The organism is Actinoallomurus vinaceus, assembly GCF_039542055.1.
Taxonomy (GTDB): domain Bacteria; phylum Actinomycetota; class Actinomycetes; order Streptosporangiales; family Streptosporangiaceae; genus Actinoallomurus; species Actinoallomurus vinaceus.
Window position 1 is genome coordinate 56,813 of sequence record NZ_BAABHK010000021.1, and the last position, 111,572, is coordinate 168,384.

Sequence of the window (111,572 nt, forward strand, 5' to 3'; positions counted from 1 at the left end):
GGCGAACGCCCGGTCGGTGGCCGAGTGGGCGCTGAGCGCCGCGCTGGACCTGTCCCGGCAGCTGTCGTGGGCGGACCGGCGCATGCGCGAAGGCGGCTGGCCGCAGCTGGAGGCCGCCGCGCGCGGCTCGGACGAGCTGGCGAACCGGCGGGTCGGCGTGCTCGGCATGGGCGCGATCGGCACGGAGGCGGCGCGGCTGTTCGAGGCGCTCGGCTGCCAGGTCGCGTACTGGTCGCGGCGGCGCCGGGACACCGGCGTCTACAAGGAGATCGACGACCTGCTGGCCGGCTCCGACATCGCCGTCGTCTGCCTGCCGCGCACTCGGGAGACCGTCGGCCTGCTCGACTCCCGGCGGCTCGCGCTGCTGCCGGCGGGCGCCTTCCTGGTCAACGTGGCGCGGGGCGGCGTCGCGCCGGACGCCGACGTGCTCGCCGCGCTGGAGAGCGGCCGGCTGGCCGGAGCGGCGCTCGACGTCTTCGAGGACGAGCCCCTGCCCGCCGATCACCCGTTCCGGCGGCATGAGAACGTCCTGCTGTCCCCGCACGCGGCGGGCTCGACCCGGCAGTCGCAGCTGAACATCATCACGGCCGTGATCGACAACATCCGGGCGGCGGTCGATGGCCGCCCGGTGGCGAACGTCGTCAACGGCCTCGACCCGCTGATCCGCCGCCGTTAGGACACGCGTCCCGGGCCCCTGAGGCCCTGACCGTGGGCCGACGGCCGACACGCGAACACCTATCCCCGTGGTCGCGCGGATTCCGCGCGACCGCGTTTCCGGGAACGGCGCCCGGTCTCCGCACCGGGAGAGGCCGCACCCACCACTCGTGACCGGTTGTGAGAAAGTCCTGATCAAGGGGGTGTCGGTGAAACTCGACCTGTGGCTGCTGCTCGGCTCGGTCGTGGTCATCGCGGCGATCGTGGCGGTGCGCGTGGCGCACCGGAGTGGGCTGCCGAGCCTGCTCCTGTACCTCGCGCTCGGCCTGCTGCTCGGCGAGGCGGGGTTCGGCATCCGTTTCGACGACATGGCGGTCGCCGAGACCCTGGGCCTGGCGGCGCTGGTCCTCATCCTGGCCGAAGGCGGGCTCACCACCCGCTGGTCGGCCGTACGGCCGGGCGTGCCGGCCGCGCTCTCGCTGTCGATCGTGGGCACGGCGGTCAGCATCGTGGTGGTCGCGGCGGCGGCGCACTGGCTCGTGGGCATCGAGTGGCGCCTGGCGTTTCTGCTGGGGGCCGTGCTCGCCCCGACCGACGCGGCCGCGGTCTTCTCCGTGCTGCGGCGGCTGCCGCTGCCCGAACGCCTGACCGGGGTGCTCGAGGCCGAGTCGGGCCTCAACGACGCGCCGGTCGTCATCCTCGTCCTCGCCCTGAGCGCCCACCACGCGCCGACGCCGCTGCTCATGGCGGTCGAGCTGGTCTACGAGCTGGCCGTCGGCGCGGTGATCGGCCTGGTGATCGGCCGGGTCGGCGCGTACGCCCTGCGCCGGGCGGCGCTGCCCGCGTCGGGCCTGTACCCGATCGCGGTGCTGTCGCTGACCGTCGGCGCGTACGGCGCGGCGTCGATGGCGCACGCCAGCGGGTTCCTCGCGACGTACCTGTCGGCCCTGGTACTCGGCAACAGCCCGCTGCCGCACCGCCCGGCCACCCGGGGGTTCGCCGAGGGGCTCGCGTGGCTGGCCCAGATCGGGCTGTTCATCATGCTCGGCCTGCTCGACTCGCCGCGGGAGCTGCCCGCGCAGATCGGGGCGGCCTTGATCTGCGGCTTCGTGCTGGTGCTGGTGGCCCGGCCGCTTTCGGTGCTGGTCTCCACGCCGTTCTTCGGAATCGACTGGCGCGAGAAGGCGTTCCTGTCGTGGGCGGGGCTGCGCGGCGCGGTGCCGATCGTGCTGGCCACCATCCCGGCGTCGGCCGGGGTGCCCGGGGCGCGGGCGCTGTTCGCGCAGGTGTTCATCGTCGTGGTGGTCTTCACCCTGCTGCAGGGGCCGACGCTGGCGTCGTTCGCCCGGCTGCTGAAGGTGACCATCCCCGACCGCGCCCGGGAGATCGACATCGAGGCGGCCCCCTTGGAGGAGCTGCACGCCGACCTGCTGGAGATCCGGATCCCGCCGGACTCCCACCTCAACGGCGTGGAGATCTTCGAGCTGCGCCTACCCGAGGGAGCGGTGATCACCCTCGTCGTACGGGAGGGCAGCAGCTTCGTGCCGGGCCCCGACACGGCCCTGCAGGCGGGCGACGAGCTGTTGGTCGTGGCCACGAGCGCCGCCCGCCCCGCGGCCGAACGCCGACTGCGCGCCGTCAGCCGGCGTGGGAAGCTGGCCGGCTGGTACGGCGAGCGGGGCGAACAGTGAGCGTGGGCGGCGGGAATGTTCGGGCGCCCGGTAGCATTAGCAGTCATTGAGTGAGAGTGCCAGTCCCGAGGGCTGTGTACAGCTAGGAGGAACTCGTGCCGACGTATCAGTACGCGTGCACCGAATGCGGTGAGCCTCTGGAGGTCGTGCAGAAGTTCAGCGACGACGCGCTGACCGAGTGCCCCGCGTGCGGCGGGCGTCTGCGCAAGGTGTTCTCCGCTGCCGCGATCGTGTTCAAGGGCTCGGGCTTCTACCGCACGGACAGCCGCAGCGGTGCGACCACCTCGTCCAGCGGTTCGGCGAAGAAGAGCGAGCCCGCCAAGACCGAGGCGAAGAAGGAGTCGGCGTCTTCCTCCGAGTCTTCCGGCTCTTCTAGCTCCTCGAGTTCTTCGAGTTCGTCCGGTTCCTCGGGCTCATCGTCCGGCGAGAAGGTCGCCTGACCTGGCACCGGCAGGTGCCCTCAAGTGTGAAGGACATGCGCAACGGGCCCCGCGGGTCGTGCTACTCAGTGACTTCGATCACGGCAGCCACCGGGGGCCCGTTGCGACCTGATCAGCGAACGGTCTGCGGCAGCGGCCGTTCACCCGATTCGAGCGGCCGGTCCCCCGCCGCGTAGCCCGGCCACCAGATCCGCCGGCCGACGTCGTACGCCAGCGCCGGGACCAGCAGCGACCGGATCAGCAGGCTGTCGAGCAGCACGCCGAAGGCCACCGCGAAGGCCATCTCCACCGTTCCGGTCACCGGCAGGGTCGCCAGTGCCGCGAACGTCGCGGCCAGCACCACCCCGGCCGACGTGATCACACCGCCGGTCACCGTGAGCCCGCGCAGTACGCCGCGCCGCGTGCCCAGCCGCTGCGACTCCTCACGCACCCGCGTCATGAGGAAGATGTTGTAGTCGACGCCGAGGGCGACCAGGAACAGGAAGATCTGCAGCGGGAACCCGGAATCGGCGCCCTCGAAGCCGAACACGTGTCTGAACACCAGCCCGCAGACCCCGAGCGACGCGGCGAACGACAGCACCACGGTCGCCATCAGCAGCACCGGCGCGACGACGGCCCGCAGCAGCAGGGCCAGGATCACGAACACGACGGCGAGGATGATCGGGATGATCACCTTGTTGTCGTGCGCGGCGGCGCGCTGGGTGTCGAGGTTGACGGCGGTGTTCCCGCCGACCTTGGCGCCCAGGGGCCGTACGGCGGTGCGCAGCCGGTCGACCGTGTCGCGCGCCGCCTGCGTGTCCGCCGCGCTGGACAGCGTCGCCTCGTACTGCTCGTAGCCCCCGAGGGCGACCGGTGCGCTCACCTCGGACACCCCGGGCGTACGGGCGATCACGGCCCTGAGGCCGGGACCGCGCGGGCCGATCACGACCGCCGGGCTGCCGGCCCCGGCCGGGAAGTGCCGCGCCATCACCCGCTCGCCCACCACCGAGTCGGGCGTGCCGACGAACTGGCCGGCGTTGGACACCGGCCCGGCCTTCAGCGAGAGCATGCCGAACGCCAGCGCGGCGAGCACCAGCGCGCCGCCGACCGAGATCACGCGCGGCCGGGCGCTGACGAACCCCGCGACACGGGCCCAGACGCCGTGCTCCTTCTCCAGCGCGTCGGGCTCGGCGACGTACCGGGCGTCGTACCGGGGCACCGCCGGCCAGAACACCCGGCGCGGCAGGGTCGCGAGCAGGGCGGGCAGCAGCGTCGTCATGGCGGCGAGCGCGCAGACGACGCCGACCGCCGCGACCGGGCCGAGGCCGCTGGTGGAGTTGAGTTCGGCGACGAGCAGGCACAGCAGGGCGAGCGTGACCGTGGCGGCGCTGGCGAGGACGGCGGGTCCCGCACGGCGCAGCGCGAGCCGCATCGCCTCGTGCCGGTCCTCATGCCGGTGCAGTTCCTCCCGGTAGCGGGCGATGAGCAGGAGCGCGTAGTCCGTGCCCACGCCGAAGACCAGCACCGCCAGGATTCCGGTGCTCTGGCTGTTGACGGTGAGCCCCGCCTCGGCCAGGAGGTAGACGAGCCCCTGCGACAGCATGTACGCCGAGCCGACCGCGAACAGCGGGACGATCCACAGGAACGGGCTGCGGTACGTCAGCAGCAGCATGACGATCACCACGCCCAGCGTGACGAACAGCAGCGTGCCGTCGATCTCCTTGAAGACCCCGATCAGGTCCGACATCGTGCCGCCCGGTCCGGTCACCCGGACGTCCAGCCCGGCGGGCGGGCCGCGCTCGACCACCTTCCGGACCTCGTCGATGGCGGTGAGGACGACGTCCCCGTCCCCCTGGATCGGGACGAGCAGCTGCATCGCCTCGCCGTCCCGTGACGTGATCGGGCCGGCCACCGGCCCGATGTGCGGCACGCCCTTCAGGCGCTCGGCCACCGACCGCGCGGACGCCACGTCCTGCGCGGTGACGCCGCCGCGCCGCTCGTACGCCACGACGGTGAGCATCCCGTCCTCATGGTGCAGCCTCTTCTGCAGCTTGATGACCTGGGTGGCCTCGGCGCCGCCGGGCAGGTAGGCGTCGGCATTGTTCTTCGTGGCTCCCTGCAGCCTGCCCCCGAGGGCACCGCCGACCATCAGCAGGATGAGCCAGGTTGCGAGGACGACCCACTTGGTACGGCGGCCGGCGGGGAGTCCGGCCAGTCGGCTGGGCATGGTTCACCTTCCCGGAAACGCGACATGTCTTCTCTGATTAAGAGAAGATATTACGCGTCTGCTCGATAGACAAGACATATCGCGAGTCGGGTATGAGTCGTGGCCGCCGGAAGTTGTCCACAGGCTGTGGGGGCGCTCTCGCGGGGCGTCGAGGCGGACGGCTAGGGTCCGGCTCATGCATGCAGAGATCGGCGTGATCGGCGGGTCCGGCTTCTACTCCTTCCTCGACGACGTCGAGGAGATCCAGGTGGACACCCCGTACGGCCCGCCCAGCGACTCCATCGCCCTGGCCACGGTGGCCGGCCGCCGGGTGGCGTTCCTGCCGCGGCACGGCCGCGACCACCGCTACCCCCCGCACAAGATCCCCTACCGGGCCAACCTCTGGGCCCTGCGCTCCCTGGGCGTCCAGCAGGTCGTGGCCCCGAGCGCGGTGGGCTCCCTCGTCCCGGAGTACGGCCCCGGCACGCTCGCCGTCCCCGACCAGCTCGTCGACCGCACCAGCGGCCGCGCGCAGACCTACTACGACACCGGCGCCGTGCACGTCGCGTTCGCCGACCCCTACTGCCCGCGCGGGCGTCGCACGGTGGTGGAGGCCGCCCAGGGGGCCGGCTGGCAGCCGGTCGACGGCGGCACGCTGGTCGTGATCGAAGGGCCGCGCTTCTCGACGCGGGCCGAGTCCCGGTGGTTCGCCGCGCAGGGCTGGACCCTCGTCGGCATGACCGGCCATCCCGAGGCCGTCCTCGCCCGCGAGCTGGCCCTCTGCTACATCCCGGCCAGCCTGGTCACCGACCTCGACGCCGGCGTCGAGGAGGGCGCGGGCGTGACCCACGAGGAGGTGCTCCGCGTCTTCGCGCAGAACGTCGACCGCCTGCGCGACCTCGTCATCGACATCGTCGGCGCGCTGTCCGCCGAGCGCGACTGCCCCTGCCCGCACGCCCTCGACGGCTTGAAACTCCCCATCGAGCTGCCGTGACCACGGGCGGCCGGGCCGAGGGTGTCACCCGATGAGGGCGCTGGTGAGCCGGCATCGCCGTCTCATCGCCGCGGGGCTCGCGGCCGGTGCGGCGGCGCTCGGCCTGGCCGCCGCGCGTCCGCACCCGCGCGGCGTCCCGGTCCTCGTGGCCGCCCGCGACCTCCCGGCCGGCGCGACGCTGAGCACCTCCGATGTCGGCGTGCGCACCCTGCCCGCCCGCGCGGTTCCCGACGGCGCGGTGCGCCGGGCGGCCGGGCGCACCCTCACCGGGCCGATCCGCCGGGGCGAGCCGCTGACCGACGTACGGCTGCGCGGCGGCAGTCTGCTGGACGACGCCGCCCCCGGCACGGTGGCCATGCCGGTGCGGCTCGCCGACGCCGCCGTCGTGCGGCTGCTGCACGCCGGCGACCGTGTCGACCTCCTCGCCGCCCGCGCCGAAGGCCCGCTGCCGGCGCGCACGGTCGCGGCCGGAGTCCCGGTGGTCGCGGTGCCCCGGCCCGGCCCCGATCCCGACGAGGGAGCGCTCGTCGTGCTGCGCACCGGCCGCACGCAGGCGGCGGCCATCGCCCGCGCCGCCGTCGACTCCCGCCTGTCGGTCTCGATCGTCGGCTAGGGCGTGTCTGACAAATCCCGTTCGTAGCGAGCGGCGTCCAGGCGGCGCCTCGCCGCGCTGTCGCCCCCACCCCTCGAAGACGTACAGGGACGGCTTCGCCGACCTCCGCGTCTCCGCGGGGACCCCGGGAGAAGCCGCCGACCAAAACCAGGCTGGCTCCCTCCCCCTTGCGAGGCACCACCTGGACACCGCTCGCTACGGACGGAGACTTCGAGACCGGCCCAAGTACGACAGACGCCCCGGCGGCATCGCGGGACCGCGAACGCGCCACCGTCGGCTCCCGAGCCCGCCTTCGGTCTCGGTCCGCCGATCAGCGCGACGTTCCAGCGCCGCGAATCCACCGCCGATCGTTCGACCCGCCGATCCTCGCCGCCGAGCGTCCGACGGCTTGGTCTGAATGCGCCTCAGTCGCTGGCATCGGGGGTGTCCTCCTTGGTGTACTCCCAGTGCCACGGCTCGAAGGGGCTGCTGTAGGCCCACGACGGGTGGAAGAACTCGTACGTCTTCGAATTGGCCTGGAGCCAGTTGAACTGCGCGGAGCCCTGGCTCTGCACGCCGCCGCACAGGTCGACGGCGGTGCCCCAGCCGTGGTTGCTGTGTCCCGGCACGGCCGCCATGCCGGGCCGGTTGGCGTAGATCCGCTGCTGCTCGGCGAGCGGCCGGTAGGAGTCGGTGAGGCACATCTGCGTGCCGAAATGCGCCTTGTAGGCGGAGTTCAGCTTGTAGAAGGCCAACGCGGCGTCCGCGCGGAGCGATCGGCCGGGCTGCGGCAGCGGGCAGAGGTAGCGCGAGGGGATCAGGCCGTTGGGGTACTTCCGCGCCTCGGGGACCAGGCTCTTCTGGCAGGTGAGCTGCAGCCGGGTGTTGGGATCGAGCTTCTTGAGCGCGGCGGTCAGCTGCGCGGTGATGCGGGCCGAGCGGTCCTTGAGCCCGCTCATCGTCTGGGAGAGCTTCGCCTCCTCGACCGCGTTCTTCGACTGCAGATCCTGCGCCGACGCGGCCAGTTGCTCGCGTTCCTTCTGCAGGCGGCCCGCCTTGTCGATGAGGGCCTTCTGGTCGTTGGTGAGCATCGTCAGGTCGGTCGCCGCGGCCAGCGCGCTGTCGGGGTCGCTGCCCCCGATCAGCGACGGCACTCCGATGACGCCCGGCTGCTTGTACGCGCTGGCGGCCAGCTGGGCCAGCGGCTCGCGGATCTTGTTCAGCTCGGCGTTGGCGGTGCCGAGGTCGGCGAGCGTGGTCTTGAGCTTGGCCTCCGAGGCGTTCAGCTCGTTCTTTTGCTCCTGCCAGGCCTTGGTGGCCTTGGAAAGCTCGCTCTTGGCCTTTTCGGCCTGCTGGCGCAGGGCCTTGACGCTGTCGGCCGATGGCGATTGGGCGGCCGACGACTGACCCGCGGCGCCGGTTGTCAGCAAGAGCACGACTGCCGTGATCGCCGCCATCAGCGCCGCTGACCGGGTGCTTGGCACGCGGAGATCCTCCGGGGGACTGGCGAAACTAGTGCGGCGGGTCGACGGTACTACAGGTGATGAGGTGCTCCATGCGTTGCCGGTGACCTCAGGGGCGTCCGTGACCGCCACGTCGATGTTTGCACAAATCCCACATCCATGGCCATTTCTTCAGCTCCGGCGGGCATCGGGTGCCGGTGGAGGGCGCGGCCGTGGTGGGGGCCGGCCGGGAGTGCGGGGTCGTGCTCTGCGACGCGCGCGGGGGCGCCGACTTCGAGGCGGACGCGGGCCGTTCGCTGCGGGAGGCCACGAACTCGCCCCACGTGCGCTGCGCCCGGTCCATCGCGCTCGTGTCGCTCTGCCGTGCCGATGGCGCCGCGGCGGCCGTACGGTGCTGGGACCGGTCGCCCTTCCCGCCTCCGTCGAGGACGAGGAGGCCGCCGACGAGGAGGGCGGGTACCGCGATGAGAACGGCTACCAGCGTCACGCCGCGGCGGAACGGCAGCAGCTCGAACCGTGCCCACAGACGGCTGATGATGGTCGTCCGCGAAGTGTCCGTTGCGTCCTCGTCTACGCCATTCACGGGAGCAGGGTAGCGATAAGAAGCCCTCTAAGTATTCGTATCCGGAGGACCCATGCCGCCTAATTCCGATTACTCCCTGGCAGACTTACCGGAGTGGGCGATCGCATGACATTTCCGGATCCGGACCGCATGCTGGGGTGCCTGCTGGGAGGTGCCATCGGCGACGCGCTCGGCGCGCCGATCGAGGGCCGGCCGATCGCGGAGATCCGGGCGACGTACGGCGAGGCGGGGCTGGCCGAGTACAGCGACGCCCGGGTGCGGGCGGGCGCCGTCACGGACGACACCCAGATGACGCTGTTCACCGCCGAGGCGCTCATCCAGGCGTCGATCCGGGAGCGCGGCAAGGGCATCGGCGGCGCCGCGCCCGGTCTGCTGCAGGCGGCGTACCTGCGTTGGCTCCGCACCCAGGGCGAGGAGATCCCCGAGCAGGGCATCGAGACGGGAAGCCGGCTGTTCGCCCAGCCGGAGATGCACCAGCGGCGCGGGCCGGGCCGGACCTGCCAGTCCGCGCTGCACACGATCGCCGCCCGGCGGCGTCCTTACGTCCCCCTGGGAAGCCTCGAGGAGCCGATCAACGACTCGAAGGGCTGCGGCGGGGTCATGCGGGCGGCGCCGGCGGGCTTCCCCTTCTCTCCGCGCGTCCCCGCGGGCGCCGCCGAATGCCGCCGGGCCGCGTTCGCGATGGGCGCCAGGTCGGCGGCTCTGACCCACGGCCATCCCAGTGGGTACCTGTCGGCCGGCGTGCTGGCCGCGACCGTCTGGGGCCTGCTGCGCGGCGCCGATCTCGCGGACGCGCTCGACGCCGCCCGTACGGAGCTGGAGACCTACGAGGGGCACGAGGAGACCTCGGCGTCCCTGAATGCGGCGGTCGCGCTGGCCCGGGAGGGCGACGCGCTCACGCCGGAGCGGCTGGAGACGCTCGGCGGCGGCTGGACCGGCGAGGAGGCCCTGGCCATCGGGGTGTGCGCCGCGCTGGCCGTACGCGACGGCGAGCCCGTCGACGTCGTACGCCGGGCGCTGCGGCTCGCGGTGAACCACTCCGGCGACAGCGACTCGACCGGGTCGATCTGCGGCAACCTGCTGGGCGCGCGGTACGGCACGGCCGCGCTGCCCGGCCACTGGCAGTCCGGCGTCGAGCTACGGCCGATCATCATCCAGGTCGCCGCCGACGCCGCCCTGGAATTCGGCCCCAACGCGCCGACCGACCCGGAGACCGGCGACGTCCCGATGAACTGGCACGCCCGCGGCGCCTAAAGCCCTAAAGGGTGCAGGGCATCCCTGACGGGAGTACGCAGTGGGTCCGTGACGGCTGGGGGGAGGGCTTGCCAGGGGGGCGCGTCGCAGGCGGCTGCGCACCCCCCGGCGGCTGTGTCGTCGGGGAATCGGGCCGTCTCGACGTCGTCCGTACGACCGGTGCCCGGCGCGGATCCTTCGCGGACGGCTTGGCCCGCGGCGAATCGCTCGACGGGGACGGCTCAGATGACGCGGACGGCTCGAACGGGTTGGACGGCGCGGTCAGCATGGACGCCATGGCGGACGGCACCGTGCCCACCGTCTGCTCCTTCGAACCGCTGTGGCGGAAGAGAATGGCCGCAGCCGCGACGAACAGGGCCAGAGCGGCGATGGACCCGCCGCCGAGGACGATCCAGCGCAACGCCGATGCCGGCGATCGCCGCATGCCGACCGTACGCTCTTTGCGTGTTTCATCCCGATGTCGACCACTCACGCGAGCAGAGTAGCGATCTTGGGCCGGCCCGCAAGATCGAATCGACGCATCCCCGGGAGGGACGCCGCCGGCGCCTCCGTGCCGGCGCTCCGCGAGCCTGGGGCGCGCCCTGCCCGAGTCCCTCGGGCACCCTTGAATGCGCACCCCGCGCGCACCGGGAGGCGTCCCGGCATGACAGGCTTACTCCGGATTCTCGCGAAGAAGGGTCGTGCGATGGCCGAGACGACGCCGGGCCGGACTCCGCAGCAGGTGCTGAGCCCGCTGACCACCGAGGCGGTCTTCCTCGTGGTCACGATCGACCCCGGCGGCGAGCCCATCGTCCGCGAGCTGCTGGCCGACCTTTCGGGGCTGACGCGGTCGGTCGGCTTCCGGGTGCCGGACGGCAGGTTGAGCTGCGTCGCCGGCATCGGGTCGGACGCCTGGGACCGGCTGTTCGGCGGGCCGCGCCCGGCCGAGCTGCACCCGTTCCGCGAGATGTCCGGAGCCGTGCACCGCGCCGTGGCCACCCCCGGCGACCTGCTCTTCCATATCCGCGCCGGCCGGCTCGACCTGTGCTTCGAGCTGGCCTCCCAGATCATGAACCGGCTGCGCGGGGCCGTCACGGTGCAGGACGAGGTGCAGGGATTCACGTACTTCGACATGCGCGACCTGCTCGGCTTCGTCGACGGCACCGAGAACCCGGTGGGTCCGGCGGCGAGCGCGGCGGTCCTGATCGAGGACGAGGATCCGGAGTTCGCCGGCGGAAGCTACGTGATCGTGCAGAAGTACCTGCACGACCTGGAAGCGTGGAACGCCCTGCCGGTGGAGGCCCAGGAGCGGGTCGTCGGCCGTACGAAGCTGGAGAACGTCGAGCTGGACGACGCGGTCAAGCCGTCGAACTCCCACGTCGCGCTGACCACGATCACCGACCCGGACGGCACCGAGCGCCAGATCCTGCGCGACAACATGCCCTTCGGCAAGGTCGGCAGCGGGGAGTTCGGCACCTACTTCATCGGCTACGCCCGCACGCCGGCCGTGACCGAGAAGATGCTGGAGAACATGTTCATCGGCGACCCTCCGGGCAACCACGACCGGATCCTCGACTTCTCGACGCCGGTGACCGGAACGCTGTTCTTCGTGCCGACCGCCGACTTCCTCGACGACCCGCCTCCCGCCGAGCCCGCCGCGGCGACGGACGACCAGACCCTCGGCAAGCCTGAGACCACGCCCGACGGTTCCCTGGGGATCGGCGGCCTGAACAGGAGCACGATCCGTTGAACAACCTGCACCGTGAACTCGCGCCCATTTCCGCCGCCGCCTGGGCCGACCTGGAGGCCGAGGCCCGGCGGACGTTCGAGCGCCACGTGGCCGGCCGCCGCGTCGTCGACGTCCCGGAACCGGGGGGCATTGAACTGTCCGCGGTCGCGACCGGGCACCTGGACCCGGTCGCCGCCCCCGGTGACGGCATCGTCGCGCACACGCGCCGGTCCCAGCCGATCGTCGAGCTCCGCGTGCCGTTCACCGTGGACCGGCGCCAGGTCGACGACGTCGAACGCGGGGCCAAGGACGCCGACTGGCAGCCGGTGAAGGACGCGGCCCGGCGGATCGCGTTCGCCGAGGACCGCGCGATCTTCGAGGGGTATGCCGCGGGCGCCATCGCCGGCATCCGCGCGAGCGCCTCGAACCCGGTGCTGTCCCTGCCGTCCGAGGTGCGCGACTACCCCGACACGGCCAGCCGGGCCGTGTCCGCGCTGCGGCTCGCGGGTGTCGGCGGCCCGTACGCGCTGGTGCTGAGCGCCGACGCGTACACCGCCGTCAATGAGACCACCGACCACGGCTACCCGATCCACGAGCACATCGCCCGGGTGCTGGACGGCGAGATCATCTGGGCGCCCGCGATCGACGGCGCGTTCCTGCTGTCCCAGCGCGGCGGCGACTTCGAACTGCGGCTCGGCCAGGACCTGTCGATCGGCTACCTGTCCCACGACGCGGACACCGTGCAGCTGTACTTCCAGGAGACCTTCACCTTCCTCGCCCACACCGCCGAGGCGGCCGTCGCGCTGACCGCGTAGGCGGCGATGCGGAGGTTCCACGGCCGGCGGCGGGGAGAAGAGGCTCAAACCGTCTCCCCGTCGTCCGCGCTCAGTCTCCCTGGTCTTGACCGATGCGCGTCTTGCACTTCCGCGGCGATTTGCGCAGCCCGGGCGGGCAGTCGCGGCCGGGTGGCGATGCGGGGGCGGTGGTCGGCGTCCCGCCGGTGCGGGACGGCTGCCCGCTCGCCGAGGCCCGCGTCGACTCCGTCCGGACGGCCGGGGCCGGAGTCTGCTCGCGCAGCGAGGACCTGACCTGCGGCGAGACCCCGGAAGGGGACATCGCGGGCGACGTCACCTCGGCCGCCCCTCCGTTCGGCCCCCCGCTTCCGGAAAAGAGGGTGGTCATTCCGCCTATGACCAGGACGAACGCGGCGATGATCCCACCGACGAGCACCATCCGCCGGCGCGGGGCATGCGCCGCCAGTGCGCTCAGTCGCCGGATGGCGACCGCGCGTATTTCGCCCCTTTTGTCCCGATGTCGACCACTCACGCGAGCAGATTAGCGGTGTTCAATGACTCATAAGGCCGGTTGAGCGAGGATGACCGGCCTTGGACGAGCGAGGCGGCGGTCGCGAGCATAGGCCGCCAAACAAAACGGGTACGGCACCCTGAAAGCGAACGAATGATAGGAGGCGGGTGATGGGGATCGTGTCGCCGGGGTTCCACGGCCGGCGGCGGGGAGAGGGCGTGAAGCTGCCTCCCGGCCAGTACCTCACCGAGGACTTCCCCGTTCTGTCGGCCGGTCCCACGCCGCGGATCCGGACCGAGGACTGGGAGTTCACGGTCACCACTGAGACCGGCCAGAAACACCGCTGGACCTGGCAGGACCTCACGGAGCTGCCGAGCGAGACGCCCACGGTGGACATCCACTGCGTCACCAAGTGGTCGAAGCTCGGCACCACCTGGGAGGGCGTGTCGCTCGACACCCTGCTGGCCGACGTCGACACCGCGGCCGACTACGCGCTCGTCCACTCGTACGGCGGCTACACCACGAACCTGCCGCTGGAGGATCTTCTCGACGGCCAGGCGTGGATCGTATACCGCTACGACGGCGAGGAGCTGACGCCCGAGCACGGCGGCCCGGCCCGGCTGCTGGTGCCGCACCTGTACTTCTGGAAGTCCGCCAAGTGGGTGCGCGGCATCACGCTGATGGACGAGGACGAGCCGGGCTTCTGGGAGACCGCCGGCTACCACGACTACGGAGACCCATGGCGCGAGCAGCGGTACCAGGGCGACTGAGCTGGCGGGTCGCCAGGCTCGCCGAGGCGCGGGCGGAGACGGCGACGGCCCGCACGCTGGTCTTCGACGTGCCCGGATGGCCGGGTCACCTGGCCGGTCAGCACGTCGACGTGCGGCTCACCGCCGACGACGGCTACACGGCCCAGCGCAGCTACTCCCTCGCCGCGCCCGCCGACGGTGCCCACGTCGAGCTGACCGTCCAGGACGTCCCCGACGGCGAGGTCTCCTCCTACCTCACCGAGGGCCTGTCCGTCGGCGACCCGGTGGAGATCCGCGGGCCCGTCGGCGGGTGGTTCGTCTGGCGGCCCGCCGACACCGCGCCGGTGCTGCTCGTGGCGGGCGGCTCGGGCATCGTGCCGCTGATGGCGATGGTCCGGGCCCGCCGCCAGGCGGGCAGCCGTACGCCCTTCCGCCTCGTCTACTCGGTACGGACGCCCGCCGACCGGTACTACGCGGCCGAGCTGCGCCGCGCGGACCCCGGCCTCGACGTCGCGTACGTCTACACCCGCGAGGTGCCGGAGGGCTGGTCCCGGCCGCCCGGACGGCTCACCGTCGCCGACCTGAACTCCGGAGGATGGCCCGCCGACTTCGCGCCGGACTGCTTCGTCTGCGGGCCGACCGGGTTCGTCGAGACCGCCGCCGACATCCTCCTGGCCCTCGGCCACGACGCACGCAAGATCAAGACCGAGCGATTCGGCCCGACTGGAGGCTGACGTGATCGACGATTACGAGGACGGCAACGCGCTCGCCGGCCCGCTGAGCGAGATCTTCACCTTCGACGTCACGACGGCGGATACCCGCTGCGCGGGCTGCGGCCGTACGGGCCCGGTCGCGGACCTGCGGGTCTACACCCATGCGCCGGGGCTGGTCGCCCGCTGCCCCGGCTGCGAGGGGGTGGTCCTGCGAATGGTCCGCACGCCGACGGCGGCCTGGCTCGACCTGCGCGGCAGCGTCGCCCTGCGGATCCCGCTGGGCTGAGCCCGCCCGGCCCGCAGGACGCTCTGCGGCTCCGGTCAGGCGCCGGCCGGGCCCGTCGGGGAGAACCTCACCGGCAGGGACGTCAGGCCGCGGACCCGGAAGGACGGCCGCCATTCGAGCTCGTTCGGCGGCACCGCCAGCCGTACGTCCGGAAGGCGGTCGAGGAGGACCTCGACGGAGGTCTGGGCGATGACCTCGCCGAGTTCCGGCGCCGGGTAGGGGCAGCTGTGGTCGCCGTGGCCGAATGAGAAATGGGCGTGGTTGCTCTCCGCGCCGGTGCCGAGGTCCGGATGCACCAGGGGGTCGGAGTTCCCGCCGGCCAGGCAGATGACGAGCGCGTCGCCCGCCAGGATCTGCCGGCCGCCCAGCAGGTTGTCGCGGGTCGCCCAGCGGAAGGTGTTCTGCGCGGGCGACTCCTCCCACATGACCTCGTTCATCGCCTGGCCCACGCTGCGGCGCCCGCCTGCGAGGGTCAGGGAGAACCGGTCGTCGACCAGCATGAGGCGCAGCGTGTTGCCGATCCAGTTGGCCGTGGGGTCCTGACCGGCGATCGTCATGATGAGAAGGTCCTGGGTGATCTCCTCATCGGTCAGCATCGCCGGGTGATGCACCATGCGGGACGCGACGTCCGGCCCGGGCTCGGCGCGCTTGAGCCGAACGAGAGAGCCCAGCGTCGCCGCGAACCGCTGGTACGCCTCGAGCGATCCCTCGCCGCCGTCGATGATGGACATCACGTCCTCGGCGACGCTGTGCAGCTCGGACTCGGGCAGGCCGAACATCCCGGCGAGCGCCAGGATCGGCATCCGGTTGGCGAACCGGGACAGCAGTTCGGCCTCGTCGGCGAGGCAGAACTCGTCGATGAGCCGGTCGGCGATCCGCTCGCACCGGGACCGCAGCTCGAACTGGTCGACCTCCGCCATGGCGTCGGTCATCACCTGGGCCCGCCGCTTGTGGGCGGCCCCCTCGCTGAACAGGATCGATCCGGGCTGGTAGCCGACGAGGACCATGAGGGGCCAGTCCGGCGGGATGTTCGGCCACTGGTTCCAGCGGCGCGAGTCGCGGGCGAACAGCACCGAATCGCTCAGCGCCTGGTGGACCTCCCGATAGCCGACGACGAGCCACGCCGAAACATCGCCCTCGAGCAGGATCGGCAGGACCGGCCCGTGCTCCTCCCTCAGCTCCCCGTAGAGCCGAGCGGGGTCCTCCATGTCGTACTGCGACCCGTACAGCCGCACGGCGCCCGGCGGAACCGGGGACGGCGGTCCCAGGGGCCGGATCGTCGCCTCGGCGGTCGGCTCGAGCTCGGTCATTGATGGCCTTCCCAGACGGGCGGTCGGTCGGGGTCGGTTGGTCGGGAGAGATACCGCATGGTCAGGACCCGGCGGTGACCGGCGCCGGGGAACTCTACGGACGGTGGGGTCAGGGCCCGGTGGCGACCGGGGCCGGGGAGAACGTGACGGGCAGCGAGAGCAGGCCGCGGATCTGGAACGACGACCGCCAGGTCAGCTCCTCGGCGGGAACCGCCAGCGTCGCATCCGGGATCCGGTCGAGGAGCACCTCGACGGCGGTACGGGCGATGACCTCGGCGAGCTCCGGCGCCGGGTGCGGGCACCCGTGGCTGCCGTGCGCGAAGGACAGGTGGGCGTTGTTGGCGGGCGCGCCGGCCATCGAGGCGGGCCGGACGTACGGGTCGGCGTTCGCGCCGGCCAGGCCGAGGAGGAGCGCGTCACCGGCCCGGATGTGCCGCCCGCCCAGCTGGGTGTCGCGGGTGGCCCAGCGCCCGAGGCTGTTCTGCACCGGGATGTTCTCCCACATCACCTCGTTGAGCGCCTGGCCGACGCTCTGGCGGCCGCCCGAGAGGGTGAGGGAGAACCGGTCGTCGGTCAGCATCAGCTGGAGGGTGTTGCCGATCCAGTTCGCCGTCGGTTCCTGGGCCGCGAGCGTGAGGAGGAGCACGTCGAAGAAGAGCTCCTCGTCGGTGAGGCCCGCCGGGTGGGCCAGCATCCGGGAGGTGACGTCCGGGCCCGGCTCCGCGCGCTTCGCCGCGACGAGGCGCTGCATCGTGCCGGCGACCCTCTCGTAGGCCGGGATGGCCGCCTCGCCGCCGTCGAGCGAGGTGACGAGGTCCCGTGCGGTGTCCCCGATGTCGCCCATGGAGAGGCCGATGAGCCCGGCGACGGCCATCACCGGCATCGAGTAGGCGTACTGCGTCATGAGCTCGGCCTTGCCGCTGCCGGCGAACTCGTCGATCAGGGCGTCGGCGATCTCCTCACACCGGGCGCGCAGTTCGAACTGGTCGACTCCGGAGAGGGCGTCGCTGATGGCGTCGACCCGGCGCTGGTGGGCCGGCCCTTCGCCGAACAGCACCGACGACTGGTAGGCGGTGTACTGGATGAGCGGCCAGTCCGGCTTGATGTTCGGCCACTGGTTCCAGATGCGCGGGTCGCGCGCGAACAGCTGCGGGTCGCTGAAGAGCTGGTGCAGCTCCCGGTATCCCATCACCAGCCACGCGAACACGTCGCCTTCGAGCAGCGCCGGCACGACGGGCCCGTACTCACGCCTGAGCTCGCGGTACAGCTCGGCCGGGTTCTCCTGGTAACGCGGGCCGTACAGCGGGACGGCGTCCGGTGGGATCGGGGACGGCGGGCCCACCGGGTGGTTCGTCGGATCGTTCGGGTCGAGCTCGGTCATGGGGTGCCTTCCGGGGCGTGGAGGGTCATCCAGTGCGGGGGGCTGGACACGGCTTAATTGATCAAGGCCCGGCGCCGAGGAGAGAGGATGCCACGGATCATGACCTCGTGGCGGGCACCGGGGAGAACTTCACTGGCAACGAGAGCAGTCCGCGCATCTGGAACGACGGCCGCCAGACCAGTTCTTCGGCGGGCACCGCGAGGATCACGTCCGGGATACGGTCCAGGAGGACCTCGACGGCGGTACGGGCGATCACCTCCGCGATCTCCGGCGCCGGGTGCGGGCACCCGTGACTGCCGTGCGCGAAGGACAGGTGCGCGTTGTTGGCCGGCGGACCTCCCGGCGAGGCGCCCCGCACGTACGGGTCGGCGTTCGCGCCGGCCAGGCCGAGAATGAGTCCGTCGCCGGCCTGGATGTGCCGCCCGCCCAGCTGCGTGTCCCGGGTCGCCCAGCGCCCGAGGCTGTTCTGCAGCGGCACGTTCTCCCACAGCACCTCGTTGAGCGCTTGGCCGACGCTCTGGCGTCCGCCGGAGAGGGTCAGGGAGAACCGGTCGTCGGTCAGCATCAGGTGCAGCGTGTTGCCGATCCAGAACGCCGTCGCTTCCTGGCCCCCGATCGCGACGAGCAGGAGGTCCTGGGCGAGCTCCTCGTCTGTCAGGGCCGCCGGATGGGCCAGCATCCGCGAGGTGACGTCGGCGCCCGGCTCCGCACGCTTGGCCGCCATGAGGCGCTGCATCGCGGCGGCGACTCGCCCGTAGGCCTCCTGGGAGCCCTCGCCGCCGTCGAGCGCGGCGATGGCGTCCTGGGCGACGCCCTCGATCTCGGACGTCGAGATGCCCATTATCCCGGCGATGGTCATCACCGGGATCGAGCGCACGTACTGGGTCATGAGCTCGGCCTCGCCACTGCCGGCGAAGCCGTCGATCAGCGCGTCGGCGATCTCCTCACACCGGGCCCGCAGCTCGAACTGGTCCACTCCGCCGAGGGCGTCACTGACCGCGTCGACCCGGCGCTGGTGGTCGGGCCCTTCGCCGAACAGCACCGACGGCTGGTAGGCGATGAACGCCATGAGCGGCCAGTCGGGCGGAATGTTCGGCCACTGGTTCCAGATGCGGGAGTCGCGGGCGAACAGCTGCGGGTCGCTCAGGAGCTGGTGCAGCTCCCGATACCCGATCACGAGCCACGCGAACACGTCGCCCTCGAGCAGCACTGGCACGACGGGCCCGTGCGTCCGCCGCAACTCGCGGGTCAGTTCGGCGGGATTCTCCCGGTAGCGCGGCCCGTACAGCGGAACGGCGTCCGGGTGCGGAGGAGGCGGAGCTCCGGCAGGTGAGGGCCTCGCGTCGGCGGTCGGCTCGGAGTTGGTCATGGGTGCCTTCCCAGGGCGGGTCGGGTGGGTGTCAAGATCCGTCCGGTATGGGACACCCGGCCGGATTCGTCGCTCGGTGCCCGGCGCCGGGGAGAGAGGATGCCACGGATCATGACCTCGTGGCGGGCACCGGGGAGAACTTCACCGGCAACGAGAGCAGTCCGCGCAACTGGAACGACGGCCGCCAGGTCAGTTCTTCGGCGGGCACCGCGAGGATCACGTCCGGGATACGGTCCAGGAGGACCTCGACGGCGGTACGGGCGATCACCTCCGCGATCTCCGGCGCCGGGTGCGGGCACCCGTGACTGCCGTGCGCGAAGGACAGGTGCGCGTTGTTGGCCGGCGGACCCGAGGTGGGCCGGACGTACGGGTCGGCGTTCGCGCCGGCCAAGCCGAGGAGGAGCGCATCGCCGGCCTGGATGTGCCGGCCGCCGAGCTGCGTGTCCCGGGTGGCCCAGCGGCCGAGGCCGGCCTGCACCGGCGCGTTCTCCCACAGCACCTCGTTGAGCGCCTGGCCGACGCTCTGGCGTCCGCCGGAGAGGGTCAGGGAGAACCGGTCGTCGGTCAGCATCAGGTGCAGCGTGTTGCCGATCCAGAGCGCCGTCGGTTCCTGCCCGCCCAGCGCCACGAGGAGCAGGTCCGGGACGAGTTCCTCGTCGGTGAGGGCCACCGGGTGGGCCAGCATCCGGGAGGTGACGTCCGGGCCCGGCTCCGCGCGCTTGGCCGCCAGCAGATTCTGCATCGTGGCGGCGAGCCGCCCGTAGGCCGCCGGGGCACCCTCGCCGCCATCGAGCGCGGCGACGGCGTCCCGGGCGACGCCATCGATCTCGGTCGTCGAGATGCCCATCATCCAGGCGACGGTCATCACCGGAATCGAGTAGACGTACTGGGTCATGAGCTCGGCCTCGCCACTGCCGGCGAAGCCGTCGATCAGCGCGTCGGCGACCTCCTCACACCGGGCGCGCAGCTCGAACTGGTCCACTTCGGAGAGGGCACCGCTCATCGCGTCGACCCGGCGCTGATGGTCGGGGCCCTCACCGAACAGGATCGAGGGCTGGTAGGCGACGAACGTCATGAGCGGCCAGTCGGGCGGGATGTTCGGCCACTGGTTCCAGATGCGCGAGTCCCGGGCGAACAACTGCGGATCGCCCATGAGCTCATGCAGCTCCCGGTATCCGATCACCAGCCACGCGAACACGTCGCCTTCGAGCAGCACCGGCACGACGGGCCCGTGCGTCCGCCGCAGCTCGCTGAAGATCTCGGCGGGGTTCTCCCGGTAGCGCGGGCCGTACAGCGGGACGGCGTCCGGGTGCTCGGCGGGCGCCTGCCCCGGCTCCAGCGGCTGCTGGGTCATGTCGTTCCTTCTGCCGCGGTGGACAGGGCGTACAGGTGGTTCACGAGAGTGATCAAGACCTTCTTGCTCGACTCGCGCTCGCGGGCGTCGCAGTCGATCAGCGGGATTTCCGGGGACAGGTCGAGCGCCTCCCGAATGTCCTCCAGCTTGTGCGCCGGTCCGCCGAAGTCGTTGCGCGCGACGATGAACGGCATCCCGTGGTGCTCGAGCCGGTCGATGGCGTACCAGGAGTCCTGGACCCGCCGGGTGTCGACGAGGACGACCGCTCCGAGGGTGCCGGCGAACAACCGGTCCCACAGGAACCAGAACCGCTGCTGCCCCGGGGCGCCGAACAGGTAGAGGATCATCTGGTCGTTCAGGCTGATCCGGCCGAAGTCGAAGGCGACCGTGGTCGTGGTCTTGTCCTGCACGCCGCCGGCGTCGTCGATGCCGACGCCGGCGTGGGTCATGACCTCTTCGGTGCTCAGGGGCCGGATCTCGCTGACCGATCGGACCATCGTCGTCTTGCCCACGCCGAAGCCACCGACGATCACGATCTTCAGCCCATTGCTGGCGGTGCTCCGCAGCGGCGTACTGGTGACCCGGTCAGAGCTTTTCAAGTCCAAGGAGCACCTGCTTCAGGATCGCGGGATCGGGGAGTCTGGTCTTGGCGGGGGCGATGGTCGGGTGGCGAGCGGTGATCCGGCCGGTGTCGAGCAGGTCGCACAGCAGGATCTTCACCACGCTGACCGGCAGTCCGAGCTCCGCGGCGATCTCCACGACCGCCATCGGGTTGGTGCACATGCGGAGGATCCTCACGTGCTCGGACTGCATGCCCGGAGCAGGATCGCACTCGCTGACGATCAGAGAGACGAGGTCGATGGAGCTCTCGTCCACCCGGCTGCGCCCACCGGTGACGATGTACAGCCGGTCCGGGTCCTCTCTGTCGACTGGCCGGGACGTCATCGCGCGGCGCTGCCCTGCTGCCGGGGAGCGGCGACCAGGTACTCGCCGAGCTGCTCGACCAGCTCGTGCATGTTGTGCCCGATCACGCCGACGTCGGCCTCCTCGCTCGCGATGAGGGCCAGGTGGGCGCCTTCGCCCGCCTCGACGATGAACAGCAGCCCGCCGTGGAACTCGGTCATCGACTGGCGGAGCCCGCCGCTGCCGTCACCGAACTCGGCGGAGGCGCCGTACGACAGGCTCTGGATGCCCGAGGCGATGGCGGCCAGTTGGTCGGCCTGGTCGATGGACAGGCCGTACGTGTGGCAGAGCTTCAGCCCGTCCTTGGACAGGACGATGGCGTGCCGGCTGTCCGGCGTCCTCTCCAGGAGGTTCTCCAGCAGCCAGTCGAGATCGCGGTCTGTGGTCTTCATGGGCTGTTCGGGGCGGTGGTCCGGGCGCGGGCGCCGGAGACTCGTCCCCTGCCTCCAATCTCTTCTTGTGTCATTCCGGCCTGGCAGGGCGAGCCGAGCGTTCAGGTCTCATCCGTGTCGGAGGCGGGCGCGTCATCACTCGTACGCTTGCGGCGACCGGCCTCGCGGAAGGCGCTGAACCTGGCTCCGGGGTCGGTCGCGGGCTTCACGGATCGGGGCTTCGGTGCCTCGGCCGGCCCGGAGGGGGACGTCGCCGCCGCGAGCGTCTGTCCCCGGCGGCGCTTCGGCAGTCCGGCGATCATCTCGTCACTGGTCGTGGTGCTCTCGCTTTCGGCCTCGACGATGTTGAGCGGTCCGGTCGTCGCCGCGGCGTCCTGCTCCGTGTCGGCCGGCGCCGCGGCCTCGACGGGAACGTCCACCCGCGTGGCGACGGCACCGACGGATTCGGGCATGGCCAGGTCGCCCGGGACGGCGTCGGTGCCGACCCGCTCGAAGACGTCCCGGCGGACGCCCGCGCCGACGGTGCGCGTCGCGCCCTCGATGGCCACCGCCGGCGCCTGGGTGATCAGCTGCCGCGGGATCATGACGACCACACCGGTGCCGCCGCGGGAGGACGGGCGGAAGGAGACGGTCAGGCCGTGCTTGCGGGCGAGGCAGCCCACCACCGCGAGGCCGAGGCGGGTGCCGGACAGCGTCGTCAGGTCGAGGGACTCCGACGAGACGGCCCGCTCCGCGCGCTCCAGCGCCGCGGCGCTCATGCCCAGGCCGCCGTCCTCGATCGTGACCACGACGCCCGCGTACACCTCTTCGACGTACACGTGGACCTGCTCGGAGGGCGGCGAGAAGCTCGTCGCGTTGTCCATGAGCTCGGCCAGGGCGTGCATGACGCCTTCGGCGGCGTACCCGGCGACGGCGACGGTGCTGGTGGAGTGCGTCCGGACCCGCTGGTAGGCGCTGATCCGGCCGACGGCGCCGCGCAGGACGCTCTCCATCACGATCGGCTTGGTCCAGCGGCGGCCGGAACGGGCGCCGGTCAACACGGCGATGCTGTCGGCGAGGCGGCTGGCCTGCGCGGTCGCGTGGTCGACCTTGAGCAGGTCGCCGAGGACCTCCTCGTCGTGGCGGTTCTCCATCTCGCGCAGGTCGGCGAGCATGCTCGTGGCCAGCGCCTGGACACGGCCCGCCGCGTTCGCGCAGGCGGTCATGGCGGCAGCGCGCATGCGCTCTCCCCGCCCGACCTCGTCGACGAGGGTGCGGAGGATGCGGCGATGGGTGGCGTCGCCCGGCTGTTCGACGGCGGACATGGCGGTGTCGGTGGACGCCCCGTCGCGCAGCCGCTTCACCACGGCGGGCAGCGTCTGTTCGGCGAGCCGGCCCTGGTCCGACTCCATCTCGGCGATCCGGTCGCGGAGCAGGCGGGCGCTCTGGAATCCGTAGGCGGCGAACGCGAGCGCGGCGCACAGAACGAGCGCGGCGACACCGGTGTAGATGGCCACGGCCGCGCGGTCGGCGGCGGGAACCGAGGCCGTCGCCCCCAGGCAGGCTCCCCCGGTGACGACCACCGCGGCGAGCAGGACGAGCAGGGCCCGGTCCATCGGCGGGCGCTCGGCCCGCTGGTGGGTTGGAACGTGTGCTGACATGAATCAGGTCCTCGTCGGCGGTTGGATCGGAACGGAGTCATCCGGGAGCCGTGGGCCGGTCCATCCGCACGAACGGGGGGGTCCGACCACACTCACCAAATAGTCGGTAAATCGGCGTGAGCGCGCCGTTCGGCGCGGGAGGCGGCGACGTCCTCGGCCGAGCCGCGTACGAAGAGGCGACGAGAGCGGCAAGAAGTGAAATGGATTCGCTTTTGCCGGCTCGCGTATTCGTACGTCTCTATCTCGATCCCTCGCCTCAGCCGCGATGTCCGTCCTGGCCCGCACAGGAGCCAGGTCGCGCATGGGAGGCAAATAGTACTGGTTCTGTAGTTCTTGCGGGACGGTTTGTCACTATTCGCAGGGATAACCGCGCTTTGCGGCGTCACGTCTCGGCCGGAGACGCGAACGGACGCGCTTCGACTTCTCATCCGCACGACGCACACGACGACTTCCCGTCTCAGCCGATGCCGCCCCGGACGGGCGCGGGGGTGAATCGCACCGGCAACGCGATGAGCCCGCGCATCCACACCGACGGCCGCCACACCAACTCGTCGGCGTCGACCGCCAGCGCCACGTCCGGGAGCCGGTCGAGGAGCACCTCGACGCCGGTCTCGGCGATGACCTCGGCGACCTCTCGGGCCGCCTGCGGGCAGCCGTGCTCGCCGTGGCTGAACGACATGAACGCCTGGTTGCCGAGCGCCTCGGCGTCGGTGTGCGGGCGCACGTCCGGGTCGGTGTTGGCCGCCGCCAGGCCGAGGACGACCATGTCGCCCTCCCGGATGCGGCGCCCGCCGAGCTCGGTGTCGCGCGTGGCCCAGCGGCCGACGAAGTTCTGCGTGGGGGTGTCCTCCCACAGCACCTCGTTGAGCGCCTGGCCGATGCTGCGGCGTCCCCCGGTGAGGCTCAGCGCGAACCGGTCGTCGGTGAGCATGAGCCGCAGCGTGTTGCCCAGCCAGTCCGCGGTGGTCAGCTGGCCGGCCCCCAGGATGAAGAACAGGTCCGTCGGGATCTCGCCCTGGGGAAGCCCCGCCGGATGCGCCAGCAGCCGTGAGGGGATGTCGTCGCCCGGCAGCTCGTGTTTCTCGGTCACCAGGTGCTGCATCCGCGCGACCACGCGCTGGTGGGCGCGGACGGCCTCCTCCCCCTCGTCGGCGGAGGCGGCGATGTCGCGGGCCAGGGCGGGCGCGTCCGAGTCGGGCAGGCCGAGCAGCCGGGCGATGGCGAGAACGGGAAGCCGCAGCGCGTACTCGGCGATCAGGTCGGCCTCGCCGCGGGCGACGAACGCGTCGATCAGCCCGTCGGCGATCCGCTCGACGTCGGCCCGCAGCTGGAACTGGTCGACGGCGGAGAGGGCGTCGCCGGTGGCGCCGGCCCGCCGCCGGTGCTCCTCGCCCTCGACGTGGAAGGAACAGGGCTGATGCTCGGCGTACGGGCGGAGGGACCAGTCGGGCGGGACGCGATGCCAGCTGTGCCAGCGGCGGGAGTCGCGGCCGAAGATCTGGGGATTGCCCGTGACGTGCCAGACCTCGCGATAGCCCAGCACCAGCCACGCCGGCGCGTCCCCTTCGAGGACGACGGGGGCGACCGGCCCGTGCTCCTGCCGGATCCGCCGGTACAGCTCGGCCGGCTCCCGCTGGAACCGCGGCCCGTACAGCGCGAAGCCCGTCGCGCCGTCCGGTCCCTCCGGCGATGACGTCGACGCGGGGGCATGGGGGTTCGTCACAGCGCCTCCGTAGCGCGAAGAACAGGCGTTGAACTCGAAAGGCCGCAGACTGCCCAATGGTCGGCAAAAATAGCGCCTTACCCCCTATCTCGCCGAGAGGCGGCGGCGTTTCCCTCCCATCTGCTCGTCTCACGCCGGAGGAAGGGTCCGCACCGGCCGCCGCGCTCGCCGGCTCGCCGCTGAGCGGCTCCGGTAGCGCAACGGTCTCCGCGGGGACCCCGAGCCCCCGCGGAGACCGTGAGACGGTCAGGCCGGCGTCAGCCGGTGACGGGAAGGTTGCTGGGAACGGGGGTGGGCTTGGGCGCCTGGCCGGGCGGGGTGGTGGGCGTGCCGGGGGCGGTCGGGGTGGGGGCCGGGGGCTCCGTCGGGCCTCCGGGCGGGGTGGTGGGCGTGCCGCTGCCGGTACGCGCGCAGGTGGCCGACGAGATGCTGATCGTCTGGGTCTGGCCGGGGGGCAGCGGCAGGGTGACCTCGATGGCGGTGACGGTGAGGCTGCCGTCCGGGTTGCGGGTCTGCTTGTTGAGCACGACGGCGGCGGTGCCGAGGGCGGGGACCTGGACGGTCAGGGCGCTGTTGGGAGCGGCGTCGGCGGCGAGCCGGTGCCCGGCCAGACGGGCCTCGGCCAGGTGGGAGGCGCCGCGGCCGCCCTTGCAGGTGGCGGTGACGAGGCTTGCGGTCAGGGCGGCCTTGGCGACGCGCAGGTCGACGACGCTGGCGCGGGCGAAGGCGGGCTTGGCGGTGACGTGGAGGACCTTGACGTCGATGAGGGGGTTGGCCGGCAGGCTCACCAGGCTCTTGTCGTCGGTGGCGGTGACGGCGGGGGTCTGCGGGATGGCGACCAGGCCGGTGGCGGCCAGGCCGTAGGCCGAGCCGGTCCCGGTGGTCGCCGAGGCGATGCCGGTGAGGGCCAGAGGTGCGGCCAGCGCACCGGTGATGACCGCCGCGGTGGCGGCCAGACGTGTCGAACGCACGGGTGGGACTCTCCTTCTAAGAATGCGGAAAAGGGCATGCCACAGTGCCCGGACGGGCCGTGGCGAGGACCGGGTGCGAGACCCGGCAGAGGGGGTGAGAAGGGCCGGCGGGCCGGATATCGGGCCGCCGCCGACCGCTCCGGCCGGAGAGACCGATCGGCTCCGGCCGGGGAGATCAGGCCGTGACGACGACCGGCGTGCCGAGGGGTACCTCGGACAGCTTCTTCAGGGCGTCCGCGGGTACGCGGACGCAGCCGTGCGTGACCGCCTTGCCGAACACCGACGCGCTCGGCCAGCCGTGGAAGGCCACCGTGCCGGGGCCGCCGCCGAAGGTGTCGAGCGTCTCGGAGTGCGCCCCGACCGGCAGGATCAGCGGGCTGAAGGTCTTCTGGGCCGGCGCGAGAGAGGCCAGCAGGAACGTGCGCCCGACGGGGGTCGGCGTCTTGGCGGCGCCCACCGCGACGGTCCAGGTGCCGAGCTTGTGGCCGGACCTGGTGAGGGTGAGCGTGCGCGCCGAGGTGTCGACCTTGATCTGGTACGGGCTGCGGGCGGTGTCCATGCCGACCTTGCCGGTGGGGATCCAGCCGGTGGAGCGGTTGGGACGGCTGGGGAGCAGGACGCGGTCCCAGCCCGGCTTCGTCTCGACGACCGGGACCCAGGTGGGGCCGTCGAGTTGGGTGGCGGGCAGCACGGCGACCGGCGACCCCCCGGCCGTGGCCGAGACGGGCACCGCCGCCTTCGGGTGCACCACCGTGCCGTCGGTCGCGGTGGCGGCGGTGTCCAGGCCGAGGCCTTTCACGGTCGTGTAGGTCGTCGTCTGCGGCAGCTTCCCGGTGGACGGCGCCGCCTTGTCGCCGGCCTGCGGCGACGAGTGGCTCTTGCCACAGCCCGCCGCCGTCATCGCGACGGCCGCGATGACCGCGGTGGCCGTCGTCAGACTGCGCGCGCCCATCGCCGCGTACGGCACCGCGGTACGGCCGCGACGGGCACGGTTGGAACGATCGGTCACGAATACTCCAGGAGATCGTGATTCAGGGGGGAGGCGAGCGGGGGATCTCGCGAGACCGTTATCTCGGAGGGAAGCCACATAACTACCACAGGTAACGATGGGTCTGTCAGTGACTCTGGATAATCAGTTGGCAACAGATTCCTACATGGCCCGACATGGGGAGATCACGCTGGATATCGTCACCGTCACCGTAAGGTGATAAAGACCTCACCCGGCGGGCGTGTGTCCGGAATCCTTCGCCCAGCGCGCCGAGCCCGTCACATAACGCATGTCAGGCCGAGGAATCAAGGAAGGGGCAGTGGGCCCGCCCCGTGGAAGCCTCGTCCGGAAAGCGATGAACTGGAATGATTCGGGCTATGAGCATGCCGATCCTGATGACGGTCGACGACGATCCTTCGGTGTCCCGCGCCGTCGCCCGTGACCTGCGGCGACGTTACGGAAGCGACTACCGCGTCGTCCGCGCCGACTCGGGTGCCGACGCCCTGGACGCACTGCGCGAGATCAAGCTGCGTGGTGACGCGGTCGCCGCGATCCTCGCCGACTACCGGATGCCGAACATGAACGGCATCGCCTTCCTGGAGCAGGCGATGGACCTGTTCCCGCACGCCCGGCGCGCCCTGCTCACCGCCTACGCCGACACCGACGCCGCGATCCAGGCGATCAACGTCGTGGACGTCGACCACTACCTGCTCAAGCCCTGGGACCCTCCGGAGGAGAAGCTGTACCCGGTGGTGGACGCGCTGGTGGAGACCTGGCACGCCGTCGGGGACCGCCCGGTCGAGGAGACCAAGCTCATCGGGCACCGCTGGTCGCGTCCGTCGTACGAGGTGCGCCAGTTCCTGGCCCGCAACTCGGTCCCCTACCGGTGGTACTCCGTCGACGAGCCCGAGGCCGTCCGGCTGCTGGAGGCGGCCGGCGCCACGCGGGAAGAGATCCCGGTGGTCATCACGCCGGACGGCAAGGCGCTGCGCGCCCCGACCGGCCCGGAGATCGCCGCCGCCGTCGGGCTGTCGACCGAACCGGCCGCGGAGTTCTACGACCTGGTCGTGATCGGCGGCGGCCCCGCCGGGCTGGGGGCCGCCCTGTACGGCGCGTCGGAGGGCCTGCGGACCGTCCTGGTGGAGAAGAAGGCCACCGGCGGCCAGGCCGGGCAGAGCTCCCGGATCGAGAACTACCTCGGGTTCCCCGACGGTGTCTCCGGTGCTCAGCTCACCGGCCGCGCGCGGCGGCAGGCGCTGAAGTTCGGCGCCGAGGTGCTCACCGCCCGCGACGTCGTCGGGCTGACGGTCCGCGGCTCGGCCCGGGTGATCACGTTCGGCGACGGCTCGGAGATCGCCACGCACGCGGTGGTGCTGGCGACGGGCGTGTCCTACCGGTCCCTGCAGGCCGAGGGCATCGAGCGCCTCACCGGCCAGGGCGTGTACTACGGCTCCGCGTCGACCGAGGCCCAGTCCTGCAGCGGGGAGGACGTCTACATCGTCGGCGGGGCGAACTCCGCCGGTCAGGCCGCGGTGTTCTTCTCCCGCTACGCCCGGACGGTCACCCTCCTCGTACGGGGCCCGGCCCTGGAGCGCTCGATGTCGTACTACCTGATCGAGCAGCTGCGGGCCATCGACAACGTCCGGGTCCGGGTGTGCACGACGGTCGAGGCGGTGGAGGGCGAGGAGCACCTGGAGCGGGTGACGCTGCGCGACGCGAGCACCAACACCACCGAGACCCTGCCGACCAACCACCTGTTCGTGTTCATCGGCGCGGCGCCCCGTACGGAATGGCTGGGCGACGCGATCCTCCGGGACTCCCACGGCTTCGTGTGCACCGGGCCGGACCTGCTGCGCGAGGGGCACCGCCCGCAGGGCTGGACCCTCGACCGCGATCCGCTCTACCTGGAGTCGTCCGTACCGGGGGTCTTCGTCGCCGGTGACGTACGCTCGCAATCGGTGAAGCGTGTCGCCTCGGCTGTCGGCGAGGGCGCGATGGCGGTCGCGCTCGTGCATCGGTACCTGGAGGAACGTTGACCACTACATCTCTCTCCCCGGCCGAGCTGCGGACCCTCTTCCTGTTCGAGGCGCTCACCGATGAGCAGGTGGCCTGGATCGCCGAGCACGCGTCCATCGAGCACTACCCCGCAGGGGCCCAGGTCATCGCCGAGGGCGACCCCGCGACCTGCTTCTACGTGCTGTTGTCCGGCACCCTGCGCATGTGCCGGATGGTCCACGGCGACGAGGTGGAGGTCGTCCGGAGCGAGCAGCGGGGATCGTACTTCGGCGCGACCCAGTTCTACATGAGCGATCGGCCCGAGCAGGGCTATGGGGCCTCGGTGTACGCCGTCACCGAGATGACGGCCCTCACGCTGCCGACCGCGGAGTTCGGCGAACGCTTCGTCAAGTGGTTCCCGATGGCGGCCCACCTGCTGGAGGGGATGTTCCTCGGGCGGCGCAACATCGACGCGACCGTCGGCCGGCGGGAGCGGCTGCTCGCGCTGGGCGCGCTGTCGGCCGGGCTGACCCATGAGCTGAACAACCCGGCCGCCGCGGCCGTCCGGGCGACCTCCGCGCTGCGGGAGCGCGTGGCGGGGATGCGGCACAAACTGGCGCTGCTCGCCCGCAACGACATCGACCCCGACCTGCTCGAACGCCTCATCGACGTGCAGGAGATCATGGTCAAGCAGATCGCCGACGCGCCCGAGCTGACCGCGATGCAGACCGCCGACCGGGAGGACGAGCTCACCGACTGGTTCGACGAGCACGGCGTCACCGACGGCTGGGACCTCGCGGCGGTCTTCGCGCCGGCCGGCATCACGGTGGACCGCCTGGACGAGGTGCACACGGCGGTCGGCACCGAGCACCTGAGTACGGCCCTGCGCTGGCTCGGCTACGCGGTGGAGACCGAGACGCTGATGGGCGAGATCGAGGACGCCACCACCCGGATCTCCACCCTCGTCGGCGCGGCCAAGCAGTACTCCCAGATGGACCGGGCCCCGTTCCAGTGGGTGGACGTGCACGACGGCCTGGTATCCACCCTGATCATGATGTCGGGGAAGATCGGGAAGAACGTCCGGGTCGTCAAGGAGTTCGACCGGTCGCTGCCGCAGATCCCGGCGTACGCCGGCGAGCTCAACCAGGTCTGGACCAACCTCGTGGACAACGCGCTCGGCGCGATGAAGGGCGAGGGGACGCTCACGATCCGCACGAGCCGGAAGAACGACCAGGTGCTCGTCGAGATCTGCGACACCGGCCCGGGCGTTCCGGAGGACATGCGGGAGCGGATCTTCGAGCCGTTCTTCACGACGAAGCCGGTCGGTGAGGGCACCGGGCTGGGGCTGGACATCTCCTGGCGGATCGTGGTGAACCGCCACCACGGCGACCTGCGGGTCACGTCGGCGCCGGGCGACACCCGCTTCCAGGTGCTGCTGCCGCTGACGGAACAGCCCGAGACCTGACGGCTTCGCAGGCCGTCGCCGCCGACCGCTGACCCGTACGGGCCCGTCCGCCCAGGTCCGTACGGGACGGGCACGGGCGGTACGTTCCGCGTTGGAGCGATCACATTCGGCGGGATCGCCAAGAATCGGTAACGTGCGCGCCATGATGAGCGGCTTTCGTAAATTCATTCTGCGCGGCAACCTCGTCGACCTCGCCGTGGCGGTGGTCATCGGAACCCAGTTCAGCAACCTCGTCAAACAGTTCGTCGACTCCTTCATCAACCCGCTACTGGCCGTCGTAGGCGGGTCGCCCAACTTCGACGGCCTCGTGCTCGACGTCGGCAATGCCAAGTTCAGGTACGGCGCCTTCCTCACTCAGGCACTGTCGTTCGTGATCTCCGCAGCGGTCATCTACTTCGTCATCGTGCTGCCGGTCACACGCTTGCTGCGCCTGTTCGACCGGAAGCAGGCGGAGACCGAGCGCGACTGCCCCGAGTGCACGATGAAGATCCCCCTGGCGGCGCGACGCTGCCCGGAGTGCACTGCCGTGATCGCCCCGGCGGCCCAGCAACCGCAGCCGATGAGGTGACCTGCCTCAAGGGCGGCGAACCACCGGTCTGAGGAGGCCGGATTAACCTGAGACGATGACGCCGGGGTACTTCGGCCAGCCGACCGGGCAGGGATGGGTGCAGGTCGGCGAGCTCCTGCTGGCCCTCGTGCTGTCGGCCGCGATCGGGCTCGAGCGCGAGATCCGGCAGAAGAGCGCCGGTCTGCGCACGCACACGCTCGTCGGATTCGCCTCGGCTTTGATCATGCTGGTGTCGAAGTACGGGTTCACCGATGTCCTGGGCACGCACGTCGAGCTGGATCCGTCCCGGGTCGCCGCCCAGATCGTCTCCGGCATCGGGTTCATCGGCGGCGGGCTGATCTTCGTCCGCCGCGACGTGGTGCGCGGGCTGACCACCGCGGCCATCGTGTGGCTGACCAGCGCCGTGGGCATGGCGGCGGGCGCCGGTCTCTGGCTGCTCGCGGTGCTGGTGACCGCCGGGCACTTCCTGGTGATATTCGGCCTGACGCCGCTGGCCGCGCGGCTGCCCCGGTCGAAGTACGCGCCCTCCCGGCTGCGGCTCGCCTACGTCGGCGGACGCGGCACGCTACGGGAGGCCCTGGCCCGCTGCACGACCCTGGGTTTCACGGTCAGCGAGCTGTCGATCGAGCAACGCGGCGAGGAGCACGATCCCCGAATGGTCTCGGTCTGGCTGTCGGTGCAGGGCACCGGGGCGATCGATGAACTGGCCACGACATTGGCGGAGATCGACGGCATGCTCGCGGTCTCCGGCGACGACGCCAACACTCTCCGGGAGTGAGCGGCCCCGGGGCCGCCGGATGAGCCCTGCGGGGCGGACTGGCGGTCGCCGCGGTGCGGATGCCCGTCCAGGGCCTCGCGGGCAGGACCAGGCGCACGACGTTCGGGGTCTTCGCGGAGAAATGTGGGCGTCCGGGGAACAATGGTGCTGCTTGCCCCGTTACATCCCACGTGGCCGATGTGCCTGGTGTCCCCGGGCCTCACCTTTTGCCTTCGCGGACTACCGTTCGGCTGGAGCCGCGTTGTGCCTTTCGCCGAGAGGCGACCCACACATCGGTACACATACGTCGACGGCCCTGCCGGGTTTCCCGGCAGGGCCGTCGGTCTTCTCCGGGACACCTCGGACGTCGCTGATCCCGGGCGTCTCGGGCCTCGCTGATCCGCCCGGAGGCGGCGCCCATGCGCCGGGGGGATGGCGGGCATGCGAGATCGTCGCTGGTCGTCCGTCGCACTCCGGTCCTACCGTGGGTCGCCATGGATCCGACGATCGGGCTGCACGCCCCGAACGGGTACGCCGCCGCGGGCCGGGACGGCGCCGCGCGCGTCGCCGCCCTCGCGGAGCGCCTCGGCTATGACTCGCTCTGGGCCGCCGACCATGTGGTGCTTCCGTCTCCGCGGACCGAGTCGTCACCGCTCGATCCGGACGCTCCCCTGCTCGATCCGCTCGTCGCGCTCGCCTTCGCGGCGGCGCACACGACCCGCATCCGGCTGGCCACCGGGGTGGTCATCCTCCCCCAGCGCGATCCGCTGGTCCTGGCCAAGCAGCTCGCGAGTGTGGACGTGCTCAGCGACGGGCGGCTGATCTTCGGGTTGGGGATCGGCTACCTCGAACCGGAGCTGCGCGCCCTGGGCGTGCCGCCGGACGGACGCGGACAGCGCGCGGAGGAGTACCTCGCGGCGATGCGAGCCCTGTGGGAGTCCCCGGAACCGGCCTTCCACGGGCGGTTCGTCGACTTCGCGAAGGTCGACGCGCATCCTCGCCCGCTGCAGCGCCCGGTGCCGGTGGTCGTGGGCGGGAACAGCGCGGCGGCGCACCGGCGCGCGGTCCGCGTCGCCGACGGCTGGTACGGCTGGATGCTGGGCCTGCGCGCCACCGCCGCTCAGCTCGATTCCCTGCGGGCGGCGGAACAGGAGACCGGCCGGCGGCTCCACGTGTCGATCACCCCCGCGCGCCGCCTCGACCGGGAGACCGTTCGCGCGTACGCCGAGCTCGGCGTGGACCGGCTCGTGGTGACACCGCCGCCGGGCCTGCCGCTCTCCGATCTCGAACGCTTCGTCGAGGAGAACGCGCCGGCGCGCCTGGGCGCGCGTGTCGTCGGCTGAGTCAGCCGTCCGGGCCGAGGCCCGCCGCCTGTCTCTGGAGGGCACCCATCCCGGCGATCATGATCTGGACGCTGAACCGGAAGGCCTCCTCCTGGGTGTCGCCCGTGGCCTGGCGCTCGGCCATGGCACGGGCGACGGTCGGGAAGAGCCGCCGCGCCTGTTCGGCGTCGGCGGCGTCGAGCTCCGGAAGCGCCTGCTCCTCGACGGTACGGCCGACGACGAACCAGGTGAAGGAGCCCGCCGCGCGGGAGGCGTCGCGGAGGGTGAAGCCGGCGGCGTGCAGGACCTCGGTGGTGCGTTCGACGAACATCCCGAGGGCGACCGCCCGGATGAGGTTCGCCCCGAGGGCGACCTCCGCGAGGCCCTCACCCGCTGGTTCGGCCCGGAAACCCGGCCCTGACACGGGGCAGCGTTCATCGAGTCTTTCGGACGTCCCGAACGGTCCCGGGAACGTCGCCCGCGGACGCGTTCCTCGGCGTGGCCGGGTCCGCGGACGGGCCGCGCCTGCGACCGGCCAGGGCGCCGCCCACCGCCAGCGCGGTGGGCACGACGAGGTAGACCGTGCAGGACAGCAGCACGAGGCCGGTGAAGACGGTCGCCGCCGCGGCCACCGTACGGCCGCGGCCGGTGAGGAGCCGGACGGCGGCGGCCGTCCCGACCACCGTGACGGCGGCCAGGCAGGCCGCCGTGGCCCGCATGAGGGTGTCCAGGCCGAGCCCGTACGGAACGGCGACGGCGGTGACCAGGGCCGTCAGAGCCGCCAGCAGTCCGAGGCTGCGGTGCGGCACCTGCCCGGCCACCGACCCACGGGCCAGCGGCGCGGGCAGGGCGCCGTCGCGGGCCAGCGCGGCCCCGAGCCTGGCACCGCCGGCGACGTACGTGTTGATCGCGATGAAGCTCAGGATCACGGCCACGACTCCGGTGGCGACCCGGGCCCCGCTTCCGAGTCCCTCCTGCAGGAGCAGCGCGAGCGGGACCGGTGAGGTGGCGGCCCGCCCGCCGAGCACGCCGATCACGGTGACGACCAGGCCCATATAGAGGACGCCGACGATGAGGAGGGTCAGCGCGGTGGCGCGGGGCATCGAGCGCCGCGGCTCCGCGAACTCCCCCGACAGGTGACTCGCCGCCTCCCACCCCGCGAAGGCGAAGAACAGCACCCCGGCCGCGTGCACCACACCGAGGCCGCCGTGCGGCGCGAACGGCGTGAAGTTCCCCCAGGACGACCGCGGTCCCGCCGCGACGATCGCGGTGGCCAGCAGCGCGGCCAGCCCGCACACCAGCACGAGCTGCACCCGGCCGGACATGCGCAGGCCGCCGTGGTTCGTGACGAAGGCGGCCGCCAGCAGGACGATCGCCACCACCACGGCCCACGAGCGGTCCAGGCCGACTGCCTCGACGACGTAGTCCCCGCCGATCAGCGCACCGGCCAGCGTCCCCACCGGAACGATGCCGTAGAACCACCATCCGACGACCGCCGCTGTCCGGGGCCCGAACGCCCGCGCGGTGAACGACGCGACTCCGCCCCCGTCGGGGAACCGCGCCCCCAGCGCCGCGAAGGTCAGCGCGACCGGCGCGCTCAGCGCCAGGAGCGCCGCCCAGGCGAGGATCGAGGCGGGCCCGGCTGCGGCGGCCGCCAGCTGCGGCAGGGCCAGCACTCCGGGTCCCAGGACGGACCCGACGAACAGCGCGGTGCCCTGCGCCAGGCCCAGGCGGTGCTCGGGGACATCGGCGACCGGCTTCACCGGGCTTCGCGTCGACGGCGTCACGTCGCTCTCCTCGCTGGTGGGTGATTCGCCTTGACGGTAGCCATACGATCGCCGGATCCGGCTCTCCACCGAACGTTCGGCCGGAATCAGGGTGGATAATCCGGCCATGGACGAACTCGACGTTGAAATCGTGCGCCTTCTCCAAACGGATGCTCGGCAGTCCAACCGCGAGCTGGCCCGCAAGCTCGGCATCGCGCCGTCGACCTGCCTGGAACGCGTGCGCACGCTCACCCGCCGCGGGGTGCTCCGCGGCTACCACGCCGACGTCAGCCTTCCCGCCCTGAACCGGGGCGTGCAGGCCTTCGTCTCGGTGAAGCTGCGGGTGCCCAGCCGACCGTTCATCGACGCTTTCAAGGACTTCGCGTCCCGGCTCCCCGAGGTGCTGAGCGTGTTCGTCATCTCCGGCGACGACGACTTCCTGCTGCACGTCGCGGTGCAGGACCTCGAACACCTGCACGCCGTCCTGGTCGACCGGCTCAGCAAGCGCCGGGAGGTCGCCGGCTTCCGCACCTCGGTGATCTTCCAGCAGGTCCGCAACACGGTGCTCGACCGCCTCGACGCCCCAGCGCCGGCCCCCTGACCCGGCCGGTGCCTTCATCACGCGGGGACGGCCGGAACGATTCAGTCACCCTCGTGGCAAATCTCCCTTGGTGAACCGCTACGCACCGTCGGCCGGCGATCAGGAGCGTCGGCGGCGGTCGTTCAGAAGTCGCCGCTCGAGGTGCCGCCGCCCGAATCGCCGCCCGAGGTGCTCCCACCGGAATCGCCGCTCCCGCTGGAAAAGTCACTGGACGATCCAGAGTCGAAGAAGCCCACTGCGGCGGAGGAGTCCCCGTACGAAGGCTGGTCCTCGTAGCTCCGGTACCGCCATCCGCCGGATCCGCCACTGGAGCTCCGCGCTCCCACACCTTTGGTGATGAAGGCGGCCAGGATGATGAGTCCGATGAGGAGCACAACGGCGAGGAGCGCTTCGGAACCACCGTGATGGCTCGATCCCGCGCTGACGGAAGCGGGCGGCGATGACTCGGCCTGCAGGTGCAGTCCGGTCTCGATGTAGGTCAGTGCCGAGTTCAGCGCCTTACCGTAGTTCGGCTCGGTCTGGAAGCTGGTGGTGAAATCCTCGCGTGCCCCGTCGGCCATGGAGTCCGACAGCCCCGAAGCGGTGCCGCTGGTGATGATGATGTGCCGGGACTTGGTGTTCACGGCCATGATGACGACGTTGTTCGGCGCCGATCCGCGCATGGTCTCGTACCGCTGGTCGAAGGCGGCCTTGTCCCGCGCCAGGTCGGTCGTGGTGTAGATCCAGACCGGGTCCGGATTCGGGTCTGACGAGCCGAGGATGGAGGGGGCGTCCCGCAGCGAGGCACGGTCGGCCCGGGACAGCACGTGAGAGTCGTCGGTGATCTTCACCGTGGCGGACGGCGTCTCCGAAGGATTGACCGACGGTTCCGGCGTCGCGGCCGACGCGGGACCGCCGCAGAGCAGCGCCGCGGCGAATGCGGGCACCGTCATCAGCCGGACCATGCCTAGCAGTGCTCTCCGGGGGGATCGACTCATCGCTCTCTCCTCACGGCATCGCGGACGGCCCCTTGGACGGCGTCGATGATCAATCGGTTTCACCGCGTCCAGGGTCTGGCCGACGATGGCTCATGCCGCGCCGACCCAACCCCCTCGACCCGTCGTCCTCTCCCCTCGCCCTCTTCGGCGCGGAACTGCGCTTCCTGCGCGAGCGCGCCCGCCTGTCCCAGGACCAGGCCGGGTCGAAGGCCAACTACAGCGGCTCGCACATCGGCTCGGTCGAGCGCGCTGAGGACATGCCGCTCCGCGACTTCGCCGTAAAGATGGACCAGGTCCTCGACGGCGACGGCATCCTCCCCCGCCTCTGGGACGGACTCCTCAAACGCAGCGTCCACCCACCATGGTTCGACTGGCCGATCCACGAGTCCGCCGCCGACCTGCTGCGCAGCTTCGAGCTGGCCCTGGTCTACGGCCTGCTGCAGACCGAGGCGTACGCGCGAGCGCTGCTCCGCAGCGATGACCAGGCGGTGCGGGCACGGATGGAACGCCAGGAGATTCTGCGGCGGAGCGAGCCTGAGCCGCCCTACCTCGTCTGCGTGCTGGATGAGAGCGTGCTGTGGAGAGAGGTCGGCGGCCCGGAGGTGATGCGCGAGCAGCTCCAGCACCTGGTCACGGTCGCCTCCGATCGGATAAGCGTGCAGGTGCTTCCGTTCGGATTGCACGGCGGTGTCAACGGATCGTTCGCGCTTGCCACACTCGACGATCAGAGAGAGGTAGCGTTCGAGGAGACGGCGGCGCGCGGGATCACGACGGGCGAGCCAAGCGTCCTGAGAAGACTGATCGAGCGGTTCGAGTCGATCCGGTCGCGGGCGCTGCCAGTCGATCAGTCCCTCGATCTCATCATGAGGACGGCGAAAGAACGATGGAGCTGACCCCCACCCCCGAATGGCGCAAATCCACCCGCAGCGGCGACCACGGCGGGAACTGCGTCGAGGTCACAGTCTGGCGCAAGGCCAGCCGAAGCACAGACAACGGCGGCGCTTGCGTCGAGGTCGCGGTGCTGTCGATCGCGGCCCGCGACGACCGCGCCTGACGCACCGCCCTGTCGATCGATCATTCCATCGATCTCACACGAGGACGGCGAAGCAACGATGGTGTTGACCCACACCCCCGAGTGGCGCACGTCCACCCACAGCGGCGACAACGGCGGCGACTGCGTCCAGGTAGCGGTCTGGCGCAAGGCCAGCCGTAGCGCCGACAACGGCGGAAACTGCGTCGAGGTCGCGGTGCTGTCCCTCACCGGCGACGCGGCCCGCGGCGACCGGGCCTGACCGGCGACCGGGCCTGACCGGCGACCGGGCCTGACCGGCGATCGCGCCGGGCGAGCATCCGGCGCCTCTCCCTGCCGTACGACACCCGTCCACGTGGCGGTGAGCGGCCATCCATCGGCCGTTCACCGCCACGCCGCTCCATGATCATTAATAGGCCACTGCCAAGTTGATCTTGGAGTGGAGATTTGGGCGTCACTCCCCGTAGAGAGAGGAACGCTCAATGAAGCGAACGATCATTGGAGCCGCGGCGCTCGCCCTGGCCGGGCTGATCGTGAGCGGTACGCCGGCGCAGGCGGCGTCGTACGTGTCGTACAAGAACGACGCGACGCACACGTGCCTGACCAGCAACCAGAAAAACAACAAGGTCTCCCTCGCCCGCTGCACCAAGAGCCCTTACCAGAAGTGGACCCGCCTGACGTACTCGTCCCACGGCGGTCACACAATCCGTAACCAGAAGACCGGCCGCTGCCTCAGCTTCGCCCTGGCCTCTGATTACCGGAAGCCCTTGCACGTACTGACCCGCAAGTGCAACGCCAACCCGGGGTGCCTGTACTGGTCCATGAACGCCATACACGGCAAGAACATCGGGGCCGCCACCGACGTCTGCGGAATGGGATACCTGCATTCGACGTCGAAAGGTGCCGTGTACGTCGCCGGTTCCTCGACGTCGGCCCAGCGGAGCTGGACCTGGAAGTGAGCTCCGCGTAGCCCTGAGAGTCCGGTCGGCGGCGGCATAAGCGGCCGGCAGCCGGCGACGTCACGGGCGACCGCCCGCCGAGCCGCCCGGCCGCCGTTGAGCACGCACGACGGCGGCCTGGTGGACCGGCAAGAGACGTGCTGGACCCAGACGGCGCGCTGGGCACCTCGGCCGCTGTGACCGCCGTGTGACTCTCGTGTGACCGGCCGGTCCGTAGCGTCGCGCCCCATGAATCGACGCACGTTTCTCCTGGGGTCCGGCGTGGCCGTCGGCGCCGCCGGGATCGTCCTGCCGATGGCCTCCGGCGGCGGAGGCTCCGCCGCCTCGCTCACGTCCGGGACGTCGGCCACGGACCCTGACCAGCTCTTCAGACTCGGCCGGTTCGACGCCGCGGATCGCGGTTACGCACAGCTCCTGCACACGGAGCCGCGGAACGCGCACGCCGTGGCGCAGCGTGGATACATCGCCCTGCTGTCCAACCGGTTCGCCGCGGCCGAGAAGTACCTGTCCCGCGCGGTCGCCCTCGCCCCTGGTGACGTCGCTTCCAAGCAGCGGCTCGCGGAGACGTTCGTACGGCAGAGCCGCTACGGTCGCGCCGTACCGCTGCTCCAGGAGACCGGCAACCCTCGCGACAAGGCGTTCGCCACACTGTTCTCCAAGCTCACCGGGACGGCGTGGCGGATCCATGGCGCGCCGAGCACGCGCGTGCCCTTCTACGGCCTGGACCCCATACCGTCCGTCGAGGCATCGGTGAACGGCAGGACGCCCAAGAAGTTCTTCCTCGACACCTACGCGACGCTCGACCTGTCGAAAGAGGTGGCAGAAGAGGCGGGGCTGCGCGCGGTGGCCACCCTGTCGGGCGTCGCCAGCACCCAGCCGGTCACCATCTACCTCGGCATTCTGGATTCGTTCCGGATCGGCGGCATCGAGGTCCGCAACCTCCCGGTGCAGTGGATCGACAGCCGGCGGCCGCCCCTTCCGGACGGCTCGCAGCCGGCGGGTGTCATCGGGACGACGGTCCTGTACCACTTCCTCGCCACGATGGATTACGCCGGCCAGGCCCTGGTGCTGCGGCGCAAGACGGCGGTCCAGCGCCAGAGGTTCCGGACACAGGCCGAGCACGCCGGGTTCAGCAGGCTCCCGCTGTGGCTCGCCGGGGACCATTACCCCTGCACGCTCGGCGCCCTTCGCGACTACGGACCGCGGGTCGTCACTCTCGACACCGGCGGCATCGGGCACGGCCTCGACACGTCGGTGGAGATCGCCGAGAAGGCCGGCTTCACCGTCGACCGTGACCATCCGATCGGTACGGGCGAGACCATGGTCTACCCGGTCACCGCCGACCGGGTCAGTCTCGGCCGGGCGGTCGGAAACAACATCAGGGGCTTCGCGGCCCCGAAGGTGTTCCCCGGGTTCCCCGGCCCTGGCCAGTCCGGCCAGTTCGGCTTCGACCTGATCGCGAACTTCACCCACGAGTTCTTCAAGCCGTTCAGCATCACGTTCGACTACGAGGACATGGCCTTCTACATCGGGAACGCGTCCCCGGGTCGCAAGCGACGCGGCTGAGTCACGTGGCCGGGTCGCGGCCTCGTGCGGCTTCACGGAAGACTGCCGGGCGTGGCCGTGACGCAGCAGTTCGCCCGGATCTCCGGTACGGAGCTGGACGCCTGCCGGGCGTCGGTCGAGACACTGGATCTGCTCTGCTCGTTCGACCTGCGCCCACCCTCCGACCACCTCGACCTCGACTGGGCGCCGGAGGGCCTCCTGCGCTCCAGCGAGATCGCCGGGGTCGACGCCCGGGTCGCCGCGGCACTGCGTCGCTCGCTCGACGGTGACGGCGAGGTCAACCCCGCCTACCGCCACCAGCCGGACACCATCTGGGGCCATCCGGTCACCGCGCTCGCGCCGTACGCCGTAGCGGACGTCTCCGCTCTCCTGGGGGAGCTGGAGCCGCAGGCCGTGCTCGCCGCCCTGCCGGCCGACCCGGGCGAGGCGAGGACCCGGATCGGCCGGAGCGTCGAGAGTCTGCCCGGCCATCCTCGCGGCTACCTCGAACCGCACTTCGCCGCCCTGCTCGCCTTCTATCGCGACGCCGCCGCACAGGGGCTGGCCGTCGTCCTGTGGCGGGACTGACCGGCCGACGGCTTGACGCGGCGGCGACGCGCGTGACCTGCGGGGCAGCGTTCCGGCGCGCGGGCCACCGGAATTTCTCGGGCGTACCGAGCAACCTTCGTGGCCGGATTGACATCTCCTCTTATGAGATCCGTGATCATGAGTGCGCTCCGCGCTCATCCGAGCTCGGGGAGATACTGATGGACACCAAGAACCGGCGGCGCAAGCCCGTGCTGATCGCGGCGGTCGTCGCAGGAGGCGTCGTCGCCACGGTGACCGCCGTCGCGCCGTCGACGTCCGCGTCCAGCGCCACCGCCGCCGCGGCGGCCAAGGTGACCGCCGGCGGGTACGGCAGGCCCGTGTCCGGTGGCCCGAAGGTGTCCCTCGTCGTGACGGCCGATTCCCCGGCGAACACCGGCCGCAACGTGAAGATGTGTGCCGCCGCGCACGGCAAGTATCAGGGCACGGTCGTACGGACGTTCCCCGTCACCGGTGGCGCGAGCGCCGCGAAGGGCAGGCCGGGTGGCGTCCTCATCGTCATGCGGTCCACCGTCTGCGGAACCGCGTGGGTCGACCTGAAGAAGTACGGGACGTACAACAGGCAGGCGCACCGGACCATCGTCTGGATCGCCACGTACGCCACGGCGGCCACCGACCATTCGAAGCTCGGCGAGGACTACCGGCAGGCCACCACCCGCGAGGTCCTCTCGACGAGGGCGGTACCGGCCAGTGCTCACGGGAGCCTCGAAGTCGAAGCCCGGTGGACGGGGAAGGGCTTCGCCTTCTACAACGCCGTCCCCGTCCTCTACTGACGGTCGGCCGGCGCACCGGCGGCGAGTTCGTGTCGTGCCCATTCCACGTCCCCGTCTATCTCACATCGAGGGACTGGACCGACCGCTCAATCCGTGACCGGATGGGACTGACCCGGGCACCGGCCGACGAGCTCGTATGGCAGCGGCACGTGTGACCTGCGACAGCATCGCTCGGGCGCGCGGGTCACCGAAATTCCCGGGCGTACCGAGCAACCTTCGCGGCCGGAACGACATCTCCTCTTATGAGATCCGTGATCATGAGTGCGCTCCGCGCTCATCCGAGCTCGGGGAGATACCGATGGACACCAAGAACCGGCGGCGCAAGCCCGTGCTGATCGCGGCGGTCGTCGTCGGCGGCGTCGCAGCCACGGTGACCGCCGTCGCGCCGTCCACGTCCACGCCCAGGGCCACCGCCGCCGCAGCCGCCCGAGTGACCGCCGGCGCGTCCGGCAGGCCCGTGTCCGCCAGGCCCGTGTCCGGCGACCCGAAGGTGTCCCTCGTCGTGACGACCGCTTCCCCGGCGAACACCGGTCGTGACCTGCAGATGTGCGCCGCCACGCACGGCAAGTACCAGGGCACGATCGTACGGACGTTCCCCGTCATCGGTGACACGGGCGCCGCGAAGGGCAAGCGAGGCGGCACCCTCATCGTCATGCGGTCCACCGTCTGCGGAACCGCCTGGGCACAGGTGGAGAAGGACGCGAAGCACGACAGGCGGGCGTACGGGACCAACGTCTGGATCGCCGCGTACGCCACGGAGCCCACGGACCATACGAAGGACGGCGAGAGCTACCAAGAGGCCACCACCCGAGCGGTGCTCTCCACGAAGACGGTACCCCTCCGCGCGCACGGCCGGATCGAGGTGGGTGCAGGGTGGGCCGGGGACGACTTCGCCTTCAACACGTCCCTCCTGGATGTCACGTACTGATGCGGCCGGGCCTCACCCGGCGGTCGGCTCGGCCAGTTCCTGTACGACGCGGGCGAAGCCGTGGACGAGCGGGTTGTCCGTGGTGGCGGGCCAGGCGAGTGCGACGCGGAGCGGCTCGACGTCGGTGAGCGGAACCCAGGCGAGGTCGGGCCGGGCGTAGTAGCGGGCCATGCTGACGGGCGCGAAGCAGATCGCCGCACCCTCCGCGACCTGCTCCAGCATCTCCTCGACGTTGTCGTTGGTCGGCCCCCAGCGCGGGGCCGACCCGTCCGGTCGCGGGTTGACCGCCCACCAGTCGACCCACGTACGCGGCGCGCGTTCGGTCCACATGAGGGGCTCGTCCTTCACGTCGAGGATCGACACCTCCGTACGCCCGGCGAGGGGGTGCCCGGCGGGCAGGCCGACGACTCTCGTTTCGGTGTGCACGATCTCGCTGCGCATTCCGGTCAGGTCGTTGGGCAGCCAGACGAAGGCGACGTCGACGCGGCCGTCCCGCAGCGCCGACGCCTCCTCGCCCCAATCGAACCGCTTGGGCTCGACCCGTACGCCCGGGTGGCGGCGGGCGAACTCCGCGCGGGCGCGCGTCGTCAGCTCCCCCGCGCCGCTCGCCTCGAACCCGACCCGGAGCACGCCCGTCGAGCCCCTGCGGTGGCGTTCGGCGGCGGCGGCGACGCGTTCGGCCTGCCGGAGCGTACTGCGGGCCTCGGTGATCACGTCACGCCCGGCCGGGGTGGCGGTCACGCCGCCGGCGTGCCGGTCGAACAGCCGTACGCCGAACTCCGCCTCGAGGTTCTTGAGGGCGTACGAGAGGGCCGGCTGGCTGACGAACAGCCGCTCGGCGGCGCGGCCGACGTTCCCCTCGTCGTCGATCGCGACCAGGTAGCGCAACTGACGCAGTTCCACGCTGCGATGATAAACGCTCTTTATCGCTCAAACGATCTTCTGTCTTGGACGCCTCCGCCCGTCCGCTGACATAACGGAGACATCAGCACTTCGACAGGAGTCAGCGATATGAGCATTGAGAACACGCGTGAGGCGAGCGGCCGGGTCTGGTTGATCACCGGTGCGTCCTCCGGCTTCGGCCGGTCGATCGCCGAGGCGGCGCTCGCCGCCGGTGACACCGTGGTGGCCGCGGTGCGCAAGCCAGAGTCACTCGACGACCTGGTCGCCGCCCACCCGGACCGTGTGAACGCCGTCCAGCTCGACGTCACCGACACCGCCCGCATCGCCGCCGTCGTCGCCGAGGTCATGCTCTGGTACGGCCGGATCGACGTCCTCGTCAACAACGCCGGCCACAGCCAGATCGGCGCGGTCGAGGAGACGACCGACCGGGAGTTCCGCGACCTGATGGACGTGCACTTCTTCGGCCCGGCCGCGCTCACCCGGGCGGTGCTGCCGCACATGCGCGACCAGCGGTCCGGGGCCATCGTGCAGATGAGCAGCATGGGCGGGCAGTTGTCGTTCGCCGGGTTCGGGGCTTACTCGGCGACCAAGTGCGCCCTCGAAGGAATGTCCGAGGCGCTCGCGGACGAGGTCGCCCCGTACGGGATCAAGGTGCTGATCGTCGAGCCGGGCGCCTTCCGTACGAGCCTGTTCGGCGGCGCGCTCTACCAGTCGGCGCCGATGGACGCCTACGCCGAAACGGTCGGCCCCACCCGGGAGATGGCGGGCGGCGCCCACGGACAGCAGCCCGGCGACCCGGCGAAGGCCGCCGCCGCCATCCTCACCGCGCTGGACGCGGAGCAGACGCCGCTGCGCCTGCCGCTGGGCAACGACGCCGTCGACGCCCTCGTCGCGCACGCCGACGCCATCCGCACGGAACTGCGGGAGTGGGAGCCCGTCTCCCGCAGCACCGACTTCGACGACTCCTGACGGCCCACCGTCGACCGACCACCTACCGACTCATCGTGTACACCCGAAAGATCAACTGATCGGTCACCGGCGGTTAGAACAGGGAGGGCGTGAGCATCCACAGCAGCTCGACGTCCTCGTCCGCCGACGGGTTGCGCCAGCTCCTCAAGTTCTCCCGCCCGGTGAAGGTCAGCGAGTCGCCGGCCCTGAGCAGGAACACCTCGCCGTCGAGGGTGATCTCGAACTCCCCCTTCGTGACGTGGATGAACTGGGCGTCGGAGCGGGTGCGATAAGGCGGATCCCCATCGTCTTCGCTGTTCCCGCCCGGCGCCACCGTCGAGTGGATGACCTGGATGTGCCGGTTCGTACGAGGCGTGAGCAGGTAGTCCTGGACCTCGGTGCCGCCGAAGTGCAGCGCGGGCCGGCGGTCGGCCGGCACCAGACCGGACTCCCCGTCGTCGAACAGCTCTCCCACCCGTACGCCGAGCACCTCGCAGATCCGCAGGAGGGACGCGACCGACACGTTGGCGCGGTCCCGCTCGACCTGGGAGAGGAATCCCTTGGTCAGCCCGGTGGCCTGGGCGAGCTGTTCGATCGTCAGCTCCCGCTGCCGTCGCGCGCGCCGCAGCCGGTCCCCGATCCGCGGCCGGAGGCCGGAGCCCGGCCCGGACTCACGGTCGTCGCGCGCGTCGGCCCCGTCGGTCATCATGGGCCCCAACTTCCAAAGGTTAATGGTGACAAACTTAGTTTTCTCAGAGCATACTTGCCTCGTTGCGAGACCCATGTTCTCGCAATCGGCGGCGGGCCCACGCGGCCCGACGCCGTAGGCCACCCGGGAAAGGACGATGACGTGCCGAAGCCGACCACCGCCCCCGAGGTCCGGATCGAGCCGTGGGCCGAGGGCGACCTCGACCTGCTGCGGCGCATCAACGCTCCGGAGATGACGGAGCACCTCGGCGGCCCGGAGACCGAGGAGAAGGTCCTCAGCCGCCACCGGCGCTACCTGGAGGTGGGAGGCGATGGGTCCGGCGGGATGTTCCGCGTCGTCGTACTCCCGGAGGGCACGGCCGTCGGCAACATCGGGTACTGGGAGCGCGAGTGGCGGGGCGAGACCGTCTACGAGACGGGCTGGGGCATCCTGCCGGAGTTCGGCGGGCGGGGGCTGGCGACCGCCGCGGGCCGTCTCGTCGTCGAGCTCGCCCGTGCCGAGCGGCGGCACCGGTTCCTGCACGCGTACCCGTCCGTCGACCATCCCGCGTCCAACGCGATCTGCCGGAAACTCGGCTTCACCCTGCTGGGTCCCTGCGACTTCGAGTACCCGCCGGGGCGCCCGATGCGCTGCAACGACTGGCGGCTGACGCTCTGACGATCGCGTACCCCGAGCGGGACGGTCCGTAAATCAAGACATAGGAAGGCTTGCAGCCCGCTTTACCGGGTTCCTGGCTCCCCAGGGCACGGCTGAGGGGAGGAACCCGGGACTTGGGAGCGACGATGCCGAACGATGGGCATGGGCGGCCGGCTGGAGCCACCCGAACGTTCGAAGAGACGGACGACGGTTACGTCACCTCCGCGCGTGGGCTGGGGGTGTTGCGCGAGCCGCTGTTGAACAAGGGCACGGCGTTCACGCCCGGGGAACGCGACGAACTCGGGTTGCACGGCCTGCTCCCGGCCGCGGTCGAGACGATCGAACAGCAGGCCCGCCGGGCGTACGCGCAGTACCAGGCGCAGTCGACCGACCTGCTCAAGAACGTCTACCTCGAGGCGCTGCGCGACCGCGACGAGGTCCTGTACTACCGGCTGCTGGCCGACCACCTGCGGGAGATGCTCCCGATCGTCTACGACCCCACCGTCGGGCAGGCCATCAAGAGCTACAGCCACGAATACCGCCGGCCACGCGGCGTCTACCTGTCCGTCGACCACATCGACGGCATCGAAGGCGCCTTCACCAACCTCGGGCTGGGCCCGGACGACGTCGACCTCGTGGTGGCCTCCGACGCCGAAGAGATCCTGGGCATCGGCGACTGGGGCGCCGGCGGTGGCGCCGGGATCACGGCCGGCAAGCTCGCCGTCTACACCGCCGCCGCCGGGATCGACCCAGCGCGCGTCATCCCGGTCACGCTGGACGTCGGCACCGACAACGAGGCGCTGCTGAACGACCCGGGATATGTCGGCAACCGGCACGCCCGGGTACGCGGGCAGCGCTACGACGACTTCATCGACGCGTACGTGACCACGGCCACCCGGATGTTCCCGGGCGCCATGCTGCACTGGGAGGACTTCGGCCCCTCCAACGCCCGGCGGATCCTGGAGAAGTACACCGACCGGATCCCCACCTTCAACGACGACATGCAGGGCACCGGCGCGATCGTGCTCGCCGCCATGCTCACCGCCGTACGGGCGTCCGGCACGCCGATGCGCGACCAGCGGATCGTCGTCTTCGGCGCCGGCACCGCCGGAATCGGAATCGCCGACCAGCTGCGCGCCGCGATGGTCCGGGACGGACTGGACCACGACACCGCCACCCGCCGCATCTGGCCCATCGACAAACAGGGCCTCCTCGTCGACGACATGACCGGTCTACGGGACTTCCAGCAGCCCTACGCCCGCCCGGCCTCCGAGGTCGCCGGCTGGACGAGGCACGACGGCGGCATCGGCCTGCTCGAGACCGTCGAACGGGTCAAGCCGACGATGCTGCTGGGGACCTCGACGGCACACGGCGCCTTCACCGAACACATCGTCCGCGCGATGGCCGATGCCGTCGACCGGCCCATCATCTTCCCGATCTCCAACCCCACCGAGCGGATCGAGGCGATGCCCGACGACCTCCTCCACTGGACCGACGGCCGGGCACTGATCGCCACCGGCATCCCGATCAACCCCATCACCTACCACCGCGTCACCCACACCATCGCCCAGGCCAACAATGCCCTCCTCTACCCCGGCCTGGGCCTGGGCGCGATCGTCTCCCGCGCACGACGCATCAGCGACGGCATGCTGCAGGCCGCGGCCGAGGCCGTCGCCGGCCTGGTCGACGTGACCGCGCGGGGAGCCTCACTGCTCCCCCAGGTCGAGAACCTCCGGGAGATCTCAGCCACCGTCGCGGTCGCGGTCGCCGAACAGGCCGCGCGGGAGAACCTCGCCCGCGCCGACCTCAAAGAACCCGTCCAGGCCGTGCAGGACGCGATGTGGCAGCCGGTCTACCGGCAGGTCAAAGGACGATAGCCATGACCACCCACGACATACCGCAGGTCAAGGACCTGCCCATCGGCCTCACGGCCACCGGTACCCGCGCCGAGACCGACTCCATCGGCGAAATCGAAGTGCCCGCCGACCGCTACTGGGGCGCGCAGACCCAACGATCCCTGATCCACTTCGACATCGGCCACGACCGGATGCCGAAAGAGATCTACCACGCCTACGGCTACATCAAGAAGGCCGCGGCGATCGTCAACGCGGCCGCGGGCCGGCTCCCGCGGTGGAAGGCCGATCTGATCGCCCGCGTCGCCGATGAGGTCATCCGCGGCGACCTCGACGAAGAGTTCCCGCTGTACGTCTGGCAGACCGGCTCGGGCACCCAGTCGAACATGAACGTCAACGAGGTGATCTCCAACCGGGCCATCCAGCTGGTCGACGGCAGGCTCGGCACCAAGGACCCCGTGCACCCGAACGATCACGTGAACATGGGCCAGTCCTCCAACGACACCTTCGTCACCGCCATGCACATCGCCACGGTCGAGATGATCGAGACCAGGCTGCTGCCCGCCCTGGACCGGCTCCGGCAGGCCGCGCACGCCAAGAGCCGCGAGTGGGAACACGTGGTGAAGATCGGCCGTACCCACCTGGAGGACGCCACCCCGCTCACGGTCGGGCAGGAGTGGTCCGGCTACGTCGCGCAGCTCACCGACGCCACCGAGCACCTGCGCATGGTGGAGCGCGAGCTGTACCGGCTGGCGATCGGCGGCACCGCGGTCGGCACCGGCTTGAACGCCCCGCCGGGCTTCGGCGACGAGGTCGCCGCCCGGATCGCCGACCTGACCGGCCGCCCGTTCACCAGCGCGCCCAACAAGTTCGCCGCCCAGGCCTCCTGCGACGCGCTCGTCCGCACCTCGGCGGCGATACGCGCGCTGACCGCGCCACTGTTCAAGTTCGCCAATGACCTGCGCTGGCTGGCGTCGGGCCCGCGCACCGGCCTCAGCGAACTCATCCTCCCGTCGAACGAGCCGGGGTCGTCGATCATGCCGGGCAAGGTCAACCCCACCCAGGCCGAGGCGATGCTGATGGTCGCCATCCAGGTGATCGGCAACGACACCGCCGTCTCGATCGCCGGCGGGGAGGGCAACTTCGAGCTCAACGCCTTCCGCCCCGTCGTCATCAACAACATCCTGCACTCGGTGCGGATCCTGTCGGACATGATCGAGCACTTCCGCGTCTACCTGGTCGAAGGTGCCCGGCTCAACCCCGAGAGGCTCACGGCCAACCTCGATCGCTCCATCATGATGGTCACCGCGCTCAGTCCGGTCATCGGTTACGACAAGGCGGCTCAGATCGCCCACCGGGCCCTCGACGAGGATCTGTCGCTGAAGGACGCCGCCCTGAAATCCGGGGTGAGCCGCGAGCTGTACGAACGAGTCGTCGTCCCCGAAAACCTCACCCGGCCTGGAGTCGCCGGCACCGAGAACAAGAAGTGAGAGGATCCGTTTTGATCGAACACGCGTTTGAACGGATGCGTAGACTCGTCGTATGACAGGGGCTTTCCAGGCGTCGCTGCTCGACTTCGACGACGAGATCGGCCTCGGCCCGCTCGGCTCGTCGGTACACCGCACGGTCCTCGACCGTGGGGCCTGGATCGACGTGCGGCGGGGCTGGGTGACCGGGGCGGACACGCTCTTCGAGCGGCTGCGCGACACCGTCCCATGGCACGCCGAGCGGCGGCCCATGTACGACCGGGTCGTCGACGTGCCCCGCCTGCTGAAGTTCTACGAGGAGGGCGAGCCGCTGCCCGACCCGGCGCTCGACGAGGCGAAGCGCGCCCTGGACGCGCACTACGCCGCCGAACTCGGCGAGCCGTTCCGCACCGCCGGGCTGTGCTTCTACCGCGACGGCCGCGACAGCGTCGCCTGGCACGGCGACACCATCGGGCGCGGCAGCACGCACGACACCATGGTGGCGATCATCTCGGTCGGCGCGCCCCGCGCGCTGACGCTCCGCCCGCGCGGCGGCGGCGGCACGACCCTGCGGTACGACCTCGGCCACGGCGACCTCATCGTCATGGGCGGCAGCTGCCAGCGCACCTGGGAGCACGCCATCCCGAAGACCGCCCGGCCGTGCGGTCCCCGCATCAGCATCCAGTTCCGCCCCCGCGGCGTCCGCTGACGACGGCCCGGCACCGCCCTGTACGGCGTCCACTGACGGCGGCACGGCCCCCGTACGCGTCCGGTGACTGCCGCACGGCGCCGACCCCCGTACGGCGGCCGCCCCACGGCACCGATGTCTCCCGTACGGCGTCTCACTGACGGCGCGTGGCGCGGACGCCCGTACGGTGGTCGCCGCATGCGCTGCGCATAGGTGGGCGAAAGCGGGAGATACTCGCTGGTGTCCTCAACCTCCCGGAGGAGCAATGGCCTGGTTGGGCGCTCTCGTCCTCTTCGTCGGCGCGATCCTGACGTTCGCCGTCGGCGGTGACGTCGGGACCCTCGACGTTCGCACGCTCGGCATCGTCGGGATGGTCGTCGGCGGCGTCCTGCTCGTCGTCGGCATCGTGCGGCTGCGCCGTACTCCCCGGTCGGCCGGAGCACGGTCGCCCGCAGGGGTGATCCGGGGCGGTGTGCAGGCGCAAGTACAGGACCGGGTGTACCGGACGAGCAAGGGCAAGATCATCGCGATGATCGCCGTCGTCGTCTACATCCTCTCCCCCGTCGACCTGATCCCGGACGTGTTCCTGCCCGTCGGCGTCATCGACGACGGTACGGCGTTCGCGTGGCTGCTGTTCGCGATCGGCCAGGAGGTCACCCGGAAGCGCCGCAGCGCTCTGTCGGCCCGCGAGTGATGACCAGGCGTCCGACCGACCCGCGCCGCGACCAGGAGCGCCGCAGCCGTTGTCAACCCGTGAGCGGCGACCCGGCGTCCGACCGACCCGCGCCGTGACCAGAGGTTGTCGGCCCGTGAGCGATGACCGAGCGTCGGACCGGCACGCGCCGCGACCAGGAGCGCCGGAACGCGTTGTTCGCCCGTATCGGGCGTCCGATCGGCCCGCGCCGTGGCCGGGATCGCCGCAACGCGTTGTCAGCCGGTGAGCGATGACCTGGTGTCCGGTGAGCCCGCGCGGTACCGGCCGGGCGCGGTCGCGAACTCCCGCTTGAACGCCCGGGCGAAGGCGAACTCCGAGGTGTAGCCGGTGCGTTCGGCCACGGAGCGCAATGGCAGGTCGGTGTCGCGGAGGAGCCGCGCCGCGATCGTCATCCGCCACCACGTGAGGTAGGCCAGCGGCGGCGATCCGACCATCACCGTGAAGCGCCGGGCGAAGGCCGCCCGCGACAGCCCCGCCTGGGCGGCGAGCGACTCGACCGTCCACGGCCGGGCGGGGTCCTCGTGGACGGCTCGCAGCGCGCCCGCGACGGCGGGATCGCGCAGCGCGGCGGCCCAGCCGGCGGTCACCTCATCGGGCTGGTCCTCGTAGTACGCGCGAAGGATGTACAGCAGGAGCAGGTCCAGCAGCCCGGACAGCGCGGCGTCTCCGCCGGGGCGGGGGCGGGCGCCGAGTTCGTGGCCGAGCAGGTCGATCGCGGCGCGCAGCGCGGGATGCCGACCGACGCGGGCGGGCAGGTGAACGACGTCGGGCAGTTCCGTCAGCAGCGGGTGGGCGCGCGAGTGGTCCAGGCGGTACGCGCCACACAGCATCTCGGTCCGGGCGCCGGACCCGTCGCCCGCGTGCGCGCCTAGGGTGAGGCCGTCGCCGTGGAGCGGCAGGTCGTCGTAGGCGAGGCGGACTTCGGCCAGGCGCCGCGACGGGGAGTCGGCGATCCCGTGACCGAGCTCGCGCGGCAGGAAGGCCACGTCGCCGACGTTCAGCGCGATGGGCTCGCCACGTGCCGGTATCAGCCAGCACGACCCCTGCAGGATCACGTGGAACCCGGCGCCCTCCTGCGGCTGGAACTGGATCCCCCACGGGGCGCGCAGCCGGGTCCGCGAGGAGTGCGGCCGGCCCGTGCGCATCGCCGCGACCGCGTCGCTCAGCACGTCCATGCACCAACCGTACGGCCCATCGCGCTCCGGCGAGACGATCGGGCATGGAACGTGGACTTACGGGCATGGGATCGGCCTCTCGCGATTCCTACGGTGATTCCCGGGCGAGGTCGCGGACGCACCGCGACCCGCCCGAGACCTTCAGGGAGAACGTGATGAGGATCGCCGTCTACGGCGCCAGTGGATTCACCGGCCGGCTCGCGGTCGCCGAGGTACTCCGCCGGGGCATGACCCCCGTCCTGGTCGGCCGGAACGAGGAACGCCTGCGCAAGGCCGCGGCGGAGGCCGGAGGTGGGGACGTCCGCGTCGCGGGCCTGGACGACCCCGTGGCACTGGCCGGGGCGTTCGGCGACTGCGACGCGGTCGTCAACTGCGCGGGGCCGTTCACGTCCTGGGGCGAGACCGTGGTGCGCGCCGCCATCGCGGCGGGCCGACACTATGTCGACACCACCGGCGAGCAGCGGTACATCAACCGGATCCTGGCGGCGTACGACGCCGACGCCGAACGCGCCGGAGTCGCGGTCGTTCCGGGACTCGCCGACGACGGCGGCCCCGGCGACCTGATCGCGCACCTGACGGCCGAGCGGGTCTCACCGGTCGAGGAGCTGCTCATCGCCGACATGCGGCGTCCCGGTGCGGCCTCACGCGGGACCGCGCGAACGATGGCGGAGGTGTTCGCCGAAGGGCCGCTCGACTACGTCGATGGCGCCTGGGTCCCGGCCGGTGACGACGCGCCCGCGTCGCTCGCCGTACCCGGCGCGGACGAGGAGGTGCCGGTCACACCGTTCCCGCTGCCGGGGGTCGCCACCGTGCCGCGCCACGTGACGGCGCACCGCGTCCGCAGCGTCGTGGCGGCCGAGGTGGCCGCCGCGTTCCTGGCGCTGACGCCGGACGTCGTGGAAAGCATCCCCGAGACGCCGGACGAGGACTCCCGCCGGGCCGCCCAGTGGCTCATGGTCGCCCAGGCCGAGGACGGCCGTGGCGGCCGCGCCCGTGGGTGGGTCACCGGCCCCGACCCGTACAGGCTCACCGCGGTGATCGCCGTGGAGGGGGCCCGGCGGCTCGCGGCCGGCGAGGGCAGGGCCTCCGGCGAGAGGCGGGCGGGGGCGCTGACCCCGGCTCAGGCGTTCGACCCGGCGGATTTCCTCGGCTTCCTCACCCCGCACGACGTCACCTGGCAGGTCACCGGCCCGTGAACGCGGACGGTCAGAACGTTACGACCGGGTAGTGGGTGGTCAGGGCGTGACGACCCGGTAGTGGCTGGTCAGCCGCCCCTCGTCGTCCAGGACGTGGAAGGCGAGCGCGGGAGGGATGTCGAGGTCGACGAGGCCGTCCGCGCCCGTACCCCACGTGCCGGTCTCCCACGGCAGCCGGACGGTGGAGACGACCCCGGGCGCGACCAGCAGCGGCCGGCCCGCGAACGTCGTCACCGCCGGGGTGTGGGCGTGGCCGCACAGGACGGCGACGACGTCCGGGTGACGGCCGATGAGCCCGGCGAGCCGGTCCTCGCCGAACTGCCGGATCGCGTCGACGTACGGGGCGTGCAGGACGACGGGCGGGTGGTGGAAGACGACGAACACCGGCGTTCCGGACGGCGTCTCGGCGAGCACCCCCTCCAGCCAGGTCAGGGTCTCGTCGTCGAGACGGCCGTCGGGCCGCCCCGGGATCGAGGAGTCGCACATCGCGAACACGGCCCCCGCGACGCGGTGTGCCCGGTTGACGGGGCCGTCGCCGGCCGGCTCGCCGAGCAGCACCTGACGGTACGGGGCGCGGACGTCGTGGTTGCCCGGGCAGATCAGCACCGGGTGCCGCGACGCCAGGGCCGCCCGCGCCTCCTCGTACTCGGCCGGCAGGCCGTGGTCGGCGATGTCCCCGGTGACCAGCACGGCGTCGAGGTCGTACGGCAGCCGGTCGAGGTACGTCATGACGGCCTCCGTACGCGCGGCGGCGCGCGGCGTCCCGTCGAGGTGCGTGTCGCTGAGGTGCGCGAAGACGATCACACGGCGACCGTACGGGGGCGCACGCGGCACCGGTAAGAGCCACTGCTCGCCGGAAGACACGAGCCACTTCGCCCGCGGTCAGCCGGCGCTCGTCGTGTAGGTCACCGGGGTGTACGCCGGGCCGCAGGAGTTCGCGCAGGACGACGGGAGGGAGAACGAGTAGACGCGGCCGCCGCCGACCAGCGTGTCGGAGGCGTCCAGGACCCGGATCCGGTAGTCGCGGCCCGCGCTCACGGTGGGGGCGATGACGTACGCCTGGCCCATGTCGCTGTCCATCGTCGCGTTCTTCCAGGTGCTCCCGTCGTAGTACTGCACGCCGTGGATCCCGTTCGGCAGGTGGGAGACGGCGAGCGCCGGCCACCAGACCTGCGCGCCCTGGAGGAACCCGATCTTGATGTCGCCGCTGTAGCCGGGCGCGGGCACGAACTGCCAGTTGATGTGCCGGTTGTTCCAGTGGTTCGGGTACATGTCGCCGACCGGTACGCCGTTCTTGGCGAACCGGTTCAGCGACGCCTGCGCGAGGTCGAGGTGGTACGGATCATCGCGGCACCAGGCGTTGCCGTCGGCGCAACTGTCGGCCACCTGCATGGTCAACGTCGCGCCGTTGTAGGCGTCGGAGACCCAGGAGCCGTTCCGGCAGAACGCCTGGTTCGGCGCTCCGTCGTTGACGCCCGTGCAGTAGTCGCCGATCGTGACCTGGACGTACCGGCCGCAGTTCTGGCCGTTGGCGAAGATCCCCATGCGCGCCGCGTCCGCCGCCGCGATCGGACGGGGATAGCCGTTGTAGTCGTGCGGGGTGTTGAAGACGTTGAGCGCGACGAAGTCCTGGCTGTCGAGGTTCGCCTGCGGCAGCCCGCACCCGCCGTACGGAGAGCCGAGCCCGGTGAACCACGTCGCGTTGCCGGTCACCGGCGAGGACGCGGACGGCACCGCCGCCGCCCCGCCGGGGGCCGCCGGACGAGCCGCGACGGCGGGCGATCCGGCCGCCACCGGGGACGCGCAGGCGAACAGCAGCGCGCTCAGGGCGGGCAGCCACCTGCGCGGCCGAGGTCTCCGTACGGGCATCTCAGCCTCCGTCAGTAGATCGGGTTCCAGCCGTCGGAACCGGCCAGGTAGCGGGCCGGCGTGTAGGACGGCGCCTGGGAGGCGCTCAGCTGCGGCCGGTTGGAGTTGACCGCCGCGCCGGCGCCCGTGTTCGTGTACTCGGAGAAGCGCGCGTCCTTCCACGAGAACCCGGACATGTCCGTCCAAGGGTCGTTGCGGATGTGCGCGCCGAGCGTGCACTCGCGGAACAGCACCTGACCCACCGCGTTGGCGTCGCCGGACGGGTGCCAGGGGCGGCCGAGGTAGACCGACTTGGCGGCGGCGTTGCTCGTCAGCGTCGACCGGTAGAACAGGAAGCCGTAGGGATTGGTGTTGTTCGTGGCCGCCGCGGTGACGTACCCGTTGTTGCTCGACGAGCCACGGCTCAGCGAGTGGATCTCCGACCGGTCGAACACCGCGGTCCCCCGGCCGAAGATGAAGTCGACGTCACCCTCGATGTAGGACGCGCGGATGTAGGAGCGGCCGACCGTGCTCGTGCTCGCCGTCCACAGCAGCAGGGTGTCCTGGTTCGCGAGGACGCGCACGTTGTCCAGGACGGCTCGGTCCGCGTTGAGGTCCAGGGCCACCGCCTGCGAGCTGCCGTTCTTCGCCTCGTCGTAGTCGTTGGCGAACGTCAGGTTCGTGGCGTGGAAGTCGTTCGCGGACACGGCCACCGTCGCGCTGCCCTGCGTCCCGTACTGGCTCGCCGCGTGGTTCTCGACGATGACGACCTGGCTGCTGCCGGACCCGAGGCCCTTGAAGGTGACGTGCGTCTTGGCGGACGGGACCGAGACCGTGCCCCGGTAGGTGCCCGGCTTGATGTCGATCTCGTAGCCGGAGCCGTTGGAAGGAGCGGCGTTGACGGCGGCCTGGACCGTGGTGAAGTTCCCGCTGCCGTCACCCGCGACGGTGACGACCGTGGCCGCCGAGGCCGGCGTGCCGAGCGCGGAGACCGTCGTCAACGCCAGCGACGACGCGAGGACCGTGGCCGTACCGACGCGTCTCTCCCGGGACATGGCACCTCCTGAAGGGTCACCCGATCAGGAGCAGATTCCGTGGTACGGAACGGCGTGTCAAAACTGCGGCGCGCGCCGGGGCCTGCGGTCACGGCGGGCCGGCACGCCCGCGCTGGTCACCGGTCCGCCGGCCGGCCTGGAGGCGGCCGATCCTCGCTGAAAGTTTCACCGGTGCCTGGGGCCGTGGTCTGCGCGGTGAAGGACTCGACGAACGAGGTCAGCAGGCGGGCGAACGCGGCCCGGTCGTCGTCCGACCAGCCGGCCATCGCCCGCGCGAACGTCTCCTGCCGGAACCGGTGCATCCGATCGAGCCCCTCCCGGGCGAGGTCGGTGAGCGCGACGGGCGTGCGGCGGCCGTCCCGCTGATCGGCCAGGCGGACGAGCAGGCCGGCGTCGACCGCGCGCGACACCAGGCGGCTCGCCCGCGGCTGATCGACGTCGAGCGCGGCGGCCACCTCGGTGACCGTGCAGGACCGCCCCATCCCCTCGATCGCGTCGAGCACGCCGAAGACGGTCGGATCGAAGGCGACGCCCTCGACATCCCGTCCGAGCCTGCTCATCGCGCGGCGCGTCTGGCTTCGCCGGATGGCGACCATGGCCCGCTCCACCGCCACCAGCGCCTCTTGTTGCCGTACCGGATCCATGGATGCTAGCTTACAAACACATGCACTTTTACATGGAAATGAGGGCACCATGCAGGAGCGTTCCGACGTACGCCAGACCCGCCCGTTCGGCTACTGGGTGAAGCACATCGACCAGCGCATCGAGGAGATGGGCCGTCGCGTGCTCGCCGAGGAAGGGCTGAACCGGCGGCTCTGGCAGGTGCTCAACACGATCGCCTCCGGCCCGCTCGGCCCGGCGGATCTGGACCGGACCCTGGCGCCGTTCGTCTCCGACGAGGAGCCCACGATGCGGCCGTACGTCGACGAGCTCGCCGGCCGCGGCTGGGTCACCCGGACCGACGACGGCGACCTCGCGCTCACCGACGCCGGCCGGGACGCGCACGCCCGCGCGGGGGAGCGCATGTACGCCGCGCGCGCCCGCGTCGTCGAGGGCCTGTCGAGCGACGACTACGACACCCTGATGAACCTTCTGGAGCGGATCGCCGGCAACCTCGACGCCGTGGTCGCCGCCTGATCCCGAACGCGGTGATTCTTACGGAATACGGACGGCTCGCCGCCGACCGGGTTCCGGCCGCCCCGCCGTGGTTACCGTGCGGACATGCGCGTGCTCGTGACCGGCTCCGCCGGGTTCATCGGATCCCACATCGTCGAGACCCTCCAGGAGCGCGGCCATGAGGTGCGCCCGCTCGACCTGCGGTCGGGCGAGGACGTCCGGGACGCCGCGACCGTCGCGCGGTGTCTCATCGGCGCCGACGCGGTCTGTCATCAGGCGGCCAAGGTCGGGCTGGGCGTCGACGTCTCCGACCTGCCCGCGTACGCCTCGACGAACGTGCTCGGCACGGCCGTCCTGCTCGCCGGGATGGCCGGGGCGGGCGTACGGCGGCTCGTGCTGGCGTCGTCGATGGTGGTCTACGGCGAGGGCGCGTACGACTGCGCCACGCACGGAAGGGAACGGCCCGGCCCCCGGGAGGAGGCCGACCTCGCCGCGGGCCGGTTCGAGCCCCGCTGCCCGCTCTGCGGCGCGGCGCTGACGCCGGGCACCGTCGGCGAGGACGCGCCCGTCGACCCCCGCAACGCGTACGCCGATTCCAAACTCGCCCAGGAGCACCTCGCCGCGTCCTGGGCCCGCGCGACCGGCGGGAGCGTCGTGGCGCTGCGCTACCACAACGTGTACGGGCCGCGGATGCCGCGCGACACCCCGTACGCGGGCGTCGCCGCGATCTTCCGCTCCAGCCTCGAACGCGGCGAGCCCCCACGCGTCTTCGAGGACGGCGGGCAGCGCCGCGACTTCGTCCACGTACGGGACGTCGCCCGCGCCAACGTCCTGGCCCTGGAGTCGGCGGAACCGCCGTCCGGCGCGCTCCGGGCGTACAACATCGCGAGCGGCGAGCCGCGCACGGTCGGCGAGATGGCGGCCGCCCTCGCCAAGGTGTACGGCGGGCCCGACCCCGTCGTGACCGGCCAATACCGGCTGGGCGACGTCCGCCACGTCGTCGCCTCCCCCGACCGGGCCCGTACGGAGCTCGGCTTCCAGGCCGTGATCCCCTTCGAGGACGGCATGGCCGAGTTCGCCGCACGGTCCTGAGCCCCCGTCGACGCCGGCGGGCCGACGCGGTCGAGCGGGCTCCGACCGGCCGGCGCGGGCCGGCCGGAGACGCTCTCGCCGCAGGCCGCGTCGACGTCGACGGGCCCGATCACCGGCTCGCCGAACCCCGCCGACTCAGACCCCGGAGGAAGCCGGACAGCAAGCGGCAGCCCGCCACCGGGAATCAGACCCGGAGGAAACCGGACGGCGATCGGCAGCCCACCACCGAGAATCAGACACCCAGGGGAAGGCGGACGACGAAGCGGCAGCCGGGGCCCGCGTTCGAGACGCCGATCTCGCCTGCGTGGGCCTCGACGATGCCGCGGGCGATGGCCAGGCCGAGACCGGCCCCGCCGCCGGGCGTCCGTGCGGCCTCGCCCCGGAAGGCGACGTCGAACAGGCGCGGCAGGTCCTCGTCGGGGATCCCGCCGCAGGCGTCGGACACCGCGACGTACGCCATGCCCTCCTCCGCGCCCGCCACGATCTCCACGCCGCCGTCCTCCGGCGTGTGCCGGATCGCGTTCACCACCAGGTTGCGCAGCGCCCGGCCGAGCTCGGCGGCGTCCACCTCCACGGGCAGGACGCCCTGCGCCTGCCCGCGCAGCCGGACGCCCTTGGCCCGGGCCAGCGGCTCCGTCCCGGCGACCGTCTCCGACACCAGGTCGCCGAGGCCGACCCGCTGCCGTGAGAGCCGCAGCGCCCCGGCGTGGATCCGGGACAGCTCGAACAGGTCGTCCACCATCGCGGTGAGCCGGTCCGTCTCCGCCCGTATCTGCGCGTGGTACTGGCGCACCGTCGCCCTGTCGGCCACCACCTCGTCCTCGAGGGCCTCCGCCATGGCCCGCAGCCCGGCCAGCGGCGTACGCAGGTCGTGGCTCACCCAGGCGACGAGCTCGCGGCGGCTGCTCTCCAGCGCGCGTTCGCGGGCGCGGGCGGCGTCGAGGTTCTCGTAGGCGGTGGACAGTTCGGTGCCGAGTTCGGCGAGTTCGGCGGGCAGCCGCCGCTCCGGCGGGCGGAACCGCCCGGTCTCCCCCGCCCGCCGCACGGACACCAGCAGCGAACGCGTGCCGCCGATCAGCCGGTGGCCGAGCAGCAGGGACACCCCGAGCCCGACGAGCCCGCCGATCACGGTGACGGTCAGCGTGACGGACCGGTCATGGTCGCTGATCAGCATCTTCAGCGTGATCGCCACGATGCCCGCGACGGTGGCCAGGACGGTCGCGGCCGAGACGACGGCCACCAGGGTGGCGATGGAGCGCCCGCGCAGGGCGTACAGCGCCGAGACGCCGACGGCGCCGGCGAGCAGCGCGGCCCCGGCGGCGTACGCCACCACCTCGGCGAACGCGGTGAAAGGAATCATGTGAGCGGCTCGTATCGGTAGCCGACACCCCAGACGGTGAGGATCCGCCGGGGCGCGGTGGGGTCTTCTTCGATCTTCTCTCTCAGGCGGCGGACGTGGACGGTGACCGTCGACGAGTCGCCGAACTCCCAGCCCCAGACCTTCTGGAGCAGGTCCATGCGGGTGTACGCCTGCCGTGGATGGCGCATCAGGAACGCCAGCAGGTCGAACTCGCGAGCGGTGAGGGAGATCTCCTCGCCGCCGAGCCGCACCTCATGGGCGGCGGCGTCCACGGTCAGGTCGCCGTCGGTGATCGTCTCACCGGTCGGGGCGAGCGCGCCGCGCGCCCTCCGCAGGACGGACTTCACGCGCAGGGCCAGCTCACGCGGGCTGAACGGCTTGGTGACATAGTCGTCCGCGCCCGTCTCCAGGCCGATGAGGCGGTCGGTCTCCTCGCCCAGCGCGGTCAGCATGACGATCGGCACCGGCCAGCGCTCGCGGAGCCGGCGGCACACCTCCAGGCCGTCGATGCCGGGCAGCATGAGGTCGAGGACGACCAGGTCCGGGGGGCGTTCCTCGGCGGCGCGCAGCGCGGCGTACCCGTCGGCGACGCAGACGACCTCGTGCCCGTCGCGGACGAGGTAGCGGGACACGACGTCGGCGACGGTCGGATCGTCGTCGACCACGAGGACGCGGCCGGTCTCGGACCTCACCATGGCGACCTCGCCAGGGCCTGGATCACGAGGGCGGTGGCCACCTGCGCAAGGAGCAGCGTACGGGCCGGCGGGCGAACGACGGCGGGCGCGATCGTCGTCCACGCGGCGTACGGAATCCAGATCCGCTCCACCTCACCGCGCGTGACCCCGGACAGGTCGAGGGCGATCATCCCGGCGAGCGCGGCGGCGACCGGCCAGCCCAGCCGCCCGATCCACACGGAACCGCCAGGCCCCTCGGCGGCAACGCGCTCGCCACCCGCACCGCGCCACCGAAACGCGCTGTGCCCCGCACCGGCCGGCCGATACTCGGCGCGCTCCGCGCCGCGCCACCGAAGCATGCTGTGTCCCGCACCGCGCCACCGGAGCGCACCGCGGCCCGTACCGCGCCACCGATTCTCGCCGGGGTCGGCCGGGCCGCCGGGGAGCAACGCTTTGGCAAGGGCGGCCGTGTGCCTGAGCACGGTCGGCAGGGCCATGGCGGTCGCGGGGCCGATCAGCAGTGCCAGCACGGACACGTCGCCGACGAGGAAGTAGGCGTACGGCCGGGCGCGCGCTCCGCCGCCCGCCGCCCAGGCCGTGTGCGTCCCGGCGACCCCCTCGAACCAGGAGAATCCGGCGAGCGTGAAGGCGGCGGGCACGACCACACACCCTGCGGCCAGCGCACCGAGGACCGCTCGGGGCGGGCGGGTCAGGACGAGGACGGCGAGCGGCAGCGCGAACATCGGCAGCAACCCGTAGCTCAGGTACGGCAGGGAACCGAGCAGCAGCCCACCCGCGAACGCGCACCCGAGCGCCGCCCCTCCCCGCGTTCCCGGCCCACGGTCCCCCGGCGTAGAGCGGAGCGGTGGAAGTCCCCGGAGCGCGGCGTCCCCAGGCGCGGAAAGCGCAGGCGGGGAATGCACAGGCGGGGAATGTACGGACGCCGGTTCGTCGTGGGCGGTGGCCACGGGCTCGAATCCGTCCGGAGCGGGCCGCGTGGCGGCGATGGTCACCAGGGCCACCGCCCAGGCGGCGACGCCGAGGAAGAGGGCGTCCATGCTGGTGGCGACCCAGAGGGCGGTGGGTGCGAGGACGACGAACGGCACCGCCCGGCGGGCCGCGTCGGCGCCGGCCAGCCTCCGGACGGTGATCGCGATCGCGGCCACGGCGGAGCTCCCGGCGGTGATCACCAGGGCCGCCGCCCAGCCCGCGTCGCGCAGTCCTGCCCGCTGGAGCGCCCACAGGATCAGGGTCGGCAGCGGTGGATGGCCCTTCACGTGCGTCGGGTACGCCTGCATGGCCCCAGCGAATCCGCGGAGCCAGCGCAGCGGATCGTCGCCGATCGCGGGCAGGCCCGCGAGGTACTCGGTCGGGGCGGTCAGCGGGCGGGCGAGGCCGTCCGGCAGCTGAAGGGCGACGGCCCACAGCGCCGATCCGAGCCACGCGGTCAGGAGCACGGACCGCCACGGCAGGCGGCGGGCGGCGATCGGCAGGACCGCGACCGCGACCAGCCCCACGACCACCGCGGGCAGCAGCGGTCCGATCAGCAGCCGGGGGTCCGCGTGCAGCGGCGGGAACCGGTCCACCGGGAGATGCCCGGTGCTCCGGAGGATCGCGCCGACCCCGAACCCGGCCACGATGATCGCGCCCCACACCGCGAGCGCCGCCCGGCGATGCGGAACCGTACTGTCGGTGAACGGTCCGGCCGCCGGCGCCCGCTCGCCGGAGGAGTCGGCGGAACGCTCTTCGCTGCCGGGCGTCGTCACCGGCCCGCTGAAGCTGATCACATCTTCACATTAGGGCTGACCAGTGGCGATGCGCCGCACACGTCATCACTCCGTAAGGGTTGGGCACTCGGTGAGCGGGGCGGGATCTCACAGTGAAGCCATGAGACCTCGCCCCGGTGCGGACGATCAGTAGCCGGTCGCCGGGCGGTGGCGGTGGCCTGTCCAGCTCACTCTGGTGTTCCTCCTGTGGAGGATGTGCCCTCTGATCCCGCGAAGACCACGACGAGCTCCAACCCGCCACCCGGGTTGGGGTTCGCCCGCACGTCGGCCCCGTGAGCCTTCGCGATCGCCGCGACGATCGACAACCCGAGGCCGGCGCCCTGCCCACGGGTCGTTTGCAGCCGCCGGAAGGGCTCGAAGAGATCGCCGAAACGTTCCTGGGGCACATGCGGGCCGGTGTTCCGGACCGTCAACACTCCACGGGAGAGCGTTACCCCAACGGTTCCGCCGGGATGGTTGTAGCGAACCGCGTTGTCGAGGAGGTTGGTGACGAGCCGATTCAGCAGGACAGGGTCCCCATCGACGACGAACGGCTCTGCCCGCTGTGTCACGGTGACGCCGTCCGAACGCCTCTCCGCCAGGACAAGCCGTACCACCTGGTCCAAGGCCACCGGACTCCTGTTGTCCAGGCCGTGTTCCGCCTGGGCCAGGACCAGCAAGGCGTCGATGAGGTTCTCCGCGCGGCGGTTGTGAAGCAGAAGCGTGCCGCGGATCTCGCCGACGTCCTCGGGGAGCCCGATCTCGATCGCCGCCCGCTGGACGGCCAGCGGGGTCCGCAACTCGTGGGACGCGTTCGCGATGAACCGCCGCTGCCCCGCGACGGAGCGTTCGAGCCGGTCGAGCATCGCGTCGAAGGTGTCGGCCAGTTCCTTCAGCTCGTCCTTCGGCCCGGCGAGCGCGATCCGTTCGTGCAGGGTCGACAGGGACAGCCGCTGCGCCGTGGCGGTGATCCGGTGGATGGGCCGCAGAATTCGCCCGGCGACCAGCCATCCGACGACCAACGAGACAAGCGCCAGGATCCCGACCGTCAACGCGGTCACCTGCCACTGGTAGCCGATCACGCCGTTCGCCAGCTCGGGCAGCCGCGGGAGCGGCGGCGGCCGATCGCCCGGCACCCTCCGCGTCGGCGCCACCGCTCCCCCTGCCAGCCGGGCGATCCGCGCATCCAGCGTCCGGCGCAGCAGGAGGTTGACCGTGACCAGCAACACGACCGAGGTCAGCAGGAACAGTCCGGAGTAGATCAGCGTGAGCCGTACCCGGATCGTCGTCACAGCAGGTATCCCGCACCGGGAACCGTCTGAATGCACGGCGGGGCGCCCAGCTTGGCCCGTAGGCGGCTGACCAGGACCCGCACCACCGTGGTGAACGGATCGGCGTTCTCGTCCCATGCCTCTTCAAGCAGCCGTTCGGAGCTCACGACCGCGCCGTCCGCCCTCATCAGCACCTCAAGGACGGCGAACTCCTTGAGCGACAGGTGCAGGTGCCGCCCGTCCCGCGAGGCTTGCAGCCGGTGAGTGTCGAGCACGATTCCGTGACGCGTCAGCACCGGCGGTACCTGCGACCGGCTGCGCCGCCCCAGCGCCCGCACCCGTGCGACAAGCTCGGTGTAGTCGAACGGTTTGGGCAGGTAGTCGTCGGCCCCCATCCCGAGACCCGCGACTCGCTCCGGCACCGACGCCGCCGCCGTCATCATCAGGATCCGCGTACGGCTTCCGCGCGCCACCAGCTCACGGCACACGAGGTCGCCGTGCATCTCGGGCAGGTCCCGATCCAGCACGAGAACGTCGTAGTCGTGCACCGCCAGCCGCTCCACCGCTGCGGCCCCGTCGTACACCACGTCAACGGCCATGGCATGGCGGCGCAACCCCACCGCCACGAGATCGGCCAGGTCGCGTTCGTCCTCGGCCACCAGAACCCGCATGCCGACGTTCGTACCCGAACCGGCGTAACAACGGCGTTAACGGATCCGTTCACGCCCCTGCAACCCGGTTCAGGCCACGCTGGCGGCCGTGATCAAAAGCCCTCTGCGCCGCCGTCCCGGTGAACGGCCTGCATGCAGGGCATCGTGCTGCGGCTTCAGGCGGACCTGCCTCGGCTCGAGGCCTGTGAGAAGAACCGGACCTTAAGAGGAGTGGATCGTGAGCAATGTCGTCGACATGCGCGCCCGCGGGTTGCGCAAGGAGTACGGCAAGGGGGAGGGATTGGTGCGCGCCGTCGACGGGGTCGATCTTGACATCGTCAACGGAGAGACGGTGGCGATCATGGGGCCGAGCGGCTGCGGGAAGTCCACGCTGCTGCACCTTCTCGGCGGGCTGGACCGGCCCTCGGGCGGAGAGGTGTGGCTGAACGGCCGGCGCATCGACGACATCAGCGAGAAGGCCCTGGCCCGGATGCGGCGGACCGACGTCAGCTACGTCTTCCAGTCCTTCCACCTGATGGAGGAGCTCACCGCCGTGGAGAACGTCGAGCTGTCGGCGCTGCTGGCCGGACGCTCGCCCCGGGCCGCGCGGCGGCGAGCGGAGGAGTTGCTGGATCAGCTCGGTCTCGCCGGCCGATCGCGGTTCCTGCCCTCTGCGCTGTCGGGCGGCCAGCGGCAGCGGGTCGCGGTCGCCCGGGCGCTGAGCAATGAGCCGCTGGTCGTCCTCGCTGACGAACCGACCGGAAACCTGGACAGCGCCGCCACCTTGGATGTCCTCCAGCTCTTCAAGGACCTGCACGATGCCGGGCAGACGCTGGTCATCGTGACCCACGACGCGCGGATCGCGGCCACCGCGGACCGGAAGTTCTCGATGCGCGACGGCGCGCTCGTGGACGAGGCCCGGTTGCCTGGCGCGCTCATCCGGCTGGAGGACTGACCGCGATGGGCCGCATCCTCCTCGTGATCCGCCTCGCCCTGCGAGACCTCCGGCGCCGCCGCACCGAGGCCGCGCTTCTGCTGATCGCCATCCTGGCCGCCACCACGACGTTGACGCTCGGGCTCGTCCTGCGCGACGCGGCCGGCGACCCGTATCAGAACACCCGGGCCGCGACCAGGGGACCTGACGTGGTCGCCAACGTCGGCCGGGCCACCGACCTCGCCGACCTCGAGAAACTGGCCACCGCCTCCGGCGTCATCGAGCACAGCGGACCGTACCCCGTCGTCGCGGGGAAGCTCGAGACGTCCGACCGGACGTCGGACGTGCAGGTCGAAGGGCGCGACGCCACTGTCGCGGCGGTCGATCAGCCCGAGGTGACGCAGGGCAGGTGGGTCAGCGAGGGCGGCGTGGTGCTCGAGGCCGCCTTCGCCAACTCGCTCGGTGTGAGCGTCGGTGACTCGGTCACCCTGGGCGGTAGGTCGTTCAAGGTCGTCGGCGTCGCGGTCACCGCCGCCATGCCGCCTTATCCCGGGGCGTCCTGCATCGTCTCCGCCGGCTGCATCAACGGCGCCATCCCCGACGACCGGAGCCTGCCGGCGGGGTTGCTGCACAATCCCGGGCTGGTCTGGCTCACCCAGGCGGATGTGCGGGGCCTCGCCTCGGACCAGAATTCCCTGTCCTACGTGATGAACCTGAAGCTGGCCGACCCGGACGAGGCCCAGGCATTCGTCGAGGGCGGCGATCATGGCGGCGCCATGCCGATGCAGAGCTGGGAGAGCATCCTTACCGACGCCACCGACCTGGCCCACGACTCCCAGATCCTGCTGCTGATCGGCGCCTGGCTGCTCGGCCTGCTCGCCGTGGCCAGTCTTTCGGTGCTGGTCGGCGGCAGGATGGCCGATCAGACTCGACGCGTCGGACTCCTCAAGGCAGTCGGCGGCACCCCGAGCCTGGTCGCTGCCGTGCTGCTCGCGGAGTATCTCCTAGTGGCCGTCGTCGCGGCCGCGGCCGGGCTGACGATCGGAGCGCTGACCGCTCCGTTGCTCACCGAGTCCAGTGCCGGCCTCGTCGGTAGCGCGGGGACGGCGTCGTTGACCTGGTCCACGATCGGTCTGGTGACCGCCGTGGCACTCGGCGTCGCGGTGGTGGCGACCGCTGTTCCGGCCCTGCGCGCGGCCCGCTCCAGCACCGTCAGCGCGCTGGCCGACGCGGCACGCCCACCCCGCCGCACCGGTTGGCTGATCACTCTCTCGGCGCGACTGCCCGTCCCGCTGCTGCTCGCTCTGCGGGTCGCCGCCCGCCGGCCGCGACGGGTGGTACTGGGTGTGGTCAGCATCGCGGTCACGGTCAGCGGAATCTACGTCCTGCTGGTGCTCAACACCTTCCTCGGCGACCAGCCAGGCACGGGCGCGTACACCGAAGCCCAGGTGGCGGTGCTGCGGCACGTGCTCCTCGTCTGGACGGTCATCCTGCTCTCCCTGGCGGCGGTCAACGCCATCGTCATCACCTGGGCGACGGTGCTCGACAACCGGCACGCGTCGGCGCTGGCACGGGCCCTCGGCGCAACCCCCCAGGAAACGACCGTCGCACTGGCGACCACGCAGGTGCTGCCCGCACTCCTCGGCGCCATCCTGGGCGTCTTCCCGGGAGGCTTCCTGCTGTTCACCGCCATCAACACGATCACCGGCGGCGACAGCGACAGAGCCACGCTTCCCGCTCCCCGGCAGCTGATCACCCTGGTGCTCGCAACCGTGCTCGTGGTGGCGGCGCTCACCTCTGTTCCCGCCCATCTTGGCGGCCGCCGTCCCGCGACGGCGACTCTCTGAGTCGACCACCACGGCAAGCCTGGTGATGTTGCCCGAACCACCCCGTCATCACTCCGTAAGGGTCGATCACCGAGGTCCGGGCGTAGCGTCGCCGACATGATCGACGTCGTACTGCCCTGCCTCGACGAGGCCGCCGCACTGCCGTGGGTGCTGACGCGGATGCCCGAGGGTTATCGCCCGATCGTGGTCGACAACGGCTCCACCGACGGCTCGGCGGAGGTCGCCGCCGAACACGGGGCGCTGGTCGTCCCCGAGTCGCGTCGCGGGTTCGGCGCCGCCTGCCACGCCGGGCTGCTGGCCGCGACCGCCGAGATCGTCTGCTTCATGGACGCGGACGCGTCCCTCGATCCGGCCGACCTACCCAAGGTCGTCGGCCTCCTCGCCGGTGACGAAGCCGATCTCGTGCTCGGCCGGCGGCGCCCGCTGTCGCTCCGCGCCTGGCCGCCGCATGCCCGGCTCGGGAACGCCGTCGTCGCGCGCCGGGCGGGCCTGCGGGACCTCGGACCGATGCGGGCGGCCCGGCGAGACCGCCTGCTCGGCCTGGGCCTCACCGACCGGCGGTCCGGCTACCCGCTGGAGATGGTGCTGCGCGCCCGTGCCGCGGGCTGGCGGATCGCCGAGACGGACGTCGCCTACCACCCCCGTACGGGCCGCTCCAAGGTCACCGGCACCGTCCGGGGCACGCTGCAGGCCGTCCGCGACATGCGACGCGTGCTGGAGACGGTATGACGACGCTGCTGGTCATCGCCAAGGAGCCGGTGCCCGGCCGGGTGAAGACGCGGCTCACACCGCCGTACACGCCCGAACAGGCGGCCGCGCTGGCGGAGGCCGCGCTGGCTGACACTCTCGCCGCCGTCGCCGCGACCCCGGCGGCGCGGCGCGTGCTGGTCCTGGCCGGGCGTCCGGGGCCGTGGCTGCCGGAAGGGTTCGAGGTGATCCCGCAGCGGGGCGGTGGCCTGGACGAGAGGCTCGCGAACGCCTTCGCCGACGCCGACGGCCCCGCGGTCCTGGTCGGCATGGACACGCCCCAGGTCGCCCCCGCCGCGCTCACCCGGGCGGTACGGAGTCTGGAGGACGGGGACGCGGTCTTCGGCCCGGCCGCCGACGGCGGCTTCTGGCTCATCGGCCTGCGCGAGCCCGATCCCCGGCTGTTCCTCGGCGTGCCGATGTCCCGCCCGGACACGGGGGCACACCAGCGTGCCCGGCTGCGCGGCATGCGCGTCACCACGCTCGACACGCTGACCGACGTGGACACCGCCGACGACGCCGTACGGGTGGCGGCGCAGGCCCCCGGAACACGCTTCGCGGCCGCACTGACCGCCCTGACCGCACCGCGCCCGGGGAACGGCCGGTCGTCCGCTCGTCCTTCCGGCCAGGGCGGCCGGAAGGACGAGCGTCGCTCCGGCCCCCCGGACGGCCGGGCCAACGGGTGCACCCCGGCTCCCACGAACAGCCCGGACGACCGCACGAACGACCACACCCCGGCCCCCACCGACTGCCCGGACGACCGGACGGATGGGCGTATCCCGGCTCCCGCGCGCCCCGCGGCCCTGTCGGCCCGTCCGAGGGAGGCCGCACAGTGATCGGCGGACTGTACGAGGGATCGCTCGCCGGGCTCGGGTCGGTGGAGATCGAGCACGCCGACGGGCGGCGGGAACGCCTGCCGGTGGACCAGTGGTGCGACGGGCGGCCGGGCGACGACGCGTTGCTGGACCGCTGCGCCGGGCCGACACTCGACGTGGGGTCCGGCCCCGGGCGCCTCACCGTCGCACTCGCCGAGCGCGGCCTGCCCGCACTCGGCATCGACGTCACCCCGTACGCCGTGGAGATGACGCGCGCGGCGGGCGGGCTGGCCCTGGTCCGCGACGTGTTCGACCACCTCCCGGGCGCCGGGCGCTGGGAGACGGTGCTACTGGCCGACGGCAACATCGGCATCGGCGGCGACCCGGTGGTCCTGCTGCACCGCGTCGAGGCGCTGCTGCACCGGGGCGGCCGGGCCGTCGTCGAGCTGCACCCGGTGACGCGCACCGAGTGGATACGGCTGCGCGACGGGCGGCGGGCGAGCGGCTGGTTCCGCTGGGCGCACGTCGGCCGGGACGCGATCGGCGCGTACGCGGAGCAGGCCGGGCTGCGCGTCGCCGAGGTCTGGACGGAGGCCGAGCGATGGTTCGCGGACCTCGCCCCGACCGGCTGATCGCCGGCGGGTCCGGCGGCCGAGCGACGGTTCACCGACCTCGCCCCGACCGGCTGATCGCCGCGGTCCGCCGGCTCGGCGGCCGAGCGATGGTTCACCGACCTCGCCCCGACCGACTGATCGCCGCGGTCCGCCGGTTCGGCGGCCGGGGCGGCGACGAGCGGACCGCCGCGTGGCTCGGCATCGGGCTCGGCGTGAGCTTCACCGTGGCGTTCGTCACCGGCCTGATCAGTCACTTCATGCAGCATCCGCCGGGATGGGCGGTCTGGCCGTCCCGGCCGGTCGGCCTCTACCGCCTCACCCAGGGCCTGCACGTGATCGGCGGCCTGGCCACGATTCCGCTGCTGCTCGCCAAGCTGTGGACGGTCTACCCGAAGCTGTGGCAGTGGCCGCCGGTGCGCTCGGCCGGGCACGCGATCGAACGGGCGCTGGTCTTCCCGCTGGTCGCCGGCGCGCTGTTCCAGCTCGTGACCGGGCTGTTCAACATCGCGTACTTCTATCCGTTCCCGTTCTTCTTCCCGGCGGCGCACTACTGGACGGCCTACATCGTCTACGGCGCGCTCCTCATCCACGTCGCGAACCAGTGGGCCAAGGTGCGGGGTCTGTGGGGCGGCAAGGACGCGGGCGGCCCGGCAACCCGTCCGATGGGGCCGTCGCGCCGGGGCGTCCTCGCCACCGTCGCGGGCGCGTGCGGCCTGGTCGGGCTGGTGACCGTCGGAGAGACGTTCACGCCGCTCGGCGGGCTGGCGCTGCTGGCCCCACGCCGGCCGGGTGTGGGACCGCAACGCCTGCCGGTCAACAAGACCGCCGCGGCCGCCGGCGTGACCCGGGATCCGGCCTGGCGGCTCGCCGTCACCGGTGACGTGACGCGCGAGCTCTCCCTCTCCCTCGCCGATCTGCGGGCCATGCCCCGCCACGTCGTACGGCTGCCGATCGCCTGCGTCGAGGGCTGGAGCGCGGAGGCGACCTGGGCGGGAGTCCGCCTCCGTGACGTCCTCTACGCGGCGGGCGTCGACGCGGACGCCCGTGTCCGGGTGGAGTCTCTGGAGGCGCGAGGGCGGTACCGGACCTCGGAGGTGGACCCTCCGCACTGGCACGACGAGCTCACGCTCCTCGCCCTGGACCTGAACGGCGAGCCGCTGTCGCTCGACCACGGCCACCCGTGCCGCCTGATCGCACCCGACCGTCCCGGCGTGCTGCAGACCAAGTGGATCGCCCGGCTGGTGGTGCACGGGCCATGAGGGGACGTCTCGTCGTCTACGGCCTCGGTGCCGCACTGATCGGCGTCGGCGGTGTCGGGCTGCTCCGCGACGCCGCCGACACCCGCCCGGCCGGCTGGCTCGTCTGGTTCGCGGGCGCGGCCCTCGCCCACGACCTGCTGCTGGCCCCGCTGCTGCTCGCGGCGGCGGCGCTGACGGGACGGATCCCGGAGCCGTACCGCGGGCCCGTCCGGGTGTCGCTGGTCCTCGCGGGCTCGGTCTCGGCCGTGGCGCTGCCGATGGTCCTCGGACTCGGCCGCCGGGCGGGTGATCCCTCGCGGCTGCCCCAGGCGTACGGCGTCCACCTGGCCGTCGTCCTCGGTGTGATCGGCCTGGCAGGAGCCGTCGCCGCGGGCGCGGTCCGGCTCAGACGAGGACGCTCCCACCGTCCACGGTGAGGACGGTGCCGGTGGCGAACGGTTCGGTCATGAGGAACACGTACGCCCGGGCGACGTCCTCCACCTCACCGACCCGCCCGACCGGAATCGCGCCGCCGACGTCGGCGTACATCCGCTCACGGTCCGCCTCGCCCATCTCGGACCACAGCGGGGACCGTACGATGCCGGGCGACACGACGTTCACCCTGATCGGTGCCAGTTCGACGGCCAGGGCCTTGGTCAGCGCCTCCATGGCGCCGCAGATGCTCGCCGCGACCGCCCAGCCCGGGCCCGGCCGGTCCTTCGCGACGCCGGTGGTGAGAGTGATCGAACCGTCCTTGCGCAGGTGCGGCACCGCGGCGCGGACCGCCGCCAGGGCGCCGAAGTAGCGCAGCGTGAAGAAGTTCCTCGCCGCGTCCAGGTCGAGCGTGTTCAGCGGCATCAGCGTGAGCGGCTCACCGGCGGTGTACACCAGGTGGTCGAACCCACCGAACTCGTCGAACAGCGTGGTCACCGCCCGGGGGTCGGCGAGGTCGACGACGCGGCCGTCGGAGCCGCCGGGCAGCCGGGTGAGCGCGCGATCGACGCTGCTCTGCCTGCTGGAGCCGACGGTGACCAGGGCGCCCTGCCGGGCGGCCGCCTCCGCGGCGGCCAGGCCGATGCCCGAAGTGCCGCCGAGTACGACGACGCGTTGACCCTGCAGATCCATGATGAGGTCCTTCGCAGACGGGATTACCGACCCCTCCACAATGTCGCCGGATCACCGCCTGCGTCCAAGACCTCCTGCCCCGCCTGCAATACCCTCGAGGTATCAGGGAGCCGAGGAGGCGCTGGTGGACGTCGATCTGCGGAAGCTGCGTTACTTCGTCGCGGTGGCCGAGCGGCTGCACTTCGGGCGGGCGGCCGAGGCCCTGCACATCGCGCAGCCCGTGCTGTCCCGCCAGATCAGGGCGCTCGAGGAGGAGCTGAAGGCCCAGCTGTTCGTGCGCACCAAGCGGGCCACCGAGCTCACCCCCGCGGGCGAGCAACTGCTCGCGGACGCCCGTCCTCTCCTGGCCTCGGCGGAGGCGCTGCGCCGCCGCGTCGCGCGCGCCGCGCGCGGCACCGACGCCTTCATCGTCGGGTTCATGCCCGGACTGATCGTCACTCCGGCGGTCCGGGCACTGCGCGAACGCCACCCCGGGCTGACCGTGGAGGTCGTGCGCACGACCTGGGACGACCAGGTCGAGGTCGTCCGCGACGGCCGGGTCGACATCGGGTACGTGCGCCTGCCGGTCGACCAGCGTGGGCTGCGGATCCGGCCGTTGCTCACCGAGCCGCGCGTCGCCGTACTGCCCGCCGACCACCGCCTCGCGGGCAAGGACGTCATCGACATCGCCGACCTCGCCGACGAGCGCCTCCTCCAGGACCCCGACGCCGTTCCCGAGTGGCGCGACATCGCCACCGAGCTCCGGCGTCCAGGAGGGCGGCGCCCGGAGCCGATCTTCCACGCCGTGGAGGAGAAGCTCGAACACGTGGCCGCGGGCCACGGCGTCGTCGTCCTGCCGTTGTCGGTGGTGAGCTTCTACACCCGGCCGGACGTCACGTACGTTCCGATCGCCGACATCCCGCCGAACCAGGTCTGCCTTGCCTGGGACAGCACCCGCCGGAGCCCACTGATCGCCGAGTTCGCCACCATCGCCGCGGACCTGCAGGGCGACACCGCCCCGTCGCCGGAGCCGTAAGGCGGCGCCGGCACCTCGCCGGCACGCCGGGCGGCACCGGTCCTGACCGGGCTGCCGGACCGCTCGCGAGGCCGGATCAGTGGAACTGCGGGACGATCAGGTAGATGCCGTAGCCGACGATCGCGGCGCACGCGAGGAAGCACAGGCCCGACGCCGCGGTGGCGAGCGTCGACTCCCGGCCGTAGTGGGCGCCTTCGGGCCGGCGTACCGACCACGAGAGGATGCCGACCGAGAAGATCACGACGATCGCCACGCCGACGGCGAAGGCGACCGCGGCCACCTCACCGAGGGCGTTCCACTTGATGTCCATCGCGTACCCCTCTCACGCCGCGGAGGCCTGCGGAGGCGGCAGGACCGTCGTCGTCGGCTGGTCGTTCACGTTGGCGGCGTGCACCGGGTTCCGCCGGGAGATCGCGTAGATCGCGACCGCCACGGCGACCGCCGCGAGGAAGACCACGGTGATCCCCGCGGTGCCCTGCTCGGCCACTGCCGCGGCGACCCCGCCGACCGCCGCCGCGGCGGGCAGGGTGAAGACCCACGCCAGGACCATCCGGCCCGCGACGCTCCAGCGCACCTCCGCGAGCCGGCGGCCGATCCCCGCGCCGAGGATCGCGCCGGAGCAGACCTGCGTCGTGGACAGCGCGAACCCGAGATGGGACGAGGCCAGGATGACGGTGGTGGCCGAGGTCTCGGCCGCGAAGCCCTGGGGCGACTCGATGTCGGTGAGTCCCTTGCCCATCGTCCGGATGATCCGCCAGCCGCCGATGTACGTCCCGAGCGCAATCGCCAGGCCCGCCGCCAGGACGACCCACCAGGGCGGTCCCGCGCCGTGCGACAGGATGCCCGCGGAGATCAGCGTGAGGGTGATGACGCCCATCGTCTTCTGCGCGTCGTTGGTCCCGTGCGCCAGTGACACGAGCGAGGCCGAGGCGATCTGCCCGGCCCGGAATCCTCGGCCGACCTGGTCCCGGTTCCCCCGGGAGGTGATCACGTACGCCAGGTAGGTGGCCGTCATCGCGACCACGCCGGCGATCAGCGGCGAGGCGAGCGCGGGAATGACGATCTTCTCCATCACCACGCTGAAGTGGACGCCCTTGACCCCGGCGCCCACCCACGTCGCGCCGATCAGGCCGCCGAACAGCGCGTGGGACGAGCTCGACGGCAGGCCGAGCAGCCAGGTCACGAGGTTCCACATGATGGCGCCGACCAGGCCGGCGAAGATCATCGAAGGTGTGATGAGAGAGTCGTTGACGATCCCCCCGGAGATCGTCTTGGCGACCTCCGTGGACAGGAACGCGCCGACCAGGTTGAGCGCTCCCGAGATCGCCACCGCGACGCGGGGACGCAGCGCACCGGTCGCGATCGAGGTCGCCATCGCGTTCGCGGTGTCGTGGAAGCCGTTGGTGAAGTCGAACGCCAAGGCCGTGATCACGACGGCCACGACCAGGAATGACCAGTTGCCCATCGGTCCCGTCCTCCGCCCGGCGGCGTTTACCTCCAAAAGGCTATTTTGCCGTTCTTAACAAAGAGTGAATCGATCGCAACGCTCACGTTCGGGATCGGCAATGACACTCTGTCAGGGGACGGCGGGTGCGCGGGAGCGCGCCCGCCCCCGCGCACCCTCCCGAATCAGAGCTCGACCGTGTCACCAGGCGCGATGCGGTCGTACGCGGCGCCGGTGCCGGGACCGTTGTCGCCGAGCAGGCCGTTCACGACGGTCTTGCCGACCTCGCTGAGAATCTCGTCGTGTACGGAAAAGGCGCGGGCGGGCTTGACGGCGCGGACGTAGTCGATGGCCTCGGCGGGCTTCTGCCAGGGGCCGCTGATCGGCACCATGAGGGTGTCGACCGCCCGCTCCGGCACGGTGAAGGCGTCGCCCGGGTGGAAGACCTTCCCGTCGAGGAGGAACCCGACGTTGCCGACGCGGGGGATGTCCGGGTGGATGACCGCGTGCCACTCCCCGTGCACCTCCACGCCGATGCCTCCGATGTCGAAGGCGTCGCCGTGACCGACGGCCGTGACCCGGCCGCCCAGCCCGTCGAGCTTGGCGGCGGTGGCGCCGTTGGTCCAGACGCGGAGCCCCGGCGACGCCTCGAGCGCGGCACGGAGCGCACCCTCGTCGAAGTGGTCGAAGTGCTCGTGGGTGACGAGCACCGCGTCGGCGCCCTCCAGCGCTTCCGGCCCGGTCAGCCCGCCGGGGTCCACCACCAGCGTCGTGCCGTCCTTCTCCAGCCTGATGCAGGCGTGTCCCAGCTTGGTCAGCCGCATGTCCGACGTCCCTTCACTTCGAATTTGTACAGCCTTGCTGTATATCTCTGCCGAATATACAGCAAGGCTGTAAAGTCCCCGTGTGAGCGAGGTGGACGTCGACGAGATCGCCCGCGAACTACGGCTGGCCGTCGGACGGCTGGTGCGGCGGGCCCGCGACCGGACGGACCTGCCCGCCCCGCAGGCGGCCGTCCTGGGCAATCTCGACCGGGAAGGCCCCATGAGCACCAGCGAGCTGGCCGATCGGCAGCACGTGCGGCATCAGTCGGTGGCGCGTACCGTCGGGCAGCTCATCGCCCTCGACCTGATCTCCTCCGGGCCGCACCCGCACGACCGCCGCAAGAATCTGCTCACCATCACCGACGCGGGACGCGCCGCGCTGCGGAGCCAGCGGACCAGGAGGGCCGGCTGGCTGGCCGAGGCGATCAGCAGTGAGCTCAGCCCCGAAGAACAACGTGCCCTGGCCCGCACGGTCCCCCTCCTGGGCCGGCTCGCGGACCATTGAACGGGCCTGAATGACGTACGGGCCCGGGACGTGTGTCCCGGGCCCGTACGGATCACGCGTATGGATCGGCGGACGCTCAGCCGGCGCTGAGGTAGAGGCCGTAGCCGGTCGGGTCGTCCGGGTCGCCCTCCGGGTACGATCCGCCGGCCGACCAGACGGTCTTGGTGCCCGGACGGTTCTCCAGCGTGGAGAGGTTGACGTCGTAGTTGGCCGGGCGCGGCGCGGCCGCGGAGGTGAGCTTGTCGCCCGTGACGTGGACGAACGTCGGGTCCCACCCACCCTGCAGGATCCACGCGCCGCCCGAACCGTCGGCGGCCACCTTGGTGTAGCCGACGCCCTTCGTGGCGACGAAGGTCTTGGCCTTCGTGCCGGTCAGCCGGAGCGCCAGCGGCTTGTAGCAGGTGTCGTCGCCGTCCACGCCGCACTCCCAGGACTGCGAGCCGACCGCCCAGACGCTCTTGCCCGACACGGTGACGTCCATGAAGGTCGTGGTGGCGTCATCGCTCGGCTTGGGCAGGGTGACGGTCTTGGCGACCTTCCATGCCTTGCCGTTCCAGTGGATCAGCGCGCCCTTGGTGTAGCCGATGCTCCCGGCCGCCCAGATGTTCTTGGCGGACACCGCGTGAATGGAGCCGACCTGGGCGGGCAGCTTCACGCTCACCCACTTCTTGCCGTTCCAGTGCCGCGCCGTGCCGCCTCCGTTGACCGCCCACACGTCGGAGGCGCTGATCGCCTCGGCGTCGGTCGCGTGGTAGCCGCCGGCGAGCTTCGACGACGTCCACTTCTTGCCGTTCCAGCGCACGACCGAGCCGTCTTCGCCGAACGCCCAGACGTTCTTGCTCGACGAAGCGTCGATGACCTTGAGCGGCATCGACCAGTTCGCGGGCAGCTTCACGTCCTTCCAGGTCGTCCCGGACAGGTGCTGGATGAGCAGCCGGTCCTTCCCGTTGACGGTCTGCTCGCCCACGGCCCAGCTGCTGCCGGTGGGCGCGACCGTCAGGTCGTTGATGCCCTGGTGCTTCGTGGCCTGGGTGATCCGCCAGGCCGGAGTGGCCGCGTGCGCCGTACCGGCGCCGAGTCCGAAGGCCAGCGCCGCTGCGCCGGCCCCCATGAGCATTCGTCGCATTTTCACCCTTCTGGTGAACCGCTCAGTGAGTTCGATAAGGGACGGTCAGCGCTCACTTCAGCGCACCGCCGACTCATCTCGGGCGAACGTCGTTAGATCGCCGAATGGGTCCGGGAGCGGTGCGCCCGCGCTGTTAGCGTCTCTTCACTGAGAAGACGCCGGAGATGATCGCTTGGTTCACGCGATCGTCATTTTCCGGGATTTCAACTCTGTTGAAACGAATTGGTCTCCTGCTCGGGGAACTCCGCCAGCAGCCGTTCCGCCGCCTCACGGACGCCCGGGTCGGCGTCGCCCAGCAGGTCGGCGACGAGGGAAAGGCACTCCTCGATCGTCGAGCGGACGTGCTCGGCCCAGGGCTCGGCGTCCGCCGCGGCGTCGGCCGGTTCGGCGGTGGCCCGCGCGATCTCCGTCAGCAGCGACAGCACCGGGCCCCGGACGTGGTTCTCCGGATCGGAGGCGAGCAGCACGAGGTACGGAGCGGCCGCCACGGTCGCCGGGAAGACCGCTCCTCCTCCGCACAGCGCGGCACGCAGATCGGGCAGCGCGGCCTCGGCGGTCGCGGCGTCGGCGGACGCCGCCGCGAGGATGCGGTCCGGGACCTCGCCGGCGGGGCCCTGCCCGCCGTCCAGGTTCTCCCAGGTGAACCGGTACAGCAGCTCCGTCAGCTCCCGCCGCGGCCACAGGAGTTCGGGGTCGAGGCGCAGAGTGGCGCTCCCGGTGGAACCGCCGACGGTGAGGGTCCCCTCCGGATCCAGCCTCAGCGTCTCGATGCCCGATCCGAGGCTCAGCGTCGCGTCGAGGCCGGAGCCCACGTCCCACAGGCGTACCGTGCCGGTGCTCCACGCCGCCGCCACGGCGGGTCCGGTGGGCAGACGCTCGGTGCTCACCGCGACCACGGACCCGCTCTGCCGGCCGATCCCGGCCGGCTCGTCATCGTCGTCGGGCAGCCACAGGTTCACCAGCCCGGCCGCGTCCCCGCTCACCACCGTGACACCCAGGCCCTCGAACCGCCGCCAGGCGACCGCCGTCACCCCCGCGTCGTGCGCCGTACGGACGGCGTCGCGCAGCGGTGCCGGGAGCTCGGGCTCGGAGGGCGACGGCGGCTGGTCCGAGACGGCCTCCACGGTCCACCGCCCGTCGGGGTCGGACTGACCCGGGCGCAGCGACAGCGGTTCCGGCGCCGCCGGCTCCGCGGTGTCCTGAGGATCCGGCGCGTCGGCCGGAGGGGACTCGATGTCGTCGCTCCAGTCGACGCCGAGCGCACGGGCGAGGTCCTCGAGGGCCGTACGGGTCCGGGCGTGCACCACGAAGGGGCAGTCGGCGTATCCCCCTCCGTCGAGGTAGATGATCGCGTCGGGTGCGCCGTAGGCGACGGAACGGCTGCCGAGTTCGCGCCAGGGCTGCAGGCCCAGCTCCGGGAAGGTCCGCCGGATCCGGTCCACGAGCTCGGGCTCCGCCTCGTACAGCCGCACGGTCCAGCCGAAGTGGCCGGGCAGCCGCATCACGGCCAGCTGCAGGAAGAACTCCGAGATCGACCGGGACTGCACCACCCAGCCGTCCTCGGCGCTGACCAGCACCTTCGGGTCGGCGAGCGCGGCGTCGGCGGCCGGGTACCCCCATTCGTTGCAGTACTGGTACTCCGCCTTGAACACGCAGACCCGGTGGTCGTCGTCCGGCCCGACGAACGGGTTGCCCGGCGGCAGCCCGTCCGAGACGCCGTAGCCGGTGGGGTCGGGCCGTACCGTCGGCGGCCACTCCGGGTTCGTCCAGTAGAGGCGCGGCTGGTAGGTGAAGGAGTTGAACGGCAGGTCCCACCACTCGTCCAGCGCCGCGGGGATCGGCAGTGTCAGGTCGACGCGGGCGAACTCGTCGTCCTCCTCGCCGGTCCACTCGGCCTTGAGGCGGCGGACGTACGCCTCGTGCTCGGACTCCGACCAGCGCGGCCAGCGAGGTTCGCCGCCGGGCGGTTCGTACCCCCATTCCTCCTGGAACGCCCGCAGCAGTTCCCAGCGCGGGCCGGTGTCGGCCAGGTGCGCGGCGAACTCGCCGGGGGTCATGCGGCCGCGATCGTCCCACCGCGGCATCACCCGCCGCAGCCGCTCGCCGAACCGTCCGTAATCGATGATCTCCGACACGGCGGTCAGCGTAGGGCATGAACTGCGGCTTTGCCGTCTATGGGACCTTTGGCCCTAGCGTCGCCCATTGCCGTGCAGCGACCATTCTCTTACCAGGCGGAGATCGGGCCGTTACGGCCGCTCAGCGCCGCGCCGGGGGGGCGGGGCGTACACCAGGGGGCTCCGCCGCTTCTGATCCGGGGACATTCATGGCAGGAGAGCCGCTGGCCTATCCGCCTACTTCAGGGTGGATGACGGCCATACCGGAAGGCTGGGAGCGCCTCGCACCGGCGCTCATGACGATCGTGCGGGTACGCCCGGGAGCGGCTCCTGTGGTCTCGGTCCGCGGCGAACTGGACATCGCCTGCGCAGGCGCCTTCGAAGACCTCGTGCTCGAGGTGATCATCCGGCACGGGCCCGACGTCGTCATCGACGCGTCCCGCATGTCATTCTGCGACGCTCGCGGACTCGGCGCCCTGGTGCGGTGCGCCAACGAGGCCGGCCGATCGGGCGGCCGGCTCACGCTGACCGATCCGGACCATCGGCTCCGTCGCCTGCTCCGGATCGTCCACCTCGACCACCTCATGTGACCGACATCACATCCACCGAAGGTTTATCCGAAGATACGCAAGCACGCCGAAACACCGGTGTGGCTCGGACCTCGCGGCCCGCTGTTCGACATTGTCGACAGCGGGCCGTTGACGTGCCTGAACACGTCTCTTAGCGTCACTGAGTGCCTGCCGGACGACTGGTAGGCCCCGAGAACAGAAGACCACTCGGCCGCCCGCGCGTCCCCCCGGCGGCCGGATCCCTGATCGCCCCTTCCCCCCGGCTAACGGGCGGGGTGCTCCCCCCGCACCCCCGCCCGTGAGCTTCCCCCGGCAGCCACGGACCTGCCCCTTCCCCCTGCTAACGGGCGGGGTGCTCCCCCCGCACCCCGCCCGTGACGCTTTCTCAGCCGAACTCAGCTGAACAGGAAGTGGCCGCAGTTCGGCCACTGGCCCTGCCAACGGCCGTTCACCCGGTTGTAGAGGAGCTGCGCCCGGTAGGTCTGCTCGGCCGCGGACGCCTGGCTGGGCAGTCCCGAACCGCCGACCGTCGCCCAGCTCTGCCGGTTGAACTGGTAGAGCCCGTAGTAGCCGGCCGGGTTCACCGCCCCGGGGTTGCCGCCCGACTCGCACTTGGCCAGCGCCGCCCAGTTGAGCCGGGCCGCCGAGCCGGTGCCGGCGCCCTGGGGGCCGAGCGCGACGATCCGCGACACGGGCTTGCGCTTGATCTCCTGGTCGATGACGGCCTTGACCTTCTTGCCGTGCCGCGGCACGTAGGCGGTCGTCACCATCTTGAGGCCGGAGCGGCCCTCCCGGGTCACCTTGCGGGTGAAGGGCGGAAGCTTGCCGTCCTTCTTCTCGACCGTCGGCGCCGGGATCGTGACCTTCTCGGTCTTCGGCTTGGACAGCAGCCGCAGCACCTTGATCGTGGCGGCGGGTGCCTCGCCCGCGGCGGGCGTGACCAGGTCGAACTTGCCAAGCTGGATCTTCAGCTGGGCGAGCACCTCCCCGACGGTCGCCGCCGTCGTCATGGTCTCGGCGCGCTTCTTGCGATCGACGAAGACGACCACCTTGTGCGGCGTGGCCGTGGGGCTCACCGCCGCGTCGCGCGGCGCGACGGCCGCGGCGTCCTTCTTGTCACTCGGCTTGGAACCTCCACAGGCCGAGGCGGTGATCGCGAGCACCGTCAGACCAGTGACCAACAGGGAACGGCGCACATTTCCTCCGCATCTGCAGCCCCCCGAACCAGCCAGACATTAGCGGAGTCAACCACCCCATTGGCACCAACCGCCAAATTTCGCCCCGTATCACACGATCCTTGCGTCCTCCTGAGGCCTGAACTAGTGTCTGGACACATGTCCGGTGAGCTGATGACGGAGGCCACCCGGCGGCGGTTGACCGGCCGCCAGGCCGACACCGTGCGCCGGCTGACCGACGCCGCCGTCGAGGAGGTCCGCGAGACCGGGTTCGACGGGCTGACCGTGCGCAACGTCGCGCGCCGCGCCGGGGTCGCGCCCGCCACCGCCTACACCTACTTCGCCTCGAAGAATCACCTGATCACCGAGGTCTTCTGGCGGCGGCTGAGCGCGCTCCCGCCGGTCCAGGCCACGCCGGGGCGACCCCGCGAGCGGGTGGTCGCCGTGCTCCGGGAGATCGCGCTGCTCGTCTCCGACGAGCCGCAGCTCGCCGCCGCCTGCACGACCGCCATGCTCGGCGGCGACCCCGACGTCCAGGAGCTGCGCGCCCGCATCGGCCTCGCCATCCGCCGCCGGCTCGTCGTCGCCCTCTCCCCCGAGAGCGACGGCGGCCCGCTCCCGGAGACCGAGACCCGCGTCGTCCGCGCGCTCGAGTTCGCCTACGCGGGCGCCCTCGTGCACGCCGGCATGGGCTACACCTCCTACGCCGAGATGGCCGACCGGCTCACCGAGGTGGCCGAACTCCTGCTGTGAGGTGACCGCAGTGGCCTTAACCCCCGAGCCGTCGTACGACCCGTACGACTACGCGATCCACGAGGACCCGTATCCGGCGTACGCGCGGCTCCGCGACGAGGCCCCGCTGTACCGCGACGACGAGCTCGACTTCTGGGCGATCTCCCGGCACGCGGACGTCGCCGCGGCCTTCCGGGACCACGAGCGGTTCTCCAGCGTCAACGGCGTCTCGCTCGACCCGAGCGCGTGGGGCCCGGCGGCCCACCGGACGATGTCGTTCCTGGCCCTGGACCCGCCCGCGCACACCCGGATGCGCTCTCTCGTCTCGAAGGGCTTCACGCCCCGCCGGGTCCGCGAGCTGGAGGGCGACATCCTGCGGCTGACCCGCCGCCACCTCGACCCGGCGCTGGCCGAGGGCGCCTTCGACCTGATCGGGGACTTCGCGGGCCGACTCCCGATGGACGTCATCTCCGAGATGATGGGCGTGCCCGAGGCCGACCGCGACGAGGTGCGGCGGCTCGCCGACCTCGTCGTGCACCGCGAAGAGGGGATCAACGACGTCCCTCCGGAGGGCATGGCGGCCGCCCTCACGCTGGCCGGCTACTACCAGGACCTGGTCGCCGAGCGCCGCCGCCGTCCGCGCGACGACCTGACCTCCGCGCTGCTCGGCGCTCAGGACGGTGCGGACCGGCTCGACGAGAAGGAGATCGTCGCCTTCCTCTTCCTCATGGTCGTCGCCGGCAACGAGACGACCACCAAGCTGCTCGGCAACGCCCTCTACTGGGGATGGCGCAACCCCGGGCAGCTCGCCGGGCCCCTCGCCGACCCGGCGCGGATCCCCGCCTGGATCGAGGAGACCCTCCGGTACGACACGTCCAGTCAGATGATCGCCCGTACGGTCACCGAGGACACCGCGCTGTACGGCTGCGTGGTCCCGGCCGGCGCGCGGATGCTGCTGCTCATCGGCGCCGCCAACCGCGACCCCCGCGTCTTCCCCGACCCCGACGCGTACGACCTGGACCGCGACACGTCACCGCTGATCAGCTTCGGCGGCGGCCGCCACTACTGCCTCGGCGCGAACCTGGCGCGCCTCGAGGCGCGCGTGGCGCTGACCGAGTTCGCCCGGCAGGTCCAGGCGTACGACATCGACGCCGGGAACGCCGTCCGCGTGCACTCCGTCAACGTCCGCGGCTTCGCCGCCCTGCCCATCTCCGTCACCCGTCGATAAGGCCCTGGAGGTCCGCGCCATGCCGCGATTCGAACCTCACCCGCCCCGTCGTCCCGCACTGATCGCCGGAGCCTCGTCCGGGATCGGCGCCGCCACCGCCACGCTGCTCGCCGCGAACGGCCATCCCGTGGCCCTCGGCGCCCGGCGCGCCGACCGCTGCGAGGAGATCGCCGCGGGCGTCCGCGCGGCCGGCGGCGAGGCGTTCGCCCACCCGCTGGACGTGGCCGACTCCGACTCGGTCAAGGCGTTCGTCGCGGCGGCCACCGAGGCGCTCGGCGACCCCGAGATCGTCGTGTCGAGCGCCGGCGACCTGGGCGCCGAACGCGTCCACGAACTGGACGCCGAGGCGTTCGCCGCGCAGGTGCAGGTCCACCTGATCGGAGCGCACCGGCTCGTCTCGCAGGTCGTGCCGGGGATGGTCGCCCGCCGGCGCGGCGACGTCGTCCTCGTCTCCTCGGACGTCGTCCGCGCGCCCCGTACCCGGATGGGCGCCTACGTCGCGGCCAAGAACGGCATCGAGGGCATGGCCCAGGCCCTGCGGATGGAGCTGGAGGGCACCGGCGTACGGGCCTCGGTCGTCCGGCCCGGCCCGACGATGACGGGGATGGGCATGGGCTGGGGCGCCGAGACCACCGCAGAGGTGCTGGAGGAGTGGGTGAAGTGGGGCCTGGCCCGCCACCCGTACTTCCTCAAGCCCGAGCAGGTCGCGGCGGCGATCGCGGCCGTTGTCGCCACGCCGCGCGGCGCCCACCTCACGCTGGTCGAGGTCCAGCCCGAGGCGGCCGTGGAGCGTCCGCGATGAGGCGGCCGGTGCTCGTCTCCGGAGGTCCGGACCACCTCGAGGAGCTGCGGACCGACCCGATCGGGCTGATGTGGCGGGTCCGGAAGGAGTGCGGCGACGTCGGGGAGTTCCGGCTGGCGGGCCGCCCGGTCGTGCTGCTGTCCGGCGCGGAGGCCAACGAGTTCTTCTTCCGCGCGCCCGACGAGGACCTCGACCAGGCGGAGGCGTACCCCTTCATGACCCCGATCTTCGGGGAGGGCGTGCTCTTCGACACCACCCCCGAGCAGCGCCGGGAGGCCCTCCACAACCAGGCGCTCAAGGGCGCGCACCTCAAGGGGCACGCGACGACGATCGCCGCCGAGGTGGAGCGGATGGTCGCCGCGTGGGGCGACGAGGGCGAGATCGACCTGCTCGACTGGTTCGCCGAGCTGACCATCTACACGTCGTCGGCGTGCCTGATCGGCGAGAGGTTCCGGGACCGGCTCGACCGCCGCTTCGCCGAGCTCTACCACGACCTGGAGCGCGGCACCGACGCCGTCGCGTACGTCGATCCGTACGCCGACATCGAGAGCTTCCGCCGCCGCGACGCCGCCCGCGCCCGGCTGGTCGAGCTCGTCCAGGCCATCATGGACGAACGGGCCGCGGCCCCGCCGCCCGTCCGAGAGGACCGGGACCTGCTCGACGTGCTGATGTCGATCCGTACGGAGGACGGCGAGCCGAGGTTCTCCGCCGACCAGATCACCGGGATGTTCATCTCGATGATGTTCGCCGGGCACCACACGACCTCGGGGACGGCCGCCTGGACGCTGATCGAGCTGCTGCGCCACCCCGGCGTGCTGGCCGAGGTCGTCGGCGAGCTCGACGCGCTGTACGCCGACGGGTCGGAGGTGAGCTTCCAGGCGCTTCGCGAGATCCCGCGGCTGGAGTCGGCCGTCAAGGAGGCGCTGCGGCTGCATCCGCCGCTCATCCTGCTGCTGCGGGTGGCCCGGACCGACCAGGAGGTGCTGGGGCACCGGATCGCGGCGGGCACGCTGGTCGGCTGCAGCCTGGCGGTGTCCAACCGGATCGCCGAGGACTTCCCGGACCCGGACCGATTCGCCCCGGACCGGTACGCCGCGCCGCGCGAGGAGGACCTGGTCAACCGGTGGACCTGGGTGCCGTTCGGCGCCGGCCGGCACCGCTGCGTCGGCGCGAACTTCGCGATGATCCAGCTGAAGGCGATCTTCTCGGTGCTGCTGCGGGACTGGGAGTTCGCGCTCGCCCAGGCCCCGGACTCCTACCGCAACGACCACTCGAAGATGGTGGTGCAGCTCGCCCGGCCCTGCCGGGTGCGGTACCGCCGCAGGAGGCTCGGCCGAGGAGGCGAGGATGCCCGCGTTCCCGCGTGAGGAGCTGGACGAGATGGTGCGGCGCTGGCTGGAGGCGAACCGGCGCTGCGAGGAGGCCGGCGACTGGCGCCCGCTGGCCGAGATGTACACCGAGAACGCCACCTACGGCTGGAACGTCGGTCCCGGCCAGGACTTCATGGCGGTCGGCCGCGAGGAGATCCGCGACCTCGCGCTCGGCGCGGAGATGGGCGGCCTGGACGGCTGGTCGTACCCCTACCAGAGCATCCTCGTCGACGATCGGAAGGGCGAGGTCGTCGGCTTCTGGAAGCAGGTTGCCGACGCGCGGCGGCCGGACGGCACGCCGTACGAGGTCCAGGGCATCGGCGGCAGCTGGTTCCACTACGCGGGGGACTTCCGGTGGTCGTGGCAGCGCGACTGGTTCGACCTGGGCAACGTCACGGCGGTGTTCGTCGAGATGATGAAGGCGGGCGTGCTGTCGGACGGCATGAAGCGCCGCCTGGACCGGGCGGCCACGGGCGGGCCGCTCCCCGGCTATTACGACCGCTCCCAGTCCCGCGTTCCGCTGTGGTGACTTAGAGCCCGCGCGGGCTCTTACTCGGGGATGTGCGGGGTGCCGTCCTTCATCGGCGGGAAGCGGAACCTCGCCGCCGTGGTGCCCCGCGTGATCCGGGTGATGGGCGCCTCGCCGACCGGCTCGGTGTCGTCGTCGATGACGACCTCCCAGCGGCAGTGCGGCACCCGCCCGGCGGGGTCGCGCGGCGGGCGGTGCACGGGGCGGATGCGTGCGCGCGGGTTCACGGCCTGGGCCGTCCAGTCGAAGGTGCCGTCCTCGATGTGGTGGCACATGCCGCGGACCGCGCGCTCGCCGAACGGCTCGACGTCCAGCAGCGCGCCGCACGAGCGGAGCTGGAAGAAGCCGTGGCTCTCGTCGACGAGCTCGTACTCCACGTCCATGTAGTGCTGGGCGAATCCGGGGTCTAGTTGCAGGCACTTGAAGATGGCCGAGACCCCGTCCCCCTCGATCTTCATGATCTCGCGGATCCGCCGCGTGTACACCGGGCTGGCGCCCTGCCACTCCTCGACGGCGATCTCCTCGACCGTCTCCTGGCCGTACCTCATCCCGACGGCGGCGAGCGCGGACCGGTCGAGCAGGTGCACGATCAGCGCGTACTCCCGGACGAGGCGGACGAGCGCCTCCTTCGACAGATCCTCGAAGCGGAAGTCGGGGTCGAAATCCCCCGAATAGTCGGCGCGGGGCTTGTCGGTCACGGCGTGAACTGTAGTCTGGACAGGTGTCCAGAACAAGCGACCGCTTGCTCGACGACTGGCGGCTCTCCGGGTCCCCCCTGCTGATCGACGGCGAGGCGGTGCCCGGCGCCCGCCGGTTCGCCACGGTCGATCCGGCCACCGGTGAGGTCCTCGGGGAGGCCGCCGACGCCGACCGTGACGACCTGGACCGGGCCGTCGCCGCCGCCCGCCGGGCGTTCGACGAGTCCGGCTGGGCCGGTGACCTCGCACTCCGCGTCCGCTGCCTGCGGCAGCTCCGGGAGGCCCTGACCCGGCACGCCGACGAGCTGCGCGAGCTGACGATCCGCGAGGTCGGCGCGCCCCGCTTCCTCACGTACGGCGCGCAGCTCGACGCGCCCGTCGCCGACCTGGCCTGGTTCGCCGATCTCGCCGAGACGTACGACTGGGAGCGGGATCTCGGCCGGGCCGCGCCGATGGGCGTCGCCAGCGACCGCCGCGTCGTGCGGGAGCCGGTGGGCGTCGTCGCCGCCATCACCCCGTGGAACTTCCCCCACCAGATCAACCTCGCCAAGCTCGGGCCCGCCCTCGCAGCCGGGAACACCGTCGTGCTGAAACCGGCCCCGGACACCCCGTGGTGCGCGGCGGCGCTCGGCCGGCTCATCCTCGAGGAGACCGACGTCCCGCCCGGCGTCGTCAACGTCGTCACCGGCACCGATCACACGCTCGGCGCGCGGCTGACCGCCGACCCGCGCGTCGACCTGATCTCCTTCACCGGGTCGACGGCCACCGGCCGGGCGGTCATGCGCGGCGCCGCCGAGACCCTCAAGCGGGTGTTCCTGGAGCTCGGCGGCAAGTCGGCGTTCATCGTGCTGGACGACGCCGACCTGAAGAGCGCCTGCTCGTACGCGGCGTTCGCCGGGATCACCCATGCCGGGCAGGGCTGCGCGATCACCACCCGGCTGCTCGTCCCCCGGAATCGGCACGACGACGCCGTCGAGATCACCGCGCGGACCATGGAGAAGATCGGCGTCGGCGACCCGGGCGACGACGGCACGGTCTGCGGCCCGGTCATCTCCGCGCGGCAGCGCGACCGGATCGAGGGCCACCTGCGGCTCGCGGCCGAGGAGGGCGGGTCCTTCGCGACCGGCGGGCACCGCGCCGACCGGGACCGGGGCTTCTGGATCGAACCGACCCTCATCACCGGGCTGACCAACGAGAGCCGCACCGCCCGCGAGGAGATCTTCGGCCCGGTGCTCATCGTCCTGCCCCACGACGGCGACGACGACGCCGTGCGCATCGCCAACGATTCGCCGTACGGCCTGTCCGGCGCGGTGCACGGCGGCGACCTCGACCGCGCGCGGGCGGTCGCGCGCCGCCTGCGCACCGGCACCGTCAGCGTGAACGGCGGGATCTGGTACGCCGCGGACGTGCCGTTCGGCGGCTACAAGCAGTCCGGCGTCGGCCGCGAGATGGGCGTCGCCGGGTTCGAGGAGTACCTGGAGACCAAGGCGATCGCGGAAGGAGCCGCATGAACCGCTTCGCGGACAAGGTCGCGATCGTCACGGGCGCGGCGCAGGGCATCGGCGAGGCGTACGCCCGCGCCCTGGCCGCCGAGGGCGCGCACGTCGTCGTCGCCGACGTCAGCGAGAAGGGCGCGGTCGTCGCCGACGCCATCGGGGGCCGCTTCGTACGGACCGACGTGTCCGACCCGGCGTCGGCCGAGGCCATGGCGGCGAGCGCCGTGGAGGCGTACGGCGGGATCGACTACCTGGTCAACAACGCCGCCGTCTTCGGCACGATGCGGCTGGACTTCCTGTTCACGGTCGACTGGGACTACTACAAGCGCTTCATGGCGGTGAACATGGACGGCGCGCTGCTGTGCGCCCGCGCCTGCCACGCCGCCATGGCCGAGCGCGGCGGCGGCGCGATCGTCAACCAGTCCTCCACCGCCGCCTGGCAGTACTCCGGCTTCTACGGCCTGGCCAAGGTCGGCGTCAACGGCATCACCCAGCAGCTCGCCCACGAGCTCGGCTCGCTCGGCATCCGGGTCAACGCGATCGCGCCCGGCCCCATCGACACCGAGGCCAACCGCGCCGTGGTGCCCGCCGGCATGTCCGAGAAGATCGTGCGGGACAGGATGGCGCTCAAGCGGATGGGCACCCCGGACGACCTCGTGGGCATGTGCCTGTTCCTGCTGTCCGGCGAGGCGTCCTGGATCACCGGCCAGATCTTCAACGTGGACGGCGGGGAGGTGTTCCGGTCGTGACGTACGGCTTCGTCGGCCTCGGCCAGATGGGCGCGCCGATGGCCCGGCACCTGGCCGGGCCGGACCTGATCGTGTACGACGTCCGCGCGGAGGCCATGGCGCCGTTCGCCGGCAAGGGCGCGCGCCCGGCCCGTACGCTCGCCGAGGTCGCGGCGGCGTCCGTGATCTCGGTGATGGTCCGCGACGACGCGCAGGTGGACGAGGTCGCCGGCGCGCTCCTGCCCGCCGCCGCGCGCGGCACCGTCTTGGCGGTCCACTCGACGATCCGGGCGCGGACGGCCGAGACGCTCGCCGAGCGGGCCCGGCCGTACGGCGTGGAGGTCGTCGACGCCCCGGTCAGCGGCGGGTTCATGGGCGCCGACGCCGGCACCCTTGCCGTGATGGTCGGCGGCTCCGACGCGGCGTTCGCGCGGGTCCGGGAGCCCTTCGGCGCGTTCGCCGACCTGGTGCTGCACGTCGGGTCGGTCGGCGCGGGCACCCGGATGAAGCTCGCCCGCAACCTGCTGCACTTCGTCTCCTTCGCCGCGGCCGCCGAGGCGCAGCGACTCGCCGAGGCCGCCGGGGTGCCGCTGGGCCGGCTCGGCCGGGTGGTCCGCCACTCCGACGCCGTCACCGGCGGCCCCGGCTCGATCATGCTCCGGCGCACGACGGCACCCCTGGAACCGGACGACCCGCTGTACGACGTCATGCGGCACGTGTACGCCCTCGGCGAGAAGGACCTGGCCCTCGCCCTCGAACTCGCCGACGAGCTCGGCGTCGACGCTCCGCTGGCCCGGCTGGCCTGCGAACGCCTCGCCGCCGGACTCGGCCTGCCCGAGGAGGAGACGTGACCGACGAGAAGCGGCGGCGCGGCCTGGAGATGATGGGCGAGGTGTACGGCTGGGAGGTCGGCGACGGGCCCGGCGACTTCTTCGGCATCACGGTCGACCACCTGTTCGGCGAGATCTGGACGCGGCCCGGCCTGTCCCTGCGCGACCGGCGGCTCCTGCTCATCGGGCTGCTGGCCGGCCAGGGCCTGAACGACGTCCTCGACATCCAGATCCCGGCCGCCCTCGGCAACGGCGAGCTCTCCCCCGATGAGCTCCGCGAGATCGCCATCTTCCTCACGCACTACGTCGGCTGGCCGCTCGGCGCCCGCCTGAGCGTCCAGATCGACACCCTCATCGCCCGCCACGAGAAGGCCCGTTCCGAAGGGCCTGCTTAGGGCCGTGCCGCGGCCGGAAGAGGCAGCGTGATCTCGATGTAGGTGCCGGCTTCCGGAGCCGAGTCGATCAGCACCGTGCCGCCGATCTCGGCGATCCGGCCCTGGACCGACTGGGCCAGCCCGACCCCCCGGTGCTCGGCCGACGGGTCGAAGCCGCAGCCCTGGTCGACGACGCTGAGCGTGAGGACGCCCGGCTCGGCGCCGACGCGCAGGACGGCGGTCGACACTCCGGCATGCTTGGCGACGTTGGTCAGCGCCTCCTCGGCGGCCCCGGCCAGCGCCGCGCAGACCGAGCCGCCGAGGGAGCGCCACTCGGGCGACTCGGTGAGCATGGTCCCGTTGAACTCGACGCGCAGGCCGTCCCGGGCCTTGCGCGCGACGACGCCCTGCAGCAGGCCGATGAGGTCTCCGTCCGTGTCGGGGCCGCCTTCGACGAGCGCCCGGAGCCACGCGGTCTCCTCCGCTACCCGCATCCGGAACTCCCGGTCGGCGATCCAGGGTCCGCGGGCGAGCTCCTCCATGGTCTGCAGGATCCGGTCGTGCAGGATGCGGGCATGCCGGGCGCGCTCGCGGTCCCGGGCCAGCTCGGCCTCCCGGATCCGGCTCTCGTCGAGTTCCCGGGCGGTCGTCCGCATCCGCCGGGAGACGAGGAAGGCCACCAGCGTGTTCGGGACGTAGGTGAGGGCGTTCAGTGTCAGGTTCATCGCCGGATCGCCGTGCCAGTACGCCGAGGCGAACGCGTCGGCGACGGCGAGCAGGGCGGTGGCGCCGATCACCGTGCGCAGGCGGCGCAGGGCCACGCCGAACGCCACGGAACTGATGATCGAGTAGGGGTAGGCGAAGTACAGGCGCGGGTGCGGCTGCCGGGTGATGATCGCGCCGACCAGGAGCACGGCGGCGATGAACCACGCGTCGGCCAGGGCCCACGCGGGCCGGATCCGCCGGGCCCGCAGGCACGCCGCGCACAGCACCGCACCTTCGGCGAAGACGGCGACCGCGAGGGCGACGGCCTCCCAGAGCCGGTCTCCGTAATGCGGGCCGTCGAATCCCACGACGAGTGCGATCTCGGCCAGACCGCCGCACCGGAACAGCACCGCCGCGCGGGCGAGGGTCGCCTCATTCTGAGCGACGGCGCCGGCCGACGGGCGGGCATCCATTGGTCACCGTCCGGGTCACAGCCGTCCCCGGCGGGGATCAGCGCCCAGAAGTTACCACGGAATATCCCGGTGATCGTCCCGTCGGCCGCATCCGTCTTCGCCGCCCATTCGGCGGGAATGCGCCTGATCGAAAGGTGATCCACGGTTCACGCCGTCGTTTGTCAAGCAGAGATCATCGGCTTCTGCCAGGACGACGGCAATGGGTGGGTCAGAAACGAAGGTAACGGCTCGGGGCGGAGGCCGAGATGGTGCGGATGTTCAGCCGGTGGAAGTTGCCCCAGTTGTATTCCTCGACCTTGATGGTGCCATTGTTGTAGACGGCCGCGACATAGGCGACGTGGCCTTTGTCGCCCGCCTGGTTGTGGTTGTCGTCCCACTGGGCGACGTCGCCGACGTGCGGGCTCGCGTCGACCGAGGCGCCGTGCCACATGTCGGCGTTGCCGAGCCAGTCGGGCGACTTGGTGTGGTGCAGCCCGTCCGAGCGGACCGCCCAGGCGGCGAAGGACGTGCACTCGCCCTCGTAGTAGCCGTGCCCGTCGGCGACCCAGGCGTCCTGAGTCGGCCACGGGTAGGCGTTCGGGTTCAGCGGCGAGCTCGGCGGGCTGTCGCAGTGGCGGACGCCGGGCGACCAGCCGTTCCCGTCCTGGGCCGGCGTGGTCACGAAGTGGTCGTAGACCCATCCGCCCGCCGTCGTGTAGTCCCACGTACGACTCAGGAGGTTGTCGTACGTGTCGGTGCCGCCGTCGTTGATCTGGCAGATCACGCCGACGGTGGCGCCCTCCTTGAGGGTGCTCTTGACGTTGCCGACCTTCGGCGTCGCCTGGACGGCGACCGTGCCGTCGGTTCCGCTGATCTTGTAGTTGACGGGGGTCACGCACGCGCCGCTGTACGGGTCGGCGGCCGCGCACGCGTTCGCCGGCGCCGCCACGCCGACGACGCCGAGCACCGGCGCGGACAACAGGGCGGCGACGGCCAGGCGTGCCAGGTTTCGCACCATGACTCTCCTCCATGTGAAGGCGGGTGGGGTCGACGACGAGTCTCGGGCGGGCGCCGCCGCACGTCATGTCAGGCGTTGGGGAGCACGTCGCCGTCGTGCGAATGCACCTCACCCCCGGCGGTTGACGGAGCCCGCGGGTCCCACCAGGGTGGTGGGGAACGAAGGGCGGTAGTACGTGGCGGCGACGCACGGCATCCGGGTCGGGGCCATCGACGACCATCCGGTGACCCTGCGCGGGATCGAGCTCCTGCTCGCCGAGTTCTCCGAGATCCACGTCGTGACCACCGCGGACACCCCGGCCGCCCTCCTCGCGGCTCCGGAGGCCGGGCGCGACCTCGACGGGCTCGACGTCGTCCTGGTGGACCTCTACCTCGCCACCGACGTCCCCTCCCTCGACGTGGTCCAGGAGCTCGCGCCCCGCGTACCGGTCCTGGTCATGTCCGCGTCGCGGCACCGGCACGACGTCGTCGCCGCCATCCGCGCCGGCGCCTCGGGATACCTCACCAAGGACAGCGCGGCCGACCAGTTCGCGGCGGCCATCACGACCGTCGCGAGCGGCGGTTTCTTCCTCTCCTCGCAGCTCGCCGACATGGTCGGCGCGGTCCTGGCGGGCCGCACCACCGAACCGGAGCTGTCACCCCGCGAGGAGGAGGCGCTCGGCTGGATCGCCCGCGGCTTCACCCACGCGCAGACCGCCCGGCGGATGGGCGTGACCAAGGCGACGGTCGACACGTACGTCGAGCGGATCCGCCGCAAGCTGCAGGTCGGGAACAAGGCGGAACTCACCCGCGCGGCCCTCCGCCGGCGCGGCCGCCCCGGCGCCTGACCCTTTTCCGCGCTCCGGTCATTCCCCGGGTCTTTCCGGCTCCACGAACCATGTCCATTGCATTACCGGCTCTTCGCGTGTGGTGCGTTCGCACCACGAGGCGGCGTCATTCTTCTACCGGACGGCGAAGACGTGCATTCACCTGGCATGACCAGGGCCGCGGGCGCTGGTGAGAATCAGCGCTACCGATCAACGGCGCACCGCGAGAAAGGCGGAATCGAATGTCCTCCAGAAGGCTCCTCCCGACGGCCCTGGCCACTGCAGCATGTGCCGTGGCGGCCCTGTTCCCCGGAATGTCGTCCGCATCGGCGGCCGTCGACCATGACCCCTGCCGGGTGGGCCAGACCCATTACTGCATCGGGCCGACGCGCGTCACGCAGGGAAGTCAGTGCCCGGGCTCGCAGTATTTCAAGGCGACCGACGGATACGGCGTGTCGATCAACTGGACGTACTCGAACAACAATGTGTCCTGTGTCCGCGTCGACTACAACTACGACCTGATCAGGGAAAAGACGGCCTGCCAGTACTGGTTCTACGTGCCGGCTGGACACGCGACCGCTCCCATATACATCGGGTACTGGACCCACCCGTACAACAAGAAGTACGTCGCCCGGCTCGACGAGAACGCGCATGAGGGCTGGACGCACGTCTTCGACGCCGCCCAGGTCTACGACATCCAGTTCCAGGACAACAACGGCACCACCGCCGGCACGATCGGCTGGGGCGACTCGTCCGCCTATGGCTGGAGCGTCTGGTGCTGAGCGGACGAGCCGTGGCGCGCAAGGTGGTCGTGGGCGCCGCCGCGGTGGCGGCGGCGCTCGGCCTGGGGAGCGGCGCGGCGTCCGCCGCGACACCGACGCCCGGTCCGCTGCGCACGCCCATCGCCAGGGCGGCGGCGGACGGCGCGACCGTCCCCGGCCTCGACGTCTCGAGCGGCCAGCCGAACATCAACTGGTCGCAGGTGTACGGGTCGGGGCGGCGGTTCGCCTACGTCAGCGCGGCGGACGGCACGTCCAAGAACCCGTCGTACACAGCGCAGACGAACGGGGCGAAGGCCGCCGGCCTCCTGGCCGGCGCGTACTTCTTCGCCGAGCCGGTGTTCGAGACGGGGACCACCCACGCGGACTGGTTCCTGGACCAGATCCACTACACGCCCGACGGGCGGACGCTGCCCCCGGCGCTCGACGTCGAGCACAACACCAACCAGCCCGCCTGCGACGGGGTCGGCGCGGGCACCTGGCAGGCCTACATCCGCGACTTCACCGCCGAGGTCAAGCGCCGTACGGGGGCCGACGCGGTGATCTACGTCTCGCCCGCGTTCTGGCAGGACTGCGTCGGGGGGAGCACGGCGTTCTCCCGGACCAACCCGCTCTGGGTGGCGCACTGGGGAGTGAACCAACCGGCCATGCCGGGTGGCTGGCCGTACTACACCTTCTGGCAGACCGGCATGGGCTCGGTGCCCGGGGTGTCCGGCTCCGTCGACATCGACGTCTTCGGCGGGTCGATGGACCAGCTGCGCAAGTTCGCCCCCGGTAAGGCGGACGGCCTGCCGTACCAGGTGACCGGTGTCGACGCCCAGGGGCTCGCGGTGCAGAGCCAGCCCCACGTCGGCCACGTGGTCCGCTACGTGTCGGAGGGCACCACGCTCTCGGTCTCCTGCCAGACCGTCCACGGCGACCAGGTCGACGGCCGGGTCAAGAACGGCCGGCCCTTCACCACCTGGGACCGGCTCACCGACGGAACGTTCGTCTACGACTGGTACATGAACACGCCGGTGGTGGACGCCGACGGCTACTCGCCGGGCATCCCCCACTGCGCGGGCGGCTGACCGCCGTCGACGAGGAGCCGCGCCCGGCCGGGGAACCGGCCGGGCGCGGCGCGTTACAGGAGGATGCCCGCGCGGCCTCTCGCGGACGATCACGATCTGTGACAGAGTGACTACGGTCGTCCCCCATGGAGGTCGCGATGCGCGGACTGCCGCTTGCCGCCCGGGCCTATGCCGGCGGCGTCATCGCCCTGGCGTTCGGCGTCATCGCCACGTCCTCGTTAACGGGCCTGTGCTGGCCCAGGCTCGCCATCCTCGCCGTGTTGTTCCTGGTCACCGAGTCGTCGGCGGCGACCCTGACGATCAAACGCGCCCGCGTGTCGATGAGCTTCGCGACGGGCCTGGCCGCCGTGGTGCTGGCCGGCCCGGTCGGCGCGACGCTGATCGGCGCCACCGCGATGCTCACCGGCCGGCGCGACATCGGCCTGGTCAAACGGCTCTTCAACGCCGCCCAGTACGCCCTGAGCGGGTACGCGGCGGGCGCGGTCTTCCAGTGGCTCGGCGGCCACCCCTACCGCTGGGGCGAGGCCGACTGGACCCGGCACGTCCTCGGCCCGTTCGTCGGCGCCCTCGTCACGTTCGTCACCATGAACCTCGCGCTGATGGCCGCCGTCCTGCTCATCAGCCGCCAGGCGACCTGGCGGGAGGTGCTGACGACCGGACGCCTGGTCGCCCCCGGATGCCTCGCGTTCGGGATGATCGGGCTGCTGATCGCGGGCATCTGGCCGGCGGCCGGCGGCATGTCCGCCGTCCTCGTGCTGATGCCGCTGTTCACCGCCCGGTGGGCGTTCACGCAGATCGCCGCCCAGCAGCGGGCGCAGGCGGCCACCGTCGCCGCGCTCTGCCAGGCGGTCGAGACCAAGGACTACTACACGCGCGGCCACAGCGAGCGCGTCGCCTACGGGTCGGTGATGATCGCCCGGCAGATCGGCATGCGGACGGACCGGATCGATCGGATCCGCTACGCCGGCATGCTGCACGACGTGGGCAAGCTGGGCGTGCCGACCAAGGTGCTCCAGAAGCCCGGCCGGCTCACCGAGGAGGAGACCGCGGCCGTCCAGCTGCACCCCATGCGCGGCGAGGAGATCGTGCGTGGCATCGACTTCCTCGACGAGGCGCTGGGCGGCATCATGCACCACCACGAGCGGCTCGACGGCACCGGATACCCCATGGGCCTGGCCGGTGAGGAGATCCCCGAGTTCGCGCGCATCATCGCGGTCGCCGACACCTTCGACGCGATGACCTCGTCCCGCTCGTACCGTCCCGGCATGCCGATCCAGAGCGCGATCGAAGAGCTCCGGCGCGGCGCCGGCACCCAGTTCGACCCCGCGCTCGTCGACGCCTTCCTCACCGCCCTGGACCGTGAGGGCTGGGTGAAGGCAGAGCTCGTGCTGCCGCCCGAAGGCGACGAGGTGGAGACCACCCAGCGGGACCACGACGACCCGTCCACCCCGATCGAGCTGACCGGGGCGTAGACAGAACCCGCCGTTGACACGTGATCACTCGACTCCTAATATCTTCTTCAGTGCAGATACTTCCTCAGGGAAGATATTCAGGAGGTCTTGTCATGAACACCACCGTCACCAGCGCCGACCCCACCCGCGCGAACACCCAGGCCGATCTCGTCGCCATCCGCACCCTGCTCGAGCAGAGCCAGGACGTCTGGAACCGCGGCGACGGCGCCGCGTACGGCGAACTGTTCGCCGACGACGCCACGGACGTCACCTACGTCGGCACCGTCTACCACGGCGGACTCGAGATCGGCCGCGCCCACCAGGCCCTGTTCGACAGCTTCCTCAAGGGCAGCCGGCTCGCCATCGAGATCGTCGACATCCGCTTCCACGGCGCCGACACGGCCGTCGTCGTCACCCGTGGCGACGTCCACAAGGGGAAGCCGAAGAAGCTCGGCAAGATCGCCACCTACACGGTCGTTCGTCGAGGCGACGGCCGCTGGCGGATCGCCGCCGTCCAGAAGACCCAGCACAAGGGGCTGATGGAGGCCATCTCGTTCAGGTTCCAGCCCGCCACCAAGCCCGCCGCCGGCTGAGGAGAACGACCCCCATGGCCTCCATCGCCGTCATCGGCGCGACCGGCCGCACCGGGCGGATCATCGTCGACCAGGCCCTGACCCTCGGGCACCAGGTCACCGCGATCGCCCGGCGGCCCGTCGCCCGTCCGCGCCTCACCGTGGTCACCGCCGACGTCCAGACACCCGGATCACTCCACGGAACGCTCGACGACCACGACGTCGTCATCTCCGCGGTCGGCGCCGCCGGACGCGGACCGACCACCGTCTACTCGGCCGGCACCAGCGAGATCATCTCGGCCATGAAGCCCGGCCGGCGCCTCATCGTCATCTCCTCGGCCGGACTCGGCACGCCGGCCGACGCCGGAGCCACCACCCGGCTGCTGGCCCGCGGCCTGCACCGCCTCATGCGCCACACCTACGCCGACATGACCCGGATGGAGGAACTCCTGGCCGACACCGAGCTGGCCTGGACCGCCGTACGCCCGACCCGGCTGACCGACCGGCCCGCCGGCGGACGCCCCCGCACGTCCATCGGCGCGACCGGCCGCGTCGGCGCCCAGACCTCCCGCGCCGACCTGGCCGCCGTCATCCTCGACCTGATCGACGACCCCCGCACCCATCGCACCGCGGTCGCCGTCTTCTCCTGAACCGCGGGGTCGTCGCCCCTCCCCGGCGGCCTGACGAGGCACCCGCCGCCGGGCGCGCGATCAGAAGATCTCGGCGAAGCAGCCGAGTGTGACGGCGACCGCGATCAGCGTCACCGACATCGCCATGAGCGCTCTGGAAATCCGCATCGTGATCCTCCTTCGTGGACGAGCCGCCCGCCGGGCGTCGCGTGCCTTCGCCGGGCAGGGCCGGACGGTCGGGGTCAGGCGACGACGGTCGCCTCGATGGCGACCGGGATGTTGTCGCGGGTGGCCTTGGAGAAGGGACAGAGCCGGTGGGCGTCCGCGCCGAGCGCGTCCGCGGTCCGCTGGTCGACGCCGCTGAGCTCGATACGGAGGACGGCGCCGAGGTCGAACTCGTCGGTGTCGCTGTGGTGCAGGGTGACCTCGGCCGTGACACCCAGCACCTTCGCGGGGACGTGCCGCTGCGCCGCCGCGCGCTTGAGCGCGCCGACGAAGCACGCCGACCATGCCGCGGCGAACAGCTGCTCGGGGTTGGTGCCGCCGCCGGCCCCGCCGAACTCCTTGGGAACGGCGAGCGTGACGTCGAGGAGGCCGTCGGAGGCCGACGCGCGGCCTCCGCTACGGCCCTCTCGGGTCGCGGTGACGACGGCGGTGTAGCTGGAAGCCATGGCGATGCCCTTCGTGTACGAACGTGCCCGAGAGCCGGGAACGCGTCATCGGTTTAACCGATGACGAGATTCGCATCGACAAGCGTCATCTGTCAAGCCGATGACGCGTCCGCGTCACGGGGGAACGATCAGTCGGCTGCGGCCGAAGGGCTCGGCGCGGGCATGCGGTGCGGGAATCCCAACCGAAGGACGGCGGCCGCGATCGCGGAGGCCAGGACCACGGCGGCGGCCAGGACCAAGGCCTGGTGGTAGCCGTGGTGGAGCAGAGGAGCGACGACCAGCGGCCCGAGGATCTGGCCGACGGAGTACCCGGCGGTCAACAGCGCGACCGAGCGGGGGAACTGCAGGTGGGCGCCTGTGGCGAGCGCGATGGTGCTGACGCCGAGGAACGTGGCGCCGAAGAGCAGTGCCGAGATCAGCGCCGCGGCCACCCCGCCGACCAGGGCGGGCAGAGCGATGCCGATGGCCTGCACGACCAGCGCGGCCAGCAGGAGGTCGGGGCGGGACCAGCGCCGGGCCGACCGCGCCCACAGCGGGCAGGAGGGGATGGCCGCCGCTCCGACCAGCACCCAGGCGCCGCTGCCGATCCACCCCGGGGAACTCTGCTCGATGGCGGCGACCAGGAACGTCCCGGCGATGATGTAGCCGATGCCCTCGAGCGTGTACGACGCGAACAGCGCGGTGAACCAGCGGTGCGTGCGCGGCGCCGCCGCCTGTTCTCGTACCGGGGACGCCGTGGTCAGGGGTGCCGGTTCGGGGCGCAGGTTCCATGAGGCGGCGGCGAACAGCGCGGCCAGCGCGGCGGACGCCCACCAGGCCGCCTGCCAATCGGCGACCGAGCGCAGGAGCAGGACCAGGAGGCCGGACAAGGCGATGCCGGCGCCGACGCCGCCGAAGGCCCAGCCGGGCAGATGAGCGGGGTGGTCGCGCAGTCGGCCGAGCAGTGAACCGACGGCGATGACGAAGATCAATGCGCTGGCCACGCCGGCGCACAGCCGAAGCGCCAGCCACAGCGCCGTGGTGTGCGTCAACGGCATCGCGGCGAGGGTCACCGTCAGTACCAGCAGGGAACCGCGCAGGACGGCCGAAGATCGCATCAGCCGCGGCAGGAAGATGCCGGCGAGGGCTCCGGCCAGGTAGCCGACGTAGTTGGCGGTGGCCAGATCCGCGCCGCTCCCGGCCGACAGGCCGACCTGGGCGTGCATCAGGGGAAGGATCGGGGTGTAGACGAAGCGGCCGACACCCATTCCGGCCGCCAGGGCGGCGGCGGCCTGGATGACGTGGATCCAGGCCGAGCGGTGCGCGGCACCGGATCTGGTGGTGCGGTGCAGCAGGGACGATGGGGTCACGGTGTTCCTCGAGAGGGCGAGTCCGTACAAGAAGCCGGGCGACTTCCTCGCCGTACCCCGGGAAGCCGGGGGGCTCTTGGTCGTGCATGGGAGGCCGGGCGGCTCTCTGCCGTACCGCGGGAAACCGGGCGGCTCCTCGCCGTACGGAGACAAGGGCGTGCCGGTCAGGCGGCGTCGCGCGTGCCCGGGTCGTTGGGATGGGGTTCCACGGGCGTGACCGCGAGCGTCATCCACGAGCGCAGGGGCAGGGTTCCGAGGACCTTCTCGTGCAGGTCGGCCTCGTCGTCGGCGCGCCACAGGCCGATGCTGCGCAGTTCCCCGACCGGACGCCACAGCCGGGTCAGGTGGCCGGTGGCGGCGAGTTCCGCGGCCCGTACGGCTTCGGCGGCGCGGCGGCGCTCGACCTCGGCCGGATCGGTGCCGTCGGGGACGGTCGTGGTGATCTCTACCAGAAACTCCTTCATGGCGATTCCTCGATGCTCGGCGCCGGGCATCCGGGGTGATGCCGGATGCGCTGGGGGATTCCCCCGGGCTCCAGCGTGCGCCCGCCACCAGGGCCGACGCCACGACCGGCTTCCTCCCTGCTGGTAGGCGCGGCCTATCACGCGCGTAGCATTCGGGCGTGGAGCTGCGCCAGTTGCGGTACTTCCTCGCGGTCGCCGAGGAGCTGAACTTCGGACGGGCCGCCGAGCGGCTCCTGATCGCCGGGCCTTCTCTGTCGCAGCAGATCAAGGCGCTCGAACGCGACCTCGGGGTACGGCTGTTCGATCGCGACCGCCGCTCGGTCGCCCTCACGCCGGCCGGCGCCGCGCTCCTGCCGCACACTCGCGAGCTGCTGGAACGGGCCGACGACCTCCAGCGGCGTGCGGCCCGGCTCTCCGGTTCCGAGCCCGTACGGCTCGGCTACGTCAACTGGGTGCCCGCGGACCTGACCGCCCGGACGTCCGCGGTGGCTCGGCTCCACATCGACGCCTGGATCGCGCCCTCTCACGCCCAGGCCGCCCGGGTCGCCGACGGCAGCCTCGACCTCGCGGTGTGCTGGGTGCGGACGACGGACCTCGATCGACACGGCCTGCAGGCTCGGCTGCTCGGCGCCGACCGGCTCTACGCCGTCTCCACCGGAGACGACACCGGCGACGTCGAGGCCCGCGACACCGCCGTCCTCCTCGACGACGACACCACGTCCTGGGAGTCCTGGAACCTCTTCGCCGAGCGACTCGCCCATGACACCGGCGCCCGGGCGGTGCGCATCTCCGACGGCGGCGTCACCGGCCCGGCCTTCTTCGACCACGTCCGCCGCAGCCGGCGCCCGATCGTCAACTGCCCCAAAGGGCAGACCACCCCGCTGCCGCCGGACCTCGTCCAGCGCCCGGTGATCGCCCCGAAGGTCTACTGGACCTGGTCGCTCGTCTGGCGCCGTACGGAGGTCCGCTCCGCCGTGCTCGCGGCCGCGGACGCTCTCACCGACGGCGTCGGCGACCTCGGCATCCATGAGCCGGACGCCTGGCTACCCGACGGCGACCCCTACAAGCGGTAGGCGGCCCCCTAGAGATTGTCGGCTTCGACGACGGCGTCGGCGAATGCCCGGGGTGCCTCCTGCGGCACGTTGTGACCGACGCCCTTCAGCGTCCGGTGCGCGTACTTCCCGGAGAACTTGCCGCGGTACGACGTGCCGTCGCCGGGAGGTGTGAAGGGGTCCAGCTCACCGTCGAGGGTGACCGTCGGCACCGCGATGACGGGACCTGCGGCGAGTCGTTTCTCGAGACGGTCGTATCGCGGGTCGCCCTCGGCCAGGCCCAGACGCCATCGGTAGTTGTGGATCACGATGTCGACGTAATCGGGGTTGGTGAAGGCCGCCGCGGTCCGGTCGAACGTGGCGTCGTCGAAGTCCCAGGTCGGGGACACGTTCTTCCAGATGAGCCTGGTGAAGTCGTGCCGGTTCTGCTCGAGGCCGAGCCGGCCTCGTTCCGTGGCGAAGTAGTACTGGTACCACCAGGCCCATTCGGCCGCGGGCGGCAGCGGAAGCTTGTTCTTCTCCCGGTTGGTGATCAGGTAGCCGGTCACGGAGACCAGCGCCTTACAGCGTTCCGGCCAGAGTGCGGCGATGATGTCGGCCGTCCGCGACCCCCAGTCGAAACCGGCGAGGAGCGCTTTGTCGATCTTGAGCGCGTCCATCAGGGCGATGATGTCGAGCGCGATCACCGACTGTTGGGCGTTCCGGAACGTCTTGCTCGAGAGGAAGCGCGTCGTGCCATGGCCGCGCAGATACGGAACGATCACCCGGTAGCCCTCCGCCGCCAGCAGTGGCGCGACGTCGACATAACTGTGGATGTCGTACGGCCAGCCGTGCAGAAGAACGACCGCGGGACCGTCGGCGGGGCCGGACTCGGCGTATCCGATGTTCAGGACGCCAGCCTTGACCTGCTTCAGCGAGTCGAAGGACGTGTGCGCCCCCGGCCTGCCCGTGAGCTTCTTCTGGTCGGGAGTCGCGGCCGAGGTCGCCCTCTCCACGAGGGGCAGTGAGGCCGCGACCGCCGCCCCGGTGAGCAGCTTCGAAAACGTCCGCCTGTCCATGGTCTTCGCCTTTCGGGCACGTGCTCAGCCGGTCGCGCGACTGAGCGAGCGGATGGGCGCCCGATCGCCGAACGCCGGCCAGGAGCGTTCGATGCCGACCGAGGCGACTCGACCGCGTCATCAGTTCAACTGATGACGATCGTTGCACGCCGAATCGTCATCGGTCAAACTGATGACATGGAACACGCCTTCCCCTGCGGCAACCCCGCGCTCGACTTCGTCGGAACGCTGCGCGCCCGGCGCAACGCCACACCACGGGAGATGCTCACGTCGCCGAGAAGCCTGGACGCGTGGTTCCGGGAGTCGGAGATGGTCGACGGCGGCACGAACTCCCGTCCGTCCGACGTCTCGAAGGCGGTGACCCTCCGGGAGGCGATCTACTCGCTCATCGCCGCGAAGCTGGCGAAGGAGGGCTTCGACGAGAGCGCGGTCTCGCTCGTGAACGCCACAGCGCGCACCCCCTGCACGATCCCGCAGCTCGGCCCCGCCGGGCGCCGGATCGAGGCCACCCCGGACCAGGCCCTGTCGTCCATCGCGCGGACGGCGATCGACATCCTCGCCGGGCCGGACGCATCGCTGCTCAGCGAGTGCGGCAGACCCGAGTGCACGCAGGTCTACATCGATCGTTCGCGCGGGTCACGCCGGGAGTGGTGCTCCACCAAGTGCAGGCACATGGTGAACGCCGCCGCCTACCGCGCCCGCAAGAGAGAGGACAGGTCCCGGCCGGCCACCGCACGAGCGCGCTGACCGCGGGCACGTTCGTAGGCCGTCGCCATGGCCGCCGGCCGGAGTCGAACGTCTCCGGTCGGCGACGATCGTCCCATTTCGGTACGGGCTCCGGCATGCGCCGATCAGCGCTCCCGGGCCCGTACCAGCTGTTATTCGCCGCCGTACGGATCAGCGGGTCCACTCCGGGTCGCGGCCGAGGTAGCGCAGCAGCGCGGCGGTGGCGTCGTCGGCCGGGTGCGGGTCGAGGGCCGGCGCGTAGGCGAAGCCGCGGAGCGGCTCGGCGAGGGCCTTGGCCACCGGCAGGAGACGCTCGGACACTTCGGCGCTCAGCGGGGACGGGCGACCGGTCGCCACCGCGATGTCCCAGGCGTGCACGGCGGCGTCCAGGGCGGCGGCACCGACCGCGATCTCGGCCGGCAGCGGCCCCTGCGGCAGCGGCGTCGGGACGGCCTGCGCGTCCGGTGTCACGGTGGCGAAGGCCCGCGCCGAGACGTCCAGGGCGGCCTCGAGCAGGTCCTTCGAGTCGGCGGGAGCGTCGATCGCCGGATCGAACGGGTTCTCCTCGGGCCCGCCGGCGCCGGTGATCGCGGCAGCGTAGGCGCGCTGGTCACCGACCGCGTGCCGCAGCACCTGCGCGACGTTCCACTGCTCGCACGGCGTCTTGGCCGCCCAGTCGGCGTCGGCGACCTCGGCGGATGCGCGCAGCGCGTTGTGGGCCTGCTCGAGCAGCGACCAGGACGTGGCGGTCATGCGAACCTCCGGGTTAATCGGAACGGATCGTTCTGTTCAAAAGACTAGCGGAACAGAACCTTCCGTTCAAGCTAGAATCGAGACCATGGAGACCAAGACCTCTGGCCTGCGAGGCCGCCAAGCCGAGGCCGCCCGCAACGACCAGGCGATCCTCGACGCCGCCCGAGCCGTGTTCATCCGCGACCCTGGGGCGCCGATCTCGGCGGTGGCCGAGGAGGCGGGCGTGGGCGTCGGCGCCCTGTACCGGCGCTACGCCGGCAAGGAAGAACTGCTGCGGACGCTCTGCGAGGACGGCCTGCGCCGGTTCATGGCGATCGCGGAGTCCGCGCCGGCCCGTCACAGCGACCCCTGGGACGCCTTCGCGGCCTTCGTGGGCGAGGTCATCGACTCGGACGTGCACTCGCTGACCGTGCACCTGGCCGGCACGTTCACCCCCACCCCGGAGATGCACCGCCTGGCCGCCGAGGCGTCCTCACTCGCCGCGCAGATCCTCGACCACGCGAAGACCGCCGGCGCGCTGCGGCCGGACGTTGACGCCCGCGACATCCCGATGATCTTCGACCAGATCACCGCGATCCGTCTCGGCGACGCCGGTCGCACCGCGGCCCTGCGCCAGCGCTACCTGACACTGCTCCTGGACGCGTTGCGCGCCGACACGCCGGCCACGCCGCTGCCCGCGTCCCCACCCAGCGACGAGGAACTCGGAGTGCGGTGGCGGCACACGGAGTCATCACGCTCCTCGCAGCACCGGCCCCGCCGATGACGCGCGCCTCGCCGATCTCAGGCCAGGGCGGCGAGCTCGCGCCGGAGCAGACCGCGCTCGTTCTCCCAGCGCCGTACGGCGTGGTGGGGGACGCCTAGAGCTCGGCGAGCGGGGCCAGCGCCGCGGCGGCCGGCCCGCCGGGTTCGGGCCGGTAGTCGATGATCACCTGGCCGTAAGTGCCGTCGATGCGCACAGCGTGGATTCGGTGTGGGTGAGGTAGTCGCGGATCCGGCGGGGTCACGGGACCGGCGCCCGGCAGCCGTACGCCGTCCGCGGGCAGGACCGCGGGCGCTCTGTCCGGCGCGGTCAGCGCGGGCCCGTGTCGATCGACCGGTTCCAACGCCTGCGCCGAGGTCGCGGCCGCGCCGACCGGTTTCGAAGAACGCCACCATCTCGCTACTCCTCACTCCACCCCGAGCCCGCTCCCGAGGCCACCTCCGGGGTCGCCCGCCACGCCGACCCGGCCTGGGTGGGCGATGGCGGGTAGTCGTCGACGGTCATGGAGTTGTAGAGGCGTGCGCTCTTGGTGGTGAGGCGGAGAAGGGCGCGGCTGGGCCCCGCGGGCAGGGCGGAGATCAGGCGGGCGCCCTGGGCAAGTCCCGAGACGCCGAGGCGGGAGGTGGGGATCAGGGTCTTCGCCGCGCTGAGCGCGACCGCGCGGCTGCCGCGCACGTGCTCCGCCATCGCGCGCTCGTAGGCGGGGAAGGCAGCCTCGTGGTCGCCGCCCGCCCGCGCCAGCTCCCCGGCGAGGACGTACGCACCGACGACGGCCAGACTGGTGCTGCCGCCGACGGCCGGGCCGGGGCAGTAGCCCGCGTCGCCGACGAGCGTCACCCTCCCCCGCGACCAGGTGTCCATGCGGAGCTGGGTGATCGAGTCGAAGTAGAACGCCGGGGTGCGGTCGAGCTCGTCCAGCCAGCGGTCCACGTCGGCGTGAAGGCCGGCGAACGCGCCGCGCAGCAGTTCCTTCTGCCGGGGCACGTCGCGGTGGTGGTAGTCGAGTTCGCGCTCGCTCCGGAACAGGAACAGCGCCCGCGCGTCGCCGAGGTGCCGCGCGCCGTACATGCCGGCGGTGCGGCCGACGCCGACGTGGATGAGGAGCTCGCGGTCGAGGCCGGCGGTGTTGGGCAGGGTCAGCACCCCGAGGTAGGCCCCGATGAAGGCGCTGAAGCGGGACTCGTCGCCGAAGACGAGGCGACGTACGTTGGAGTGCAGCCCGTCCGCGCCGACGACGAGGTCGAAACGGCGCGGCGCGGCGTTCTCGAACCGCACCTCTCCGTCGGGCGAGATCGCGGTGATCGAATCGCCGAAGACGTACTCGACGTCGTCGCGCGTGGCGTCGTAGTAGATCTCGCTCAGGTCGTCGCGCATGATTTCGGCGTGCCGGTCGGAGGCGGCGCCGAAGATCTTGGAGAGGTCCACACGGACGGGACGCCGCACGCCCTCCCGGCAGAGGGTCATCCGGTGGGTGCCGGTGGCCCGCTCCTCGACGCGCGGGAGCACGCCCATCTTCTCCGAGATGTCCATCGCGGGCCGGAACAGGTCGACCGCGTGGCCGCCGGTCTTACGCAGAGCCGGCGCGCGCTCGACGACGGTGACGGAGAAGCCGTGCCTGGTGAGCCAGTACGCCAGCACCGGACCGGCGACGCTGGCGCCGGAGATGAGAATCCGCATGAGCATGCCTCCTTACTTAACGATAGGTAAGCATACGCGATTACTTACCTATCGTTAAGTCAGATAGGCTGGCGGCATGCCTCGCCCCTCTGACACCAAGCAGCGGATCCAGGAGGTCGCCCGCGAACTCTTCGCCCAGCAGGGTGTGCAGCGGACCAGCCTGCAGGAGATCGCCGACCGGCTGGGCATCACCAAGCCGGCGCTCTACTACCACTTCTCCTCACGCGAGGAACTGGTCCGCAGCATCGTGCAGCCGATCATCGACGAGGAAGAGGCGTTCCTGGTGGGCCAGGAGGCGCTGGACGAGGTCGACCCCCGCGCCCTGCTGGAGGGCTACTTCGACTTCCACTACCGCCACCGCAAAGAGATCGTGCTCATGCTCAGCGAGCTGACCACGCTGGCCGACCTGGGCCTGATCGACCTCGTGCTGGACTGGCGCCGGCGGCTGGTGAAGCTGCTGCACGGCCCCGAACCCACGCTGGAGCAGGCCACCCGAGCCGTGATCGCCTTCGGCGGCCTCCAGGACTGCACGCTCCAGTTCACCGACGTACCAAAGGACGAGCTCCGCCGGGTGGCCGTGGACGGCGCCTGCGCGACCCTGGGCATCGAGCCGCAGCGCGGGGCCCGGCGAAGGGCGTGACCCCCCGGGTGCGCCGCTCGTCGATCCGCAGGTCGCCGGCGGTTCACTCTCGCAGGACGAGCCCGAGCCCGATGAGTCGAATGTCGGCGGTGTGTTATTTGCCGTCATGACGGCATGCCGGTCGGATTGTTGGCAAGCACACAGGCAACGGGCGGGTCGAGTTCGAGGGTCTCGACCCGGAGCTGGGTGAACCCGGCCTGGGTGAGCAGGTCCTGGAGCTCTCGCGCGGCTCGGACCGTGGTGTCCCGGGTGGCACCCGGGCAGCGGGGCTGGCTGACGAGCGCGATGCGTCCTGCAGGGCGGAGCAGGCGGCGCAGCTCGCGAAGCCGCTCCACCGGCTCGGGCCAGAACCCCACGGAGTTGACGGCGAGGATGGCATCGAGCGGATCACCGAAGCTCGGCAACTGCTCCACGGAGGCGTGAGTGAGGTGCACGCGGTGTGCGCGGACGGCGGCGGCGTTGCGACGGGCGGCCTGCCGGACCATGGCCTGCGAGTGGTCGATGCCGAAGACGTGGCCCCGGGTGGCGCGGCCGGCGAACTCGGCGATGGCGATGCCGGGACCGAACCCGATCTCGAGCACCCGGTCGGTGGGCTGTACGTCCAGCAACGACACCGCCCAGATGTTGCGCTGCCGGTTGGAGGGGCGAAGAGCGAACATCCAGCCGTTCGCCCACCCGACGATGCCCCGGGGGTGATGAGCCTGGCCCACCAAGTATCTGATCACGCGTTGCTTGAGAGATGTCCCTGCTGTCTGCATGATCGCCAGTCAACGACTTCAAGTATGCTTGAAGTCAATGGGTGAGCAGTTGACGATCGGTGAGCTGGCGAGCCGCACGGGTGTCGCCACTTCCGCTCTGCGCTACTGGGAGGAGCTCGGCCTCCTACCGGCGCCGGCCCGGGTCTCAGGCCAACGGCGTTATCCGCCGTCGGCGGTCGGGCTGGTCGGTGTGGTCTTGTTGCTGCGCGATGCGGGCTTCACGTTGCGGGAGGTCAAAGCGTTCATCGCGTCACGTTCGCCGGCCGGCGACGGATGGCGCGAGCTGTACCAACGCAAGCTCGCCGAGCTGGATCAACGGATCGCCCAGGCTCAGGTGGCACGCACCGCCATCGCCCACGGCTTGGCCTGCCCGCATGAGGACATCTTCGAGTGCCCCAACTTCACCGGCGGGGTCGCGGCATTCCTGGCGGGATCTTCTCTCGAAGAGGCTCACGAAGAGATCCATTCGCACTGACCTTGCCGCCGAGACACGCGGCAGCGGTCATCCCGCGCTGTGCCCGTGGACAGCGACGCATAGTGGCCCTCAGCGGCATCCGACTGCACACGACGGAGCCCCGCTCGACCGGCGTTCGCGCTGGTCAGTGGGGCTTTTTTCGTGATCGGACGGGGTGCCCCCGGCAGGATTCGAACCTGCGGCACACGGTTTAGGAATCCACAGGCGACCCGACGGACGGTGGTCATCTGACCTGTGGCTTCCCCTCAGAGTGGCGGGCTGTGGCCGACCTTCATCCCGCGAATATCCCGCACCCAGGAGTCCAGCCTCGGATGGGCGTCGCTTGCTCCTGGGCCGTCAGCTTGGGGAAGTAGCTACCGGTGATGGCTGGCTACCTGCGGCAGGGCTGACCTGGACCTCCCCGAAGACCTTCCCGTGAGTAACCGCACGCGACCGTGATCGTCCGCTCTGACTGAGCACGTAGCGGGCACGGGTCGGCATTGCTGTCGGTAAGCGCCGACTAGTTTCGGGATCATGGCTTGATCACTGTTTCTAGAATCGCGCATGTCCCGCAGTGGCCGATAGACCCGTATGTGTCAGGTGACCGAGACTCACTCGCCCGGCATCGTTAGCTTCCCTCTGAGGGAGACCGCATGTCAGGGAGGTAGCGCATGGCGCGACGGGTGCCCGAATACGAAAAGCGTCGGAACAGCATAATCGGTTTCTTGATCGTGTTCGTGGTGCTGTGCACGATGGCTTGGGATTCCGGAAAGCTCAGTTACTGGGGTCTACCCCTAATGATCTTGGGCGCGTACGAACTGTTACTGGTGCCCACTCGCTGCCGAGCGACAACCACGCGCAAAGGCTCGTGCAGGAACCCTTGCTACGGGCTGCTCCGGGGATGCAGGCATCAGCCGTCGCACGGTCCAGGGAAGAGGGCGGACCTGCTCCGCACCCTCACAGCAGGGCGGTCGCAGGCCATACCCTCACCAGCCGACGGGACAGCGGCCTTAAAAAGCCAGCCCATTCCGGACCCGGACACAGTCACTGTCGAACCCGCGCAACGGCTGGTGATTGCGTTCACCATCCTCGGCGGCATCACTGGCGTCGTGCAGACCGTACTCGCGGCCCTATCCATGCACTGAGCGGCGAACGCATGCTAAAGCCCGCCGGGTCATCCCCTCTGCCGCCCCTACCTTGATCGTGGGTTGCTCGGCCGTCGTAGGGTTCAGGCGCCCACGCCGCACGCCCGTAGGGCATGCCGGAGCAGGCGGCCTGCGCCGGCGCTTGCGCCGCCGCCTTGATCCCACCGCAGCGGGATTCGACAGTCTGATCCGTAGCAAGACTAGAGTCGTCCGGATCCGTCCATAATCATCTTCTGACCAGTGGTGCAGCCTCCTGCGCGTCCACGCCCGTCCAAGGTCATCCAGGGTGTTAGCATGCACGTCGACCCGGAGGGCTCGCCTGCGCGAATAATGACGTCGTAATCGTCTTTACTACCGAGTGTGCGACCAGGGTGGGCCTTCGCGCCGGCTGATCGGCCTGGCCGAGTTGGATAGCCGGTTGTCTCGAATGAGCGGCGGTCGTCAAATACCCGGGGCGATCTTCCCTAGGGTCTCTTCCCAGGTCACGTGTGGTGGGCGGAAGCCGGGTCGAACCCCCGACCTTCTGCTTTTCAGGCGACTTATGTGGATCCTTCGCCACCGCTTCCGGCGTTGCTGGCTGCACTGGCGGTCCCTCGGCGAGCGGGAGTGTCCGCTGTTGTACGTCGCAGTTATCACGCAGTTAGTCACCCATGGCTGGATGCGAGCCCGGGGTGACCCCGTCGGCGGCCTCGGCGTTTCTCAAGCCGAACCATGCTGGGGAATCCGCGATTGGTCGAGCCGTCGAGCGTGGGCGGACCTGTCCGGATGGATTCCGTTCGTCACTGGGCAGCGGTGTCTGGCCTCGTCTGCGAGGGTGGCGTTGAGGGCTGAAGCGTCCACGTGGCTGGGGCGCCCCTCACAACACTTCCAATCCCCATCAAACCCAAAGGCGCAACATCACCTTGTGCGTGTCCGAAGTGGACCTCTCCGGTGATGAAGTAGGCGCGCCTGAAGTCGACCCTGCTGCCGGCGAACTTGGCGCCCCCGAAGTAGACCTTGCCGCCGGCAAACTTGGCGGCCCCGAAGGTAACCCTGCCTCCGGTGAACTTGGCGCCCCTGAAGTTAACCCTGCCGCCGGTGAACTTGGCGCACCCGAAGTCGACCCAGACCCCGGTGAACTCGGCGCCCCCGAAGTTAACCTTGCCGCTGGTGAAGTCGGCGTTCCTGAAGTTGACCTTGCCGCTGGTGAAGTTGGCGTTCCCGAAGTCGACCCTGCCGCCGGTGAACTTGGCGCCCCTGAAGTAGACCTTGCCGCTGGTGAAGTCGGCGTTCCCGAAGTTGACCTTGCCGCTGATGAAGTTGGCGTTCCCGAAGTCGACCCTGCCGCCGGTGAACTTGGCGTTCTCGAAGTCGACCTCGCCGCCGGTGAACTTGGTGCGCCTGAAGTCGACCTCCCCGCCGGTGAACTTGGTACGCCTGAAGTCGACCTCCCCGCCGGTGAACTTGGCGCCCCCGAAGTTGACCACGCCGCCAGTGAAGGTGGTGTCTTGGAAGGAGACTCTGCCGTGTAGGTTCTTGGCGGGGTTGTCGGTGAACACTGCACCGGTGAAATCTCCGCCGTCGAAGGCGACACCGGTGAAGTCGAGGTCGTGGCCTTGCCAGGAGACTTCGGTGCCATCGCGCAGGTGGATGGTGATGACCCGGATGACGGTGTGGCGGACCTCTCGCAGCGACCGGTAGGTGTGGCATGCAGCGGCGTGTTCTTTGACCAGGCCGGGGTCGGCGTCAGCGGGGAGGCCGTCGGGGGCGGGGTCGGGGTCGTAAGGCAAGTGCAGGTATGTGCACAGCACGTCGATGCACGTTTGGCGAAGGGCTCTGGTGGGCGCGTCGTCGGCCAGGCCCGCTAGGGCGTGGACGCCTGCGAGTTGGACGGCAGGAGAGGCAGAGCCGAGTTGGGCGGTAGCCGCAGTGAACCGGTCGGTGTGCAGCTTGGTCGCCTCGCGCAGGTCGGCCTCTTCGGTGAGCCGCTGCTTGCGATAGGAGATGACCAGGGCGACGACTCCAGCGATCCCGGCGACGACTGCGAAGGCCAGCTTCACCAGGTCGAAGAACGTCGAGGACGATAGCCGCTTCTCATGCTGGAAGCCGTGTACGCCTAGTAGGGCGAACCCAGCCCACACCGTGATCGTCAGCACCGTCACCGCGACGGTGAACGTACCTGCTAGCGCCGCCCACACCGGCATCAACCGCGCCGGTCGACGCTGAGCCGAGGTCTTTCGCCGGACAGGAATCAGCCGCTGCAATCGAGGCTCGCTCATGGACGACCAGCCTAGAAAGGATCAAATCGGCGCACATCCGGAATTACCGCAGCGTTGCTGCTGCAGAGGGGCGAGAGACCGCCGTGTCACCGAGGGCCCGGTGTCCTGACCGGTGCGGGTGTCATGACTTTCATCGCAACCTGTCTGCAGCCGCAGCATTCTTGACCTGGGCGAACCCATGTCGGACGTTCGCGTCTGACTACTCTGCCATGCACCCTCAGGAGACGGCACCATCTGATCCGTAGCCGACGGTAGCCCATGCTCGATACGACGTGGTCATGGGCTGACGGTGTCCGATGGGTGGGAACGTGTGTTGCTGGTTGTCGTCGTTGTCGTCACCGTTGTCGTCAGGCGGAGCCGGGCGCGAGGGATCATCGGCGCTATGTATGCCCTCAGCTTGGGAAGTAGATGGAAACCGGCCCTCAGGGCCGCCGACCCGCGGATTCGGTTGCGCGTGAGTGACCCTATTGCCCACCTCACCGTGGCTAATTGCACGCTTACTGCATGTCGCGAAGGCCGCGCGTGGGCGCCTAGACCACTGTCCCGGCTCAGGTAGCTGCCAGCGAGCCGTCCTACCGACGGTGACGGTCGACAAGCACAATAGTGACGTCTTCGGGCAGCCAGCCGTGTCGGCGGTATGCGCGGTGATGGCGGCCCCGGTGCGGGCGCTGTCGAAGCGGTCACGGTCAGCTCCGGGTGGGGTAACCAGCTCTACCAGGCTCTCGACATCGACGTGGACGAGTGCAGTGGAGAGCTGCGGTAGTAGCCCTGGCAGAGGCCGCCTGAGGGTGCCGGGTCCGAGGTGTCAGGACCCTTTTCGCTATACCCCCCCACTCTGACGAGGTCTACTGGCATACTGCGAATCAAGCCGGATCGTAACGGGCAATTGCGGTCCGCGCCACCACCGCAGGACGATGCAACCATCGCAGCCTGGACTGCGATGGGAGTGTGGTAGGTCGGCTGCCGCCACGAACGGCCAGCCAACCAATAACTGAATATAGCCATTCGATTGAAGCGTTCTTTTTGCGCGCCTGAAAATGCGGTCCATCCAGGAGGTCGCATTACTTTTCAGGCATGCGCAAAATGGGCGCTTTTTTGTTTTTGTCGGCCGAAGACCCGACTGAGGAGAGGAGGCGGCCTATGGAGCCGTTGGAGAGTGACGTCGCCAGGGTGGTGCAAACCGCGCTGATGACCTGGTCCGGGACGGCACGCCTGTGCATGGTACTCGCGATGCTCTGGTTCACCGCCGGGACTGCCCAAGTAGACGGACGAGCGGCCCGGACCACGCCTACGACATGGGCCGGAACCGCTCGTCTTTGCGTCGTGCTCCTGTTCGCAGCAGGCGCCGGCGTCATGTTCGTTGCTGGCCTCCGCGCTTTCGGACGGGGATGGTAACAACAGCGAACAGATAACAGAGTACGCACCGGGGCATCTGACCGTGGGGTTTCGGCCTGCACGGTCAGATTTCCCGAGCTTCGGTATGCGCTATGTACCATTCAAGACCGTTCGGAGCAGGCCGAGTGTGGCCGCTTGATGAGCTTGGTGTGGATCTCGGGGCGGCCACCAGTTCTGATCCGAATGCTCGGTGTAACAGGTCCAACCGCGGCGGCCCGCCTCGACGGCGACTCACAGCCGCTTGGCCACCTGCGGACACAGCCGCTCGTTGAGCGCCTCCGGAGCCGTGGTCATCCCTCCGAACCCCACTCCGAAGGGCCGGTCCACCGTTCAGAAAGCGCTGCACTGGTGGTCTACCGTTGGAGGGCCCTGCCGTCTGATCCGTAGCAAGATCGAAGACGCCCACAACCGTCCACAACCGTCCGCCGACCTGCTGCCGGACGACCGCGCCGTCCAGGTCGGTCCACAGCCGTCCAGGGCCGTTGTTAGTTCTCGGTGTCCCCTGCGGGGACGCCCTTCAGGGCTGAAAGTGGGCAGGCGACACCGACCCCTTCAAGATCGGCCGGGGCGCGGTCGGGGCTGAGCTCCACACCCGATGCCAGTTAGTACTGCGATTATGCGCGCCGAGGGCGGAGGCTGGCCAGGACTTTCGAGTCAGCAGAAGTGTTAGCAGCCGCCGTGCGAACGAGAAGCCTGGCATCCGGTGGCGAGCGGACCTGGAGCGCAGGGCCGGCCACGGCCCGAGCACCAGAAGCGGCGCGTCCGCTGATCTCGCAACCACAATGAGGCCAGCGGATACTCGATCTAACGGCAGGAGGCTGCTAAAACGTACGTTGTGGATGGTTCGGGCACTCTAGTCAGTGTGGCCAGCTTGCGGGCTGCCTTGGACGAGGAGTTGGGTGCAGCGCCTCGGCTTCTTCCTCCCAATGCC

At 71.2% G+C, this 111,572-nt stretch carries 112 protein-coding genes (2 of these 112 running past the window's edge); 65 read left to right on the forward strand and 47 right to left on the reverse strand.

All coding sequences use genetic code 11. The annotated features are described in order from the left end of the window. The 3 genes from ABEA24_RS46270 to ABEA24_RS46280 all read left to right on the forward strand — a co-directional run. Window positions 1–676, forward strand: partial view of an NAD(P)-dependent oxidoreductase gene (locus ABEA24_RS46270; RefSeq protein WP_345441189.1) — the 3' portion only. It extends 302 nt beyond the left edge of the window; the window shows 676 of its 978 coding nt (coding positions 303–978); the start codon falls outside the window, past its left edge; it ends in the stop codon at window positions 674–676. A gap of 187 nt (window positions 677–863) precedes the next feature. Then, window positions 864–2,345 (forward strand): potassium/proton antiporter, encoded by a 1,482-nt coding sequence (locus ABEA24_RS46275; RefSeq protein ID WP_345441191.1) that lies wholly within the window; start codon window positions 864–866, stop codon window positions 2,343–2,345. 95 nt (window positions 2,346–2,440) lie between these two features. Further along, window positions 2,441–2,785: an FmdB family zinc ribbon protein gene (locus ABEA24_RS46280; protein WP_345441194.1), complete on the forward strand. Its 345-nt coding sequence runs from the start codon at window positions 2,441–2,443 to the stop codon at window positions 2,783–2,785. Between the two features lie 112 nt (window positions 2,786–2,897). Here the strand turns inward: ABEA24_RS46280 and ABEA24_RS46285 are convergent, their stop codons facing one another. Continuing rightward, on the reverse strand, window positions 2,898–4,991 hold the full coding sequence (locus ABEA24_RS46285; protein ID WP_345441197.1) for an MMPL family transporter: 2,094 nt from the start codon (window positions 4,989–4,991) through the stop codon (window positions 2,898–2,900). A 175-nt stretch (window positions 4,992–5,166) separates the two neighbouring features. Here ABEA24_RS46285 and ABEA24_RS46290 point away from each other — a divergent pair, with 175 nt between their 5' ends. Both ABEA24_RS46290 and ABEA24_RS46295 read left to right on the forward strand, forming a co-directional pair. After that, window positions 5,167–5,964, forward strand: coding sequence for an S-methyl-5'-thioadenosine phosphorylase (locus ABEA24_RS46290; protein WP_345441201.1), 798 nt, complete (start codon window positions 5,167–5,169; stop codon window positions 5,962–5,964). Between the two features lie 31 nt (window positions 5,965–5,995). Further along, window positions 5,996–6,577, forward strand: coding sequence for an SAF domain-containing protein (locus ABEA24_RS46295; protein WP_345441204.1), 582 nt, complete (start codon window positions 5,996–5,998; stop codon window positions 6,575–6,577). Between the two features lie 404 nt (window positions 6,578–6,981). Here ABEA24_RS46295 and ABEA24_RS46300 read toward each other — a convergent pair whose 3' ends face one another. Together ABEA24_RS46300 and ABEA24_RS46305 are read right to left on the reverse strand one after the other, a co-directional pair. Continuing rightward, the gene (locus ABEA24_RS46300; RefSeq protein WP_345441207.1) at window positions 6,982–8,040 is read right to left on the reverse strand and encodes a D-alanyl-D-alanine carboxypeptidase family protein; all 1,059 of its coding nucleotides are present in this window, start codon (window positions 8,038–8,040) and stop codon (window positions 6,982–6,984) included. A gap of 88 nt (window positions 8,041–8,128) precedes the next feature. Next, on the reverse strand, window positions 8,129–8,602 hold the full coding sequence (locus ABEA24_RS46305; protein WP_345441210.1) for a hypothetical protein: 474 nt from the start codon (window positions 8,600–8,602) through the stop codon (window positions 8,129–8,131). A gap of 105 nt (window positions 8,603–8,707) precedes the next feature. Between ABEA24_RS46305 and ABEA24_RS46310 the strand changes: the two genes are divergently transcribed. The 6 genes from ABEA24_RS46310 (at window position 8,708) to ABEA24_RS46335 (ending at window position 14,617) form a co-directional block, all read left to right on the forward strand. Next, on the forward strand, window positions 8,708–9,856 hold the full coding sequence (locus ABEA24_RS46310) for an ADP-ribosylglycohydrolase family protein (protein WP_345441213.1): 1,149 nt from the start codon (window positions 8,708–8,710) through the stop codon (window positions 9,854–9,856). 685 nt (window positions 9,857–10,541) lie between these two features. Then, on the forward strand, window positions 10,542–11,585 hold the full coding sequence (locus ABEA24_RS46315; protein WP_345441216.1) for a Dyp-type peroxidase: 1,044 nt from the start codon (window positions 10,542–10,544) through the stop codon (window positions 11,583–11,585). Next, the gene (locus ABEA24_RS46320; RefSeq protein ID WP_345441219.1) at window positions 11,582–12,379 is read left to right on the forward strand and encodes a family 1 encapsulin nanocompartment shell protein; all 798 of its coding nucleotides are present in this window, start codon (window positions 11,582–11,584) and stop codon (window positions 12,377–12,379) included. Before ABEA24_RS46315 ends, ABEA24_RS46320 begins: the two co-directional genes overlap by 4 nt. A 660-nt stretch (window positions 12,380–13,039) precedes the next feature. Then, window positions 13,040–13,639, forward strand: a complete 600-nt coding sequence (locus tag ABEA24_RS46325; protein ID WP_345441222.1) for a sulfite oxidase-like oxidoreductase — start codon at window positions 13,040–13,042, stop codon at window positions 13,637–13,639. Continuing rightward, entirely contained in the window at window positions 13,609–14,352 is a 744-nt protein-coding gene (locus ABEA24_RS46330) for a ferredoxin reductase (RefSeq protein ID WP_345441225.1), read from the forward strand. The genes ABEA24_RS46325 and ABEA24_RS46330 overlap by 31 nt, the downstream gene beginning before the upstream one ends. 1 nt (window position 14,353) lies before the next feature. Continuing rightward, a complete protein-coding gene (locus ABEA24_RS46335; protein ID WP_345441228.1) occupies window positions 14,354–14,617 on the forward strand; it encodes a DUF6510 family protein in 264 nt (87 codons plus the stop codon). 35 nt (window positions 14,618–14,652) lie between these two features. On the opposite strand, the gene ABEA24_RS46340 is transcribed toward ABEA24_RS46335, so the two are convergent. From ABEA24_RS46340 to ABEA24_RS46390, 11 genes are all read right to left on the reverse strand, one after another. Beyond that, on the reverse strand, window positions 14,653–15,927 hold the full coding sequence (locus ABEA24_RS46340) for a cytochrome P450 (protein ID WP_345441231.1): 1,275 nt from the start codon (window positions 15,925–15,927) through the stop codon (window positions 14,653–14,655). Between the two features lie 109 nt (window positions 15,928–16,036). Continuing rightward, on the reverse strand, window positions 16,037–17,308 hold the full coding sequence (locus ABEA24_RS46345; RefSeq protein ID WP_345441235.1) for a cytochrome P450: 1,272 nt from the start codon (window positions 17,306–17,308) through the stop codon (window positions 16,037–16,039). A 97-nt stretch (window positions 17,309–17,405) separates the two neighbouring features. Next, window positions 17,406–18,677, reverse strand: coding sequence for a cytochrome P450 (locus ABEA24_RS46350; RefSeq protein ID WP_345441239.1), 1,272 nt, complete (start codon window positions 18,675–18,677; stop codon window positions 17,406–17,408). Window positions 18,678–18,786: 109 nt separating this feature from the next. Further along, complete coding sequence (locus tag ABEA24_RS46355; RefSeq protein WP_345441242.1) at window positions 18,787–20,031, reverse strand: cytochrome P450; 1,245 nt, start codon at window positions 20,029–20,031, stop codon at window positions 18,787–18,789. Continuing rightward, the gene (locus ABEA24_RS46360; RefSeq protein ID WP_345441245.1) at window positions 20,028–20,636 is read right to left on the reverse strand and encodes a GTP-binding protein; all 609 of its coding nucleotides are present in this window, start codon (window positions 20,634–20,636) and stop codon (window positions 20,028–20,030) included. The genes ABEA24_RS46355 and ABEA24_RS46360 overlap by 4 nt, the downstream gene beginning before the upstream one ends. After that, entirely contained in the window at window positions 20,617–20,976 is a 360-nt protein-coding gene (locus ABEA24_RS46365; protein ID WP_345441248.1) for a DUF742 domain-containing protein, read from the reverse strand. Before ABEA24_RS46365 ends, ABEA24_RS46360 begins: the two co-directional genes overlap by 20 nt. Beyond that, the gene (locus ABEA24_RS46370; protein ID WP_345441251.1) at window positions 20,973–21,386 is read right to left on the reverse strand and encodes a roadblock/LC7 domain-containing protein; all 414 of its coding nucleotides are present in this window, start codon (window positions 21,384–21,386) and stop codon (window positions 20,973–20,975) included. Before ABEA24_RS46370 ends, ABEA24_RS46365 begins: the two co-directional genes overlap by 4 nt. A 101-nt stretch (window positions 21,387–21,487) precedes the next feature. Continuing rightward, the gene (locus tag ABEA24_RS46375; protein ID WP_345441254.1) at window positions 21,488–23,026 is read right to left on the reverse strand and encodes a sensor histidine kinase; all 1,539 of its coding nucleotides are present in this window, start codon (window positions 23,024–23,026) and stop codon (window positions 21,488–21,490) included. A 457-nt stretch (window positions 23,027–23,483) separates the two neighbouring features. Further along, window positions 23,484–24,749 (reverse strand): cytochrome P450, encoded by a 1,266-nt coding sequence (locus ABEA24_RS46380; RefSeq protein WP_345441258.1) that lies wholly within the window; start codon window positions 24,747–24,749, stop codon window positions 23,484–23,486. A gap of 257 nt (window positions 24,750–25,006) precedes the next feature. Further along, the gene (locus tag ABEA24_RS46385; protein WP_345441260.1) at window positions 25,007–25,720 is read right to left on the reverse strand and encodes a choice-of-anchor P family protein; all 714 of its coding nucleotides are present in this window, start codon (window positions 25,718–25,720) and stop codon (window positions 25,007–25,009) included. A 175-nt stretch (window positions 25,721–25,895) separates the two neighbouring features. Further along, entirely contained in the window at window positions 25,896–26,729 is an 834-nt protein-coding gene (locus ABEA24_RS46390; protein WP_345441263.1) for a L,D-transpeptidase, read from the reverse strand. A gap of 356 nt (window positions 26,730–27,085) precedes the next feature. Between ABEA24_RS46390 and ABEA24_RS46395 the strand changes: the two genes are divergently transcribed. The 5 genes from ABEA24_RS46395 to ABEA24_RS46415 all read left to right on the forward strand — a co-directional run bounded on the left by ABEA24_RS46395 (window position 27,086) and on the right by ABEA24_RS46415 (window position 32,836). Beyond that, window positions 27,086–28,744 carry an FAD-dependent oxidoreductase gene (locus ABEA24_RS46395; RefSeq protein WP_345441266.1) on the forward strand — a complete coding sequence of 553 codons (1,659 nt, stop codon included), beginning with the start codon at window positions 27,086–27,088 and terminating at the stop codon, window positions 28,742–28,744. Beyond that, complete coding sequence (locus ABEA24_RS46400; RefSeq protein ID WP_345441269.1) at window positions 28,741–30,168, forward strand: ATP-binding protein; 1,428 nt, start codon at window positions 28,741–28,743, stop codon at window positions 30,166–30,168. The genes ABEA24_RS46395 and ABEA24_RS46400 overlap by 4 nt, the downstream gene beginning before the upstream one ends. A 142-nt stretch (window positions 30,169–30,310) precedes the next feature. Beyond that, window positions 30,311–30,736: a large conductance mechanosensitive channel protein MscL gene (gene mscL, locus ABEA24_RS46405; RefSeq protein ID WP_345441551.1), complete on the forward strand. Its 426-nt coding sequence runs from the start codon at window positions 30,311–30,313 to the stop codon at window positions 30,734–30,736. 55 nt (window positions 30,737–30,791) lie between these two features. Continuing rightward, the gene (locus ABEA24_RS46410; RefSeq protein ID WP_345441272.1) at window positions 30,792–31,514 is read left to right on the forward strand and encodes an MgtC/SapB family protein; all 723 of its coding nucleotides are present in this window, start codon (window positions 30,792–30,794) and stop codon (window positions 31,512–31,514) included. Window positions 31,515–31,987: 473 nt separating this feature from the next. Continuing rightward, the gene (locus ABEA24_RS46415) at window positions 31,988–32,836 is read left to right on the forward strand and encodes an LLM class F420-dependent oxidoreductase (protein ID WP_345441275.1); all 849 of its coding nucleotides are present in this window, start codon (window positions 31,988–31,990) and stop codon (window positions 32,834–32,836) included. Window position 32,837: 1 nt separating this feature from the next. Here ABEA24_RS46415 and ABEA24_RS46420 read toward each other — a convergent pair whose 3' ends face one another. Together ABEA24_RS46420 and ABEA24_RS46425 are read right to left on the reverse strand one after the other, a co-directional pair. Next, entirely contained in the window at window positions 32,838–33,239 is a 402-nt protein-coding gene (locus ABEA24_RS46420) for a TetR/AcrR family transcriptional regulator C-terminal domain-containing protein (RefSeq protein WP_345441278.1), read from the reverse strand. 10 nt (window positions 33,240–33,249) lie between these two features. Further along, on the reverse strand, window positions 33,250–34,602 hold the full coding sequence (locus ABEA24_RS46425; RefSeq protein ID WP_345441281.1) for an APC family permease: 1,353 nt from the start codon (window positions 34,600–34,602) through the stop codon (window positions 33,250–33,252). A gap of 106 nt (window positions 34,603–34,708) precedes the next feature. Between ABEA24_RS46425 and ABEA24_RS46430 the strand changes: the two genes are divergently transcribed. Then, entirely contained in the window at window positions 34,709–35,182 is a 474-nt protein-coding gene (locus tag ABEA24_RS46430) for an Lrp/AsnC family transcriptional regulator (RefSeq protein WP_345441284.1), read from the forward strand. 122 nt (window positions 35,183–35,304) lie between these two features. On the opposite strand, the gene ABEA24_RS46435 is transcribed toward ABEA24_RS46430, so the two are convergent. Continuing rightward, window positions 35,305–36,159, reverse strand: coding sequence for a TPM domain-containing protein (locus tag ABEA24_RS46435; RefSeq protein ID WP_345441286.1), 855 nt, complete (start codon window positions 36,157–36,159; stop codon window positions 35,305–35,307). 92 nt (window positions 36,160–36,251) lie between these two features. Between ABEA24_RS46435 and ABEA24_RS46440 the strand changes: the two genes are divergently transcribed. The 8 genes from ABEA24_RS46440 (at window position 36,252) to ABEA24_RS46475 (ending at window position 42,000) form a co-directional block, all read left to right on the forward strand. Next, complete coding sequence (locus ABEA24_RS46440) at window positions 36,252–37,052, forward strand: helix-turn-helix domain-containing protein (RefSeq protein WP_345441288.1); 801 nt, start codon at window positions 36,252–36,254, stop codon at window positions 37,050–37,052. After that, window positions 37,043–37,213: a DUF397 domain-containing protein gene (locus ABEA24_RS46445; protein ID WP_345441291.1), complete on the forward strand. Its 171-nt coding sequence runs from the start codon at window positions 37,043–37,045 to the stop codon at window positions 37,211–37,213. The genes ABEA24_RS46440 and ABEA24_RS46445 overlap by 10 nt, the downstream gene beginning before the upstream one ends. Before the next feature lie 58 nt (window positions 37,214–37,271). Beyond that, complete coding sequence (locus ABEA24_RS46450) at window positions 37,272–37,451, forward strand: DUF397 domain-containing protein (protein ID WP_345441293.1); 180 nt, start codon at window positions 37,272–37,274, stop codon at window positions 37,449–37,451. 220 nt (window positions 37,452–37,671) lie between these two features. Then, on the forward strand, window positions 37,672–38,148 hold the full coding sequence (locus ABEA24_RS46455) for a ricin-type beta-trefoil lectin domain protein (RefSeq protein WP_345441297.1): 477 nt from the start codon (window positions 37,672–37,674) through the stop codon (window positions 38,146–38,148). A 228-nt stretch (window positions 38,149–38,376) separates the two neighbouring features. Continuing rightward, window positions 38,377–39,714 (forward strand): aspartyl protease family protein, encoded by a 1,338-nt coding sequence (locus ABEA24_RS46460; RefSeq protein WP_345441300.1) that lies wholly within the window; start codon window positions 38,377–38,379, stop codon window positions 39,712–39,714. 51 nt (window positions 39,715–39,765) lie between these two features. Then, window positions 39,766–40,281: a hypothetical protein gene (locus tag ABEA24_RS46465; protein ID WP_345441303.1), complete on the forward strand. Its 516-nt coding sequence runs from the start codon at window positions 39,766–39,768 to the stop codon at window positions 40,279–40,281. 179 nt (window positions 40,282–40,460) lie between these two features. Next, a complete protein-coding gene (locus tag ABEA24_RS46470; protein ID WP_345441306.1) occupies window positions 40,461–41,072 on the forward strand; it encodes a hypothetical protein in 612 nt (203 codons plus the stop codon). Between the two features lie 298 nt (window positions 41,073–41,370). After that, entirely contained in the window at window positions 41,371–42,000 is a 630-nt protein-coding gene (locus tag ABEA24_RS46475) for a hypothetical protein (protein ID WP_345441309.1), read from the forward strand. A 12-nt stretch (window positions 42,001–42,012) separates the two neighbouring features. Here ABEA24_RS46475 and ABEA24_RS46480 read toward each other — a convergent pair whose 3' ends face one another. Continuing rightward, complete coding sequence (locus ABEA24_RS46480) at window positions 42,013–42,903, reverse strand: LysR family transcriptional regulator (RefSeq protein ID WP_345441312.1); 891 nt, start codon at window positions 42,901–42,903, stop codon at window positions 42,013–42,015. 108 nt (window positions 42,904–43,011) lie between these two features. Between ABEA24_RS46480 and ABEA24_RS46485 the strand changes: the two genes are divergently transcribed. Next, complete coding sequence (locus ABEA24_RS46485; protein ID WP_345441315.1) at window positions 43,012–43,872, forward strand: oxidoreductase; 861 nt, start codon at window positions 43,012–43,014, stop codon at window positions 43,870–43,872. A gap of 73 nt (window positions 43,873–43,945) precedes the next feature. Here ABEA24_RS46485 and ABEA24_RS46490 read toward each other — a convergent pair whose 3' ends face one another. Continuing rightward, the gene (locus ABEA24_RS46490) at window positions 43,946–44,560 is read right to left on the reverse strand and encodes a helix-turn-helix domain-containing protein (protein ID WP_345441318.1); all 615 of its coding nucleotides are present in this window, start codon (window positions 44,558–44,560) and stop codon (window positions 43,946–43,948) included. A 141-nt stretch (window positions 44,561–44,701) separates the two neighbouring features. On the opposite strand from ABEA24_RS46490, the gene ABEA24_RS46495 reads away from it, so the two are divergent. From ABEA24_RS46495 to ABEA24_RS46515, 5 genes are all read left to right on the forward strand, one after another. After that, a complete protein-coding gene (locus ABEA24_RS46495) occupies window positions 44,702–45,217 on the forward strand; it encodes a GNAT family N-acetyltransferase (RefSeq protein WP_345441321.1) in 516 nt (171 codons plus the stop codon). Window positions 45,218–45,342: 125 nt separating this feature from the next. Then, window positions 45,343–47,073 (forward strand): NAD-dependent malic enzyme, encoded by a 1,731-nt coding sequence (locus tag ABEA24_RS46500; RefSeq protein WP_345441324.1) that lies wholly within the window; start codon window positions 45,343–45,345, stop codon window positions 47,071–47,073. Window positions 47,074–47,075: 2 nt separating this feature from the next. Further along, complete coding sequence (fumC, locus tag ABEA24_RS46505) at window positions 47,076–48,539, forward strand: class II fumarate hydratase (protein WP_345441327.1); 1,464 nt, start codon at window positions 47,076–47,078, stop codon at window positions 48,537–48,539. 52 nt (window positions 48,540–48,591) lie between these two features. Next, entirely contained in the window at window positions 48,592–49,224 is a 633-nt protein-coding gene (locus ABEA24_RS46510) for an alpha-ketoglutarate-dependent dioxygenase AlkB (RefSeq protein WP_345441330.1), read from the forward strand. 244 nt (window positions 49,225–49,468) lie between these two features. Beyond that, entirely contained in the window at window positions 49,469–49,897 is a 429-nt protein-coding gene (locus ABEA24_RS46515) for a YkvA family protein (RefSeq protein WP_345441333.1), read from the forward strand. A 236-nt stretch (window positions 49,898–50,133) separates the two neighbouring features. Here ABEA24_RS46515 and ABEA24_RS46520 read toward each other — a convergent pair whose 3' ends face one another. Continuing rightward, the gene (locus ABEA24_RS46520) at window positions 50,134–51,093 is read right to left on the reverse strand and encodes an AraC family transcriptional regulator (RefSeq protein WP_345441336.1); all 960 of its coding nucleotides are present in this window, start codon (window positions 51,091–51,093) and stop codon (window positions 50,134–50,136) included. A 155-nt stretch (window positions 51,094–51,248) separates the two neighbouring features. Here ABEA24_RS46520 and ABEA24_RS46525 point away from each other — a divergent pair, with 155 nt between their 5' ends. After that, complete coding sequence (locus ABEA24_RS46525; protein WP_345441339.1) at window positions 51,249–52,289, forward strand: saccharopine dehydrogenase family protein; 1,041 nt, start codon at window positions 51,249–51,251, stop codon at window positions 52,287–52,289. A 39-nt stretch (window positions 52,290–52,328) separates the two neighbouring features. On the opposite strand, the gene ABEA24_RS46530 is transcribed toward ABEA24_RS46525, so the two are convergent. The 4 genes from ABEA24_RS46530 to ABEA24_RS46545 form a co-directional block, all read right to left on the reverse strand. Then, entirely contained in the window at window positions 52,329–53,093 is a 765-nt protein-coding gene (locus ABEA24_RS46530; RefSeq protein ID WP_345441342.1) for a metallophosphoesterase, read from the reverse strand. 78 nt (window positions 53,094–53,171) lie between these two features. Continuing rightward, window positions 53,172–54,158 carry an RlpA-like double-psi beta-barrel domain-containing protein gene (locus tag ABEA24_RS46535; RefSeq protein WP_345441345.1) on the reverse strand — a complete coding sequence of 329 codons (987 nt, stop codon included), beginning with the start codon at window positions 54,156–54,158 and terminating at the stop codon, window positions 53,172–53,174. An 11-nt stretch (window positions 54,159–54,169) separates the two neighbouring features. Continuing rightward, window positions 54,170–55,192: a pectinesterase family protein gene (locus ABEA24_RS46540; RefSeq protein ID WP_345441348.1), complete on the reverse strand. Its 1,023-nt coding sequence runs from the start codon at window positions 55,190–55,192 to the stop codon at window positions 54,170–54,172. Between the two features lie 116 nt (window positions 55,193–55,308). Next, window positions 55,309–55,836 (reverse strand): MarR family winged helix-turn-helix transcriptional regulator, encoded by a 528-nt coding sequence (locus ABEA24_RS46545; protein WP_345441351.1) that lies wholly within the window; start codon window positions 55,834–55,836, stop codon window positions 55,309–55,311. A 49-nt stretch (window positions 55,837–55,885) separates the two neighbouring features. On the opposite strand from ABEA24_RS46545, the gene ABEA24_RS46550 reads away from it, so the two are divergent. Together ABEA24_RS46550 and ABEA24_RS46555 are read left to right on the forward strand one after the other, a co-directional pair. Beyond that, window positions 55,886–56,329, forward strand: coding sequence for a MarR family winged helix-turn-helix transcriptional regulator (locus tag ABEA24_RS46550; protein ID WP_345441354.1), 444 nt, complete (start codon window positions 55,886–55,888; stop codon window positions 56,327–56,329). Between the two features lie 84 nt (window positions 56,330–56,413). Then, entirely contained in the window at window positions 56,414–57,400 is a 987-nt protein-coding gene (locus ABEA24_RS46555) for an NAD-dependent epimerase/dehydratase family protein (protein WP_345441357.1), read from the forward strand. Between the two features lie 232 nt (window positions 57,401–57,632). On the opposite strand, the gene ABEA24_RS46560 is transcribed toward ABEA24_RS46555, so the two are convergent. The 5 genes from ABEA24_RS46560 to ABEA24_RS46580 form a co-directional block, all read right to left on the reverse strand. Continuing rightward, a complete protein-coding gene (locus ABEA24_RS46560; protein WP_345441360.1) occupies window positions 57,633–58,760 on the reverse strand; it encodes a sensor histidine kinase in 1,128 nt (375 codons plus the stop codon). Further along, the gene (locus ABEA24_RS46565) at window positions 58,757–59,455 is read right to left on the reverse strand and encodes a response regulator (protein WP_345441363.1); all 699 of its coding nucleotides are present in this window, start codon (window positions 59,453–59,455) and stop codon (window positions 58,757–58,759) included. The genes ABEA24_RS46560 and ABEA24_RS46565 overlap by 4 nt, the downstream gene beginning before the upstream one ends. After that, window positions 59,449–61,221: a hypothetical protein gene (locus ABEA24_RS46570; protein WP_345441366.1), complete on the reverse strand. Its 1,773-nt coding sequence runs from the start codon at window positions 61,219–61,221 to the stop codon at window positions 59,449–59,451. Before ABEA24_RS46570 ends, ABEA24_RS46565 begins: the two co-directional genes overlap by 7 nt. A 167-nt stretch (window positions 61,222–61,388) precedes the next feature. Then, a complete protein-coding gene (locus tag ABEA24_RS46575) occupies window positions 61,389–62,492 on the reverse strand; it encodes a HAMP domain-containing sensor histidine kinase (RefSeq protein ID WP_345441369.1) in 1,104 nt (367 codons plus the stop codon). Beyond that, the gene (locus ABEA24_RS46580) at window positions 62,489–63,142 is read right to left on the reverse strand and encodes a response regulator transcription factor (RefSeq protein WP_345441372.1); all 654 of its coding nucleotides are present in this window, start codon (window positions 63,140–63,142) and stop codon (window positions 62,489–62,491) included. Before ABEA24_RS46580 ends, ABEA24_RS46575 begins: the two co-directional genes overlap by 4 nt. A 217-nt stretch (window positions 63,143–63,359) precedes the next feature. On the opposite strand from ABEA24_RS46580, the gene ABEA24_RS46585 reads away from it, so the two are divergent. From ABEA24_RS46585 to ABEA24_RS46615, 7 genes are all read left to right on the forward strand, one after another. Further along, entirely contained in the window at window positions 63,360–64,076 is a 717-nt protein-coding gene (locus ABEA24_RS46585) for an ABC transporter ATP-binding protein (RefSeq protein ID WP_345441375.1), read from the forward strand. Between the two features lie 5 nt (window positions 64,077–64,081). Then, window positions 64,082–65,902, forward strand: coding sequence for an ABC transporter permease (locus tag ABEA24_RS46590; protein ID WP_345441378.1), 1,821 nt, complete (start codon window positions 64,082–64,084; stop codon window positions 65,900–65,902). A 96-nt stretch (window positions 65,903–65,998) separates the two neighbouring features. Next, complete coding sequence (locus ABEA24_RS46595) at window positions 65,999–66,631, forward strand: glycosyltransferase family 2 protein (protein WP_345441382.1); 633 nt, start codon at window positions 65,999–66,001, stop codon at window positions 66,629–66,631. After that, on the forward strand, window positions 66,628–67,485 hold the full coding sequence (locus ABEA24_RS46600) for a TIGR04282 family arsenosugar biosynthesis glycosyltransferase (protein WP_345441384.1): 858 nt from the start codon (window positions 66,628–66,630) through the stop codon (window positions 67,483–67,485). Before ABEA24_RS46595 ends, ABEA24_RS46600 begins: the two co-directional genes overlap by 4 nt. Continuing rightward, a complete protein-coding gene (locus ABEA24_RS46605) occupies window positions 67,482–68,096 on the forward strand; it encodes a class I SAM-dependent methyltransferase (protein WP_345441387.1) in 615 nt (204 codons plus the stop codon). The genes ABEA24_RS46600 and ABEA24_RS46605 overlap by 4 nt, the downstream gene beginning before the upstream one ends. Continuing rightward, window positions 68,066–69,337, forward strand: a complete 1,272-nt coding sequence (locus ABEA24_RS46610) for a molybdopterin-dependent oxidoreductase (protein ID WP_345441390.1) — start codon at window positions 68,066–68,068, stop codon at window positions 69,335–69,337. Before ABEA24_RS46605 ends, ABEA24_RS46610 begins: the two co-directional genes overlap by 31 nt. Next, a complete protein-coding gene (locus ABEA24_RS46615; RefSeq protein WP_345441393.1) occupies window positions 69,334–69,753 on the forward strand; it encodes a hypothetical protein in 420 nt (139 codons plus the stop codon). Before ABEA24_RS46610 ends, ABEA24_RS46615 begins: the two co-directional genes overlap by 4 nt. Here ABEA24_RS46615 and ABEA24_RS46620 read toward each other — a convergent pair. Beyond that, a complete protein-coding gene (locus tag ABEA24_RS46620) occupies window positions 69,722–70,441 on the reverse strand; it encodes an SDR family oxidoreductase (protein ID WP_345441396.1) in 720 nt (239 codons plus the stop codon). The two genes, ABEA24_RS46615 and ABEA24_RS46620, sit on opposite strands and share 32 nt — an antisense overlap. Before the next feature lie 124 nt (window positions 70,442–70,565). Here ABEA24_RS46620 and ABEA24_RS46625 point away from each other — a divergent pair, with 124 nt between their 5' ends. Beyond that, the gene (locus ABEA24_RS46625; RefSeq protein WP_345441399.1) at window positions 70,566–71,456 is read left to right on the forward strand and encodes a LysR family transcriptional regulator; all 891 of its coding nucleotides are present in this window, start codon (window positions 70,566–70,568) and stop codon (window positions 71,454–71,456) included. A gap of 76 nt (window positions 71,457–71,532) precedes the next feature. Here the strand turns inward: ABEA24_RS46625 and ABEA24_RS46630 are convergent, their stop codons facing one another. The 3 genes from ABEA24_RS46630 to ABEA24_RS46640 form a co-directional block, all read right to left on the reverse strand. Further along, complete coding sequence (locus ABEA24_RS46630; RefSeq protein ID WP_345441402.1) at window positions 71,533–71,766, reverse strand: hypothetical protein; 234 nt, start codon at window positions 71,764–71,766, stop codon at window positions 71,533–71,535. A gap of 12 nt (window positions 71,767–71,778) precedes the next feature. Next, window positions 71,779–72,921 carry an inorganic phosphate transporter gene (locus tag ABEA24_RS46635; protein ID WP_345441405.1) on the reverse strand — a complete coding sequence of 381 codons (1,143 nt, stop codon included), beginning with the start codon at window positions 72,919–72,921 and terminating at the stop codon, window positions 71,779–71,781. A 164-nt stretch (window positions 72,922–73,085) separates the two neighbouring features. After that, complete coding sequence (locus ABEA24_RS46640; RefSeq protein WP_345441408.1) at window positions 73,086–73,724, reverse strand: MBL fold metallo-hydrolase; 639 nt, start codon at window positions 73,722–73,724, stop codon at window positions 73,086–73,088. A gap of 82 nt (window positions 73,725–73,806) precedes the next feature. Between ABEA24_RS46640 and ABEA24_RS46645 the strand changes: the two genes are divergently transcribed. Beyond that, window positions 73,807–74,229, forward strand: coding sequence for a MarR family winged helix-turn-helix transcriptional regulator (locus ABEA24_RS46645; RefSeq protein WP_345441411.1), 423 nt, complete (start codon window positions 73,807–73,809; stop codon window positions 74,227–74,229). 76 nt (window positions 74,230–74,305) lie between these two features. Here ABEA24_RS46645 and ABEA24_RS46650 read toward each other — a convergent pair whose 3' ends face one another. Both ABEA24_RS46650 and ABEA24_RS46655 read right to left on the reverse strand, forming a co-directional pair. After that, window positions 74,306–75,355, reverse strand: a complete 1,050-nt coding sequence (locus ABEA24_RS46650; RefSeq protein ID WP_345441414.1) for a hypothetical protein — start codon at window positions 75,353–75,355, stop codon at window positions 74,306–74,308. A gap of 203 nt (window positions 75,356–75,558) precedes the next feature. Continuing rightward, entirely contained in the window at window positions 75,559–77,490 is a 1,932-nt protein-coding gene (locus ABEA24_RS46655) for a WD40 repeat domain-containing protein (protein WP_345441417.1), read from the reverse strand. A 230-nt stretch (window positions 77,491–77,720) separates the two neighbouring features. Between ABEA24_RS46655 and ABEA24_RS46660 the strand changes: the two genes are divergently transcribed. Beyond that, window positions 77,721–78,059, forward strand: a complete 339-nt coding sequence (locus ABEA24_RS46660) for an STAS domain-containing protein (RefSeq protein WP_345441420.1) — start codon at window positions 77,721–77,723, stop codon at window positions 78,057–78,059. A 374-nt stretch (window positions 78,060–78,433) separates the two neighbouring features. On the opposite strand, the gene ABEA24_RS46665 is transcribed toward ABEA24_RS46660, so the two are convergent. Further along, the gene (locus tag ABEA24_RS46665) at window positions 78,434–79,234 is read right to left on the reverse strand and encodes a resuscitation-promoting factor (protein WP_345441423.1); all 801 of its coding nucleotides are present in this window, start codon (window positions 79,232–79,234) and stop codon (window positions 78,434–78,436) included. A 138-nt stretch (window positions 79,235–79,372) separates the two neighbouring features. On the opposite strand from ABEA24_RS46665, the gene ABEA24_RS46670 reads away from it, so the two are divergent. The 5 genes from ABEA24_RS46670 to ABEA24_RS46690 are packed head-to-tail and all read left to right on the forward strand — an operon-like array spanning window position 79,373 to window position 83,874. Beyond that, entirely contained in the window at window positions 79,373–79,966 is a 594-nt protein-coding gene (locus tag ABEA24_RS46670; protein WP_345441426.1) for a TetR/AcrR family transcriptional regulator, read from the forward strand. 10 nt (window positions 79,967–79,976) lie between these two features. Beyond that, on the forward strand, window positions 79,977–81,173 hold the full coding sequence (locus ABEA24_RS46675) for a cytochrome P450 (protein WP_345441429.1): 1,197 nt from the start codon (window positions 79,977–79,979) through the stop codon (window positions 81,171–81,173). Window positions 81,174–81,192: 19 nt separating this feature from the next. Continuing rightward, window positions 81,193–81,975 (forward strand): SDR family oxidoreductase, encoded by a 783-nt coding sequence (locus ABEA24_RS46680; RefSeq protein ID WP_345441432.1) that lies wholly within the window; start codon window positions 81,193–81,195, stop codon window positions 81,973–81,975. Next, entirely contained in the window at window positions 81,972–83,342 is a 1,371-nt protein-coding gene (locus tag ABEA24_RS46685; protein ID WP_345441435.1) for a cytochrome P450, read from the forward strand. Before ABEA24_RS46680 ends, ABEA24_RS46685 begins: the two co-directional genes overlap by 4 nt. Further along, window positions 83,323–83,874, forward strand: a complete 552-nt coding sequence (locus ABEA24_RS46690) for a nuclear transport factor 2-like protein (RefSeq protein WP_345441438.1) — start codon at window positions 83,323–83,325, stop codon at window positions 83,872–83,874. Before ABEA24_RS46685 ends, ABEA24_RS46690 begins: the two co-directional genes overlap by 20 nt. Before the next feature lie 20 nt (window positions 83,875–83,894). On the opposite strand, the gene ABEA24_RS46695 is transcribed toward ABEA24_RS46690, so the two are convergent. Beyond that, on the reverse strand, window positions 83,895–84,572 hold the full coding sequence (locus ABEA24_RS46695) for a hypothetical protein (RefSeq protein ID WP_345441440.1): 678 nt from the start codon (window positions 84,570–84,572) through the stop codon (window positions 83,895–83,897). Window positions 84,573–84,595: 23 nt separating this feature from the next. Here ABEA24_RS46695 and ABEA24_RS46700 point away from each other — a divergent pair, with 23 nt between their 5' ends. From ABEA24_RS46700 to ABEA24_RS46715, 4 genes are read left to right on the forward strand one after another with little or no spacing between them, the layout of a single operon-like run. Continuing rightward, entirely contained in the window at window positions 84,596–86,083 is a 1,488-nt protein-coding gene (locus ABEA24_RS46700) for an aldehyde dehydrogenase (RefSeq protein ID WP_345441442.1), read from the forward strand. After that, the gene (locus ABEA24_RS46705) at window positions 86,080–86,817 is read left to right on the forward strand and encodes an SDR family oxidoreductase (RefSeq protein ID WP_345441444.1); all 738 of its coding nucleotides are present in this window, start codon (window positions 86,080–86,082) and stop codon (window positions 86,815–86,817) included. The genes ABEA24_RS46700 and ABEA24_RS46705 overlap by 4 nt, the downstream gene beginning before the upstream one ends. Beyond that, a complete protein-coding gene (locus ABEA24_RS46710; protein ID WP_345441447.1) occupies window positions 86,814–87,647 on the forward strand; it encodes an NAD(P)-dependent oxidoreductase in 834 nt (277 codons plus the stop codon). The genes ABEA24_RS46705 and ABEA24_RS46710 overlap by 4 nt, the downstream gene beginning before the upstream one ends. Then, window positions 87,644–88,021 (forward strand): carboxymuconolactone decarboxylase family protein, encoded by a 378-nt coding sequence (locus ABEA24_RS46715; protein WP_345441450.1) that lies wholly within the window; start codon window positions 87,644–87,646, stop codon window positions 88,019–88,021. Before ABEA24_RS46710 ends, ABEA24_RS46715 begins: the two co-directional genes overlap by 4 nt. On the opposite strand, the gene ABEA24_RS46720 is transcribed toward ABEA24_RS46715, so the two are convergent. Then, window positions 88,018–89,178 (reverse strand): sensor histidine kinase, encoded by a 1,161-nt coding sequence (locus tag ABEA24_RS46720; RefSeq protein ID WP_345441453.1) that lies wholly within the window; start codon window positions 89,176–89,178, stop codon window positions 88,018–88,020. The genes ABEA24_RS46715 and ABEA24_RS46720 overlap by 4 nt on opposite strands. A gap of 208 nt (window positions 89,179–89,386) precedes the next feature. Then, complete coding sequence (locus tag ABEA24_RS46725; RefSeq protein ID WP_345441456.1) at window positions 89,387–90,175, reverse strand: CHAP domain-containing protein; 789 nt, start codon at window positions 90,173–90,175, stop codon at window positions 89,387–89,389. Between the two features lie 175 nt (window positions 90,176–90,350). On the opposite strand from ABEA24_RS46725, the gene ABEA24_RS46730 reads away from it, so the two are divergent. The 6 genes from ABEA24_RS46730 to ABEA24_RS46755 all read left to right on the forward strand — a co-directional run bounded on the left by ABEA24_RS46730 (window position 90,351) and on the right by ABEA24_RS46755 (window position 95,502). Continuing rightward, complete coding sequence (locus tag ABEA24_RS46730; protein ID WP_345441458.1) at window positions 90,351–91,001, forward strand: LuxR C-terminal-related transcriptional regulator; 651 nt, start codon at window positions 90,351–90,353, stop codon at window positions 90,999–91,001. 221 nt (window positions 91,002–91,222) lie between these two features. Further along, a complete protein-coding gene (locus tag ABEA24_RS46735; RefSeq protein ID WP_345441461.1) occupies window positions 91,223–91,762 on the forward strand; it encodes a hypothetical protein in 540 nt (179 codons plus the stop codon). Then, on the forward strand, window positions 91,756–92,829 hold the full coding sequence (locus ABEA24_RS46740) for a GH25 family lysozyme (RefSeq protein ID WP_345441464.1): 1,074 nt from the start codon (window positions 91,756–91,758) through the stop codon (window positions 92,827–92,829). The genes ABEA24_RS46735 and ABEA24_RS46740 overlap by 7 nt, the downstream gene beginning before the upstream one ends. 125 nt (window positions 92,830–92,954) lie before the next feature. After that, entirely contained in the window at window positions 92,955–94,301 is a 1,347-nt protein-coding gene (locus ABEA24_RS46745; protein ID WP_345441467.1) for an HD-GYP domain-containing protein, read from the forward strand. A 92-nt stretch (window positions 94,302–94,393) separates the two neighbouring features. Further along, window positions 94,394–94,873, forward strand: coding sequence for an SgcJ/EcaC family oxidoreductase (locus ABEA24_RS46750; protein ID WP_345441470.1), 480 nt, complete (start codon window positions 94,394–94,396; stop codon window positions 94,871–94,873). 14 nt (window positions 94,874–94,887) lie between these two features. Beyond that, window positions 94,888–95,502 carry an NAD(P)-dependent oxidoreductase gene (locus tag ABEA24_RS46755; protein ID WP_345441473.1) on the forward strand — a complete coding sequence of 205 codons (615 nt, stop codon included), beginning with the start codon at window positions 94,888–94,890 and terminating at the stop codon, window positions 95,500–95,502. A gap of 221 nt (window positions 95,503–95,723) precedes the next feature. Here ABEA24_RS46755 and ABEA24_RS46760 read toward each other — a convergent pair whose 3' ends face one another. From ABEA24_RS46760 to ABEA24_RS46770, 3 genes are all read right to left on the reverse strand, one after another. Then, window positions 95,724–96,152, reverse strand: a complete 429-nt coding sequence (locus ABEA24_RS46760; protein WP_345441476.1) for an Ohr family peroxiredoxin — start codon at window positions 96,150–96,152, stop codon at window positions 95,724–95,726. Between the two features lie 128 nt (window positions 96,153–96,280). Further along, window positions 96,281–97,501, reverse strand: coding sequence for a YbfB/YjiJ family MFS transporter (locus ABEA24_RS46765; RefSeq protein WP_345441479.1), 1,221 nt, complete (start codon window positions 97,499–97,501; stop codon window positions 96,281–96,283). A 164-nt stretch (window positions 97,502–97,665) separates the two neighbouring features. After that, a complete protein-coding gene (locus tag ABEA24_RS46770) occupies window positions 97,666–97,965 on the reverse strand; it encodes a muconolactone Delta-isomerase family protein (protein WP_345441482.1) in 300 nt (99 codons plus the stop codon). A 158-nt stretch (window positions 97,966–98,123) separates the two neighbouring features. Here ABEA24_RS46770 and ABEA24_RS46775 point away from each other — a divergent pair, with 158 nt between their 5' ends. Further along, complete coding sequence (locus ABEA24_RS46775) at window positions 98,124–99,038, forward strand: LysR family transcriptional regulator (protein ID WP_345441485.1); 915 nt, start codon at window positions 98,124–98,126, stop codon at window positions 99,036–99,038. A gap of 8 nt (window positions 99,039–99,046) precedes the next feature. Here ABEA24_RS46775 and ABEA24_RS46780 read toward each other — a convergent pair whose 3' ends face one another. Further along, entirely contained in the window at window positions 99,047–100,075 is a 1,029-nt protein-coding gene (locus ABEA24_RS46780; protein ID WP_345441488.1) for an alpha/beta fold hydrolase, read from the reverse strand. 177 nt (window positions 100,076–100,252) lie between these two features. Here ABEA24_RS46780 and ABEA24_RS46785 point away from each other — a divergent pair, with 177 nt between their 5' ends. Then, entirely contained in the window at window positions 100,253–100,822 is a 570-nt protein-coding gene (locus tag ABEA24_RS46785; RefSeq protein WP_345441491.1) for a CGNR zinc finger domain-containing protein, read from the forward strand. 150 nt (window positions 100,823–100,972) lie between these two features. On the opposite strand, the gene ABEA24_RS46790 is transcribed toward ABEA24_RS46785, so the two are convergent. Further along, a complete protein-coding gene (locus ABEA24_RS46790; RefSeq protein WP_345441494.1) occupies window positions 100,973–101,554 on the reverse strand; it encodes a TIGR03086 family metal-binding protein in 582 nt (193 codons plus the stop codon). Between the two features lie 85 nt (window positions 101,555–101,639). On the opposite strand from ABEA24_RS46790, the gene ABEA24_RS46795 reads away from it, so the two are divergent. Further along, window positions 101,640–102,317 (forward strand): TetR/AcrR family transcriptional regulator, encoded by a 678-nt coding sequence (locus tag ABEA24_RS46795; RefSeq protein WP_345441497.1) that lies wholly within the window; start codon window positions 101,640–101,642, stop codon window positions 102,315–102,317. Between the two features lie 396 nt (window positions 102,318–102,713). Here ABEA24_RS46795 and ABEA24_RS46800 read toward each other — a convergent pair whose 3' ends face one another. Next, a complete protein-coding gene (locus tag ABEA24_RS46800; RefSeq protein WP_345441500.1) occupies window positions 102,714–103,991 on the reverse strand; it encodes an FAD-dependent monooxygenase in 1,278 nt (425 codons plus the stop codon). 76 nt (window positions 103,992–104,067) lie between these two features. Between ABEA24_RS46800 and ABEA24_RS46805 the strand changes: the two genes are divergently transcribed. Further along, a complete protein-coding gene (locus ABEA24_RS46805) occupies window positions 104,068–104,631 on the forward strand; it encodes a TetR/AcrR family transcriptional regulator (protein WP_345441503.1) in 564 nt (187 codons plus the stop codon). Between the two features lie 104 nt (window positions 104,632–104,735). On the opposite strand, the gene ABEA24_RS46810 is transcribed toward ABEA24_RS46805, so the two are convergent. Beyond that, window positions 104,736–105,356 carry a class I SAM-dependent methyltransferase gene (locus ABEA24_RS46810; RefSeq protein ID WP_345441506.1) on the reverse strand — a complete coding sequence of 207 codons (621 nt, stop codon included), beginning with the start codon at window positions 105,354–105,356 and terminating at the stop codon, window positions 104,736–104,738. Between the two features lie 70 nt (window positions 105,357–105,426). Between ABEA24_RS46810 and ABEA24_RS46815 the strand changes: the two genes are divergently transcribed. Then, entirely contained in the window at window positions 105,427–105,864 is a 438-nt protein-coding gene (locus ABEA24_RS46815; protein WP_345441509.1) for a MerR family transcriptional regulator, read from the forward strand. 1,903 nt (window positions 105,865–107,767) lie between these two features. Here the strand turns inward: ABEA24_RS46815 and ABEA24_RS46820 are convergent. Further along, window positions 107,768–109,246, reverse strand: coding sequence for a pentapeptide repeat-containing protein (locus ABEA24_RS46820; RefSeq protein ID WP_345441512.1), 1,479 nt, complete (start codon window positions 109,244–109,246; stop codon window positions 107,768–107,770). A 2,278-nt stretch (window positions 109,247–111,524) separates the two neighbouring features. Between ABEA24_RS46820 and ABEA24_RS46825 the strand changes: the two genes are divergently transcribed. Then, window positions 111,525–111,572: the beginning of an RNA-directed DNA polymerase gene (locus ABEA24_RS46825; protein ID WP_345441515.1), read on the forward strand. Its footprint extends 1,416 nt past the window's final position; 48 of the gene's 1,464 nt are visible here — the first part of the coding sequence; the start codon lies at window positions 111,525–111,527; the stop codon falls past the right edge of the window.

Excerpts from the sequence above, each read along its gene's own strand:
- ABEA24_RS46285 (WP_345441197.1), bottom strand. The coding sequence starts at position 4,991 with ATGCCCAGCCGACTGGCCGGACTCCCCGCCGGCCGCCGTACCAAGTGG.
- ABEA24_RS46290 (WP_345441201.1), top strand. The coding sequence starts at position 5,167 with ATGCATGCAGAGATCGGCGTGATCGGCGGGTCCGGCTTCTACTCCTTC.
- ABEA24_RS46295 (WP_345441204.1), top strand. The coding sequence starts at position 5,996 with ATGAGGGCGCTGGTGAGCCGGCATCGCCGTCTCATCGCCGCGGGGCTC.
- ABEA24_RS46310 (WP_345441213.1), top strand. The coding sequence starts at position 8,708 with ATGACATTTCCGGATCCGGACCGCATGCTGGGGTGCCTGCTGGGAGGT.
- ABEA24_RS46315 (WP_345441216.1), top strand. The coding sequence starts at position 10,542 with ATGGCCGAGACGACGCCGGGCCGGACTCCGCAGCAGGTGCTGAGCCCG.
- ABEA24_RS46325 (WP_345441222.1), top strand. The coding sequence starts at position 13,040 with ATGGGGATCGTGTCGCCGGGGTTCCACGGCCGGCGGCGGGGAGAGGGC.
- ABEA24_RS46330 (WP_345441225.1), top strand. The coding sequence starts at position 13,609 with ATGGCGCGAGCAGCGGTACCAGGGCGACTGAGCTGGCGGGTCGCCAGG.
- ABEA24_RS46340 (WP_345441231.1), bottom strand. The coding sequence starts at position 15,927 with ATGACCGAGCTCGAGCCGACCGCCGAGGCGACGATCCGGCCCCTGGGA.
- ABEA24_RS46345 (WP_345441235.1), bottom strand. The coding sequence starts at position 17,308 with ATGACCGAGCTCGACCCGAACGATCCGACGAACCACCCGGTGGGCCCG.
- ABEA24_RS46350 (WP_345441239.1), bottom strand. The coding sequence starts at position 18,677 with ATGACCAACTCCGAGCCGACCGCCGACGCGAGGCCCTCACCTGCCGGA.
- ABEA24_RS46355 (WP_345441242.1), bottom strand. The coding sequence starts at position 20,031 with ATGACCCAGCAGCCGCTGGAGCCGGGGCAGGCGCCCGCCGAGCACCCG.
- ABEA24_RS46365 (WP_345441248.1), bottom strand. The coding sequence starts at position 20,976 with ATGACGTCCCGGCCAGTCGACAGAGAGGACCCGGACCGGCTGTACATC.
- ABEA24_RS46370 (WP_345441251.1), bottom strand. The coding sequence starts at position 21,386 with ATGAAGACCACAGACCGCGATCTCGACTGGCTGCTGGAGAACCTCCTG.
- ABEA24_RS46375 (WP_345441254.1), bottom strand. The coding sequence starts at position 23,026 with ATGTCAGCACACGTTCCAACCCACCAGCGGGCCGAGCGCCCGCCGATG.
- ABEA24_RS46395 (WP_345441266.1), top strand. The coding sequence starts at position 27,086 with ATGAGCATGCCGATCCTGATGACGGTCGACGACGATCCTTCGGTGTCC.
- mscL (WP_345441551.1), top strand. The coding sequence starts at position 30,311 with ATGATGAGCGGCTTTCGTAAATTCATTCTGCGCGGCAACCTCGTCGAC.
- ABEA24_RS46410 (WP_345441272.1), top strand. The coding sequence starts at position 30,792 with ATGACGCCGGGGTACTTCGGCCAGCCGACCGGGCAGGGATGGGTGCAG.
- ABEA24_RS46415 (WP_345441275.1), top strand. The coding sequence starts at position 31,988 with ATGGATCCGACGATCGGGCTGCACGCCCCGAACGGGTACGCCGCCGCG.
- ABEA24_RS46430 (WP_345441284.1), top strand. The coding sequence starts at position 34,709 with ATGGACGAACTCGACGTTGAAATCGTGCGCCTTCTCCAAACGGATGCT.
- ABEA24_RS46435 (WP_345441286.1), bottom strand. The coding sequence starts at position 36,159 with ATGAGTCGATCCCCCCGGAGAGCACTGCTAGGCATGGTCCGGCTGATG.
- ABEA24_RS46440 (WP_345441288.1), top strand. The coding sequence starts at position 36,252 with ATGCCGCGCCGACCCAACCCCCTCGACCCGTCGTCCTCTCCCCTCGCC.
- ABEA24_RS46445 (WP_345441291.1), top strand. The coding sequence starts at position 37,043 with ATGGAGCTGACCCCCACCCCCGAATGGCGCAAATCCACCCGCAGCGGC.
- ABEA24_RS46450 (WP_345441293.1), top strand. The coding sequence starts at position 37,272 with ATGGTGTTGACCCACACCCCCGAGTGGCGCACGTCCACCCACAGCGGC.
- ABEA24_RS46455 (WP_345441297.1), top strand. The coding sequence starts at position 37,672 with ATGAAGCGAACGATCATTGGAGCCGCGGCGCTCGCCCTGGCCGGGCTG.
- ABEA24_RS46460 (WP_345441300.1), top strand. The coding sequence starts at position 38,377 with ATGAATCGACGCACGTTTCTCCTGGGGTCCGGCGTGGCCGTCGGCGCC.
- ABEA24_RS46470 (WP_345441306.1), top strand. The coding sequence starts at position 40,461 with ATGGACACCAAGAACCGGCGGCGCAAGCCCGTGCTGATCGCGGCGGTC.
- ABEA24_RS46475 (WP_345441309.1), top strand. The coding sequence starts at position 41,371 with ATGGACACCAAGAACCGGCGGCGCAAGCCCGTGCTGATCGCGGCGGTC.
- ABEA24_RS46485 (WP_345441315.1), top strand. The coding sequence starts at position 43,012 with ATGAGCATTGAGAACACGCGTGAGGCGAGCGGCCGGGTCTGGTTGATC.
- ABEA24_RS46490 (WP_345441318.1), bottom strand. The coding sequence starts at position 44,560 with ATGATGACCGACGGGGCCGACGCGCGCGACGACCGTGAGTCCGGGCCG.
- ABEA24_RS46500 (WP_345441324.1), top strand. The coding sequence starts at position 45,343 with ATGCCGAACGATGGGCATGGGCGGCCGGCTGGAGCCACCCGAACGTTC.
- fumC (WP_345441327.1), top strand. The coding sequence starts at position 47,076 with ATGACCACCCACGACATACCGCAGGTCAAGGACCTGCCCATCGGCCTC.
- ABEA24_RS46510 (WP_345441330.1), top strand. The coding sequence starts at position 48,592 with ATGACAGGGGCTTTCCAGGCGTCGCTGCTCGACTTCGACGACGAGATC.
- ABEA24_RS46515 (WP_345441333.1), top strand. The coding sequence starts at position 49,469 with ATGGCCTGGTTGGGCGCTCTCGTCCTCTTCGTCGGCGCGATCCTGACG.
- ABEA24_RS46520 (WP_345441336.1), bottom strand. The coding sequence starts at position 51,093 with ATGGACGTGCTGAGCGACGCGGTCGCGGCGATGCGCACGGGCCGGCCG.
- ABEA24_RS46525 (WP_345441339.1), top strand. The coding sequence starts at position 51,249 with ATGAGGATCGCCGTCTACGGCGCCAGTGGATTCACCGGCCGGCTCGCG.
- ABEA24_RS46535 (WP_345441345.1), bottom strand. The coding sequence starts at position 54,158 with ATGCCCGTACGGAGACCTCGGCCGCGCAGGTGGCTGCCCGCCCTGAGC.
- ABEA24_RS46540 (WP_345441348.1), bottom strand. The coding sequence starts at position 55,192 with ATGTCCCGGGAGAGACGCGTCGGTACGGCCACGGTCCTCGCGTCGTCG.
- ABEA24_RS46545 (WP_345441351.1), bottom strand. The coding sequence starts at position 55,836 with ATGGATCCGGTACGGCAACAAGAGGCGCTGGTGGCGGTGGAGCGGGCC.
- ABEA24_RS46550 (WP_345441354.1), top strand. The coding sequence starts at position 55,886 with ATGCAGGAGCGTTCCGACGTACGCCAGACCCGCCCGTTCGGCTACTGG.
- ABEA24_RS46555 (WP_345441357.1), top strand. The coding sequence starts at position 56,414 with ATGCGCGTGCTCGTGACCGGCTCCGCCGGGTTCATCGGATCCCACATC.
- ABEA24_RS46560 (WP_345441360.1), bottom strand. The coding sequence starts at position 58,760 with ATGATTCCTTTCACCGCGTTCGCCGAGGTGGTGGCGTACGCCGCCGGG.
- ABEA24_RS46565 (WP_345441363.1), bottom strand. The coding sequence starts at position 59,455 with ATGGTGAGGTCCGAGACCGGCCGCGTCCTCGTGGTCGACGACGATCCG.
- ABEA24_RS46580 (WP_345441372.1), bottom strand. The coding sequence starts at position 63,142 with ATGCGGGTTCTGGTGGCCGAGGACGAACGCGACCTGGCCGATCTCGTG.
- ABEA24_RS46590 (WP_345441378.1), top strand. The coding sequence starts at position 64,082 with ATGGGCCGCATCCTCCTCGTGATCCGCCTCGCCCTGCGAGACCTCCGG.
- ABEA24_RS46595 (WP_345441382.1), top strand. The coding sequence starts at position 65,999 with ATGATCGACGTCGTACTGCCCTGCCTCGACGAGGCCGCCGCACTGCCG.
- ABEA24_RS46600 (WP_345441384.1), top strand. The coding sequence starts at position 66,628 with ATGACGACGCTGCTGGTCATCGCCAAGGAGCCGGTGCCCGGCCGGGTG.
- ABEA24_RS46610 (WP_345441390.1), top strand. The coding sequence starts at position 68,066 with ATGGTTCGCGGACCTCGCCCCGACCGGCTGATCGCCGGCGGGTCCGGC.
- ABEA24_RS46615 (WP_345441393.1), top strand. The coding sequence starts at position 69,334 with ATGAGGGGACGTCTCGTCGTCTACGGCCTCGGTGCCGCACTGATCGGC.
- ABEA24_RS46620 (WP_345441396.1), bottom strand. The coding sequence starts at position 70,441 with ATGGATCTGCAGGGTCAACGCGTCGTCGTACTCGGCGGCACTTCGGGC.
- ABEA24_RS46630 (WP_345441402.1), bottom strand. The coding sequence starts at position 71,766 with ATGGACATCAAGTGGAACGCCCTCGGTGAGGTGGCCGCGGTCGCCTTC.
- ABEA24_RS46635 (WP_345441405.1), bottom strand. The coding sequence starts at position 72,921 with ATGGGCAACTGGTCATTCCTGGTCGTGGCCGTCGTGATCACGGCCTTG.
- ABEA24_RS46640 (WP_345441408.1), bottom strand. The coding sequence starts at position 73,724 with ATGCGGCTGACCAAGCTGGGACACGCCTGCATCAGGCTGGAGAAGGAC.
- ABEA24_RS46650 (WP_345441414.1), bottom strand. The coding sequence starts at position 75,355 with ATGCGACGAATGCTCATGGGGGCCGGCGCAGCGGCGCTGGCCTTCGGA.
- ABEA24_RS46660 (WP_345441420.1), top strand. The coding sequence starts at position 77,721 with ATGACGGCCATACCGGAAGGCTGGGAGCGCCTCGCACCGGCGCTCATG.
- ABEA24_RS46670 (WP_345441426.1), top strand. The coding sequence starts at position 79,373 with ATGTCCGGTGAGCTGATGACGGAGGCCACCCGGCGGCGGTTGACCGGC.
- ABEA24_RS46680 (WP_345441432.1), top strand. The coding sequence starts at position 81,193 with ATGCCGCGATTCGAACCTCACCCGCCCCGTCGTCCCGCACTGATCGCC.
- ABEA24_RS46685 (WP_345441435.1), top strand. The coding sequence starts at position 81,972 with ATGAGGCGGCCGGTGCTCGTCTCCGGAGGTCCGGACCACCTCGAGGAG.
- ABEA24_RS46690 (WP_345441438.1), top strand. The coding sequence starts at position 83,323 with ATGCCCGCGTTCCCGCGTGAGGAGCTGGACGAGATGGTGCGGCGCTGG.
- ABEA24_RS46705 (WP_345441444.1), top strand. The coding sequence starts at position 86,080 with ATGAACCGCTTCGCGGACAAGGTCGCGATCGTCACGGGCGCGGCGCAG.
- ABEA24_RS46720 (WP_345441453.1), bottom strand. The coding sequence starts at position 89,178 with ATGGATGCCCGCCCGTCGGCCGGCGCCGTCGCTCAGAATGAGGCGACC.
- ABEA24_RS46725 (WP_345441456.1), bottom strand. The coding sequence starts at position 90,175 with ATGGTGCGAAACCTGGCACGCCTGGCCGTCGCCGCCCTGTTGTCCGCG.
- ABEA24_RS46735 (WP_345441461.1), top strand. The coding sequence starts at position 91,223 with ATGTCCTCCAGAAGGCTCCTCCCGACGGCCCTGGCCACTGCAGCATGT.
- ABEA24_RS46745 (WP_345441467.1), top strand. The coding sequence starts at position 92,955 with ATGGAGGTCGCGATGCGCGGACTGCCGCTTGCCGCCCGGGCCTATGCC.
- ABEA24_RS46750 (WP_345441470.1), top strand. The coding sequence starts at position 94,394 with ATGAACACCACCGTCACCAGCGCCGACCCCACCCGCGCGAACACCCAG.
- ABEA24_RS46755 (WP_345441473.1), top strand. The coding sequence starts at position 94,888 with ATGGCCTCCATCGCCGTCATCGGCGCGACCGGCCGCACCGGGCGGATC.
- ABEA24_RS46760 (WP_345441476.1), bottom strand. The coding sequence starts at position 96,152 with ATGGCTTCCAGCTACACCGCCGTCGTCACCGCGACCCGAGAGGGCCGT.
- ABEA24_RS46770 (WP_345441482.1), bottom strand. The coding sequence starts at position 97,965 with ATGAAGGAGTTTCTGGTAGAGATCACCACGACCGTCCCCGACGGCACC.
- ABEA24_RS46780 (WP_345441488.1), bottom strand. The coding sequence starts at position 100,075 with ATGGACAGGCGGACGTTTTCGAAGCTGCTCACCGGGGCGGCGGTCGCG.
- ABEA24_RS46785 (WP_345441491.1), top strand. The coding sequence starts at position 100,253 with ATGGAACACGCCTTCCCCTGCGGCAACCCCGCGCTCGACTTCGTCGGA.
- ABEA24_RS46790 (WP_345441494.1), bottom strand. The coding sequence starts at position 101,554 with ATGACCGCCACGTCCTGGTCGCTGCTCGAGCAGGCCCACAACGCGCTG.
- ABEA24_RS46795 (WP_345441497.1), top strand. The coding sequence starts at position 101,640 with ATGGAGACCAAGACCTCTGGCCTGCGAGGCCGCCAAGCCGAGGCCGCC.
- ABEA24_RS46800 (WP_345441500.1), bottom strand. The coding sequence starts at position 103,991 with ATGCGGATTCTCATCTCCGGCGCCAGCGTCGCCGGTCCGGTGCTGGCG.
- ABEA24_RS46805 (WP_345441503.1), top strand. The coding sequence starts at position 104,068 with ATGCCTCGCCCCTCTGACACCAAGCAGCGGATCCAGGAGGTCGCCCGC.
- ABEA24_RS46815 (WP_345441509.1), top strand. The coding sequence starts at position 105,427 with ATGGGTGAGCAGTTGACGATCGGTGAGCTGGCGAGCCGCACGGGTGTC.
- ABEA24_RS46820 (WP_345441512.1), bottom strand. The coding sequence starts at position 109,246 with ATGAGCGAGCCTCGATTGCAGCGGCTGATTCCTGTCCGGCGAAAGACC.